The 114,760-nt window shown below is 65.5% G+C and carries 108 protein-coding genes, 1 tRNA gene and 3 pseudogenes (2 of these 112 only partly in view); 63 read left to right on the top strand and 49 right to left on the bottom strand.

The genetic code is table 11. The features are described 5' to 3' along the window. Positions 1–906: the 3' portion of an acetyl-CoA C-acetyltransferase gene (locus tag G6N27_RS08610; RefSeq protein ID WP_163775961.1), read on the top strand. Its footprint begins 276 nt before the window's first position; the window shows 906 of its 1,182 coding nt (coding positions 277–1,182); its start codon lies off the left edge, out of view; the stop codon is at positions 904–906. Between the two features lie 161 nt (positions 907–1,067). Continuing rightward, positions 1,068–1,970, top strand: coding sequence for a tetratricopeptide repeat protein (locus tag G6N27_RS08605; RefSeq protein WP_163775960.1), 903 nt, complete (start codon positions 1,068–1,070; stop codon positions 1,968–1,970). Positions 1,971–1,974: 4 nt separating this feature from the next. Here the strand turns inward: G6N27_RS08605 and glgB are convergent, their stop codons facing one another. Together glgB and G6N27_RS08595 are read right to left on the bottom strand one after the other, a co-directional pair. Continuing rightward, on the bottom strand, positions 1,975–4,170 hold the full coding sequence (glgB, locus tag G6N27_RS08600) for a 1,4-alpha-glucan branching protein GlgB (protein ID WP_163775959.1): 2,196 nt from the start codon (positions 4,168–4,170) through the stop codon (positions 1,975–1,977). 7 nt (positions 4,171–4,177) lie between these two features. Further along, a complete protein-coding gene (locus tag G6N27_RS08595) occupies positions 4,178–6,274 on the bottom strand; it encodes an alpha-1,4-glucan--maltose-1-phosphate maltosyltransferase (protein WP_163775958.1) in 2,097 nt (698 codons plus the stop codon). A gap of 176 nt (positions 6,275–6,450) precedes the next feature. On the opposite strand from G6N27_RS08595, the gene glgP reads away from it, so the two are divergent. Continuing rightward, positions 6,451–9,060 (top strand): alpha-glucan family phosphorylase, encoded by a 2,610-nt coding sequence (glgP, locus tag G6N27_RS08590; protein ID WP_163775957.1) that lies wholly within the window; start codon positions 6,451–6,453, stop codon positions 9,058–9,060. On the opposite strand, the gene G6N27_RS08585 is transcribed toward glgP, so the two are convergent. Together G6N27_RS08585 and G6N27_RS08580 are read right to left on the bottom strand one after the other, a co-directional pair. Beyond that, a complete protein-coding gene (locus G6N27_RS08585; protein WP_163775956.1) occupies positions 9,009–11,006 on the bottom strand; it encodes an ATP-dependent DNA helicase in 1,998 nt (665 codons plus the stop codon). The two genes, glgP and G6N27_RS08585, sit on opposite strands and share 52 nt — an antisense overlap. Positions 11,007–11,044: 38 nt before the next feature. Further along, complete coding sequence (locus G6N27_RS08580; protein ID WP_232065029.1) at positions 11,045–12,301, bottom strand: nicotinate phosphoribosyltransferase; 1,257 nt, start codon at positions 12,299–12,301, stop codon at positions 11,045–11,047. Between the two features lie 89 nt (positions 12,302–12,390). On the opposite strand from G6N27_RS08580, the gene clpS reads away from it, so the two are divergent. The 9 genes and pseudogenes from clpS to rdgB all read left to right on the top strand — a co-directional run bounded on the left by clpS (position 12,391) and on the right by rdgB (position 18,273). Beyond that, entirely contained in the window at positions 12,391–12,693 is a 303-nt protein-coding gene (gene clpS, locus G6N27_RS08575) for an ATP-dependent Clp protease adapter ClpS (protein ID WP_163775954.1), read from the top strand. Positions 12,694–12,696: 3 nt separating this feature from the next. Further along, positions 12,697–13,269 carry an oxidative stress transcriptional regulator AosR gene (aosR, locus tag G6N27_RS08570; protein ID WP_163775953.1) on the top strand — a complete coding sequence of 191 codons (573 nt, stop codon included), beginning with the start codon at positions 12,697–12,699 and terminating at the stop codon, positions 13,267–13,269. Beyond that, positions 13,266–14,297, top strand: a complete 1,032-nt coding sequence (locus G6N27_RS08565) for a P1 family peptidase (protein WP_163775952.1) — start codon at positions 13,266–13,268, stop codon at positions 14,295–14,297. Before aosR ends, G6N27_RS08565 begins: the two co-directional genes overlap by 4 nt. Before the next feature lie 8 nt (positions 14,298–14,305). Next, on the top strand, positions 14,306–14,962 hold the full coding sequence (locus tag G6N27_RS08560) for a rhomboid family intramembrane serine protease (RefSeq protein ID WP_163775951.1): 657 nt from the start codon (positions 14,306–14,308) through the stop codon (positions 14,960–14,962). Then, positions 14,959–15,807, top strand: coding sequence for a glutamate racemase (gene murI, locus G6N27_RS08555; RefSeq protein WP_163775950.1), 849 nt, complete (start codon positions 14,959–14,961; stop codon positions 15,805–15,807). The genes G6N27_RS08560 and murI overlap by 4 nt, the downstream gene beginning before the upstream one ends. A 44-nt stretch (positions 15,808–15,851) precedes the next feature. Beyond that, the gene (locus G6N27_RS08550) at positions 15,852–16,625 is read left to right on the top strand and encodes a cyclic nucleotide-degrading phosphodiesterase (protein WP_163775949.1); all 774 of its coding nucleotides are present in this window, start codon (positions 15,852–15,854) and stop codon (positions 16,623–16,625) included. Between the two features lie 113 nt (positions 16,626–16,738). Next, positions 16,739–17,518: a ribonuclease PH gene (gene rph, locus G6N27_RS08545; RefSeq protein WP_163775948.1), complete on the top strand. Its 780-nt coding sequence runs from the start codon at positions 16,739–16,741 to the stop codon at positions 17,516–17,518. A 12-nt stretch (positions 17,519–17,530) separates the two neighbouring features. Further along, positions 17,531–17,604, top strand: a pseudogene (locus G6N27_RS25670) (hypothetical protein); the annotation flags it as partial. A gap of 66 nt (positions 17,605–17,670) precedes the next feature. Next, a complete protein-coding gene (rdgB, locus tag G6N27_RS08540) occupies positions 17,671–18,273 on the top strand; it encodes an RdgB/HAM1 family non-canonical purine NTP pyrophosphatase (protein WP_163775947.1) in 603 nt (200 codons plus the stop codon). 7 nt (positions 18,274–18,280) lie between these two features. Here the strand turns inward: rdgB and G6N27_RS08535 are convergent, their stop codons facing one another. Beyond that, positions 18,281–18,598, bottom strand: coding sequence for a DUF3817 domain-containing protein (locus tag G6N27_RS08535; protein WP_163775946.1), 318 nt, complete (start codon positions 18,596–18,598; stop codon positions 18,281–18,283). Beyond that, positions 18,595–18,984 (bottom strand): hypothetical protein, encoded by a 390-nt coding sequence (locus tag G6N27_RS08530; protein ID WP_163775945.1) that lies wholly within the window; start codon positions 18,982–18,984, stop codon positions 18,595–18,597. Before G6N27_RS08530 ends, G6N27_RS08535 begins: the two co-directional genes overlap by 4 nt. Positions 18,985–19,069: 85 nt before the next feature. Between G6N27_RS08530 and G6N27_RS08525 the strand changes: the two genes are divergently transcribed. From G6N27_RS08525 to G6N27_RS08515, 3 genes are all read left to right on the top strand, one after another. Then, positions 19,070–19,152: transfer RNA gene (locus G6N27_RS08525), tRNA-Leu, on the top strand. Between the two features lie 266 nt (positions 19,153–19,418). Then, positions 19,419–19,733 carry a DUF732 domain-containing protein gene (locus G6N27_RS08520; protein WP_163775944.1) on the top strand — a complete coding sequence of 105 codons (315 nt, stop codon included), beginning with the start codon at positions 19,419–19,421 and terminating at the stop codon, positions 19,731–19,733. 33 nt (positions 19,734–19,766) lie between these two features. Beyond that, the gene (locus G6N27_RS08515; RefSeq protein WP_163775943.1) at positions 19,767–19,907 is read left to right on the top strand and encodes a hypothetical protein; all 141 of its coding nucleotides are present in this window, start codon (positions 19,767–19,769) and stop codon (positions 19,905–19,907) included. A 144-nt stretch (positions 19,908–20,051) separates the two neighbouring features. Here the strand turns inward: G6N27_RS08515 and G6N27_RS08510 are convergent, their stop codons facing one another. The 7 genes from G6N27_RS08510 to G6N27_RS08480 all read right to left on the bottom strand — a co-directional run bounded on the left by G6N27_RS08510 (position 20,052) and on the right by G6N27_RS08480 (position 27,073). Continuing rightward, positions 20,052–20,615 carry an MPT63 family protein gene (locus tag G6N27_RS08510; RefSeq protein WP_163781527.1) on the bottom strand — a complete coding sequence of 188 codons (564 nt, stop codon included), beginning with the start codon at positions 20,613–20,615 and terminating at the stop codon, positions 20,052–20,054. Between the two features lie 298 nt (positions 20,616–20,913). Beyond that, on the bottom strand, positions 20,914–21,336 hold the full coding sequence (locus G6N27_RS08505) for a lipoprotein LpqH (RefSeq protein ID WP_163775942.1): 423 nt from the start codon (positions 21,334–21,336) through the stop codon (positions 20,914–20,916). A gap of 78 nt (positions 21,337–21,414) precedes the next feature. Further along, positions 21,415–22,257, bottom strand: a complete 843-nt coding sequence (locus G6N27_RS08500; protein ID WP_163775941.1) for an SDR family oxidoreductase — start codon at positions 22,255–22,257, stop codon at positions 21,415–21,417. Positions 22,258–22,354: 97 nt separating this feature from the next. Then, positions 22,355–23,662, bottom strand: coding sequence for a TetR/AcrR family transcriptional regulator (locus G6N27_RS08495; protein ID WP_163775940.1), 1,308 nt, complete (start codon positions 23,660–23,662; stop codon positions 22,355–22,357). A 208-nt stretch (positions 23,663–23,870) separates the two neighbouring features. Next, positions 23,871–24,806, bottom strand: a complete 936-nt coding sequence (locus tag G6N27_RS08490; protein ID WP_163775939.1) for an SDR family NAD(P)-dependent oxidoreductase — start codon at positions 24,804–24,806, stop codon at positions 23,871–23,873. Positions 24,807–24,824: 18 nt separating this feature from the next. Then, the gene (locus G6N27_RS08485) at positions 24,825–25,919 is read right to left on the bottom strand and encodes an acyl-CoA dehydrogenase family protein (protein WP_163775938.1); all 1,095 of its coding nucleotides are present in this window, start codon (positions 25,917–25,919) and stop codon (positions 24,825–24,827) included. After that, the gene (locus G6N27_RS08480) at positions 25,916–27,073 is read right to left on the bottom strand and encodes an acyl-CoA dehydrogenase family protein (RefSeq protein WP_163775937.1); all 1,158 of its coding nucleotides are present in this window, start codon (positions 27,071–27,073) and stop codon (positions 25,916–25,918) included. The genes G6N27_RS08485 and G6N27_RS08480 overlap by 4 nt, the downstream gene beginning before the upstream one ends. 182 nt (positions 27,074–27,255) lie before the next feature. Here G6N27_RS08480 and G6N27_RS08475 point away from each other — a divergent pair, with 182 nt between their 5' ends. The 5 genes from G6N27_RS08475 to G6N27_RS08455 all read left to right on the top strand — a co-directional run bounded on the left by G6N27_RS08475 (position 27,256) and on the right by G6N27_RS08455 (position 33,779). Continuing rightward, positions 27,256–28,740: an aldehyde dehydrogenase family protein gene (locus G6N27_RS08475; protein WP_163781525.1), complete on the top strand. Its 1,485-nt coding sequence runs from the start codon at positions 27,256–27,258 to the stop codon at positions 28,738–28,740. Positions 28,741–28,800: 60 nt separating this feature from the next. Next, entirely contained in the window at positions 28,801–30,306 is a 1,506-nt protein-coding gene (locus G6N27_RS08470) for an adenylate/guanylate cyclase domain-containing protein (protein ID WP_163775936.1), read from the top strand. A gap of 127 nt (positions 30,307–30,433) precedes the next feature. After that, positions 30,434–31,528: a phosphotransferase family protein gene (locus G6N27_RS08465; protein WP_163775935.1), complete on the top strand. Its 1,095-nt coding sequence runs from the start codon at positions 30,434–30,436 to the stop codon at positions 31,526–31,528. A gap of 59 nt (positions 31,529–31,587) precedes the next feature. Then, entirely contained in the window at positions 31,588–32,868 is a 1,281-nt protein-coding gene (locus G6N27_RS08460) for a flavin-containing monooxygenase (RefSeq protein ID WP_232065026.1), read from the top strand. Next, positions 32,865–33,779 carry an alpha/beta hydrolase gene (locus tag G6N27_RS08455; protein WP_163775933.1) on the top strand — a complete coding sequence of 305 codons (915 nt, stop codon included), beginning with the start codon at positions 32,865–32,867 and terminating at the stop codon, positions 33,777–33,779. Before G6N27_RS08460 ends, G6N27_RS08455 begins: the two co-directional genes overlap by 4 nt. Here G6N27_RS08455 and G6N27_RS08450 read toward each other — a convergent pair. Both G6N27_RS08450 and G6N27_RS08445 read right to left on the bottom strand, forming a co-directional pair. Further along, positions 33,770–34,591, bottom strand: coding sequence for a mycofactocin-coupled SDR family oxidoreductase (locus G6N27_RS08450; RefSeq protein ID WP_163775932.1), 822 nt, complete (start codon positions 34,589–34,591; stop codon positions 33,770–33,772). The two genes, G6N27_RS08455 and G6N27_RS08450, sit on opposite strands and share 10 nt — an antisense overlap. Before the next feature lie 52 nt (positions 34,592–34,643). After that, positions 34,644–35,810: an acyl-CoA dehydrogenase family protein gene (locus G6N27_RS08445; protein WP_163775931.1), complete on the bottom strand. Its 1,167-nt coding sequence runs from the start codon at positions 35,808–35,810 to the stop codon at positions 34,644–34,646. 85 nt (positions 35,811–35,895) lie between these two features. Between G6N27_RS08445 and fabG the strand changes: the two genes are divergently transcribed. The 6 genes from fabG to G6N27_RS08415 all read left to right on the top strand — a co-directional run bounded on the left by fabG (position 35,896) and on the right by G6N27_RS08415 (position 41,441). Beyond that, positions 35,896–36,675, top strand: a complete 780-nt coding sequence (gene fabG, locus G6N27_RS08440) for a 3-oxoacyl-ACP reductase FabG (RefSeq protein ID WP_163775930.1) — start codon at positions 35,896–35,898, stop codon at positions 36,673–36,675. 59 nt (positions 36,676–36,734) lie between these two features. Beyond that, the gene (locus tag G6N27_RS08435) at positions 36,735–37,892 is read left to right on the top strand and encodes an acetyl-CoA C-acetyltransferase (RefSeq protein ID WP_232065025.1); all 1,158 of its coding nucleotides are present in this window, start codon (positions 36,735–36,737) and stop codon (positions 37,890–37,892) included. A gap of 65 nt (positions 37,893–37,957) precedes the next feature. Further along, positions 37,958–39,085, top strand: coding sequence for a CoA transferase (locus G6N27_RS08430; protein WP_232065024.1), 1,128 nt, complete (start codon positions 37,958–37,960; stop codon positions 39,083–39,085). A gap of 19 nt (positions 39,086–39,104) precedes the next feature. Then, on the top strand, positions 39,105–40,298 hold the full coding sequence (locus G6N27_RS08425) for an acyl-CoA dehydrogenase family protein (protein WP_163775927.1): 1,194 nt from the start codon (positions 39,105–39,107) through the stop codon (positions 40,296–40,298). A gap of 2 nt (positions 40,299–40,300) precedes the next feature. After that, complete coding sequence (locus G6N27_RS08420; RefSeq protein WP_163775926.1) at positions 40,301–40,987, top strand: GntR family transcriptional regulator; 687 nt, start codon at positions 40,301–40,303, stop codon at positions 40,985–40,987. A gap of 85 nt (positions 40,988–41,072) precedes the next feature. After that, positions 41,073–41,441 (top strand): hypothetical protein, encoded by a 369-nt coding sequence (locus tag G6N27_RS08415; RefSeq protein WP_163775925.1) that lies wholly within the window; start codon positions 41,073–41,075, stop codon positions 41,439–41,441. Here G6N27_RS08415 and G6N27_RS08410 read toward each other — a convergent pair. The 6 genes from G6N27_RS08410 to G6N27_RS08385 are packed head-to-tail and all read right to left on the bottom strand — an operon-like array spanning position 41,438 to position 48,443. Next, a complete protein-coding gene (locus G6N27_RS08410) occupies positions 41,438–42,988 on the bottom strand; it encodes a class I adenylate-forming enzyme family protein (protein ID WP_163775924.1) in 1,551 nt (516 codons plus the stop codon). The two genes, G6N27_RS08415 and G6N27_RS08410, sit on opposite strands and share 4 nt — an antisense overlap. Continuing rightward, positions 42,981–44,537 carry a class I adenylate-forming enzyme family protein gene (locus G6N27_RS08405; protein WP_163775923.1) on the bottom strand — a complete coding sequence of 519 codons (1,557 nt, stop codon included), beginning with the start codon at positions 44,535–44,537 and terminating at the stop codon, positions 42,981–42,983. The genes G6N27_RS08410 and G6N27_RS08405 overlap by 8 nt, the downstream gene beginning before the upstream one ends. Next, positions 44,530–46,002 (bottom strand): class I adenylate-forming enzyme family protein, encoded by a 1,473-nt coding sequence (locus tag G6N27_RS08400; protein ID WP_163781524.1) that lies wholly within the window; start codon positions 46,000–46,002, stop codon positions 44,530–44,532. Before G6N27_RS08400 ends, G6N27_RS08405 begins: the two co-directional genes overlap by 8 nt. A gap of 5 nt (positions 46,003–46,007) precedes the next feature. After that, complete coding sequence (locus G6N27_RS08395; RefSeq protein ID WP_163775922.1) at positions 46,008–46,790, bottom strand: enoyl-CoA hydratase/isomerase family protein; 783 nt, start codon at positions 46,788–46,790, stop codon at positions 46,008–46,010. Further along, complete coding sequence (locus G6N27_RS08390; protein ID WP_163775921.1) at positions 46,787–47,599, bottom strand: enoyl-CoA hydratase/isomerase family protein; 813 nt, start codon at positions 47,597–47,599, stop codon at positions 46,787–46,789. Before G6N27_RS08390 ends, G6N27_RS08395 begins: the two co-directional genes overlap by 4 nt. Positions 47,600–47,621: 22 nt before the next feature. After that, the gene (locus tag G6N27_RS08385; protein WP_163775920.1) at positions 47,622–48,443 is read right to left on the bottom strand and encodes an enoyl-CoA hydratase/isomerase family protein; all 822 of its coding nucleotides are present in this window, start codon (positions 48,441–48,443) and stop codon (positions 47,622–47,624) included. Positions 48,444–48,562: 119 nt separating this feature from the next. Between G6N27_RS08385 and G6N27_RS08380 the strand changes: the two genes are divergently transcribed. From G6N27_RS08380 to G6N27_RS08370, 3 genes are read left to right on the top strand one after another with little or no spacing between them, the layout of a single operon-like run. Continuing rightward, a complete protein-coding gene (locus G6N27_RS08380) occupies positions 48,563–49,216 on the top strand; it encodes a PaaI family thioesterase (RefSeq protein ID WP_163775919.1) in 654 nt (217 codons plus the stop codon). 1 nt (position 49,217) lies between these two features. Continuing rightward, a complete protein-coding gene (locus G6N27_RS08375) occupies positions 49,218–50,063 on the top strand; it encodes a FadR/GntR family transcriptional regulator (protein WP_163775918.1) in 846 nt (281 codons plus the stop codon). After that, entirely contained in the window at positions 50,047–50,937 is an 891-nt protein-coding gene (locus G6N27_RS08370; RefSeq protein ID WP_163775917.1) for an enoyl-CoA hydratase/isomerase family protein, read from the top strand. The genes G6N27_RS08375 and G6N27_RS08370 overlap by 17 nt, the downstream gene beginning before the upstream one ends. 1 nt (position 50,938) lies before the next feature. Here the strand turns inward: G6N27_RS08370 and G6N27_RS08365 are convergent, their stop codons facing one another. Continuing rightward, positions 50,939–51,715 (bottom strand): TetR/AcrR family transcriptional regulator, encoded by a 777-nt coding sequence (locus tag G6N27_RS08365; RefSeq protein WP_163775916.1) that lies wholly within the window; start codon positions 51,713–51,715, stop codon positions 50,939–50,941. A gap of 420 nt (positions 51,716–52,135) precedes the next feature. Between G6N27_RS08365 and G6N27_RS08360 the strand changes: the two genes are divergently transcribed. From G6N27_RS08360 to G6N27_RS08335, 6 genes are read left to right on the top strand one after another with little or no spacing between them, the layout of a single operon-like run. Further along, a complete protein-coding gene (locus G6N27_RS08360; protein WP_163775915.1) occupies positions 52,136–53,038 on the top strand; it encodes an enoyl-CoA hydratase in 903 nt (300 codons plus the stop codon). Continuing rightward, on the top strand, positions 53,019–54,221 hold the full coding sequence (locus tag G6N27_RS08355; protein WP_163775914.1) for an amidohydrolase family protein: 1,203 nt from the start codon (positions 53,019–53,021) through the stop codon (positions 54,219–54,221). Before G6N27_RS08360 ends, G6N27_RS08355 begins: the two co-directional genes overlap by 20 nt. Positions 54,222–54,243: 22 nt before the next feature. Next, positions 54,244–55,869 (top strand): acyl-CoA synthetase, encoded by a 1,626-nt coding sequence (locus tag G6N27_RS08350; protein ID WP_163775913.1) that lies wholly within the window; start codon positions 54,244–54,246, stop codon positions 55,867–55,869. Next, positions 55,866–56,705 (top strand): amidohydrolase family protein, encoded by an 840-nt coding sequence (locus G6N27_RS08345; RefSeq protein WP_163775912.1) that lies wholly within the window; start codon positions 55,866–55,868, stop codon positions 56,703–56,705. The genes G6N27_RS08350 and G6N27_RS08345 overlap by 4 nt, the downstream gene beginning before the upstream one ends. Before the next feature lie 2 nt (positions 56,706–56,707). Next, positions 56,708–57,745 (top strand): acyl-CoA dehydrogenase family protein, encoded by a 1,038-nt coding sequence (locus G6N27_RS08340; RefSeq protein WP_163775911.1) that lies wholly within the window; start codon positions 56,708–56,710, stop codon positions 57,743–57,745. Between the two features lie 15 nt (positions 57,746–57,760). Beyond that, positions 57,761–58,951, top strand: coding sequence for an acyl-CoA dehydrogenase family protein (locus G6N27_RS08335; protein WP_163775910.1), 1,191 nt, complete (start codon positions 57,761–57,763; stop codon positions 58,949–58,951). 6 nt (positions 58,952–58,957) lie between these two features. Here G6N27_RS08335 and G6N27_RS08330 read toward each other — a convergent pair whose 3' ends face one another. The 3 genes from G6N27_RS08330 to G6N27_RS08320 form a co-directional block, all read right to left on the bottom strand. Next, positions 58,958–60,106: a thiolase family protein gene (locus tag G6N27_RS08330; RefSeq protein WP_163775909.1), complete on the bottom strand. Its 1,149-nt coding sequence runs from the start codon at positions 60,104–60,106 to the stop codon at positions 58,958–58,960. A gap of 1 nt (position 60,107) precedes the next feature. Beyond that, a complete protein-coding gene (locus G6N27_RS08325) occupies positions 60,108–61,325 on the bottom strand; it encodes a cytochrome P450 (protein ID WP_163775908.1) in 1,218 nt (405 codons plus the stop codon). 114 nt (positions 61,326–61,439) lie between these two features. Further along, positions 61,440–61,928, bottom strand: a complete 489-nt coding sequence (locus G6N27_RS08320) for a winged helix-turn-helix transcriptional regulator (protein ID WP_163775907.1) — start codon at positions 61,926–61,928, stop codon at positions 61,440–61,442. A gap of 91 nt (positions 61,929–62,019) precedes the next feature. On the opposite strand from G6N27_RS08320, the gene G6N27_RS08315 reads away from it, so the two are divergent. Further along, positions 62,020–63,204, top strand: coding sequence for a thiolase family protein (locus G6N27_RS08315; RefSeq protein ID WP_232064915.1), 1,185 nt, complete (start codon positions 62,020–62,022; stop codon positions 63,202–63,204). Between the two features lie 83 nt (positions 63,205–63,287). Continuing rightward, positions 63,288–63,962: pseudogene (locus tag G6N27_RS08310) on the top strand (SDR family oxidoreductase). Positions 63,963–63,987: 25 nt separating this feature from the next. On the opposite strand, the gene G6N27_RS08305 reads toward G6N27_RS08310, so the two are convergent. Further along, complete coding sequence (locus G6N27_RS08305) at positions 63,988–64,296, bottom strand: metal-sensitive transcriptional regulator (protein ID WP_163781522.1); 309 nt, start codon at positions 64,294–64,296, stop codon at positions 63,988–63,990. A 131-nt stretch (positions 64,297–64,427) separates the two neighbouring features. Here G6N27_RS08305 and G6N27_RS08300 point away from each other — a divergent pair, with 131 nt between their 5' ends. Beyond that, positions 64,428–64,706 (top strand): hypothetical protein, encoded by a 279-nt coding sequence (locus G6N27_RS08300; protein WP_163774180.1) that lies wholly within the window; start codon positions 64,428–64,430, stop codon positions 64,704–64,706. Here the strand turns inward: G6N27_RS08300 and arsB are convergent. Together arsB and G6N27_RS08285 are read right to left on the bottom strand one after the other, a co-directional pair. Then, positions 64,695–66,202, bottom strand: a pseudogene (arsB, locus tag G6N27_RS08290) (ACR3 family arsenite efflux transporter). The gene G6N27_RS08300 and the pseudogene arsB sit on opposite strands and share 12 nt — an antisense overlap. After that, on the bottom strand, positions 66,199–66,600 hold the full coding sequence (locus tag G6N27_RS08285; RefSeq protein WP_163775904.1) for an ArsI/CadI family heavy metal resistance metalloenzyme: 402 nt from the start codon (positions 66,598–66,600) through the stop codon (positions 66,199–66,201). The pseudogene arsB and the gene G6N27_RS08285 overlap by 4 nt, the downstream one beginning before the upstream one ends. Positions 66,601–66,695: 95 nt before the next feature. On the opposite strand from G6N27_RS08285, the gene G6N27_RS08280 reads away from it, so the two are divergent. Then, complete coding sequence (locus tag G6N27_RS08280) at positions 66,696–67,055, top strand: Rv2640c family ArsR-like transcriptional regulator (protein WP_163775903.1); 360 nt, start codon at positions 66,696–66,698, stop codon at positions 67,053–67,055. Between the two features lies 1 nt (position 67,056). Here the strand turns inward: G6N27_RS08280 and G6N27_RS08275 are convergent, their stop codons facing one another. The 6 genes from G6N27_RS08275 to G6N27_RS08250 form a co-directional block, all read right to left on the bottom strand. Then, positions 67,057–67,455: a carboxymuconolactone decarboxylase family protein gene (locus G6N27_RS08275; RefSeq protein WP_163775902.1), complete on the bottom strand. Its 399-nt coding sequence runs from the start codon at positions 67,453–67,455 to the stop codon at positions 67,057–67,059. A 13-nt stretch (positions 67,456–67,468) separates the two neighbouring features. Beyond that, positions 67,469–68,608: a zinc-binding dehydrogenase gene (locus G6N27_RS08270; protein ID WP_163775901.1), complete on the bottom strand. Its 1,140-nt coding sequence runs from the start codon at positions 68,606–68,608 to the stop codon at positions 67,469–67,471. Positions 68,609–68,681: 73 nt separating this feature from the next. Further along, positions 68,682–70,331 carry an acyl-CoA synthetase gene (locus G6N27_RS08265; RefSeq protein WP_163775900.1) on the bottom strand — a complete coding sequence of 550 codons (1,650 nt, stop codon included), beginning with the start codon at positions 70,329–70,331 and terminating at the stop codon, positions 68,682–68,684. A gap of 8 nt (positions 70,332–70,339) precedes the next feature. Beyond that, positions 70,340–70,969, bottom strand: a complete 630-nt coding sequence (locus tag G6N27_RS08260; protein WP_163775899.1) for a PaaI family thioesterase — start codon at positions 70,967–70,969, stop codon at positions 70,340–70,342. Further along, a complete protein-coding gene (locus tag G6N27_RS08255; RefSeq protein ID WP_163775898.1) occupies positions 70,966–71,598 on the bottom strand; it encodes a cysteine hydrolase in 633 nt (210 codons plus the stop codon). Before G6N27_RS08255 ends, G6N27_RS08260 begins: the two co-directional genes overlap by 4 nt. Then, on the bottom strand, positions 71,595–72,587 hold the full coding sequence (locus G6N27_RS08250; protein ID WP_163775897.1) for a Rieske 2Fe-2S domain-containing protein: 993 nt from the start codon (positions 72,585–72,587) through the stop codon (positions 71,595–71,597). Before G6N27_RS08250 ends, G6N27_RS08255 begins: the two co-directional genes overlap by 4 nt. A gap of 77 nt (positions 72,588–72,664) precedes the next feature. Here G6N27_RS08250 and G6N27_RS08245 point away from each other — a divergent pair, with 77 nt between their 5' ends. Genes G6N27_RS08245 through G6N27_RS08225 form a run of 5 tightly spaced genes read left to right on the top strand, consistent with a single transcriptional unit; the run spans position 72,665 to position 77,286 of the window. After that, positions 72,665–73,105, top strand: coding sequence for a nuclear transport factor 2 family protein (locus tag G6N27_RS08245; protein WP_170308162.1), 441 nt, complete (start codon positions 72,665–72,667; stop codon positions 73,103–73,105). Further along, positions 73,098–74,720 (top strand): flavin-containing monooxygenase, encoded by a 1,623-nt coding sequence (locus G6N27_RS08240; RefSeq protein WP_163775895.1) that lies wholly within the window; start codon positions 73,098–73,100, stop codon positions 74,718–74,720. The genes G6N27_RS08245 and G6N27_RS08240 overlap by 8 nt, the downstream gene beginning before the upstream one ends. After that, entirely contained in the window at positions 74,721–75,851 is a 1,131-nt protein-coding gene (locus G6N27_RS08235; RefSeq protein ID WP_163775894.1) for a PHB depolymerase family esterase, read from the top strand. Continuing rightward, complete coding sequence (locus G6N27_RS08230; RefSeq protein ID WP_163775893.1) at positions 75,848–76,246, top strand: nuclear transport factor 2 family protein; 399 nt, start codon at positions 75,848–75,850, stop codon at positions 76,244–76,246. The genes G6N27_RS08235 and G6N27_RS08230 overlap by 4 nt, the downstream gene beginning before the upstream one ends. After that, positions 76,243–77,286 carry a TIGR03857 family LLM class F420-dependent oxidoreductase gene (locus tag G6N27_RS08225; RefSeq protein WP_163775892.1) on the top strand — a complete coding sequence of 348 codons (1,044 nt, stop codon included), beginning with the start codon at positions 76,243–76,245 and terminating at the stop codon, positions 77,284–77,286. The genes G6N27_RS08230 and G6N27_RS08225 overlap by 4 nt, the downstream gene beginning before the upstream one ends. A gap of 35 nt (positions 77,287–77,321) precedes the next feature. Here G6N27_RS08225 and G6N27_RS08220 read toward each other — a convergent pair whose 3' ends face one another. Beyond that, the gene (locus G6N27_RS08220) at positions 77,322–78,818 is read right to left on the bottom strand and encodes an acyl-CoA carboxylase subunit beta (RefSeq protein WP_163775891.1); all 1,497 of its coding nucleotides are present in this window, start codon (positions 78,816–78,818) and stop codon (positions 77,322–77,324) included. A 107-nt stretch (positions 78,819–78,925) separates the two neighbouring features. Here G6N27_RS08220 and G6N27_RS08215 point away from each other — a divergent pair, with 107 nt between their 5' ends. The 3 genes from G6N27_RS08215 to G6N27_RS08205 are packed head-to-tail and all read left to right on the top strand — an operon-like array spanning position 78,926 to position 81,703. Then, positions 78,926–79,384 (top strand): pyridoxamine 5'-phosphate oxidase family protein, encoded by a 459-nt coding sequence (locus G6N27_RS08215; protein ID WP_163775890.1) that lies wholly within the window; start codon positions 78,926–78,928, stop codon positions 79,382–79,384. 50 nt (positions 79,385–79,434) lie between these two features. Then, the gene (locus tag G6N27_RS08210; protein WP_163775889.1) at positions 79,435–80,457 is read left to right on the top strand and encodes an LLM class F420-dependent oxidoreductase; all 1,023 of its coding nucleotides are present in this window, start codon (positions 79,435–79,437) and stop codon (positions 80,455–80,457) included. A gap of 25 nt (positions 80,458–80,482) precedes the next feature. Further along, entirely contained in the window at positions 80,483–81,703 is a 1,221-nt protein-coding gene (locus tag G6N27_RS08205; protein WP_163781518.1) for a cytochrome P450, read from the top strand. Positions 81,704–81,844: 141 nt separating this feature from the next. On the opposite strand, the gene G6N27_RS08200 is transcribed toward G6N27_RS08205, so the two are convergent. The 5 genes from G6N27_RS08200 to G6N27_RS08180 all read right to left on the bottom strand — a co-directional run bounded on the left by G6N27_RS08200 (position 81,845) and on the right by G6N27_RS08180 (position 87,006). Beyond that, positions 81,845–82,345, bottom strand: a complete 501-nt coding sequence (locus G6N27_RS08200; RefSeq protein ID WP_163775888.1) for a nitroreductase/quinone reductase family protein — start codon at positions 82,343–82,345, stop codon at positions 81,845–81,847. Between the two features lie 80 nt (positions 82,346–82,425). Next, positions 82,426–83,787: an HNH endonuclease signature motif containing protein gene (locus G6N27_RS08195; protein WP_163775887.1), complete on the bottom strand. Its 1,362-nt coding sequence runs from the start codon at positions 83,785–83,787 to the stop codon at positions 82,426–82,428. An 87-nt stretch (positions 83,788–83,874) separates the two neighbouring features. Beyond that, complete coding sequence (locus tag G6N27_RS08190) at positions 83,875–84,597, bottom strand: alpha/beta fold hydrolase (protein WP_308207501.1); 723 nt, start codon at positions 84,595–84,597, stop codon at positions 83,875–83,877. A gap of 19 nt (positions 84,598–84,616) precedes the next feature. After that, positions 84,617–85,774, bottom strand: a complete 1,158-nt coding sequence (locus G6N27_RS08185) for a Zn-dependent alcohol dehydrogenase (protein WP_163775886.1) — start codon at positions 85,772–85,774, stop codon at positions 84,617–84,619. Beyond that, on the bottom strand, positions 85,771–87,006 hold the full coding sequence (locus G6N27_RS08180) for a cytochrome P450 (RefSeq protein ID WP_163775885.1): 1,236 nt from the start codon (positions 87,004–87,006) through the stop codon (positions 85,771–85,773). The genes G6N27_RS08185 and G6N27_RS08180 overlap by 4 nt, the downstream gene beginning before the upstream one ends. Before the next feature lie 101 nt (positions 87,007–87,107). Between G6N27_RS08180 and G6N27_RS08175 the strand changes: the two genes are divergently transcribed. Genes G6N27_RS08175 through G6N27_RS08160 form a run of 4 tightly spaced genes read left to right on the top strand, consistent with a single transcriptional unit; the run spans position 87,108 to position 90,664 of the window. Beyond that, positions 87,108–87,467 carry a Rieske (2Fe-2S) protein gene (locus G6N27_RS08175; protein WP_163775884.1) on the top strand — a complete coding sequence of 120 codons (360 nt, stop codon included), beginning with the start codon at positions 87,108–87,110 and terminating at the stop codon, positions 87,465–87,467. Next, positions 87,464–88,516, top strand: coding sequence for an amidohydrolase family protein (locus G6N27_RS08170; protein ID WP_163775883.1), 1,053 nt, complete (start codon positions 87,464–87,466; stop codon positions 88,514–88,516). The genes G6N27_RS08175 and G6N27_RS08170 overlap by 4 nt, the downstream gene beginning before the upstream one ends. Beyond that, entirely contained in the window at positions 88,513–89,664 is a 1,152-nt protein-coding gene (locus tag G6N27_RS08165) for an amidohydrolase family protein (RefSeq protein WP_163775882.1), read from the top strand. Before G6N27_RS08170 ends, G6N27_RS08165 begins: the two co-directional genes overlap by 4 nt. Before the next feature lie 34 nt (positions 89,665–89,698). Further along, complete coding sequence (locus G6N27_RS08160; RefSeq protein WP_163775881.1) at positions 89,699–90,664, top strand: alpha/beta hydrolase; 966 nt, start codon at positions 89,699–89,701, stop codon at positions 90,662–90,664. On the opposite strand, the gene G6N27_RS08155 is transcribed toward G6N27_RS08160, so the two are convergent. Then, positions 90,661–91,275 (bottom strand): hypothetical protein, encoded by a 615-nt coding sequence (locus G6N27_RS08155; RefSeq protein ID WP_163775880.1) that lies wholly within the window; start codon positions 91,273–91,275, stop codon positions 90,661–90,663. The two genes, G6N27_RS08160 and G6N27_RS08155, sit on opposite strands and share 4 nt — an antisense overlap. After that, positions 91,272–92,093, bottom strand: a complete 822-nt coding sequence (locus G6N27_RS08150; protein WP_163775879.1) for a hypothetical protein — start codon at positions 92,091–92,093, stop codon at positions 91,272–91,274. Before G6N27_RS08150 ends, G6N27_RS08155 begins: the two co-directional genes overlap by 4 nt. A 178-nt stretch (positions 92,094–92,271) precedes the next feature. Here G6N27_RS08150 and G6N27_RS08145 point away from each other — a divergent pair, with 178 nt between their 5' ends. Together G6N27_RS08145 and G6N27_RS08140 are read left to right on the top strand one after the other, a co-directional pair. Then, positions 92,272–93,417 carry an acyl-CoA dehydrogenase family protein gene (locus G6N27_RS08145; RefSeq protein ID WP_163775878.1) on the top strand — a complete coding sequence of 382 codons (1,146 nt, stop codon included), beginning with the start codon at positions 92,272–92,274 and terminating at the stop codon, positions 93,415–93,417. Next, on the top strand, positions 93,417–94,676 hold the full coding sequence (locus G6N27_RS08140) for an acyl-CoA dehydrogenase family protein (protein ID WP_163775877.1): 1,260 nt from the start codon (positions 93,417–93,419) through the stop codon (positions 94,674–94,676). The genes G6N27_RS08145 and G6N27_RS08140 overlap by 1 nt, the downstream gene beginning before the upstream one ends. Here G6N27_RS08140 and htpG read toward each other — a convergent pair. Beyond that, the gene (gene htpG / locus G6N27_RS08135) at positions 94,673–96,619 is read right to left on the bottom strand and encodes a molecular chaperone HtpG (protein WP_163775876.1); all 1,947 of its coding nucleotides are present in this window, start codon (positions 96,617–96,619) and stop codon (positions 94,673–94,675) included. The two genes, G6N27_RS08140 and htpG, sit on opposite strands and share 4 nt — an antisense overlap. Positions 96,620–96,913: 294 nt before the next feature. Between htpG and G6N27_RS08130 the strand changes: the two genes are divergently transcribed. The 9 genes from G6N27_RS08130 (at position 96,914) to G6N27_RS08090 (ending at position 106,050) form a co-directional block, all read left to right on the top strand. Then, entirely contained in the window at positions 96,914–97,777 is an 864-nt protein-coding gene (locus tag G6N27_RS08130; protein ID WP_163775875.1) for a mycofactocin-coupled SDR family oxidoreductase, read from the top strand. 241 nt (positions 97,778–98,018) lie between these two features. Next, positions 98,019–98,339 carry a DUF4286 family protein gene (locus G6N27_RS08125; protein ID WP_163775874.1) on the top strand — a complete coding sequence of 107 codons (321 nt, stop codon included), beginning with the start codon at positions 98,019–98,021 and terminating at the stop codon, positions 98,337–98,339. Between the two features lie 32 nt (positions 98,340–98,371). Next, on the top strand, positions 98,372–99,310 hold the full coding sequence (locus G6N27_RS08120; RefSeq protein ID WP_163781515.1) for a thiamine pyrophosphate-dependent dehydrogenase E1 component subunit alpha: 939 nt from the start codon (positions 98,372–98,374) through the stop codon (positions 99,308–99,310). A 4-nt stretch (positions 99,311–99,314) separates the two neighbouring features. Next, positions 99,315–100,313, top strand: coding sequence for an alpha-ketoacid dehydrogenase subunit beta (locus tag G6N27_RS08115; RefSeq protein ID WP_163775873.1), 999 nt, complete (start codon positions 99,315–99,317; stop codon positions 100,311–100,313). Continuing rightward, the gene (locus G6N27_RS08110) at positions 100,306–100,542 is read left to right on the top strand and encodes a lipoyl domain-containing protein (protein ID WP_163775872.1); all 237 of its coding nucleotides are present in this window, start codon (positions 100,306–100,308) and stop codon (positions 100,540–100,542) included. Before G6N27_RS08115 ends, G6N27_RS08110 begins: the two co-directional genes overlap by 8 nt. Positions 100,543–100,577: 35 nt before the next feature. Next, positions 100,578–101,447, top strand: coding sequence for an enoyl-CoA hydratase-related protein (locus G6N27_RS08105; protein WP_163775871.1), 870 nt, complete (start codon positions 100,578–100,580; stop codon positions 101,445–101,447). Between the two features lie 2 nt (positions 101,448–101,449). Next, complete coding sequence (locus tag G6N27_RS08100) at positions 101,450–102,982, top strand: acyl-CoA synthetase (RefSeq protein ID WP_163775870.1); 1,533 nt, start codon at positions 101,450–101,452, stop codon at positions 102,980–102,982. Between the two features lie 18 nt (positions 102,983–103,000). Next, positions 103,001–104,353, top strand: a complete 1,353-nt coding sequence (locus G6N27_RS08095; protein ID WP_163775869.1) for an aromatic ring-hydroxylating oxygenase subunit alpha — start codon at positions 103,001–103,003, stop codon at positions 104,351–104,353. Continuing rightward, the gene (locus G6N27_RS08090; RefSeq protein WP_163775868.1) at positions 104,350–106,050 is read left to right on the top strand and encodes an FAD-binding protein; all 1,701 of its coding nucleotides are present in this window, start codon (positions 104,350–104,352) and stop codon (positions 106,048–106,050) included. Before G6N27_RS08095 ends, G6N27_RS08090 begins: the two co-directional genes overlap by 4 nt. On the opposite strand, the gene G6N27_RS08085 is transcribed toward G6N27_RS08090, so the two are convergent. From G6N27_RS08085 to G6N27_RS08065, 5 genes are all read right to left on the bottom strand, one after another. Continuing rightward, a complete protein-coding gene (locus G6N27_RS08085; protein ID WP_163775867.1) occupies positions 106,047–106,895 on the bottom strand; it encodes an enoyl-CoA hydratase-related protein in 849 nt (282 codons plus the stop codon). The genes G6N27_RS08090 and G6N27_RS08085 overlap by 4 nt on opposite strands. Positions 106,896–106,924: 29 nt before the next feature. Further along, positions 106,925–108,118 (bottom strand): amidohydrolase family protein, encoded by a 1,194-nt coding sequence (locus G6N27_RS08080; protein ID WP_163775866.1) that lies wholly within the window; start codon positions 108,116–108,118, stop codon positions 106,925–106,927. 79 nt (positions 108,119–108,197) lie between these two features. Continuing rightward, the gene (locus tag G6N27_RS08075) at positions 108,198–109,235 is read right to left on the bottom strand and encodes a hotdog fold thioesterase (protein ID WP_163775865.1); all 1,038 of its coding nucleotides are present in this window, start codon (positions 109,233–109,235) and stop codon (positions 108,198–108,200) included. Positions 109,236–109,301: 66 nt separating this feature from the next. Further along, a complete protein-coding gene (locus G6N27_RS08070; protein WP_163775864.1) occupies positions 109,302–109,538 on the bottom strand; it encodes a hypothetical protein in 237 nt (78 codons plus the stop codon). Between the two features lie 30 nt (positions 109,539–109,568). Then, positions 109,569–111,041 carry an MFS transporter gene (locus G6N27_RS08065; RefSeq protein WP_197746528.1) on the bottom strand — a complete coding sequence of 491 codons (1,473 nt, stop codon included), beginning with the start codon at positions 111,039–111,041 and terminating at the stop codon, positions 109,569–109,571. A gap of 300 nt (positions 111,042–111,341) precedes the next feature. On the opposite strand from G6N27_RS08065, the gene pstS reads away from it, so the two are divergent. Then, the gene (pstS, locus tag G6N27_RS08060) at positions 111,342–112,433 is read left to right on the top strand and encodes a phosphate ABC transporter substrate-binding protein PstS (RefSeq protein ID WP_163775863.1); all 1,092 of its coding nucleotides are present in this window, start codon (positions 111,342–111,344) and stop codon (positions 112,431–112,433) included. Positions 112,434–112,640: 207 nt separating this feature from the next. Here pstS and G6N27_RS08055 read toward each other — a convergent pair whose 3' ends face one another. Continuing rightward, positions 112,641–114,760, bottom strand: the 3' portion of a protein-coding gene (locus tag G6N27_RS08055; RefSeq protein ID WP_163775862.1) for a PecA family PE domain-processing aspartic protease. It continues 673 nt past the right edge of the window; the window shows 2,120 of its 2,793 coding nt (coding positions 674–2,793); its start codon lies beyond the right edge, outside the window — the gene reads right to left on this strand; it ends in the stop codon at positions 112,641–112,643.

The raw sequence follows: 114,760 nt of genomic DNA, 5'->3' as shown, positions 1-114,760 counted from the left end.
GACGCCATCGCCCTGGCTGACCAGCTGATACGGGCCGGCGAGTTCGACGTGGTGGTGGCCGGCGGCCAGGAGTCGATGACCAAAGCCCCGCACCTGTTGATCGACAGCCGGGCCGGTTACAAATACGGCGACGTCACGGTGCGCGACCACATGGCTTACGACGGCCTGCACGACGTGTTCACCGACCAGCCGATGGGCGCGCTGACCGAGCAGCGCAACGACGTCGACAAATTCACCCGCCAGCAGCAGGACGAGTTCGCGGCGCGCTCGCACCAGAAGGCCGCCGCGGCGTGGAAAGACGGCGTCTTCGCCGACGAGGTGGTGCCGGTCAGCATCCCGCAGCGCAAGGGTGATCCGTTGCAGTTCAGCGAGGACGAGGGCATCCGGGCGAACACCACCGCCGAGTCACTGGCCGGCCTCAAGCCGGCGTTCCGCAAGGACGGCACCATCACCGCAGGCTCGGCGTCGCAGATCTCCGACGGTGCGGCAGCGGTGGTCGTGATGAACAAGGACAAAGCGAAAGAGCTGGGCCTGACCTGGCTGGTCGAGATCGGCGCGCACGGCGTGGTCGCCGGCCCGGATTCGACGCTGCAGTCGCAGCCCGCCAACGCGATCAAGAAGGCGCTCAGCCGGGAAGGCATCTCCGTCGACCAACTCGACGTGGTGGAGATCAACGAGGCGTTTTCCGCGGTCGCGTTGGCGTCGACGCAGGAACTCGGCATCGATCCCGAGATCGTCAACGTCAACGGCGGCGCGATCGCGATCGGGCACCCGATCGGCATGTCCGGCGCGCGGATCACCCTGCACGTCGCGCTTGAACTGGCCCGCCGGGGCTCCGGCTACGGCGTTGCTGCATTGTGCGGAGCAGGTGGTCAGGGCGACGCGCTGATCTTGCGCGCTGGCTAGTTACCGGCCAGTACGGTTTTCGCAGGCGGATTGTCGCCCGCGGCGCAAAGTTTGCTGAAGCGGTAGCGGCGGCGGCTTCGCGGCACTTCGTGTGACGTTGGTCATACGGCCGCCTCAACCGGGTGAATCGCGATCTGTGTACCCGTGCCAGACTGGGTCACGTGAGCCGTCCTCGACCTCCGATCGGGCCCGCGCTGGCAGGTGCAGTCGACCTGTCCGCCCTCAAGCAACCTCCCCCAGCCAGCAGGGACGTCGCCGGCGATGGATCGGCGGCATCCGCCGGCGTGGAGGTCAACGAGACCAATTTCGAAGAAGAAGTACTGCTGCGCTCCAACCAGGTGCCGGTGGTGGTTCTGCTGTGGTCGCCGCGCAGCGACGTGTGTCTGCAGCTGGCCGACACCCTGTCCGGGTTGGCGGCTGCCGACAACGGCAAGTGGTCGTTGGCCAGCGTGAACGTCGATGTCGCCCCGCGAGTGGCGCAGATCTTCGGCGTCGAGGTGGTACCCACCGTTGTGGCATTGGCTGCCGGACAACCGCTTTCGAGCTTTCAGGGCATGCAGCCCGCCGAGCAGTTGCGGCGCTGGGTGGACTCACTGCTGTCAGCCACTGCTGGAAAGCTCAGTGGTGCAAGCGATTCCGGCGAGCCGGAGGAAGTCGACCCCGAGCTTGCCCGGGCGCGTCAGCAACTCGAGGACAACGACCTGGGTGCGGCGCTCGACTCGTATCAGGCCATCCTGGACACCAACCCGAACCACGAAGAAGCCAAGGGCGCGGTGCGCCAAATCGCGTTCCTGATGCGCGCGACGGCGCACGGGCCCGAGGCGGTCGCGGCCGCCGATGCCGCGCCGGACGACGTCGATGCTGCATTCGCCGCCGCCGACGTGCAGTTGCTCAGCCAGGACGTCAGTGGTGCGTTCGACCGCTTGGTCGCGTTGGTGAAGCGGACATCCGGTGACGATCGGACATCGGTACGTACGCGGCTGATCGAGCTGTTCGAACTCTTCGATCCCGCCGACCCGGACGTCATTGCCGGGCGGCGCAACCTGGCGAACGCGCTCTACTAGTCGTTTACTCGGGTGCCAGCCACAGTGCCGACATGGGCGGCAAGGCCAGCACCGCCGACGCCGGACGGCCATGCCACGGGTCGTCGGTCGCGTCGACGCCGCCGAGGTTCCCGATCCCGCTGCCGTTGTAGACGGTGGCGTCGGTGTTGAGCACTTCACGCCACCGCCCGGCACAGGGCAGGCCGAGGCGGTATCCGCTGTGTTCGGCGCCGGCGAAGTTGAACACGCATGCCAGCACCGAGCCGTCGCTGCCGTAGCGCAGGAAACTCAACACGTTGTTCGCGGAGTCGTTGGCATCGATCCAGGAGTAGCCCTCCGGCTTGATGTCCTGGCTCCACAACGCCGGATGGCTGCGGTAGATCGAGTTGAGGTCGCCCACCAGGCGGGTGATGCCGGTGGAGAAGCTGTTCTCGTCGAGTTGGAACCAGTCCAGGCCGCGTTCTTCGGACCATTCGGCGCGCTGGCCGAATTCCTGACCCATGAACAGCAACTGCTTACCCGGGTGTGCCCACTGGTAGGCCAGCAGACTGCGCAGCCCGGCCGCCTTCGCGTGATCTTCGCCCGGCATCCGCCCCCACAGCGTGCCCTTGCCGTGCACGACCTCGTCGTGGCTGATCGGCAGCACGAAGTTCTCGCTGAAGGCGTAGAGCATCGAGAAGGTGATCGCGTGGTGATGGTAGCTGCGGTAGATCGGATCGCGGCCGATGTAGTCGAGGGTGTCGTGCATCCAACCCATATTCCACTTCATCGAAAAGCCAAGGCCGCCAACGCTGGTCGGCCTGGTAACCCCGGGCCACGACGTCGACTCCTCGGCGATCGTCACGATCCCGGGTGCGGCCTTGTGGGCCGTCGCGTTCATCTCCTGCAGGAATTGCACCGCCTCCAGGTTCTCCCGGCCGCCGTAGATGTTCGGCGTCCACCCGCCTTCGGGACGGGAATAGTCGAGGTAGAGCATCGAGGCGACGGCGTCGACCCGCAGGCCGTCCACGTGATATTCCTCGAGCCAGTACAGCGCATTGGCCACCAGGAAGTTGCGGACTTCGGAGCGGCCGAAGTCGAAGACGTAAGTGCCCCAGTCGAGTTGCTCACCACGCCGCGGGTCGGAATGCTCGTAGAGCGGTGTGCCGTCGAAACGGCCGAGCGCCCAGGCGTCCTTGGGGAAGTGGGCGGGAACCCAGTCCACGATGACGCCGATACCGGCTTGGTGCAGCGCGTCGACCAGCGCCCGGAACTCGTCGGGCGCGCCGAACCGCGATGACGGCGCGTAATACGACGTGACCTGATATCCCCAGGATCCACCGAACGGGTGCTCGGCGACCGGCAGCATCTCGACATGAGTGAATCCCTGTGAGACAACGTATTCCGTGAGCTCGCGGGCGAGGTCACGGTAGGACAGGCCCGGCCGCCACGAGCCGAGGTGGACTTCGTAGGTGCTCATCGGCTCGAACACCGGATTGCGCTTGGGGCGCTCCGCCATCCAGTTGTCGTCGCCCCAGTGGTAGTCGCTGACGGTCACCCGGGACGCGGTGTGGGGGGGCACTTCGGTGCCGAACGCCATCGGATCGGCCCGGTCGGTGACCGAACCGTCAGCGCCGTGCACCCGGAATTTGTATAAGCCGTCGTGCGCAAACCCGGGCCAGAACAACTCCCACACCCCTGATGAGCCGAGCATCCGCAGCGGGGCGTCGTTGCCGGTCCAGCCGTTGAATTCGCCGATCAGGCTGACACCCTTGGCATTCGGCGCCCATACCGCGAACGACACACCGTCCACCGCGCCGTCGGCGGTGGTGAACGAACGTGGATGTGCGCCGAGCACCTCCCAAAGTCGCTCGTGACGACCCTCATTGAACAGGTGCAGGTCGACCTCGCCCAGCGTCGGCAGGAAGCGGTAGGCGTCGGCGAACGCACGCGGCTCGCCGCCGTCGTAGCGGACCTCGAGGCGGTAGTCGATGAGATCGACGAATGGCAGCGCCACGGCGAACAAACCGGAGTCGATGTGCTGCAGCGGGAATCGGTCGTCGCCGATGAGTGCGACGACGTCGGTGGCGTGCGGCCGGAACGCCCGGATGACCGTGTGGTCGCCGTATTCGTGGGCACCCAGGATGCCGTGCGGATTGTGGTGCTCACCGGCCAGCAGGCGAGCCAGGTCGCCGGGTTCGGGCGCCAAATGTGCTTTGGCGAGTTGGTTGCTGGACTTCATCGCAGCGTCACCTCCGGCTCAGCAGCGGGATTCGTGCTTCGGACGGTATGAGCGGCATGTTGATGATGTGGGCGACGGCCCGGCCGGGATCGAGACGCACGTAGTTGGCTGCTCCCCACTGATATTCCTCGCCGGTGATTTCGTCTCGCACCCAGAACCGCTCGTGGTGCTCCATACCCAACGCGGCCATGTCCAACCACAAGGTCGCATCCTCGGGCCCGAATGCGTTGAGCGTCACAACGACCAGCACGCAGTCGCCGGTGGCCGGATCGAACTTGCTGTAGGCCAGCAGCGCGTCGTTGTCGACGGTGTGGAAGGTGATGTTGCGCAACTGCTCGAGTGCGGGGTGCAGTCGACGAATACTGTTCAGCCGTGCGATGAATGGCTCCAACGATCGCCCCGCTGCCAGTGCACCGGCGAAGTCGCGCGGGCGCAGTTCGTACTTCTCGGAATCGAGGTACTCCTCGCTGCCCTCGACGACGGCGCGGCCCTCGAACAGTTCGAAGCCGGAGTACAGCCCCCAGGTCGGGCTCATGGTTGCGGCCAGCACGGCACGAATCGCGAACATGCCGGGGCCGCCGTGCTGTAACGACGCATGCAGGATGTCGGGGGTGTTGACGAACAGGTTGGGCCGCCGGAAGTCGGCGATCGCCGGGATCTGCTGAGCGAATTCGGTCAGCTCCCACTTGGCCGTGCGCCAGGTGAAGTAGGTGTAGGACTGCGTGAATCCCAGCTTGGCCAAACCGTATTGGCGAGCCGGCGGAGTGAACGCCTCGGACAGGAACAGCACATCCGGATCGACCGCTTTGACCTGAGAAATCAGCCAGGCCCAGAAGTTCGGCGGCTTGGTGTGCGGGTTGTCGACACGGAACACCTTGACGCCGTGGTCCATCCAGTACCGCACCACGCGCAGCACCTCGTCGTACAGCCCGGCGGGGTCGTTGTCGAAGTTGATCGGGTAGATGTCCTGGTACTTCTTCGGCGGGTTCTCCGCGTAAGCGATTGTGCCGTCCGGTAATTCGGTGAACCACTCGCGGTGCTGAGACGCCCACGGGTGATCGGGCGCGCATTGCAGCGCGAGGTCCAGCGCGACTTCCATGCCCAGTTCGTTGGTCGCGGCCACGAATTTGTCGAAGTCTTTGATCGTGCCGAGTAGCGGGTGCACCGCGTCGTGACCGCCCTCGTCGCTGCCGATAGCCCACGGCGATCCGACGTCGCCGGGCACTGCTGTCGCGGTGTTGTTGCGGCCCTTGCGGTGCACCTTGCCGATCGGGTGGATCGGCGGCAGGTACACCACGTCGAAGCCCATCTGCGCGATGCGGGGCAACGCCGCCGCCGCGGTGGCGAACGTGCCGTGCACCGGATTGCCGTCGGCGTCCCGGCCGCCGGTCGAGCGCGGGAACATCTCGTACCACGACCCGAAGCGGGCCAGCGGTCGGTCCACCCACACCCCGTACTGCTCGCCGCGGGTGACCAGCTCCCGCAGCGGGTAGTGGGTCAGCAGTTCGTCGACCTCGGGGCTTAGCGCCGGTGCGGCGCGAGTCAGCGGGTCGCCGGGGGTGCGCAGCGCGGTCGCGGCCGCCAGCAACGGGTCGCGCCGGGCGCGCGGCACTCCGGCCGCAGCGCGCTCCAGCAATCGCGCGCCGACCAGCAGGTCGTTGGACAACTCGTTCTCGCCCTGTCCGGCGTCCAGCTTGGCCTCGACGGCATGCCGCCAGGTGTGAATGGCATCGCCCCACCCGTCGACCCGAAACGTCCACAACCCGACGCTGTCCGGCGTGAACGCGCCGTGAAAGACGAACGGCTCGAGGCCCGGGGTCATCGCGACGTGCAGCGGTTTGACCTTCACGACCGGGTCGGCGTCGGGTGCGGCCGCCGTCGGCGCCTTGACCGGTGCCTGCACCGCTTTGAGCCGCCGCGTCTCACCGGCCAGCGGGTAGCGCGGCCCCAGGTAACGCACCACGAGAGTTGCCGCGACGGCGTCGTGGCCTTCCCGCCAGACCGACGCGCGAACCGGTATCACCTCGCCGACCACGGCTTTCGCCGGGTAGGCACCGCACGATACGACGGGGGCGACGTCATCGATCTCGACACGACCGGGCACCGCTACTCCTTTGTGAGTCTCCGCTTGTCCGTTGTCGTTCTGGGCGCGAGCAGCGCTCGTCTTTCGAAAGCCCTGTGCGCCCAATACCCACCGTAGTGTCGGACCACACCCGGGGCCGGGTGGCGCGGACCGTTCGGTGGGCGAACCCCGCCTGCGCGTCAGTAAGGTAATGACGCGTGAAAGCCCTGCGTCGGTTCACGGTCCGTGCCCATCTTCCGGAACGCCTGGCGGCGCTGGAACAGCTCTCCACAAACTTGCGATGGTCCTGGGATACGCCGACGCAGCGACTCTTCGAGACGATCGACCCGGCGCTGTGGGCACAGTGTCGCCAGGATCCCGTTGCTTTGCTCGGCGCGGTGAGCCCGGCCCGGCTCGACGAGCTGGCCCTCGACGGCGAATTCCTGAACCGGCTGGACGAATTGGCGGCCGAGCTCGACGACTATCTGAACCGCCCGCTGTGGTACCAGCACCAGCAGAGCGACGGCGTCGCGATGCCCAACGGGATCGCGTACTTCTCGATGGAGTTCGGCGTGGCCGAGGTGTTGCCGAACTACTCGGGCGGCCTGGGAATCCTGGCCGGCGATCATCTGAAATCCGCATCGGATCTCGGACTGCCGCTGATCGCGGTGGGGCTGTATTACCGGTCCGGCTACTTCCGGCAGTCGCTGACGGCCGACGGCTGGCAACACGAGACCTATCCGGCGCTGGATCCGCAGGGACTGCCGCTGCGGCTGCTCACCGACGGCACGGGCGCGCCCGCCCTGGTCGAATTGGCGCTGCCGGAGTCCGCCCGGCTGCGGGCGAGGATCTGGATCGCCCAGGTCGGTCGGGTGCCGCTGTTGCTGCTGGACTCCGATATCCCCGAGAACGAGCACGAGGTACGCGGGGTCACCGACCGGCTGTACGGCGGCGACCAGGAGCACCGGATGCGGCAGGAGATCCTGGCGGGCATCGGCGGTGTCCGGGCGATTCGCGCCTACACCGCGATAGAGGGGCTGCCCGCGCCCGAGGTGTTCCACATGAACGAGGGCCACGCCGGTTTCCTCGGCGCCGAGCGGATCCGTGAACTCGTCGACGCCGGCCTGGATTTCGACACAGCGCTGACCGTCGTGCGGTCCAGCACGGTCTTCACCACCCACACCCCGGTGCCCGCCGGCATCGACCGCTTTCCAGTCGAGATGGTGCAGCGGTATTTCGCCAACACCGCAGCGGACCCCGACTACGCGCCCGAAGCGGCGTTGCTTCCCGGCGTACCGCTGGCCAGGATCCTGGCGCTGGGCGCCGAGGACGATCCGGAGAAGTTCAACATGGCCCACATGGGGCTGCGGCTCGCGCAGCGGGCCAACGGGGTCTCGCTGCTGCACGGCGAGGTGAGCCGGGCCATGTTCAACGATCTGTGGGCCGGTTTCGACGCCGACGAGGTGCCGATCGGGTCCATCACCAACGGCGTGCACGCCCGCACCTGGGCGGCACCGCAATGGCTGGAGCTCGGCCGCGAGCTGCTCGGCTCGGACTCGTTCAGCGATCCCGGCGTCTGGCTACGCGTCAACGATGTCGACCCGGGTCACCTGTGGTGGATCCGCGCACAACTGCGCGCGCTGCTGGTCGACGACGTCCGCGCCCGGCTGCACCGTTCCTGGCTGGTCCGCGGCGCCCCCGAGGCTGAACTGGGCTGGATCGCGACGGCCTTCGACCCGAACGTGCTGACCATCGGCTTCGCCCGACGCGTGCCGACCTACAAGCGGCTGACGCTGATGCTGCGCGACCCGGATCGGTTGCAGCGTCTGCTGCTCGACGAGGACAGGCCGATCCAGCTGATCGTGGCGGGCAAGTCACACCCCGCCGACGATGGCGGCAAGGCGCTGATCCAGCAGGTGGTGCAGTTCGCCGACCGGCCGGAGGTGCGGCACCGCATCGCGTTCCTGCCCGACTACGACATGTCGATGGCCCGGCTGCTCTATTGGGGCTGCGACGTGTGGCTGAACAACCCGCTGCGCCCGCTGGAGGCGTGTGGCACGTCGGGCATGAAGAGTGCGCTCAACGGCGGGCTGAACCTGTCCATCCGGGACGGGTGGTGGGACGAGTGGTTCGACGGCGAGAACGGCTGGGCGATCCCGTCGGCCTCCGGGGTGGCCAACGAGGAGCGCCGCGACGATCTGGAGGCGGCCGCGCTGTACGACCTGCTGGAGAAGTCGGTGGCGCCGAAGTTCTACGAGCGTGACGAGCACGGCACGCCGCGCCGGTGGATCGAGATGGTGCGCCACACCCTGCAGACCCTCGGCCCGAAAGTGTTGGCCTCGCGGATGGTTCGCGATTACACCGAGCGCTACTACCTGCCGGCGGCGCAGTCGCTGCGCAGCACGGTGTCGGTCGACGGCGACGGCCAGGTGGACTTCGGCCCGGCGCGCGAATTGGCCGACTACCGCCGTCGCGCTTTCGAGGCGTGGCCGCACATCGACATCACCGACGTCGACAGCACCGGGCTGCCGGACACTCCGGTGCTCGGGTCGAAGCTGACGCTGACCGCGACCGTCCAGCTGGCCGGTCTGCGGCCTGACGAGGTGACGGTCCAGGCCGTCGTCGGCAGGGTGGACACCGGCGATGCGCTGCTGGATCCGGTGACGGTCGACATGCCGTACACCGGCACCGCCGCCGGTGGCGACCACATTTTCGCCACGACGACCCCGCTGCCGGTCGCGGGGTCAGTCGGTTACACCGTGCGGGTATTGCCGCATCATCCGATGCTGGCATCGGAGGCTGAGCTAGGACTAGTCACGCTGGCGTAGCTTGTGGTCAGCCGCCTCAACGCCGCCCGCACCGCCGTCGCGTCGGTGGTCGCCCAGAACGGCGGCAATGACGCGCGCAGGTAGCCGCCGTAGCGGGCGGTGGCCATCCGCGAGTCGAGCACCGCGACCACGCCGCGGTCGTCGACGCGACGCAGCAACCGCCCGGCGCCCTGAGCCAGCAGCAGTGCGGCGTGGCTGGCGGCGACAGCCATGAAGCCATTGCCGCCCGCGGCGGCCACCGCCCGCTGCCGGGCGGACAACAGCGGGTCGTCGGGCCGCGGGAACGGGATGCGGTCGATGATCACCAACGACAGCGACGGGCCGGGCACGTCGACGCCCTGCCACAGCGACAGGGTGCCGAACAGCGACGTGACGTCGTCGGCGGCGAACCGCTCGACAAGTGCCGCCGTGCTGTCGTCGCCCTGACATAACACCGGCGTCGACAACCGCTCGGACATCGCCTCGGCGGCCGCGCGTGCCGCCCGCATCGACGAGAACAGTCCGAGTGTTCGTCCGCCCGCCGCGGTCACCAGGTCGGCGATCTCGTTCAGCTGTTCGGTCGACCCGGTGCCCTCGCGGCCCGGCGGCGGCAGATGGGCTGCGACGTACAGGATCCCGGCTTTGGCGTGTTCGAACGGTGATCCGACATCGATTCCACTCCAGGGTGTTTCGGCATCAGCCAGGCCCCACGCGGCTGCCATCGCGTCGAACGAGCCGCCGACCGTCAGCGTCGCCGACGTCAATACCGCCGTGGCGTCGGCGAACAGCCGGGTGCGCAGCAGTCCGGCCACCGACAGCGGCGCCACCCGCAGCACGGTTCGCGTCGTGCCCCGATTCTCCTCGTGATCCAGCCAGACCACGTCGGTGCGGTCGGGGATCGCCGGTGCGAACGACGCCAGGATCCGCGTTGCGGTGTCGGCGATTTCGGCCAGGCTGGCGACCGCTTCGGCGCGGGCCGCGGCAGCCTTGGGATCGGACGGCGACAGGTCGATCGCCGACCGGGCCGCGCTGGCCGCATCGCGCAGCGCGGTGAGATCGGTGGCCAGTTCGTCGTCGAGGTGGTCGATCCGACCGGCGGGGGCGTCGTGGATCGCCGCGGTGAAGCTCGCGGATGCTCGCTCCCAGCGCTGCGTCAGTTCGGGTTCGACCAGCCGGGCGATGCGCCGCGCTGCCACGCCGAGCGTGGTCGCCGTCAGCTCGCCGGTGGCCACCGCGGTCACCCGGTCGACCAGATCGTGGGCCTCGTCGACCACCAGCAGGGAGTGTTCGGGCAACACCGCGGAGTCGGAGACGGCGTCGATGGCCAGCAACGCGTGATTGGTGACGACGACATCGGCCTGGCCGGCGGTCGCGCGTGCCTTTTCGGCGAAGCACTCGGTGCCGAACGGGCAGCGGGCCATGCCCAGGCATTCCCGCGACGACACGCTGACCTGTGACCAGGACCGGTCGGCCACCCCGGGTTTGAGGTCGTCGCGGTCACCGGACTCCGTCGTCGACGCCCACTCGGTGAGCCGCTGCACGTCGCGACCCAACGCGGTTTTCGCCTGCGGCGCGAACAGCTCCTCGGGCGTTTCGTCGTCGGCCGCGGAGCCGTTGTGAATCTTGTTGAGGCACAGGTAGTTCTGCCGACCCTTCAGCAGCGCGAACCGCGGCGCGCGGGGAAGCGCGTCGGTGAGCGCGTCGACAAGCTGAGGCAGATCCCGGTTGACCAGCTGGCGTTGCAGGGCGATCGTCGCGGTCGACACCACCACCGGGGTGTCGTCGGACAACGCGTGGCTGATCGACGGGACCAGGTACGCCAACGACTTTCCAGTGCCGGTGCCGGCCTGCACCGCGAGGTGTTCGCCGTTGTCGAAGGCATGCGCGACCGCGGTGGCCATCTGCAGTTGGCCGCTGCGTTCCTTGCCGCCCAGTGCCGCCACCGCGGTGGCCAGCAGCTGCGTCACGGGCGCCGGCTCGTCGTTGGGCGTGGCTACTCCTGCGGTTACGGACGTCGGGCCGGGATCTGCGTGGTGTGAATCGCCGGATCACCGTGCGACAACATCAGACCCTCCCACGGCAAGCTTCGCAAGCCTGACGCCACCAGCTTGCGGGCCGAGCTCAAATCCGTGTCCGCCACCGCTTCGCCGTGGCGCGCCAGCGGGACGGTCAGCACCCTCGACGGGTCGTTGCTTTCAACCGGTTGGCCGGCGGGGTGCACGATCTCCTCGGTGATGGTGCCGGTCGGACGGGACAGCCGCAGCGCCGCTTTGCGGCCGCCGTGCGACTCCTTGCGCGCGCTGCGCTTCTCGACGGGCATGCCGTCGACCTCGACCAGCTTGTAGACCATGTTCGCTGTCGGCGCTCCCGACCCGGTGACCAGCGAGGTGCCGACACCGTAGCTGTCTACGGGTTCGGCCCGAAGACCGGCGACGGCGAACTCGTCGAGATCACCGGAAACGACGATGCGGGTTCCGGTGGCGCCGAGCCGGTCGAGTTGGGCGCGGACCTGGCGGGCCAGCACGCCCAGGTCGCCGGAGTCGATGCGCACGGCACCCAGGCCGGTCCCGGCGACCGCCACCGCGTTGTCCACGCCGGTGCTGACGTCATAGGTGTCGACCAGCAGCGTGGTGCCCACGCCCAGCGCGTCGACCTGTGCGGCGAACGCGGCCGGCTCGTCGGGCCCGTCCGGGCCGGTGTGCAGCAGCGTGAAGGCGTGCGCGCTGGTCCCTTCGGTCGGTACGCCGTAGCGCCGGTGGGCGTCCAGGTTGGACGACGCGGCGAACCCCGCGATGTAGGCGGCGCGCGCGGCCGCGACGGCGGCCTGCTCGTGGGTGCGACGCGAGCCCATGTCCATCAGCGGCCGTCCCTCGGCGGCGCTGACCATCCGCGCGGCCGCCGAGGCGACTGCGGTGTCGTGATTGAAGATCGACAACGCCAGCGTCTCCAGCAGCACGCATTCGGCGAAGCTGCCATGCACCGAAAGCACCGGGGAATTGGGGAAATACAGCTCGCCTTCGGCGTAACCGTCGACGTCCCCGCGGAACCGGAAGTCGCGCAGATAGCCCAGGGTGTCGCGGTCCAGAAATTCCGCCAGTGACTCGCAGGCGTCGTCGTCGAACCTGAACTCGGGCAAGGCTTCCAGGAATCGGCCCGTACCTGCGACCACCCCGTAGCGACGTCCGTCGGGCAGCCTGCGGGCGAAAAGTTCGAACGTCGACCGGCGCTCCGCGGTGCCGGCCCGCAGCGCTGCCGACAGCATGGTCAACTCGTACTTGTCGGTCAGCAGCCCGGAGTACACATCGCAACGGTATCGGGTCTACGCGGACGCCCCTCGGTATCCTGTTAGGCATGGGTGCCTCAGCTCCGACCAAGCCGGGAACCACCGAGAAGCGGGAAGCGGACACGGTTGAAGCCACTGCCGCGCCCTGGGTGACCATCGTCTGGGACGATCCGGTGAACCTGATGAACTACGTGACGTATGTATTCCAGAAACTGTTCGGCTACAGCGAACCGCACGCCACCAAGCTGATGTTGCAGGTCCACAACGAAGGCAAAGCCGTGGTGTCGTCGGGCAGCCGGGAATCCATGGAGGGCGACGTATCGAAGCTGCACGCGGCCGGGTTGTGGGCCACCATGCAGCAGGATCGCTAAAGGGTGCGTAAGTGGAAGCGGGTCGACACCGCCGACGGTCCCCGTTTCCGGTCCGGTCTGGACTCACACGAGGCGGCCCTGCTCAAGAATTTGGTCGTGTCCATGATCGGCTTGCTCGACGAGCGCGAATCCTCTGCGCCGGCAGATGAACTCGAGAAGATCACCGGCATCAAGACCGGTAACTCCGAACCGCCGGACAACGCGACGTTGCAGCGGCTGCTGCCCGATTTCTCCAAGCCGGACGACAACGCCGACGAGCCGACCGACAGCCTGAACGCCGCGCTGCGCAGCCTGCATGAGCCGGCGATCATCGATACCAAACGCCTTGCAGCGCAACAGCTTTTGGATACGTTGCCGGATGGCGGCGGCAAGTTCGAGCTGACCGAGGACGCCGCGCACGCCTGGGTCGCGGCCGTCAACGACTTGCGGCTGGCGTTGGGCACCATGCTCGACATCGGGCCCGACGGCCCGGATCGGCTGCCCGACGACCATCCGCTGGCGCCACACCTCGACGTCTACCAATGGCTGACCGTGTTGCAGGAGTATCTCGTCGTGGCGCTGATGGGATCGCGGTGAACGCGATCACCGACGTCGCGGGCATTCTCGTCGGACAGCACCATCGCCTCGATCCGGACGCGACCATGGGGACCGGCTGGGCCAGTGGCGTCTCCGTCGTCCTGGCGCCGCCCGGCACGGTGGGCGCCGTGGACGTTCGCGGCGGTGCCCCCGGCACCCGGGAAACCGACCTGCTCGACCCGGCGAACAGCGTGCGCTACATCGACGCCGTGTTGCTCGCCGGCGGCAGCGCGTACGGGCTGGCCGCAGCCGACGGGGTGATGCGCTGGCTGGAGGAGCACGACCGCGGCGTCGCGATGAAAGGTGGCGTGGTGCCGATCGTTCCGGCCGCGGTGATCTTCGATCTGGAGGTCGGCGCCTGGGGCAGTCGGCCGACCGCCGAATTCGGCTACGCCGCCTGCGCGGCCGCGGGCCCACAGGTCAGTGTCGGCACGGTCGGCGCCGGCGTGGGTGCGTGCGCGGGCGTGCTGAAGGGCGGCCTGGGGACGGCGTCGATCATGCTGGCGTCCGGAGTGACCGTCGGCGCGCTGGTCACGGTGAACTCCGCGGGCAACGTCGTCGACCAATCCACCGGCCTGCCGTGGCTGAGCTATCTGGTCGACGAGTTCGGGCTGACCACGCCCCCCGACGAGCAGGTGGCCGCGCTGGCCGCACTCGAATCCCCGCTCAGCTCGCTGAACACCACCATCGCCGTGGTGGCGACGGACGCCGCGCTGAGCCCGGCGGCCTGCCGGCACATCGCGAGCACGGCGCACGACGGGCTCGCCCGCAGCATCCGCCCGTCGCACACCCCGGTCGACGGCGACACCGTGTTCGCCCTGGCCACCGGCGCGATCGAGGTTGCTCCGCCGGCCGACCTGCCGGCCGCCTTCTCGCCGGAAACGCCGCTGGCCACCGCCGTGGGCGCCGCGGCGGCCGACTGCCTGGCCCACGCGGTGCTCGGCGCGGTGATCGCCGCCGACCCGGTTGCCGGAATACCGTCGTATCGGGACCTGTTGCCGGGAGCATTCCGGCAGGTGGAAGGGTAGCTACGGGGATGAGCAACTACACGCCGACACCGGCACGGCGGCCGAAGAAGCGTTCCGGCTGGGTGGTCGCCGGAACGACCATCGTCAGCTTCGTGGCGCTGCTGTACGTCATCGAGCTTTTCGACCAGATCGACGGGCACCACCTGGACGACTACGGCATCCGCCCGATGGAGACCGACGGCTTGTGGGGCGTTCTCTTCGCACCGCTGTTGCACGCCAACTGGGCGCATCTGGCGGCCAACACCGGGCCTGCGCTGGTGCTGGGCTTCCTGGTCGCGCTGGCCGGGCTGGCCCGGTTTTTCTGGGCGACGGCGATCATCTGGATCGTCGGCGGCCTCGGCACCTGGCTGATCGGCAACTGGGGATCGTCCTGCGGCCTGGAGAGCGACCACATCGGCGCCTCGGGGCTGATCTTCGGCTGGCTGACCTTCCTGCTGGTGTTCGGGTTCTTCATCGGCTCGGGCTGGCAGATCTTGGTCGGCGTTCTGGTGTTGGTCGCCTACGGCGGGGTGCTGTGGGGGGCCGTGCCGGTGCTCAACGTGTGCGGAGGGGTGTCCTGGCAGGGCCATCTCTGCGGCGGCATCGCCGGGGTGCTGGCCGCCTACCTGTTGTCCAGACCGGAACGTGATGCCCGGCAGCGTCGCCGGCTAGGAGCGACGCCGTGACTGACGCATTGGCGCCGATCGGGGTGTTCGACTCCGGCGTCGGCGGGCTGACGGTCGCCCGCGCCATCATCGACCAACTGCCCGACGAAGACATCGTCTACGTCGGCGACACCGGCAACGGCCCGTACGGTCCGCTCACCATTCCCGAGATCCGCGCGCACGCGCTGGCCATCGGCGACGACCTGGTCGATCGCGGGGTCAAGGCGCTGGTGATCGCGTGCAACTCGGCGTCGTCAGCCTGCCTGCACGACGCGCGGGAGCGCTACGACGTCCCCGTCGTCGAGGTCATCCTGCCCGCGGTACGACGGGCGGTCGCCACCACCCGCAACGGTCGCATCGGCGTGATCGGCACGCAGGCGACCGTCGCCTCGGGGGCGTATCAGGACGCGTTCGCCGCCGCCCGCGACACCGAGATCACCGCGGTGGCCTGCCCACGGTTCGTCGACTTCGTCGAGCGTGGCATCACCAGCGGTCGGCAGGTGCTCGGGCTGGCCGAGGGCTACCTCGAGCCGCTGCAGCGCGCCGACGTCGACACGCTGGTCCTGGGCTGCACCCACTATCCGCTGCTGTCCGGGCTGATCCAGCTCGCGATGGGCGACAACGTCACGCTGGTGTCCAGCGCCGAGGAGACGGCCAAGGAACTGCTGCGCGTGCTCACCGAGCGTGACCTGCTGCACCCTCATCCGGATCGCCCGGCTGCATCCCCGCCGCGTCGGTCGTTCGAGGCGACTGGCGACCCGGAGGCGTTTCTCGCACTCGCGTCGCGGTTTCTGGGGCCGGCGATTACCGGCGTCGAACCGGTGCACCGTCACATCGCCGCGCCGGGTGACCTTACTCGTCAGTAAGGCGCGGATGTTTTGGCCATCAATGCGCTGGGCATGGCACAGTAGTGACCGTGCGAATCACCGTGCTGGGCTGCTCTGGGAGCGTCGTTGGCCCGGATTCGCCGGCATCGGGTTACCTACTGAGAGCTGACGACACTCCACCGCTGGTAATCGACTTCGGCGGAGGGGTACTCGGCGCACTGCAGCGGCATGCCGACCCGGGATCGGTGCAGGTTCTGTTGTCGCATCTGCACGCCGACCACTGCCTCGACGTACCGGGGCTGTTCGTCTGGCGCCGCTATCACCCGTCGCCGCCGGCCGGTAAGGCGTTGATGTACGGGCCCAGCGATACCTGGTCGCGGCTCGGCGCGGCGTCGTCGCCATACGGCGGTGAGATCGACGACTGCTCCGACATCTTCGACGTCCGGCACTGGGTCGACGGTGAAGCCGTGCAGTTGGGCGCCGTCAGCGTCACACCGCGGCTGGTGTGCCATCCGACCGAGTCGTACGGCATGCGCATCACCGACCCGGCCGGGGCGACGTTCGTCTACAGCGGAGACACCGGTTACTGCGACGCGGTGATCGACCTGGCCCGCGGCGCCGACGTCTTTCTGTGCGAGGCGTCGTGGACCCACTCTCCCGACCGGCCACCCAACCTGCACCTGTCGGGCACCGAGGCCGGCCGGATCGCAACCGCGGCCGGGGTGGGCGAGTTGTTGCTCACCCACATCCCACCGTGGACGTCGCGCGAGGACGTGATCAGCGAGGCCAAGGCCGAATTCGACGGCCCGGTGCACGCGGTGGTGTGCGGCGAGACGTTCAACGTCGCGCGCTCCTGAGCGGACGCTAGGGTTGATCGCCCGGCCAGACGGGCTTTCGGCGCCGAGCGCCCCGCCAGCCGGGCACTCGAGCGCTACGCGCTCTGGATCGTCGCCACGCTAGGGTTGGCGGCGTGTCAAAACGAGAAGACGGCCGCCTCGACGACGAACTCAGACCGGTAACGATCACCCGCGGGTTCACCTCGCACCCGGCAGGTTCGGTGGTCATCGAATTCGGCCAGACCAAAGTCCTGTGCACCGCCAGCGTCACCGAGGGGGTGCCGCGCTGGCGCAAAGGATCGGGGCTGGGCTGGCTGACCGCGGAGTACGCCATGCTGCCGTCGGCCACCCATACGCGCAGCGACCGGGAATCGGTGAAAGGCCGGCCGTCTGGACGCACGCAGGAGATCAGCCGGTTGGTCGGCAGGTCGCTGCGGGCGTGCATCGACCTGGCGGCGTTGGGGGAGAACACGATTGCGATCGACTGCGATGTGCTGCAGGCCGATGGCGGTACCCGCACCGCGGCGGTGACCGGGGCGTACGTCGCGCTGGCCGACGCGGTGACCTATCTTTCCGCGGCCGGCAAGCTCTCCGATCCGCGGCCGCTGTCGTGCGCGATCGCCGCGATCAGCGTCGGCGTCGTCGACGGCCGGGTGCGGGTCGACCTGCCCTACGAGGAAGACTCTCGCGCCGAGGTCGACATGAATGTGGTGGCCACCGACACCGGCACGCTGGTCGAGGTCCAGGGCACCGGCGAAGGCGCCACCTTCCCGCGGTCGACGCTGGACAAGATGCTCGACGCCGCGCAAGGTGCCTGCGAGAAACTATTCGCCGTTCAGAGCGAAGCGCTTGCGTTGCCGTATCCGGGTGTGCTGCCCGAAGGGGCCGCGCCGCAGAAGGCGTTCGGAAGCTGATCGCCGGCGACGATGCAGAGCGCAGCGATGAGGAGGAGCGACGCAGATGACTTCCGCCGGCGACGATGCAGAGCGCAGCGATGAGGAGGAGCGACGCAGATGACTTCCGCCGGCGACGACGCAGAGCGCAGCGATGAGGAGGAGCGGCGCCTATGACACGCGTGTTGGTGGCCAGCCGTAACCCGAAGAAGCTGGCCGAGCTACGCCGGGTGCTGGACGCCGCCGCGCTGTCCGGGCTGACGCTGATGTCGCTGGACGACGTGCCGCCGTTCGATGAAGCTCCGGAAACCGGTGCGACATTTGAAGACAACGCACTCGCCAAGGCGCGCGACGGGTTCAACGCGACCGGGTTGCCGACCGTCGCCGATGACTCCGGGTTGGAAGTGACTGCGCTGAACGGCATGCCGGGTGTGTTGTCGGCGCGGTGGTCGGGCTGGCACGGCGATGATGCGGCCAACATGACTCTGCTGTTGGCGCAGTTACGGGATATGCCCGACGAGCGCCGTGGCGCAGCGTTCGTATCGGCGTGCGCGTTGGTGTCCGGCGCGGGGGAGGTCGTCGTTCGGGGCGAGTGGCCCGGCGTGATCGCGCGGGATCCTCGCGGCAATGCGGGTTTCGGCTATGACCCAATTTTCGTTCCGGAAGGCGAGGATCGCACTGCGGCGCAACTGACTTCGGCGGAGAAAGACGCCGCCTCGCACCGGGGTCGCGCGCTCGCGATGTTGCTGCCGGCTCTGCGTGAGCTCGCCGAATAGGCTTGACTCACAACGCGAAGCGCGCCTTGACGTCCTTGGTCTGAAAATGCTCGACGATGATGCCGACCAGTGGGATCGTGCCCGCGAGAAGCACACCCACCGTTTTGCCGATCGGCCAACGGACCTTGATTGCCAGGTTGAACGCCGCCAGGACGTAGATGAAGTAGACCCAGCCGTGAACGACTTCGATCCAACGGATTTCGTGATGGAACACCACGTGCGAGACGATCTCGTAGCACAGGGCAATGAGCCACAGACCCGTCGTCCACGCCATCACGCGGTAAGCGAGCAGTGGGGTCCGGATGTTCTGTCCGGGCGCGGTCATGCGGTGGTCCTGTTCTGTCGACGATCGTTGTCGTTGTCCGCCTTGGCAAGGTCTGCCAGGTAGGCGTTGTACTCGCGGAGAGCCGGGTCATCGTTGTTGTGCGGTGCGGCTTCAGGTCGCTCGGGCAGCAGTCCGTCCGGAATCTCGGTCACGATGCGATCGTCCCGCGGCTCCGGCGGCGCATCTTCGTAGCGGACGAACTTGTAGTACGCGTAGACGCAGAATCCGGCGAAAGCCGGCCATTGCAGCGCATAGCCGAGGTTCTGGAAGGTGCCCGACGCGGATTCGAACCTCGTCCACTGCCACCAGCCCAGGGCGAGGCAGCCGCTGGCCGCCAGCAGCGCCAGCGCAATCAGCGCGGGCCTGCGACGACGCGTAGTGGACACCCCTAGAAGGTACTACCAGGTGGCGGCGACGCCCGGGACCACCAGAGCCTCGCGGGACGAGGAGGGCGCTACGCTCGTGGGGCTTGCGGGCGTGATGGAACGGCAGACATGCCGGCTTTAGGTGCCGGTGCTCGAGAGAGCGTGAGGGTTCGAATCCCTCCGCCCGCACTCACGCGACGGAGTGACTGCGTCGATCTGCGTCCCGTCGGCGTGTGCGGAATTGCAATCCTGATATGGCCGGTCGGCCGCCGCCGCCGATGCAGCGCACGGCACCGAATCGCTTGTCCCGCAACGCGCCCCTCGCGCAGATCGAGGTGTGAGGCGTCAAGGCGGGATCCGCTGCCGAGTGAAACGGATCACGATCGGGCAGCATCCGGGCCGCTGCGGCGTTGTGGACGACAACGGCTACTAAACCCGAAACCAGTGAGGCCGACATGTCGCAGACCGTGAGCACCCGCCAGCACCGTTACCCGAACGTCCAGAAGCTGGTGGTCCTTGCGAGTATCGCCGCGGCCGCCTTGGCCGGTGTTGCTGCCGCGCTCGCCATCGCCGCGCCGGCCCGCGCCGCGAGCATCGACACGAACTTCGACATCTGCGGGGCCCTGCGGTCCGGCACCAGCCTCGCCTCCATCGAAACCAGCCTCGAGGCCCGCGGCTACACCGCGACCAAAGCCGGCACCCTGACCGGCAACACCATTCGCGTGCAGTGCCCGGAGCAGGCCGCCCCGGTGATGGCGCAGATTTCGTAGGAGCCCGAGCGTCGACCTGTCACCATTGACAGCGTGACCGCCGTGATCGTCGTGCTCCTGGTCCTGCTGGCCATCGGCATCCTGGCCAACGGCCTCCTGCGGCTCAGGAGATGGCTGCAGAACTCGCCTCCCGCCCAAGAACTTCAGCCACCGCTCGACGACGAAGACGAGTAGCCGCCTTCGTTCTCGTTGAACTCCTGCACCGCGGTGTCGATGAACGTCGTTGCCCCGGAAGATCATTCGTCACCTGGGGAGTGCACCACAAAGTTCTGCCCCCGCCCGGTCGGTGGGCGAGGGCAGAACCAGTCAGTCAGCGACTTAGGTGGTCGCCGGGGCCGGAAGCTGGCCCGGTGCCGGGCCGGAGTTGCTCGGCTGGCCCGGTGCAGGGACTGCATTGCTCGGCTGACCCGGCATCGATGACCCGGGCACGTTGGAGGTCCACATCAGGATGTCTTGCAGTCCGTCGTTGTAGACCACGCCGTTCGGCGGCGCACCTGTCGCATCGAAGTACAGGGTGCCCTTCGACTCGCTGCCCTGCGCGATCGGGGCCGGGTTCAGTCCATTCGGCGCCTGGACATTGTCGATCAGCTTGTAGGTCTGGCCGTTCGGGCCGCGAGCGCTGAAGTCTCGCACCTGCGGCGTGACGACCCCGCCGTCGGACCGGACGGTCACGTCCGCCTGGTATAGCGTCCCCTTAGGTGTGTAACCGGGGATCGAGATGGTGCTGGGCTGCAGGTTACTCACCGTGTAGTTGGTGACCATCGGGCCGTCGATCAAAGGCTCGCTGGTGCCGAATCCCTGGATGTTCGGCGCGGCAGCGGCACTTCCTGCCGTGACGAGGCTTACCGCTGTAATTCCCGCGGCGCCGATCGCCGTCTTCATTGCGGTCGTAGTGAAACTCACGATGGGCTCCTTCTCGATTATCTGCTGTCCGATTGCATACTCACTTCGAGTTGCAAACACGCGAATGGCGAATAGCCCCCGAACAATGGTTTCAAACGCAAGTACGAGCGTGTTTCGTTGTTGCAGGCCCTCTAGCTGCGCAAACTCGACCCTGTGGGTTTTGCGGCGACAGTCATTTTGATTATCTTCTGCAACTCTGGCATCAACTCAGTTAATGTCATGAGCGTCAAAAAGCGCATTCGCCAAACGCGCGAATGCCGCGATTGAACGGCGTCGGTCAGCAGCCCACTTCGATCTTGAACGGTTGCGTCACCGATACGCGAGGATCGTTCAACTGAGTTCCTTCAGCGGTGCCAGTGACGGTGTAGGTGTCGTTCGCGAAGTGGATTTTCGTGTCGCCGGCTCCCGCGTTCGCGACGCCGGAGAAACCTGCGAAGTTGTCGAAATGCACCGACTCCAGCTTGGGTTTCTCCGGTTCCAGCTTGACGATGACGCGGACGTTCGCGGGCGCGGCGCTGATGTTCGCGATCAGCGTCCAGTCCACCTGGCTGCACGACACAGCGTGCGAGACCCGGGTGTTGTTGTCGACCGTGATCCGGGCCGTCTTCTGCGCCACCTTGGTGTCGTGCATGAAGCATCCCGAGCAGAGCGCGGCCACCAAGGACGCGCTCGCTGCCGCGGTGACAAGCCGTCGTCTCACCGGGCACCTCCGTGTAGTCGTCGCAGGCCTGTTTCTATCAGCCTGCGGCCGATTGGGGACGGAAACGTCCGCGATGGGTCAGCCGAGTGATATCCGGCCCATCAGCAGGTCGATGATCGGCTTGCCGGCCGCGAACGTTCCAACGTTCGACGAGGCGACGTGGCCGTAGTCGACCAGCAGCGTCACGCCATTGATCCCGGCCGCGGCTGGGCTGTTGAGGAACGCCATCACGTTGCCCATCTGCTCGGGAGTGTGCGTCTCGGTGCCGGTGGCTTCGCGGTAGTCCTGCGCGAAGGACAGCCACAGGTCGGCGTTGGCACGGGCGAGGGGAGTGTCGGTCGGACCGGGGCAGATCGCGTTGATCCGAACGCCCTTGGCCAGGAACGGGAATGCGTGTGTGGCGACGTAGGCGTTGATCGCTTGCTTGCTGGTGCCGTAGTGCCCGAAGTTGTCCGCTTCGTGTGCCTTGACCCAGGCGTCCGCTGACTCGAAGTCGGGCGTGGCCAGAAACTCCTGCAACCGCGGCAGGTCCGTTTCCCATCCGATGCCGGCCACCGAGGAGATGAAGCAGATGGCCCCACCGCGGTTCAGCTGGCCGCTGTTCATCAGTCGGTCGATCACGTGGCGGTGACCGATGAAGTTGATTTTCATCAGGTCAGGACCGTCGGCGATGCCGGCGGCGGAGAAGAGAGCATCGACGGGGCCGCCGACCTGGTCGAGCGCGCTGTCGATCGACGCGGGGTCGCGCAGGTCCACCTGGATCCCGCGGCCCAGGCTGGGGTCGACCGGCGCGTAGTCGAGGTTGATGACCTCAGCTCCGAGGTCGCCGACGATCTTGGCCGCCGCGGCACCCATGCCGGTGGCACCTCCAACTACCAGCGCCCGCTTGCCGTCGTAGCGGAACTGCTCGATACCAGTCATTTCAATCCTCTCTCGGAAAGCCAACGGTAAAGGCTTCGGTGCACTTTATCGGAACAGTTATTTGGTGGCGCTAGGCGGGTGGGGATGCCAGGTGCCCCTACCGGTTGGCGGCGCCCCGCACCACGGTGTCGCGGGAGATGATCAACGCCGCGCGAGTGCCCTGAGCGCGCACGATGTTCTCCGGCATCCACAGGATGTCCATCACGCAGCGCGACAGCATCGCCAGCGACGGCGCACCCTCGATCCGGATGTCGCCCGCCTGAATGCCCTCCGACAACAGCGTTTTGAGTTGCCGCAGCCGCATGGTGAACGCCAAACCGGGGTTAGGGGTGTCCGGCGGCGACTGGCGCATCCACGCGAGCTGGATCTTCCACTCGTCGGGAAATTGGTCCAGCGCATTGATATTGACCCAGCTGAGCGCGTCGAGCTTTTCTGCCGCCGTCGCGTCGGTGCGCAGCACGCTGGCGAATCCACCGCCGGCCTTCACGCCGAACGATTCCATGATCGAGCCGAGAAGTTCGTCCTTGGATCCGATCAGCCGGTACACCGTCCCGGTGCCCAGACCCGCTGCCGACGCGATGTCTCGAATCGTGGTGACTTCGTAGCCTTTTCTGCCGAACTCGGCCCGCGCCACCGCACGGACATGGGCGGCCTTGTCGTTGGCGTCGGCGTCACTTTCGTCAGCCCAGGTTTTGATTGCGGCCTCGGCCGTTGCGAACGCACTGGAGCGATCCAGTTCTTCGTCGGACAGCGGTCGACTGGCCAAGCCGTACAACATGATGTGGCACAAGACGATCGCGGTCTCGTCCGCGCCGGCGGTGTGACGGATGATGTCGAGTCCGACGTGCATCATGGTCTGGCAGATCCGGTCGGCCAGCGTCGGCAGATCGATATCGGATCGAATGAAGCCGCTCCATCGTCCGGCGCGCAGGGTCTGCAGCATCGCCTGCTGGACTGCGGTGGGCGGGTTCTGCAGCAGTTCGACGAGCTCGGGGTTCGCGTTCGGCGCTTCGTAGAACGACATCTGCAACGCGGCGCGATGCTCGACGGCGCAACGCGCGATCGCCGATCCCAGCTCGACGATCTTGTCTGCGGCAGAGCGCGAGTCGGACTTGTCCAGCTTCTCGTGGGCGATTTCGCCGATCCGGTCGAGGTCGGCGTAATACCGCCGCACCAACTCGACGAGGATCGCTTCTTTCGATTCGAAATGGTGATACAGGCTTCCCGGCAGGATGCCCGCGGCGTCGGCGATCTCCTGCAGCGAGGTCCGCAGGCCCGACGATGCGATCAGGGTGGCCGCCGTCTGCAGGATTTCGGTCCGGCGGGTGCCGTCGTCGTAAGCGCCTCCGCGGCTGTTTGCCGGATCGGGGAGGGTCCGGCGAGCACCTCGTGCCCGAGGTGTCATCGGGGTACGCCCGGGTCGAGTGGTCCGCTCCAACGGATCGGCATCGCGCAAGTCTAGGCGCGCAGAGTCTCCTGTGGCTGCAGCCTCGGCTGGTTGCTGAAGCCCCACGACACCTCCGGTCCGGAGACAACCGACCCAACTATTTGGTCGAACGCTACCAGGTTGCTGCTGGTCAACGGTGCAGCTTGAACGGTGCGGAAGGGCGTTGCTAGGAGAACACGTTGACGCCGAGGCGATCGCAAACGGCGAAAACCTCTTCGAAGATCGAGCCCGGCACCGTGAACGGCTCGGTCGCCGACACGTCCGACAGGTGTGCCGCGACGTCGTCCGCCGTCGGGGTGGTGCCCGCCTCGGCGAGCCAACCCGCGCCGAGGCCCACGAAGACGCGCGCGAAGCGCCCAGCGCAGGCCGAGTAGTTCTGATGGCTGAACTCGCAGGCCCTACTGGCCAGGTATACGACCATCGGCACCACCAGCTCCGGTTGGATCAACTTGAGGAACCCGGTTTCCTCCAACGCTTTCGGATCGCCGACCGTTTCGGTCACCATGCGTGAAAAGCCAAACGGGAGAACGGTGTTGGCTGATATGCCGTGCTCGGCGCCTTCGATCGCGATGACGTTGGCCAAGCCGACCAGGCCGGCTTTCGCCGCGGCGTAGTGGGCTTCCAGCGGCTGGCCGAACATTCCGCCCGAGGAGGAGATGAAGACGAATCGCCCATAGCCCGCTTTCTTCATCGCTCGATACGCGGGCTGGCTCAGATAGAAACCGCCGTCCAGGTGCACGCTGAGCATGCGCCGCCAGTCGTCTTGCGACAGTTCGTCGAAGGGCACGCTGTTGAAGATGCCTGCGTTGCTCACCACCGCGTCGAGCCGGCCGAATCGCTCGATCGCGGTGTTCACGATCGCTTCGCCGCCTTCTGGGCTGTCGACCGAATCGTGTGAGGCCACCGCGACGCCGCCGGCGCGCTCGATCTCGTCGACGACCGCATCCGCGACGCTGGCATCGGCCCCGTCGCCATGCATGGAGCCGCCGAGGTCGTTGACCACCACCGCCGCCCCGCGGCGCGCCAACTCGAGTGCGTACAGCCGTCCAAGGCCGCGGCCCGCGCCGCTGACGATCGCCACCTGGTCTTTGAAGTCGATCATCGTCGTGTCCTTTGCCTTTCAGCGATTTATCGACTCGGCGAACTCGGCACCCAACTGCACGAGGTAGCCGTCGGGCCCTCCGAGGAACACGCTCCAGCCCAGTAGGCGCTTGAGATAGAGGTGCGCGTCGTGTTCCCAGGTGTAGCCGATACCGCCGAAGACCTGAATGGCGGTGTCGGCGACCGCGGCCAATTGTCCTGCAAAACCCTTGGCTCGCAACGCAGCTGAATGTCTTTCGGCGCGGTCTGCGGCGTCGGCTGCCCACAGTGCGTGAATCACCCCACTGCGCGCCAACTCGACACTTTCGTACATGTCGACGCACAGATGCTGGACCGCTTGGAACGCGCCGATCGGTTGACCGAATTGCCGGCGGACCTTCGCGTAGTCCACAACGAGGTCGAGGATGGCGCGTGCGGCGCCGAGGGCGTCCGCGGCCCGGGCGATGATGACGTCGTCGATCAGCGCCTCGACCGCATCCGGCGTCGCCGTCGCGAGGCGTTGCGCGGGCGTGTCCTCGAGGCGGACGTCGAACTGCTTGCGGGTCGGGTCGATGCCGGGCCGCGGCGTCACGTCGATGCCGGCGGTGTGGACCGCGAAAAGGCCTGTGCCACTTGAATCGTCAGCGAGAACGAGGAGCAGGTCGGCGGCGGCGACATCCGGAACAGCGCCGATCTGGCCGCACAACACCACGTCATCGCCGCGTTCGACCACGCTGGGGCGAACACCGTCCAGCGGTCCAACCGTCACGATCGTCGAGCCGTCGGCGATCCCGGTGAGCCATCGGGCCGCGAGACTGCTGTCCACCCCGAAGCGCGACAGCGCACGAGTCGACGCGACGGCGCTGGACAGCCACGGCCCGGGATGCAGCCGGGCGCCGAGTTCTTCGGCGACGATGCCGGCCTCGACCATCGTCATACCGGCGCCGTCGCATTCCGGCGGGACAAGAAGGCCGGTAGCGCCCAAGTCGGCCAGCCCACGCCATACCTGATCGGTCATCCCGGTCTCGTCTTCGAGCAACGGACGGACGTGCCCGGGGATCGACGCCTTCTCGGCGAGAAAACTTCGCACGGTGTCGCGCAGCGCGACCTGCTCGTCGGTCAACTCGAGATTCATGATCGCGGCAACCCCAGAACCCGCTGGGCGGTGATGTTCTTGTTGATCTGCGTCGTCCCGCCGGCGATGGTCAGTGACCGCGACGTCAGCCGATAGTCGACCCATCGAGCCCCGTCGGGGTGCGACCCGAGCAGGTCGAAGGCCAGCGCTGCGATCTCCTGGCCGACCTCACCCCAGATCGTCTTGGCCAGGCTGGCTGAACCGAATGCGTCGCCGCCGTACAGGATCGCCGAGATCGACCGTTTGCACAGCACCTCGAGATACTTGATGCGCAAAGCGATTTCGCCGAGGCGCCGCAGGGTTACGGCGTCCTCGAGCGCCGGTCGATTGTCAATCCGGACGTCGGCGAGGTCGGCGACCAGCTCGGTCAGGCGCTCGTGCATCTCGGTGTACAGCCGCGCGGCGCCGGCCCGTTCGTAGCTCAGTGTCGTGGTGGCGATCTTCCAGCCGTCGTTCACCGGGCCGAGCAACGCGTCGGTAGGCACCCGCACGTCGTTGAAGAACACCTCGGCGAAATCAGCCTGGCCGTTGAGCGTGACGAGTGGCCGAACCTCGATGCCGGGCAACGACATGTCGAGGATCAGACACGAGATGCCCTTGTGTTTCGGTGCGTCCGGGTCGGTGCGGACATACAGCTGGCACCAGTCGGCCCGATGCCCAAGCGAGGTCCAGATCTTCTGGCCGTTGACCACGAACGCGTCGCCGTCACGCACCGCGCGGGTGCGCAGCGAGGCGAGGTCGGAGCCGGCTTCCGGTTCGGACATGCCCTGGCACCAGATGTCGTCGGCGCGCATCATCCGGGGGAGCAGGGTGCGCTTTTGTTCTTCGGTCCCGTACTCCATGAGCGCAGGAGCGATGTTGTTCATCCCGATCACATTGAGGTGGACCGGCACCCGGGCACGGGTGGTCTCCTCCGCGCAGACCAGTTGCTCGAGCACTCCCGCGCCGCGACCGCCGTACTCCTGCGGCCACGACACCGCGGCCCAGCCGGCGTCGGCCATCGTCGCGTTCCACGCGCGAAGTGTCTGGAAGGCGGCCTCGTCGCGACCACGCGCGCGGTTGGCGGCAATGACGTCGTCGGTCAGGTTCGCGGCCAGCCACGCACGCAGTTCCTTGCGAACCTGTTCCACCTCTGGTGGGTAAGAGAAATCCACGGTTCCTATTGAGTCAGGGCGATTGACTTGGGTCAATGCCGAACTCTACGGTGGAACAGATATTTGGTCAACAAGGGCCGGCGCGGAAAAGCTTGCCAACCGGGAGCATTCCGGTAAGGCTCTCCATAGTATTCTGCGACCGGCGCCGTGCTCAGCGTCCCATCAACGAGAGAGCGACAGACATGACTGAAACTGTAAAGGTCCGGTTCGAGCCGAAGATGATGATCGACGGCAAGCTGGTCGAGGGCCAGGCCGGCACCTTCACGAACATCAACCCGGCGACCGAGGAGTCGCTCGGCGAGGTTTCGGACGCGTCGAAGGAGGACATGCACCGGGCCATCGACGCCGCCCGGCGGGCGTTCGACGAGACCGACTGGTCGACCAACAAGGAGCTGCGCAAGCGCTGTCTGTTGCAGCTGCACGAGGCGATCGAGTCCGAGATCGACGAGCTGCGCGAGGAGCTGATCCTCGAGGTCGGCTCGCCCCGGGCCATCACCTACGGGCCCCAATTGGACGCTCCGCTGGCGGACGGGCTGAAGTACCCGGCCCGGCTGATTGACTCGTACGCCTGGGAGACCGACCTCGGGGACCGGGTCATCAGCCTCACCGGCGCAAACACCACCATCAAGGTGTGGAGGGAGCCGGTCGGTGTGGTCGGCGCCATCGTGCCGTGGAACTTCCCCTTTGAGGTCACCCTCAACAAGCTGGGCCAGGCGCTGGGCAGCGGCAACACCGTGGTGCTGAAGCCCGCGCCGAACACCCCGTTCAACGCGAACCGGCTGGGCCGGCTGATCGCCGAGAAGACCGACATCCCCGCCGGTGTCGTCAATGTCGTCACCGCGTCGGATCACTTTGTGGGCGAAGAGCTCACGCTCTCGCCGAAGGTCGACCTGATCTCGTTCACCGGCTCGACCGTGGTCGGCAAGCGGATCATGGAAAAGGGCGCGGCCACCATGAAGCGGCTGTTCCTCGAGCTCGGCGGCAAGTCGGCCACCATCGTCCTGGAGGACGCGGACTTCGGCACGGCGTGCATGGTCGGCATCGCGCCGTGCATGCACGCCGGCCAGGGTTGCGCCAACCCGACCCGGCTGCTGCTGCCGCGGTCGCGCTATGACGAGGGTGTCGAGATCCTGAAGAACATCTACGAGAACGTCACATGTGGTGACCCGCAGGATCCCGGAACCCTGTGTGGGCCGGTGATTTCGCAACGGCAGCTGGACCGGGTCAACGGTTACATCCAGAAGGGTGTTGACGAGGGCGCCACAGCGCTGGTCGGCGGCCCCGGCGCGGAGACCGGCTTCGACAAGGGTTACTACGTCCGGCCAACGCTTTTCACCAACGTCGACAACAAGATGACCATCGCGCAGGAGGAGATCTTCGGCCCGGTGCTCTCGGTCATTCCGTTCGACGACGAAGAGGACGCGATCCGGATCGCCAACGACAGCGTGTACGGCTTGGCCGGCAACGTGTTTGCCGGTTCCCTCGAGCGCGCGCTGTCGGTGACCCGCCGCATCAAGGCCGGCTTCATGGGCGTCAACGGTGGTGCTGGGTACGCTGCCGACACCCCATTCGGCGGCTACAAGGAAAGCGGAATCGGTCGCCAGAACGGCGTGGCCGGATTCGACCAGTACACCGAGATCAAGTCGGTGGCTTACCCCGCCGTCTGACCTACCTCTGCCCGCCTCCTCCGCACGCCGTGCCGGCGTGCATCGTCGGCGGGCTACCGTATGTCAGTGACCGAAGCCGGACAAGCGCACCGGACGATCGGCCGCAACCTGGCCATCCGCTATGCGGCCGGTCTTGCCGGCGGTCACTTGATCGGGACCGCTGATGCCGCGGCGATCGTCGTGCCGCTGCACGGTCAGTTCGCCGGCGACGCGCAGGTCTACTTCACTGCGCGCAGCCTGATCATTGCGACGGCGGTCGTCGTTCTGGGAACCGTCGTCGTCGCCGTCGGTGGTGTGGCCAATCTCGTTCCGGTGCTGCGCTGGTACGTCAGCGGGCAGCAACCCGATGCCGATCAGCGGCGAACGGCCATGCGCCTTCTCGGCCGGCAATCGATGATCCTGGCGGCGGTATGGGCATCCAGCGGCTTGATCTACCTCGCGGCAAATCTCGACGGGCTGAGGGTTCTTGCGGTCCCGACCGTGTTGGCGGTCGTATTCGGCGGCACCGCGGCGGCAACCCTCAGCCTGCTGCTGACGCAGCGATCGCTTCGGCCCATTCTGCTGGCGGCAACGCAGGGTTCCGACGGCGTTGTGGTCGCGCCCCGCGTCCTGACCCGACTCGTGGGCATGTGGCTACTGGGTAGCGGGCTGCCCTGCCTGGCGATCGTGGGCCTGGTGCTGACTCGCTCCAACGGGTGGATCATGCAGAACACCGGCTCGGTCGAGATGCCTATTCTGGTGGTGACGCTCGTCGCGCTGCTGATCGGGCTCCCGGTGATGATTTTGACGTCCCGATCGATATCGGACCCGATCAGCGAGGTTGTCGACGCGATGGCGCAGGTCGAGCGAGGCCACATCGATACCTCCGTCGGGGTCTATGAGAAGTCCGAAATCGGCCGTCTGCAAAGCGGATTCAACCGTATGGTCGCCGGCATCGGCGAACGCGACCGGCTGCGGGACCTGTTCGGCCGGCACGTCGGCGCAGACGTGGCACGCCGGGCGATCGAGGAGGGCACCACGCTGTCGGGCGATGTGCGGGATGCCGCAATCCTTTTCATCGACCTGGTGGGTTCGACGACACTGGCCGCGAGTCAACCGCCGCAGGAGGTCGCCCGAATACTCAACGACTTCTTTCGGATCGTCGTCAGCGCCGTCGACAACCACAACGGGCTGATCAACAAGTTCCAGGGCGATGCCGCGCTGGCGATCTTCGGAGCGCCGCTGGCCTCCGATGGCGCCGCGTCGTCCGCGTTGGCGACCGCGCGACTGCTGCGCGACCAACTGCGACGGCTCCCGATGGTCGACTTCGGGATCGGTGTCTCGGCCGGTCCGGTGTTCGCCGGAAACATCGGTGCGGAAAACCGATACGAATACACAGTGGTCGGCGACGCCGTCAATGAGGCGGCACGCCTGGCCGATTTCGCGAAGACGCTGGATCAGCGGATCGTCGCCTCGGCGTCGGCGATCGAACGAGCCGACGCCGCCGAGCGCCGGCACTGGGACGCCAACGGCGAGACGGAATTGCGGGGCCGCACGGAATCCACCGCGGTGTTCACCCCCGCCTGACACGAGCCGACAATGTGCGGCCCGGGAATCTGGACAACTCCGCGCGGCAGTTGTCGAATGCCTTACAGTTGTCCCATCGGTCGGGCCGGCTGATCGGTCCTCAGCGCGCAAAGGGGCGAATATCCCGATGTCCATTCCCCGATATCCAGACGACGTCACCCGTGAGTGGCTCTCGACCGTGCTGAACCGCGGCGACGCCCACGCGGAATTGTCCGATGTACAGGTGGTCGCGATCGGCACCGGCCAGACCGGAGCCACCTACCGCGTGTCGGTCACCTACGCCGACAACCCGGGCCGCTTGCCTGAGACCTTCGTGATCAAGCTGCCTGCGCAGGACGACACCGTTCGTGACCGGGTGGCCATCGGCTATCGCAGCGAATGCGCCTTCTACACGGGAGTGGCCGACCGGGTGCGGGTGCCGACACCGCAGTGCTTCTACTGCGAGATCAGCGACGATGCGCTGGATTACGCGCTGCTGCTTGCCGATCAGGCACCTGCCGCCCAAGGCGATCAGATCGCCGGCTGCGACGAACGCGAAGCGCGACTGGTCGTCACCGCGCTGGCCGGACTGCACGGCCCGAGCTGGTGCGACCCGGTCTGGCTGGAGTTTCCCGGCATCGCCTTCGCCCGGCCCGACGCGGCCTCGGCCGGCGGCCTCGGCGAGGTCGCGCGGATGAGCGTCGAGATCACCCTCGAGAAACTCGGCGATCGCATGACCGCGGCCGATCGAGAAACATTCGCCACCGCAATGGATTTGACGACGCCCTGGTTGCTCGCCGAGCACGACCGATTCGCCCTCTTGCACGGCGACTACCGCCTGGACAACTTGCTCTTCTTCCCCGACGCCGCCGGGGTCACGGTGGTGGATTGGCAGACGCTCGGCGTGGGGCTGCCCGCACGAGATCTGGCCTACTTCACCGCAACCAGTCTCAAGCCGGAGCTGCGCGCGTCGATCGAGCACGACCTTGTCGACGAGTACCACCGGGCTCTTCTCGGCTACGGCGTCACCGACTACGATCGCGAAACCTGTTGGCGGGATTACCGACTCGGCATGCTGCAAGCGCTGCTGATCTCGGCTCTCGGATTCGCCTTCGCGACTGCCACCGACCGCGGCGACGACATGGTGCTGACCATGCTGGCTCGCGGGTGCCGGGCGATCCGCGAATTGGGCACCATAGAGCTTGTAGGCCAGTACGCGTCGCAGCAGGCGGCGACGCCGTGACCGACAGGCCGCGTGTCGCGGTGATCGGGGCCGGCATCAGCGGACTTACCGCCGGAAAGATGCTCGGCGACTACGACGTGCCGTACACCACGTTCGAGATGTCCGATCGGATCGGCGGGAACTGGGCCTTCGGCAATCCGAACGGCCGCAGCAGCGCCTACCGCTCCTTGCATATCGACACCTCGAAGCATCGGTTGTCGTTCAAGGACTTTCCGATCCCCGAGGACTATCCCGAGTTCCCGCACCATTCGGACATCAAGGCATACCTCGATGCCTACGCGGACACCTTCGGTCTGCTCGAGCACATCGAGTTCAACAACGGTGTCGTGCACGCCCGCCGCAACAGCGGTGGGGGTTGGCAAATCGACGACCAGGCCGGCAGCACCCTGCAATTCGACATGCTCGTGGTCGCCAACGGGCATCACTGGGATGCACGGTGGCCGGACTTTCCCGGCACTTTCACCGGACAGGCGATTCACTCGCATTACTACATCGACCCGCAGACTCCCGCAGAGCTGACCGGTAAACGAATCCTGGTGGTAGGACTGGGAAACAGCGCGGCCGACATCACCGTCGAACTGTCGTCGCGAGCATTGCAGAACCGGGTGACGCTGTCGACGCGTTCCAGCGCGTGGATCGTGCCGAAGTACATCGCGGGCAGACCCGGCGACAAGCTGTTCCGCACGACGCCGTATCTGCCACTGTCATGGCAACGTAAGGCGGTTCAGGTGCTGATGCCGCTGATGGGCACCGATCCGCGGCTCTACGGACTGCCCGAGCCGAATCACAAACTCTTCGAGGCACATCCGACCCAATCGGTGGAGCTACCACTGCGGCTCGGCTCTGGCGACGTGATCCCCAAGCCGAACGTGTCGCTTCTCGACGGCGACGTCGTCCATTTCGAGGACGGCACCAGCGATGTGTTCGATGCGATCATCTATGCAACCGGTTACAACATCACCTTCCCGTTCTTCGACCCGGACCTGATCAGTGCACCGGGAAACCAAATTCGGCTGTACAAGCGAATGTTCAAGCCCGGCTTCAACGATCTGGCCTTCGTCGGATTCGCCCAGGCGGTCCCGACGTTGTTCCCGTTCGTCGAGTGCCAAGCGCGGCTGCTGGCGGCATACGCCGTCGGCCGCTACGCCTTGCCGTCGGTCGCCGAGATGGAACGGGTCATCGACTCCGACCAGCAGCTGCACACCGGGCACTGCACCGATCGGCCACGGCACACCCAGCAGGTCGACTATTTCTACTACGAGCATGACATTCGGGCGCGCGAGCTACCCGCAGGCATCAAGCGGGCCAACGCTCGAACTGCTGAGTCGGTGCGCGTATGACATACACCTCGGTGACATTCCGCTCTGGTGACACCGATTGCGACGCGTGGCATTTCCATGGCGCTGGTCCAGCCGGCCGACCCGTCGTGGTTATGGCACATGGCATCGCCGGCACCAAGGACTCGGGTCTCGAGCCGTTCGCCGAACGGCTAAGCGACGCGGGTGTGGACGTGCTCGCGTTCGACTACCGCGGCTTCGGCGCGTCGAAAGGTCAACCCCGGCAGACGGTCTCGGTTGTCGGTCAACTCGACGACTATCGGGCAGCGGTGGCCGCGGCGCAGCGATTGCCGGACGTCGACGCCAACAAGGTCATTCTGTGGGGCGTTTCGTTCTCCGGCGGGCACGTATTGCGGGTCGCGGCAGATCGCGATGACATCGCCGCCGTCATCGCGTTGACGCCGCTGACCAGCGGGCTGGCTACCGGTCGGCTGGCCGTCGCGCAGCGTGACCTCATTTCCGGGATGCGCTGGACTGCCGCAGGGGTGAAAGGCCGCATCGCCGCGGCCATGGGTGGCAGCCCCACGTTGATGCCGGTCGTGGGCAAGCCCGGCGAGGCGGGGGCGCTCACTTTGCCCGGCGCCTACGAGAATTACCTGGCGATGGCGGGCCCGACGTGGCGCAACGAGATCGATGCGGGAGTCGGGCTCCAGCTCGCGCGGGTGCGATCGTCAAGTGCGGCAAGAAGACTGCGCTGTCCGCTGCTCGTGCAGATCGCCGACTTCGATCGTTTCGTCCCGGCCGGTTCGGTCGCCAAGGTGGCCGAGCGGGGGAGAGCTCAGGTCCACCACTACCCGTGCGACCACTTCGACGTCTGGCCGGGCCATGACTGGTTCGACAAGGTCGTCGATCACCAAGTGGCGTTCATCGGCCGAGCCGTGAAGAAAAGCAGTGCGGCGGCAGGTCAGAACTGAGTCGAGCCCTGGTCGACGGGAACCGCCGCCGCGGTGACAAAGCGTGATTCATCGCTGGCCAGCCAGCAGACCGCATCGGCGATGTCTTCGGGCTGAGCCACCCACTCCGGCAGGAACGGCGTGAGGACGTGCGCCATCTGCGGAATGGCCTCGTTGGCCTTGGTCACAGCGGCGACCATATCGCCGCCGCCCATCGCGGTGTTGACCGGACCGGGGTGCACGCTGTTGACCCGGATCGAATGTCTGCCCAGTTCGGCGGCGAATGCGCGGGCCATCCCGGTCACCGCGTGCTTGCTCGCGGTGTAGTGCACCATGAACGGCTGCATCTTGAGGCCGGCAGCCGAACTGATCAAGATGATCGACCCGCCCCGCCCGCCGTCGATGATCTGCCGCGCGCCGGCCATCACCGTGTTCCACGTCCCGGTCACATTGACGTCGAGCACGTCGCGAAACGACTCGGGCGTGATCTCATTCCAGGCCTGCGGCGACGAGATCCCGGCGTTGGCGACGATGACGTCCAACCGGCCCAGCGAGGCCACCGCATCGTCCACCGCCTCGCGCAGGCCGTCGAAGTCACGAATGTCGTTCGCCGACGCGATAATTCGGCGTCCGGTGGCTTCGACGAGCCGAACCGTCTCCGCCAGGTCTTCGGGAGTCGCCGAGTCGTAGGGCACACATGCGGGGAGTTTGCCTGCGATATCGACCGCGATGATGTCGGCGCCTTCGCGGGCCAACCGCACCGCGTGCGCGCGTCCCTGGCCGCGCGCTGCCCCGGTGATGAAAGCCACCTTGTCCGCCAGGCGACCGGTCATGTGGGCTCCATATCGTAAAGGTCACTGTAACGCGGACGATAGCACCCGACCGTCACTGCTTCCGCAACGCTGCCTTAACCAGATTCGAGCCGATGATCAACCGCTGAATCTCGCTGGTTCCCTCGTACAGTCGCAGCAACCGGACGTCGCGGTAGATGCGCTCCACCGGTACCTCGCGCATGTAGCCGCTGCCGCCGTGGATCTGAACGGCGAGATCGGCGACGTTGCCAGCCATTTCGGTGCAGAACACTTTCGCCGCCGACGGGGCGATCCGGCGGTCCTGCTCGGTGAGCCAGAGTCGGGCGGCCTCGCGGACGAGTGCACGACCGGCCATCACGCCGGTCTGCTGGTCGGCGATCATCGCCTGCACCAACTGGAAATTGCCGATTGGGGTGCCGCCCTGGGTGGCGGTCGCGGCGTAGTTCACGGATTCGTCCAAGGCCCGCTGCGCGGCACCCACGGCCAGCGCGGCGATGTGAATCCGCCCGCGGGCCAGCGACGTCATCGCGGCCCGATACCCGATGTCTTCACTGCCGCCGATCAGGGCGCTGTCCGAGACGCGGACGTCGGTGAAGCGCACGTCTGCGGTCCAGGCGCCTTCCTGCCCCATCTTGGCGTCCTTTGTGCCGACCTCGACGCCATCGGCGTCCGCGGGTACCAGGAAGACGGCGATGCCCGGCCCGTCGTCGTCAGCCGGTCGGGTTCGGGCGAAGACCACGAACAGATCGGCCACCGGAGCATTGGTGATGAACCGCTTCTCGCCGGAGATCAGCCAACCCGATCCGTCGCGAATTGCTTTGGTGCGCAACCCGGCCGGGTTTGATCCAGCACCCGGCTCGGTCAGCGCGAACGACGCGACTTTGCCCGACGCCAGCCCTTCCAGCCAGGCGGCCTTCTGTTCGTCGGTGCCGAAGCCGACCAGGACCTGGCCGGCGATGCCGTTGTTGGTGCCGAACATCGAGCGCAGCGCCAGCGAGGTGTAGCCCAGTTCCATCGCGAGCTCGACGTCCTGGGTGATATCGAGACCGAGCCCGCCCCACTCCTGCGGAATCGCGTACCCGAACAACCCCATCTCTTTGGCTTGGTCCCGAAGATCTTCTGGTACTTCGTCGTTGGCGAGAATCTCCGGCTCCCGCGGCACCACGACGGTACGCACGAACTGCCGGGTCTGCTTGAGGATCTGCTGGAAATCGTCGTCGTCGACGGCAGCAGTGGGCATGGGATCAACGCTCCTTCTCCGGCGAGGCGGGCGACTATCGGGAGCCACCCGGACCCTGATCATATATGAAATATGATGTGCGAAGATGTGGGGGTCAGTACTACACAAGGAGGACGGTGATCGTGTGTCGTTGTTGACCGGTCAGACCGCAGTCATCACCGGCGGAGCCCAGGGACTGGGTCTCGCCATCGCGCAGCGATTCGTCGACGAGGGCGCCCGCGTGGTGCTCGGCGACGTGAATCTCGAGGCGACCGAAGCGGCAGCCAAGCAGTTGGGCGGCGACGACGTCGCGATAGCGGTGCGCTGCGACGTGACATCCGGTGACGACGTCGACGCGCTGATCGGTGCGTCGATCGACGGCTTCGGTGCGCTCGACATCATGATCAACAATGCCGGCATCACCCGTGACGCTACGATGCGCAAGATGACCGAGGAGCAGTTCGACCAGGTGATCGCCGTGCATCTCAAGGGCACCTGGAACGGGCTGCGCAAAGCTGCGGCGGTGATGCGGGAGAACAAGCGCGGCTCGATCGTGAACATGTCGTCGATCTCCGGGAAGGTCGGCATGGTCGGCCAGACCAACTACTCGGCGGCCAAGGCCGGCATCGTCGGCATGACCAAGGCGGCATCGAAGGAACTCGCCCACCTCGGTGTGCGGGTCAACGCTATTCAGCCCGGGCTGATCAGGTCGGCGATGACCGAGGCCATGCCGCAACGGATTTGGGACTCGAAGGTCGCCGAGGTGCCGATGGGCCGCGCCGGTGAGCCCAGCGAGGTCGCCAGTGTCGCGTTGTTCCTGGCGTCGGATCTGTCGTCGTACATGACCGGAACCGTCCTCGAGGTGACGGGCGGAAGGCACCTGTGAGCACCCGCGAGGCCGTGATCTGCGAGCCCGTCCGGACCCCGATCGGGCGTTACGGCGGAATGTTCAAGTCGCAGAGTGCTGTTGAGCTGGGGGTGGCCGCGCTGACCGGGCTGCTCGAGCGCACCGGCATTCCGGCCGATGCGGTGCAGGATGTCATCCTCGGGCACTGCTACCCGAACAGCGAGGCGCCGGCGATCGGACGCGTCGTCGCGCTCGATTCCGGACTCCCGGTGACGGTGCCCGGCATGCAGGTCGATCGTCGCTGCGGGTCGGGACTGCAGGCCGTCATCCAGGCCTGCCTTCAGGTTGCCTCCGGCGACAACGACGTCGTCGTGGCCGGCGGTGCGGAGAGCATGAGCAACGTCGCGTTCTACTCCACCGATATGCGGTGGGGAGGTGCCCGCGGCGTTCAGGTGCACGACGGGTTGGCGCGCGGGCGCAGCACGGCCGGCGGCCGGCACTACCCGGTGCCCGGCGGAATGCTGGAAACCGCGGAAAATCTACGGCGCCAATACAACATCTCGCGCCAGGAACAGGACGAGCTTGCGGTGATGTCGCACCAGCGGGCGGTCGCCGCGCAGAAGGACGGCCTGCTGGCCGAGGAAATCGTTGCGGTCACCGTGCGCACCCGCCGCGGCGAAGACGTCATCGACGCCGACGAGCACCCGCGCGCCGACACCACCGTCGAGTCGTTGAGCAAGCTCAAACCCGTTCTGCTCAAGGATGATCCGTACGCGACGGTGACGGCGGGAAACGCCAGCGGCCAAAACGACGCGGCGTCCATGTGTCTGGTGACGACCCCGGAGCGCGCCGCGGAACTGGGCCTGACTCCGCTGGTGCGACTGGTGTCGTGGGCCGTCGCCGGCGTCGAGCCCAAGGTGATGGGCATCGGGCCGGTACCGGCCACCGAGCGTGCGCTGGCCAAAGCCGGTCTGCAGTTGAGCGACATCGATCTGATCGAACTCAACGAGGCATTCGCCGCGCAGGCTCTTGCCGTGATGCGGGAGTGGGACTTCAGCGCCGCCGATCTGGAACGGACGAACGTGCACGGCTCGGGAATCTCACTGGGCCACCCGGTGGGCGCCACCGGCGGCCGGATGCTGGCGACATTGGCCCGTGAACTCAACCGGCGCGACGCACGCTACGCGCTGGAAACCATGTGCATCGGTGGTGGGCAAGGCCTCGCCGCGGTCTTCGAGCGGGTCGGGCCGCAGTGAGCGCGCCGCTGGCTGACCTCACCGTCGTCGAAGTCTCCAGCTTTGTCGCCGCGCCGCTGTGCGGAATGACGTTGAGCCAGTTGGGCGCCGAGGTGATCCGCGTCGACCCGATCGGCGGCGCGTCCGACATCAACCGGTGGCCGTTGGCTTCCAGCGGTACGTCGATCTACTGGACCGGTCTGAATAAGGGCAAGCGGTCGGCGACCATCGATATGCGGTCGCCGGAGGGGCAGGATCTGGTCCAGCGGCTGATCGTCGAGGGTGACGGCATCGTGGTCACCAACGCTGCCGGCCTGCCCTGGCTGTCGTTCGACAAGCTGGCGGCGCAACGACCAGACGTGATTCACGTCCAGTTGTCCGGCCGTCACGACGGCTCAACGGCGGTGGACTACACCGTCAACGCGGCCACCGGTTATCCGTTGGTCACCGGGCCCGCCGACCATGCCGGCCCGATCAACCACGTGCTGCCGGCCTGGGATGTCTGCTGTGGCGTGTATGCCGCGCTGGCGATCGTCGCGGCGGTGCGTCGACGGGACCAGTCCGGAGTCGGCGCGCAGGTCAGCATCGCGCTCGAAGACGTCGCGCTGGCGACGGCAGGCAATCTGGGACTGCTGACCGAGCCTCAGGTGAACGGCGGTGCGGAACGCCAGCGTCTGGGCAACGCGATCTACGGCCAGTACGGCCAGGACTTCACCAGCCTTGACGGCGCGGCGTTCATGGTTGTGACCCTGACGAAGCGCCACTTTCGCGATCTCGTCGAGGTATCCGGTACTGGCGCAGCGGTTTCGGCGCTGGCCGAATCGCTCGGTGCGGATTTCGCGGACGAAGGCCAGCGTTACCGGTATCGCGACGTGCTCAGCGGACTGTTCCGGATCTGGTTCGCTGAGCACACGGCCGACGAGATCACCGCGGCGTTGTCGGCCACCAGCGTGTTGTTCGAGCGCTATCGGACCTTCGCGGAGACCGCCAAAGATGAACGCGTCACCGGCAATCCGTTGTTCTGCCGGCTGCATCAGGACGGCTTGGGCGACTACCTGGCCCCGGGGTTGCCGACCGTCTTCGACGGCAAGCACTTCGCCGGTGAACCCGCACCCACACTGGGCGGCGATACCGCCGACCTACTCAGCGCCCGTTTGGGGCTGAGCGCCGCCGACATCGCGCGTCTCAGCGACGCGAACACGATCGCCTGCTGACCGATAAGAAAGGCATCGCATGACGAAACTCGCCGAGACATACGGCTTGACCGAACTCCAGACCGAGATCATTGCCACGGTAAGGCAATTCGTCGAAAAGGAAGTGATCCCGAACGCGCCGGAGCTCGAGCGCACCGACACCTATCCGCAGGCGATCGTCGACCAGATGCGGGAGATGGGTCTGTTCGGCCTGATGATCCCGCAGGAGTACTGCGGACTGGGCGAGTCGCTGCTGACCTATGCCCTGTGCGTCGAAGAACTGGCCCGCGGCTGGATGAGCATCTCGGGAGTGCTCAACACCCACTTCATCGTCGCCTACATGCTGCGTCAGCACGGCACCGACGCGCAGAAGCAACGCTTCCTGCCGCGGATGGCCGTCGGTGAGGTTCGCGGCTCGTTTTCGATGTCGGAGCCGGAGTTGGGTTCTGACGTCGCCGCGATTCGCACTCGCGCCACCCGCGGTAGCGACGGCGACTACACCATCAATGGCCAGAAGATGTGGCTGACCAACGGTGCCAGCTCGAGTTTGGTTGCGGTGCTTGTCCGCACCGACGAGGGTGCCGAGGCGCCGCACCGCAACCTGACCGCCTTTCTCATCGAGAAGCCGACTGGTTTCGGGGAGGTGGCACCCGGTCTGTTGATACCGGGCAAGATCGACAAGCTGGGCTACAAGGGAATCGACACCACGGAGCTCATCTTCGACGGGTACGCCGCGAGCGCCGATGACGTGCTGGGCGGTGTGCCGGGTCAAGGTTTCTACCAGATGATGGACGGCATCGAGGTCGGGCGGGTCAACGTGTCGGCCCGGGCCGTCGGGGTGGCGCTACGCGCATTCGAGCTTGCCGCACGTTATGCTCAGCAGCGCCACACCTTTGGCAAGCCGATCGCCGAACACCAGGCCATTGCCTTCCAAATCGCAGAGATGGCAACAAAAGTCGAGGCGGCCCATCTGATGATGGTCAACGCGGCACGGCTCAAGGATTCCGGTGAACGCAACGACGTCGCCGCCGGGATGGCGAAATATCTGGCCAGTGAATTCTGCTCGGAGGTCACCCAACAGAGCTTCCGCATCCACGGCGGCTACGGCTACTCCAAGGAATACGAAATCGAACGGCTGATGCGCGACGCGCCGTTCCTGCTCATCGGCGAAGGAACCAGCGAGATACAGAAGTCGATCATCAGCAAACGGCTGCTTGCCGAGTACCGGATCTGACCATGAGCGTGCCGGATTTCGCCGCGCGACCACAACTCTCGGAAGACGTTGCGCGATATGTCCGTAAGCGGATCTTCGACGGCACCTACTCCGCCGGAGAGTACGTCCGTCTCGATCAGTTGGCCGCCGAACTCGGGATCAGCGTGACCCCGGTGCGGGAGGCGTTGTTCGAACTACGCGCCGAGGGGTTGCTGGCCCAGCAACCACGGCGCGGCTTCGTGGTGTTGCCGGTGACCGGGCGCGATCTCGCCGATGTCGCCAATCTGCAGGCGCATGTGGGCGGCGAACTCGCCGCCCGGGCAGCCGACAACATCGACGACGATCAGCTGCGCGAGCTCAAAGCGATCCAAGCGCAGCTCGAGCAGGCCTACGCCGGCAACGACATCGAACGGACAGTTCGGCTCAATCACGAGTTCCACCGGGCGATCAACGTGGCCGCTGCGTCGCCGAAGCTCGCCCAGATGATGTCGCAGATCACCCGCTATGCACCGGAATCCGTCTTTCCGGTCATCACCGGCTGGCCCGCCCAATCGATCAAAGATCACCGGCGGGTGCTGACGGCGTTGGGTAAGCGCGACGGCGAGTCGGCGCGCAGGGCGATGTCCGAGCATCTGGCTGCCGGCGCGGTTCCGTTGATCGACCATCTCGTCGAGCACGGCGTCGTCGACGCGGACGACGGTGCGTCCTGACAACCCCCTGCCGCCATCTGTTGTCCCGCACCCGCGCATGGGCATACGCTGCCATCGGGGTGGGCGACAATTGGAGAAGGAAGACATGCCCCCAGTGCTCGCATCTCGCGCTTCTGCGTTAGCGGTTGTCTGTGTGGCGGGAATTGCGCTTGCTCCACCCGCCATCGCCGATCCGATGGACCCGATCCCCGGCAACGGCGTCTTCGTTGTCGGGCCCGATATCGCTCCCGGCCTGTACCGCACGGCTGGGTCGGGGTCGACGTTCGGGGTATGGATCAACAATGTGCCCACGCAAGACTCGATGTGCGCGTGGTTCACCTACAGCACGCCCGATGCGAACAAGGAGCACGTCTTGCAGACGAATATGTCTGTCGGCCCGATGTTCGCGAACATCAACTCGTCGGTGAAGGCCTTCGAGTCACGGAACTGTCAACCCTGGACGCGCGTGCCTTAAGGCCGGCCCGCCTCGATCAGCATGTCCCGCAGGCGGCGGACGTCGACCTTGCCGGTGCCCCCACGGGGAACGTCGTCGTCGGACCCGAGCATCAGCCACACCGTCGGAACTTTGAACGCGCTCAACAGTGCTCGCGCTGAACTCCGCAACTCCTCGGCTGCCGGCGTGCGCGCGCTACACACCACCGCCACGCCCACGCGTTCGCCCGATGTGCCGGGAACGTTGGTCACGAATGCGTTCTCGACGCCGTCGATGGTGCGCAGCGCCCGCTCGACCTCGCCGGGATAGACGGTCGCGCCGCTGACTTTGAACATGTCGTCGGATCGGCCGTGGTAGAACAGGAAACCGTCGTCGTCGAGCCGGCCGAGGTCACCGGTCGGGTAAAAGCCGTCGGCGGTGAAGACGTCCTCGCGCGTGCGTCGGCATATTCCGCGCAGGGTGTGCGGCCCCCGAATCTCGATCATCCCAACGGTTTCCGCCGGAACCGGCCGTCCGCTGTCGGGGTCGGTGATTCGGACCTCCGTGCCGGGAAACGGCTTGCCGCAGCTGCCCCAGGCCGAGTGTGGCATGTCGGTGTCGGCGGGATAGCCGCAGTACGGTCCGAACGCCTCGGTCATGCCGAACAGTGTTGCCCGGGAGCCGGGTTGAGCGCGCCGGCCGACTGGCAGCAAGGCGTCGAGACTGCCGGGACGCAGCGCCGACAGGTCAGTCTCGGTACGGGACGGGTGACGCGCCAACGCTTCGGCCTGATCGGGCCAGCCCCGAAACAGCGTCACCCGCTCGCGCTCCAGCAGGCGCAGCGTGGTGTCCGGTTGCGGGATCTCCTCGGTCACCAGGGTGGCGCCGGCCACCAGCGCCGACAGCACGCCGCTGCCGAAACCGCCCACCCAGAAAAACGGCATCGGTAGGTACAGCCGCGTCTCGGAATCGATGCAGCGGCTTGCCAAGCCGGATCGGACGGCGCCCAACGCGCTGCCGTGCGAATGCACCACCCCCTTGGGCGCTCCGCTGCTGCCGGAGGTGAACATGATGACCATCGGATCGCTGGGTGTCACCGTCGCGGCCACCGCGTCGACAGTGGACACCCCCGGTGACTTCGGCAGCTGATCGGCCGGCCAAACCTGGCGCAGTGCGGGAAGTTCGGGACAGTGCAGCGGTGCTGTCGGATCGTCGACATCGAGAACTGACCGGAGGTCATCGACGTAACGATGGCCGCGGAATTCCTCGACGGTGATCAGGAACTGCACCGACGCGGTTCGCAGTTGGGCGACGAGCTCCGGCGCCCGCAACAGCGTGCTGAGCGGAACCAGTACCGCCCCGATACGGGTGAGCGCAATCGCGATCTGCACCCATCGGACACCGTTGGGCATGACGAGCCCGACCCTGGTGCCTTTGCTGACCCCGGCGTCGATGAATGCTGAAGCAAGATCGGCTGTGCTGCAATCGAGTTCGCGATAGCCGAGTCGGCAGTCGGAATCGATCACCATCGGCTTGGCCGAATGCGCACCGGCGTGAAGCCTCACCAGATCGTCGACGGTGTCAGGCATCGAAGAACGTCGCCAACTTCTGCCGGTTCACTTTGCCGCTCGCCAGCAACGGAATATCGGCGTTCGGTACGACCGCGAATCGCTTGGGGATCTTGTACGCCGACAGTTCGGCAGTGAGCCGGCGACGCAGCGTGGCCTCGTCGAAGTCGGCCACGTCGTCCATCGCGATGACGGCCGCGACCATCTCACCGCGGTCGGGGTCGGCGATGCCGACCACATGCGCGACGACACCGTCGGTGACTTTTGCGATCGCCTGCTCGACTTCGCTCGGAGACACGTTGGCGCCGGCTGTCTTGATCATCGAACCGCGCCGGCCGAGGTAGTAGACAAACCCGTCACTGTCGATGGCGGCCAGGTCGCCGGTATGAAACCAGCCGTCGGGGTCGAAACTGTCTTCACGGCTTCGCTTGTAGTACCGCTGCATCAGGCACGGGCCGCGGATGCACAGCTCTCCGCGTGCGCCGTCCTCGACCGGCTTCCTAGTGTCCGGGTCGATGATCTTGGCTGCCAACCCCGGTGCCGGTTTGCCGAATGATCCACGTCGATGCTCGGGTTGGTCGCTCTCATCGGCGCTGATCAGTACCACGCTGCCGGCTTCGGTCAGCCCGAGCATGTTGTGTCGCAACTCCGGGTCCGCCGGCCGCGCTTCGGGAGCCATGACGGGGTAGAGGTTGCCCCGGCGCATCGACGACAGGTCGCGACTGGGGAAACTCGGGTGCTGCGCCAAACGCGCGATGCCGGCGGCGAAACCGTTGGTCAGCGTGGGCTTCTCGGCCTCCAGCAGATCGAGCGTCCGGCCCGGGTCCTCGGCGTTTGAGCACACCAGTGTCGACCCGGCGATCAACGTGGCGAGCAACGCGAACGCGAAGCCGCCGATCCAGAAGAACGGTGAGTTGCAGAACAGCGTCTCGGCGGCGGTAAGCTTGCGGACCTTGTTCAGGTTTCGCTGGTGATTGAGCAGCGCAGCGTGGGTGTGCACCACTCCCTTGGGGGTACTCGTTGTGCCGGAGGTGTAGATGATCGCCAGCGGGTCGGAGCCGTCGACATCGTCCTGCATCGCCACCAGCAGCGCCTCGCTGACCGCCCCGGCGGGCTGGTTTTCGAACAGGACATGACGCAATTGCGGTGCGGCAGCATCGAAAAACCGATCGCCGGAGCCGACGCGTGAACCCGGCAACGCATCGGCCAGCCGTTGACGATAGTCGTGGGATCGGTACGACGTCGCGGCCAGAAGGATCACGGTGTCGCTGTCGAACAGCTGCTCACGCAATTCCCGCGCGGTGCAGAACGTGGAGAACGGGACGACCACGGCTCCGATCCGCGCTGCGGCGAGCGTGCCGACGACAAACGCGACACCGTTGGGGTACAGCAGTCCGACGTGGCTGCCTTTGCCCGCGCCCAGACCGACCAACTGACGCGCCAACAACGTTGAGCGACGGTCGGCTTCGGCGTAGCTGACGCGGTCGTCGTCGCAGACCAGCAGCGGATGCTCGCCTCGTCGGATCGCCTGGTCGCGCAGTATTTCACCGACGGTCGGCGATTCACGCATGGTCACCCTGCACGGCAGCGACGCTGTCACTGAAGTAGCCGCGGACCGCACTCAGATCAGGCTTGCCGGACGGAGTTCTGGGCAGTTCTGGAACGATGACGATTTCGGTGGGAATCTCGTAGCGCGCCAACCGAGTCCGCAGGTAGTCGATCAGCGCGGGCGGATCTGTCGGTTCTCGGACTTCCACCATCGCCACCGGTGTCTCGCCGAGCCGGTCGTCGCGGCGCCCGACGACAGCGGCACCCGCGACAGCGGGATGGCTTTCCAGGGCGTTGCGTACATCGTCGGGCATGATTTTGAAGCCGCCGCGGATGATCGCCTGGTCTGCGCGGCCGACGATCCACAGGAACCCATCGGCGTCGATGCGGGCCATGTCCGTGGTGCGCATCCAGCCCGCGGAAGGACCGAGCTGCGCCGGCTTCACCTCGAGCAGCCCGATCCGGTTGGCTTCCAGCGGATTGCCGTCGTCACCGACCACGCGCAGGCCCGCACCCGGATTGGCCCGTCCGACGCTGCCGCGTTTGGCGTGCCAATGCTCTCGGTAATCGGGCAACGTCCAGCCGGCGACCCCTCCGCCGAATTCTGTTGCGGCATAGGAGGTCAACACCGGGATGCCGTATTTCTCAGTGAACGCGTCGGAATCCTCCGGTGACAGCGGCGCGGTGCCGGACGTCACGACCCTGATGCCTGCCAGGTCGTCACGAGACAGTTCGGAATGCAGCACCATCCGCAATGCGGTCGGCACCAGCGACACCGCGCGGGGCCGGTGGGTGCGGACCGCTGCGGCCCAGCTGTCGAGTTCGAATCGTTCCAGCAACACGAACGGTCGCGCCTCGGCGACACACTGCAGGATCCGGAACACCCCGCCGATGTGGACGAGCGGTGAGTTCACGATCGCAACGCCGCGGCGTAACTCCGTCGGCGCCGACGCTTTGTTAGCCTCGGGCCCCATCACGCTGTGCGCGAGCATGTCGTAGCTGAGGTCCACCCGCTTGGGCGGTCCGGTCGTGCCGCTGGTCAACATCCGCACGGCGACTCCAGGCCGCTCTGAATGAGAAAGCCTGGCTGCGCGCACCTTTGGCTCGGCAGCTAGTCCGTCGATGGATACCGTCGTCACGTCGGGTATCTGGCCGAGCATGGCGAGGTCATCCGCCTCGCCGATGATCAGGGGAAGCGCGAGCTCACTCAGATCCGCCTTGAGGCGTTCGTCGCCGCGCGCCGGGTTGATGACGACGACCGTCGCGCCGCAGCGCAGCACACCGAGCAACGAGGCGACCTGCGCGGGGCGGTTGCGGAGCAGGATGCCCACTTCGGGTCGGCTGTCACCGACGAGCCGCGCGATCCGGGTCGCCAATTGGTCGAGCTCTCCCCATGACACCCAACGCCGGTCGTATTCCAGCGCCGGTGATTCGGGCTGCAGGCGCAGAACGTGGTCGATGCGTTGGCTGAGCCGGTGCCTGGACATCGAGGTCATCGGATTTTTGGATCCGGTGCGCGGCCACCGCCTCGGGCCGCGAGTTCGGCGGTGCCGATTGGATTTCCGAGCCGGGTATAGATCAGACCCTGATCCAGCGCGGCGCGGTAAGGCTTGTCCAACGACTCCCAGATTGCCTTCACCGTGCCCTGGGTCGCCGACGGCGGCTTGGCCGCGATGGTCGCCGCGATCTCGTGCGCGCGTCCCCACAGGCGCTCCGGCGAAACGACTTCGGAGACCAAACCGATACGCAGTGCCGTCTCGGCGCTGACCCGCTCATCGTTGCCCATCAACGCAATTCGCAGCGATTCACCCAGGCCGATGCGACGCATCAACCCGACCGGCTCGAGAGCGCACACCAGCCCGGCCGATACATGGGAATCGAAGAACGTGGCGTCGGTGGAGCAGATGACGACATCGGACTCGTTGATGAAGTAGAACGCGCCCGCTGTGCACATGCCTTGCACGGCGCACACCACCGGCTTCCACATCTTCTGCCACTTCGGACTGAGCGCCTCGCCGGGATCTTCGTGATTCCAGATGTTTTCGGGCTGACCGTATGGCGTCTTGACGTCGAGGCCCGCGCTGAACGCCCGACTGCCCGCGGCTCGCAGAACGATCGCATTGACGGAGTCGTCCGCCTTGACGAGTCGCCACGCCTGCGCCATCTCCTCGCACATCGTTCGGTTGAACGCGTTGAGTTGATCGGGGCGGTTCAATGTGATGGTGGCAATCCGGTCCCCGCTGTCCACCGCGAGTTCGATGGTCTGGAAAGTCATCGACACCGCCATTCCGGTGGCCGCTTTTCGACGAACGCCTTGGGGCCCTCGAGCGAGTCCTCGGTGTGCAGGTTCCGTTCGCGGAACGACTCTGCCAGCATCTCGGCTTCGTGCAGTGGCAGGTCCAACCCCTTGAGGATGGCCAGTCTGGTGCCCCGTACGGCAAGCGGCGCATTCGAGTTGACGATGTCGGCGATCTCGTGGGCGCGCTCCAGCAGGCGGTCGTGGTCGACGATCTCGCTGATCATGCCGAGCTCGTATGCCCTTTGCGCGCTGAGCCGTTCGTGCTTGCCCATCAGCGCCATCCGCAGTGCGATCGAACGCGGCAGCACCCGGGCCACTCGGACCAGCTCGCGCGCGGCGACCAGTCCGATGCTGACGTGCGGATCGAAGAATGTCGCCTTGTCGGACGCGATGACGATGTCGCCGGTGGTGACCCAGTCGAGGCCAGCGCCACAACATAATCCGTTGATCGCGGCGAGCACCGGTTTGGCCATCGTTCGGAACGGCGGTGTGCCCTCTTGCGGCGCCTCCCATTGCTCATAGCTGGACAGGTACGGGCGTTCGTTGATCACCTTGCCGTCGCCGGGAATCGCCTTGACGTCAGCGCCGGTGCAGAAAGCCCGCCCGGTGCCGGTGACGATGAGAAGCCATACCGCGTCGTCGTTTTCAGCCTCGTGATATGCGTTGCGCAGCTCGGTGACCATATGAGGGCTCAGCGCGTTGAGGGCGTCGGGCCGATTCAGGGTGATGGTGGCCTTGTGTCCGTCGACTTCGTATTTGATGGTGTCGTATGACGGTGCGGACATCACGATTCCCCTTTGCTGTTATTCATCGGCCGCGAAATTCTGGCGGGCGGCGCTCCCGGAACGCAGCAAGGCCCTCTTTGAAATCACTTGTCCTGCAAGATAGTTCTACATCGAAGAGCTCCTGCGTCATCGACTGGTTCAACGTCGCATGCTGGCCGTAGTTGATCGCCTGCTTGGCCAGTCCCAGTGCCACCGTCGGTCCGTTGGCCAGGCGGATCAATAGCGCCTCGGTCGCCCGGTCCAAGTCGGCCGGCTCGACGGACTGATGGATCAGGCCCCAGTTGGCCGCGTCGACGGCGCTCACTTTGTCGCCGAGCAACAGCATCTGCTTGGCTCGGGTCAGCCCGACCAATCGGGGGAGTAGCCAGGTCGAGCCGGAGTCGGGGCTGAATCCACGCGCGGCGAAGGGTTCCCAGAACTCGGCGTCAGCGGCGGCGACGGTGAAGTCGGCCACCAGCGCCAGATTGCAGCCCAGCCCGACCGCGAACCCGCGCACGCTGCAGACCACCGGCAACTGGATGTGGTGAATCAACTCGATCACCCGGTGGGCGCCGTGGGGTAGACGCCGCAGGACGTCGCCGGTGCGGGGCCGTTGATCGCTGCTGTTGTTGGTGGCGACCCAGTCAGCGCCCGAGCAGAAATCGTCGCCGGCGCCTTGGATGAGGATTACCCGCAGCGCGTCGTCGGTTGCTGCTCTGCTCAACTCGGCGACCAAGCTCTCGATCATGCTGTGGTTCAGCGCATTACGGTGTGACGGGCGGTCGAGCGTGAGCCGCAGGATCGCGCCGTCGCGGCTCGCGACGAGCGAGCCGTCCACCGCCGCGGAGTCCACGTCCTGACTCACTGTCGAATCTGCCCTTCCCTGCCGATACAGATACCCCTACAGTAGGCAATACGAGTTCTGCACTGTATAACTTAGCAAGGAAAGCGGCGTTACGGAACAGGGCGTCGGGAAGAGGTCGGATGGGCGAACGCCACACGGCGCGGTTCGGCGAGGCGCCGCTGCCCCAAATTGTCGAGGCGGCCGGTGCAATGCGCCGCCTCAGCTCGTTGCTGCTGTCGTTGGAGCAGCCGCACCCGACGGTCGACGCGATGCTCGCACAGATCGGCGCGTGGGAGCGCGAACTCAGCGTGGCGGTGCCGCCGGACAGCACCCCACGGATCGGTGACGAGGCAAGCTGTCGTGTCTACCTCGATCACGCGACGGACATCGGCGCGTTCAACCCGTGCTTTCCGGAATATCGCTTCGACCGGATCGATGGCGAAACCGCGTCCGGGAGTGTCGCCTTCCCACTTGTCTTCGAAGGCCCGCCGGGACTGGTGCACGGTGGTTTCCTGGCGGTCTTCTTCGACTGCGTGATGCAGCATCAGAACTGCGTTGTCGGGCTGTCCGGCAAGACCCGTTCGCTGCAGGTCACCTTCCATCGTCCGACGCCGGTGCTGACCGAATTGCGTTTCGAGATCTCCCGCAGCGAGGTCGACCGTGGGATTGCGTCGACAGCCCGATTACTGCGCGACGGTGAACTGCTGTGCATCGGCGAAACCACGACGCTGGCACTGCCCCCCGAGAAGTTGACGGGCCATCGTCTGGGCAAGCGACGAGCCGAGACGAGCTGACGTGGCACCGCAGCGCTTCCGCCAACCGCGCGTCGCCGAGATCGTGGCGTCGAAACTGCGGGATGACATTCTGTCGGGCCGCCTGAAAGAGGGCGATGTTCTTCCCTCGCAGGAAAGCCTTTTCGGTGAATTCGGAGTCAGCCCGCCGGCGCTGCGCGAGGCGATCCACATCCTGGAGACCGACGGGCTGATCTCGGTCCGTCGCGGTAACGTCGGCGGCGCGGTCGTCCAGCACCCGACGGCCGAGCGGACCGCGCACATGATCAGCATGGTGTTGCAATCTCGGGCCGCCACGCCGGTCGACGTCAGCGAGGCGCTCTTGCACCTCGAGCCGATCTGCGCGGGGATGTGCGCCGCGCGAGATGACCGGATGACCGAAGTCGTCCCCTATCTGCAGGCCGAGATCGATCTGCAGACAACCCAATTCGATGACGATTCGCAGTATGTGCCGAACGCCCGCCGGTTTCACGAGACCTTGGTCTCGCGTTGCGGCAACGAGCCGATGATCTTGTTGATCGGGTCGCTGGAGTTGATCTGGTCGGCGCACGAGTCCTCGGTCTGGAACGGCCACGGCGAACCAGCCCCGATGGTGGACAAGACAAAGCGAGCGGCCTTGCGTGACCATCAGCGGCTGCTCGACGCGATCTGCGACGGCAACGCCGGCAAGGCGGTCCGGCTGGCTCAAGACCACCTCGCGGCGGCGCGGCGCAACACCCTTGCCTTCGCCGGCAACCAGACCATCGAGGCCAAGCTGATGTCAGACGTCGGGCCGCGACTGGTTCCGCGCTCGGTGTCCAACGGCGGGCACACAACAGGAGGGGGTCCGGCAGATGACGGTCTCAGATAGCGGCGACGATCGCGTTCTTTTCCACATCGATCCGGAAAAGCGGATCGCGACAATAACGTTAAACAATCCCAAACAACGCAATTCCTACGATGCGACGATGCGCGACGCAGTCGCCCGGTGTCTGGATCATGTCGCCGAGGACGACGATCTGACCGTCGTCATGCTACGCGGAGCGGATGGCGTATTCAGCACCGGCGCCGACATGAACAATGCTTACGGTTGGTACGGCGAGCGCAGTCCCGAGGGGCCGGCCAAGACGCGTCCCAGTCAGCGCCGACGGCTCACGGTCGACCGCAAGTCGTTCAGCTTCTACCACAACCTGATGGGCTTCCCGAAGGTCACCGTGGGTGAGATCAGCGGCTACGCGCTCGGCGGTGGCTTCGAGATCGCGCTGATGACAGACATTTCCGTCATCGCGCGCAATACCAAGGTCGGCATGCCGGCTACCCGATTCCTGGGACCCGCGCTGGGCAGCCTGCATATGTTCTTCCATCGACTGGGGCCGGTGCTGGCACGACGCCTGCTGTTGACGGGTGACATCATCGAGGCCGCCACGATCGAACACCTCGGAATCTTCACGGAGACTTGCGATCCCGGCCACGAAGCGGCCCGGGCGCAATTCTGGGCGGAGAAGGCGGCCAAGATGCCGGCCGACGGTATCGTCATCGCCAAGGAGGCATTTCGGCTCGTCGAGCAGAGCCAGGCGTACCAGGGCGAAGAGGTTGCGAGCTATCTATTTCACGCTTTCGGCACGAATCTGCAGTTTGCGCCGGGGGAGTTCAACTTCGTCAAGACCCGGGCGCAGCACGGCACGAAGGAGGCCTTCCGGCTGCGCGACGAGCACTTCACTGTGCCGGAGCCGCCATCGAGCTGAGCTATCGGGAAGTCTTGCGTGGCCGGGCTGACGTCGACTTACGTTGATGGCCAGTCGACTTCGAGCCCTGCTCGATCAGTCGAGTGGCGTGGTCGAGAATGCAATCCAGGCCGTATTCGAAATTGTTGTCGTCGGCGGCGCCGATGTGACGGCCCTTCGTCGTCATCCGTGCCAGCAGCGGGGTGGTCTTGGCGTCGATGACCATCGTGTCTTCGATCGTGCGCCCACCGTTCTCGGTCGCCTGGTTTTTCTCCTGGAGGCGATGCAGCACGACTGAGCCCCGAACGTGTACCGAGACTGCGGAGTACGTGTCGAAGGCCTCTTCCGGTGACAGTCCCGCCTCGACGAGGCCGGCGATGGCTTTTTCGATCTCCTGAACCCCGACCTTGGCTGCGCGCGGGCTCAGTGCTGACCTGATCAGAATCAGATCGCACAGAATTGGGTTGCCCATGAACGTTTTTCGCATCGAGCGGGCGTGATTGCGCAGTGTTTCGCGCCAATCGCTGGCCTCCACGTAGGGGGTTGCGAAGACGTACTTGCGCAGCGCCCGATCGGTCATCGCGTTGAGAAGATCGTCCTTTCTGCGGAAGTACCAGTAGATGCTCGTCACTCCGACACCGAGGTGCTTGCCGAGCAACGGCATGCTCAGGTTGTCGATCGAGACCTGCTCCGCGAGTTCGAACGCGCCGCTGATGATGTCGTCGGGGTTGATGGATCCACGTTCACGCCGCTGACGCTTCTCCGCGGTTGCTTGCTTGGCCACTGCGGGCACCTCCATCACGTTCGACGCTTCGCGGCCGACGGGTTCGAATCTACCGTCACCTGCCGGTTGATCTGCAGTTACGCAGCCGTGTCGCCCACGCCGCTTGTTACTGTAATACCTATCGTAGGCTTTTTGGTACGTGCGCCCGCAAGCGAAGCTCGAGCCGCACGGACCGACGAACGCCGGCGCGACACACTCCGGGCATTCGACTCGTCTACCGCGGACAGGCCTTCCCGGCGAAATCGGTTCACTCGTAGGGATTTTGGCGCATCGGCGCAACGGTGGCTCCGGCCTCGCCCAACCCTACGATTTTGGCCGCTCGGACGGCGCAAAACAGCGTCCGACGACGATTGCAGAATGCGGTACCGATAGGTATACAGTATGCGTACACGCATCGCCGGAGTCGCCGCCTGTGCTCGAGGAGGAGTGGGACACATGAATACCGCTGACCACCTCGTCGCCGACTCAGAAGAGGGCCACGCGGTGCTCTACGAGGTCACCCCGAGCGGTGTTGCGATCATGACCCTCAACCGGCCGGACCGGCTCAACACCTGGGGCGGTGACATTGCGACCGCTTTCTACGCGGGGTTGGACCGCGCCGAAGACGACCCGGCCGTTCGGGTGATCGTGTTGACCGGTCGCGGCAAGGCATTCTGCGCCGGCGCCCAACTCGGTTCGATGGGCAATGTCGCGCAGTCGATCGAGAAAACCGACGAACGCAAGCTGGCCAGCCTGGTCGGCGAACGTCAGCCCTACTACCTGACCTCGCTGTCGAAACCGGTCGTAGCGGCCATCAACGGATCATGCGTCGGGATCGGTCTCACCCAGGCGCTGATGTGCGACGTCCGATTCGCTGCGGACGGTGCGAAGTTCGCGGCGTCGTTCGCCCGGCGCGGGCTGATCGCGGAATACGGCGTCTCGTGGATACTGCCGCGGCTGACCGGTTGGGGTGTCGCACTCGACCTGTTGTTGAGCGGGCGTACTTTCCTCGCCGACGAGGCTGCCGAGCTCGGGCTGGTCAAAGAAGTCGTGCCACCCGAGCAGCTGATGAAGCGCGCGATGGACTATGCCGAGGACATCGCCCAGCACTGCTCGCCGGCATCGATGGCCGTGATCAAACGGCAGGCCTACGGCGACGCAATGCGCGAAATCGCCGACGCAAGTTCACGATCGGATGCCCTGCTGCAGGAGTCGCTGCGGCGTCCCGACGTGATCGAAGGCGTCACCAGCTTCCTCGAGAAGCGAGCTCCAAGCTTTCCCGGTCTGAGTGCCTCGGCGCTCACCACCGACGAATCGTGCAGTACCGGAAAGGATCACCATGGGGAACCTGGGCTATAAGGCGATCGATGTCGACAATCACTACTACGAGCCGCTGGACGCGTTCACCCGGCATCTGGACAAGAAGTTCCGCAGGCGCGGTGTGCAGATCTTCAGCGACGGCAGGCACACCCAGGCGGTGATCGGAGACCGGGTGAACCGGTTCGTACCCAACCCGACATTCGATCCGATCATCGTGCCGGGCTGCCTCGATCTGTTGTTCCGCGGCGAGATCCCAGACGGTGTCGATCCCGCGTCGCTGATGAAGGTCGAGCGGCTCGAGCAGCACCCCGAGTACCAGAACCGCGATGCCCGTATCACCGTGATGGACACCCAGGGCATCGAAACGGTATTCATGTTGCCGACATTCGCGTGCGGCGTCGAGGAAGCCCTCAAGCACGACGTCGAGGCGACCATGGCGTCGATCCACGCGTTCAACTTGTGGCTCGACGAGGATTGGGGTTTCGACCGGCCCGACCACCGGATCATCGCCGCGCCGATCGTGTCGCTGGCCGACCCGGCCAAAGCTCTCGACGAACTGGAGTTCGTGTTGGCCCGCGGCGCCAAGCTGGTATTGGTGCGCCCGGCGCCGGTGCCGGGTGTGCTCAAGCCCCGGTCGTTGGGCGACCCCCTGCACGATCCGGTGTGGGCCGCGTTGGCCGAGGCGGGGGTTCCGGTGGGCTTCCACCTGAGCGACAGCGGTTACCTGCAGATCGCCGGAATGTGGGGCGGAAAGTCCACATTCGAGGCCTTCGGCGGCTCGAATCCGCTGGATCAGATACTCGTCGACGACCGCGCGATCCACGACACGATGGCGTCGATGATCGCGCACGGCGTGTTCACCCGTCACCCGCAACTCAAAGCGGTCAGCATCGAGAACGGCTCCTACTTCGTTCATCGCTTGGTCAAACGGCTGAAGAAAGCGGCCAACAACCATCCGAACCTCTTCCCGGTGGATCCGGTGGACCAACTGCGCACCAATGTCTGGATCGCGCCGTACTACGAGGACGACCTGCCTGAGCTGGCGTCGGTCATCGGTGTCGACAAGATCCTGTTCGGATCGGACTGGCCGCATGGCGAAGGGTTGGAGAACCCGGTGTCGTTCACCGAGGAACTGGTCGGCTTCAGTGCTGCCGACATCCGGAAGGTCATGCGCGACAATGCGTTAGACCTCTTGGGCGTCAAAGTCGGCTCGGCCGCGTGAGCGCTGAAGGCCGCGCGGACCCATGAGCGAGTGGACCATAGGTGCGGTCTTGGATGTGATCGCCGAGGTCATTCCCGACCGCGCGGTCACCGTCTGCGGTGACCGTCGCCGTACGTTCCGCGAAACCTCGGACCGCACCCGTCGGCTCGCAAACTATCTCGCGGCCAACGGCTTCGGGGCTCACGAGGAACGGGCGAACTTAGAGAACTGGGAATGCGGTCAGGACCGCGTCGCCTTGCTCATGCACAACGACCTCTACGCCGACATGGTCATCGGTTGCCTCAAGGCCCGCACCGTTCCGGTGAACGTCAACTACAACTATGCGCCGCGCGAAGTCCGGGAATTGCTCGACTATGTGCGGCCGCGTGCCGTCATCTACCACAAGTCGCTCGGCGCGAAGTTCGCCGACGTGCTCCCGCCGGACAGCGCCGATCTGCTGCTGTCGGTTGACGACGGCAGCACGGCACCGGAACTGCCGGGTGCGGTGTCCCTGGATGACGCTCTGTCACAGGGGGGTACCGATCAGAACGTGACCGCGTCACCGGATGATCTGCTGATGATCTGCACCGGGGGCACCACCGGTCGGCCCAAGGGTGTGCTCTGGCGCCAATCCGACATGTACGTCTCGTCGATGGTCGGTGCCGACCACGATTCGGCCCAGGAGATCCGCGACAAGGTAAGCCGTGTAGCCGGATCGCCGTGGTTCGCCGTGTCACCGCTGATGCACGCCGCCGGCATGTGGACGGCGTTCTCTGCGATCATGGCCGGCCTCACCGTGGTGTTGTACGACACCAGCAAGCGACTCGATCCACGGTCGGTGTGGGAGACGGCAGAGCGTGAGGGCGTGGCGATGATGACGATGGTCGGCGACGCCTACGCCGCACCGCTGGTCGCCGAGTTGCAACGGGGCAGCTATGACCTGTCGTCGCTGGCGATGATCGGCACCGGCGGGGCTGCGACGAATCCGAAATATCAAGCGGCTCTTCTGGAGCTGTTGCCACAGCTCACCCTGATCAATGGTTTCGGGTCGTCGGAGACCGGCAACATGGGATTCGGGCACAGTCGCAGCGACAGCCGAACCGACACGTTCACTCTGCGTGAGGGCGGCCTGGTGCTTGCCGAGGACTACCGTCGTTTTCTCATCCCCGGCGAGAACGAGGTCGGCTGGGTCGCCAGGGAGGGACGAATTCCACTGGGGTATCTCAACGATCCCGACGCCACCCGCAAGACTTTTCCGGTGATCGACGGCAAGCGCGTGGTGATCTCCGGCGACCGCGCCAGCCTGGAGGACGACGGGACGCTGCGGCTCTACGGCCGTGATTCGCTGGTGGTCAACACCGGCGGAGAAAAGGTGTTCGTCGAAGAGGTCGAAGAGATCTTGCGCGCGCATCCGGCGATCGCCGACGCGCTGGCGGTGGGCCGCCCCAGCGAACGGTGGGGTGAGGAAATCGTGGCGCTGGTACAACTGCGCGAAGGAGCCGTCGTGGATCGCGAACTGCTGCATACGCATTGCACGTCGCACCTGGCCCGGTTCAAGGCGCCCAAGGTTTACGTCTTCGTGGAGCAGGTTCATCGCCTGGGCAACGGCAAGGCCGACTACCGCTGGGCGAAACGTCACGCGACAGAAAAGGCGCCGATGTCGACATGAACGTCCAACACGTGATCGATTGCCTCGTCAACGTGCACTTCGGCGAGACCGAGAAGCAGCCCACGTGGATGCTCAAGGTGCGCGACGACTACTTCAAGGGCCCGGATTCGATGTTCGCTCCGGTCGACTTGTCCGAGCTGCTCGAAGAGATGGACGAGCAGGGTGTGCGCAGGGCCATCCTGATGGATAATCTCGCGAAACCGTCGGTCACCGCCCGCAAATTCGTCGAGGCCAAGCCGGACCGCTTTGCGCTCGCCATGGGTGGCGTCAACCTCTTGCGACCGATGCCGTCGTTGCGCGAACTCGGCGCTGTCGTCAACGATCTTCCGGTTGCCTACGCCGTTGTGGGACCGAGCTTCTGGGGCGACGGACAGTACCCGCCGAGTGATGCAGTTTACTATCCGCTCTACACCAAATGCGCCGAGATCGGTCTGCCGCTGTGCATCAACACCGGCATCCCGGGACCGCCCATCCCCGGTGAAGTGCAGAACCCCATCCATCTCGACCGGGTGTGCGTGCGCTTTCCTGAACTGAAGCTGTGCATGATCCACGGCGCAGATCCCTGGTGGGACGTCGCGATTCGGTTGCTGATCAAATACGCCAACCTTCGCCTGATGACCTCGGCCTGGTCGCCCAAGCGGCTGCCGGACAGCCTGCTGCATTACATGCGCACGCGTGGACGCGACAAGATCATCTACGCCTCCGACTGGCCGGTTTTGAAAATGCGCCGCGTCGTGCCCGAAGCCCAGGCGCTGGATCTGCCGGCCGAGGTCCTGGACAACTATCTCTACAACAACGCGCAGCAATTCTTCTTCGAGGGTCGGGAGGAGCACTGACCATGGACCGCTATGAACTTCGCCGACTCGACTACAGCCTGACCGAGGACCATCAGGCGCTGCAAGCCGCCTACCGCGACTTCTTCAAGACGCATTGCTCGATCGAGACCGTCCGTGCCGCAGAGGAATCCGGCTTCGACAAGAGCCTGTGGGAGCGGCTGTGCGGGATGGGCGCGTCGACGATGGCGCTACCGGACACGGTTGGGGGAGACGGGGCGACGCTGGTCGATCTGACATTAGTGGCCGAGGAGATCGGTCGCTCGCTGGCACCCGTGCCGTGGATCGACCACGTCTGCGCCGCGCGGTTGCTGGCCCGTCTCGGATCGGCGGAGCCCGACGTCGTGACCGGCAAACAGCTCGCGGCGTTCGACCCGCAACACGACAACGTGTCCGGGACCCGGCTCATCCCCACCGGATCGATCGCCGATCAGATCATCGTTCGCGACGGTGACGACGTGGTGCTGCTCAAATTCGACACCCGGCCGACCAAGGTCGACAACATCGGCCGACTGCCGATGGCCTGGGTCGATCCGGCCGCCGCCGACACTCGACTCGTGTTGGCAAGCGGCGCCGATGCTTTGGCCCAATACCAGACGGCACTGGACGAGTGGCGAGTGCTCACCGCGGCGGCATTGACGGGCCTCGTTGAAGAGACCATGACCATCGCGGCGGAGTTCGCGAAAACCCGCTACACATTGGGCGTGCCGATCTCGACGCTGCAGGGCATCTCGCACCCGCTCGCCAACATCGCCATCACCGTGCAAGGAGGCCGCAATCTGGCGCGGCGTGCCGCATGGTTCCTGGACAACGAACCCGACGAGCGTCCGGAGTTGGCTCCGTCGGCGTTTGTGTTCATGGCCGAAGAGGCCTCGAAAGCCGCGACGATGGCGGTGCACGTGCAAGGCGGTCTCGGTGTCTCTGCCGAAGCCGCGGCGACCGCATACCTGGTGCGGGCCCGAGGATGGGCGCTGGCGGGCGGCGACCCGGGCGTCAGCGCCCGATACATCGCCGAGCTCGTCGCGACCCGCGAAAGTCGTTGAGGAAAGGGCAGATAGGTGGACTTCTCCCGCGTCGAGTTGTCGGACGACGATCAGGCATTTCTCGGCGAGGCGCGTCATGTGCTGCAGACCCATGTTACGGACGACGTCCGACGTCGCGACCGGGAGACCGGTGACAACTTCGACGAAGGCGTGCACTTGGCGCTGGGAGCTGCGGGTTACCTTGAAAAAGAATGGAAGGGCGCGGCCGAAGGCGGGTTTCCCCGAGTTCGCCGTCGCATCTGGGAACTGGAGAAGCGCCGCGCGCATGTGCCCTGGGTGACCTGGGGGACCACCGCGATGGTGGCGCGTTCGGTGGCGAAGTTCGGCTCGCCGGAACTGCGGGACGAGGTCATGCCGAAAGTGTTCAGCGGTGAGGTGCGGCTGTGCCTGGGCTACACCGAACCCGAAGGCGGATCGGACATCGCCACCTGCAAGACCCGTGCGGTGCGCGACGGCGACGGCTGGATCATTAATGGATCCAAGATGTTCACCACCGGCGCGCACAAATGCCAGTACGTCTTCCTGATCACCAACACCGATCCCGAAGCGCCAAAGCACAAGAGCCTGACCATGTTTCTGGTTCCGCTGAATTCGCCGGGCATCGACATCCAGGGCATCCGCACCGTTGACGGCGACCGCACCAACATCGTCTATTACAGCGAGGTGCGCGTCGACGACAAGTACCGGCTCGGCGAGGTCAACGGCGGCTGGACGGTGCTGCGCGAGCCGCTGAACACCGAACACGGCGCCGTCGCGGCCGCTCCCGACGGTTTACAAGACGTCTCGATCATGATGCACCAGGCCGGGTTCATGGCGTCGGCGCTCGACAAGACCGCCGCCAAGGTCGCGCAGCGAGACCAGAACGGGCGCAGGCTCGTTGACGATGAATCAGTCGCCTACCGACTGGGCCGCAGCGCCGCCCGGATCGAGGCGGCGCTCAGCGCGCCGAGCATCTTCGGTCGCGTGGCGATCGCGCAGACCATGCGCGACGTCTCACCGGAGCTGATGGACATCATGGGCACGGCGTCCACGCTGCCGCTCGGCACAGACGGTGCGGCCGACGACGGGGCGTCGGAATACGTCTACCGTTTCGCGCCGCTGGTCGGAATCTACGGCGGCACCCTCGAGGTGTTCCGCAACATGATCGCGCAATACATGCTCGGCCTGGGTAAGCCCAACTACTCCGCACCGAAAAAGGTTTCGTAGCCCCGGTCAGGTTGTCAGGATCGTTGCCGCCGCCGTTCCAGGCGCACCGTAAACCTGTGCGAACCCGACCTGCGGATCGCCCGGTACCTGACGTTCACCGGCCTCGCCGCGCAGCTGGAGCACCAGTTCGTGCATCTGGCGCAGGCCTGACGCCCCGATCGGTTCGCCGTTGGCGATCAGGCCGCCGTCGGTGTTGACCGGCATTGCGCCACTGATCTCGGTGGCGCCGTCGGCCAGCAGCTTCTCCTGGTCACCGTGGGCGCAGAACCCGGCCTCGGCCATGTGGATCACCTCGGCGCCGGCGTCGGTGTCCTGCAGCTGAATGACATCGACGTCCTGCGGTGCGACACCGGCCTTTTCGAACGCGGCTTTCGCGGCGTAGACGGTCGGCGAGACATCTTCGTCGACGGGCGCGTAGGTGGTGTTCACCTCGTAGGCGCCGTAGCGGCGGGTGCGAATTTCGACTGCCCGCACGTAGACGGGCTTGGAGCTGAACCGGTGCGCAATGTCGGCGCGGCACATCACCACAGCGGCGGCGCCTTCATCCGGAGCGCAGAACATGTACTGCGTCAGCGGGTAATTCAGCACCGGTGAGGCGAGAATGGCCTCTTCGGAGATCGGCTTGCGGCGAAAAGCGTTGGGATTCAGCACGCCGTTGCGGAAATTCTTGGCGGCCACCTTGGCGAGCGTCTCGGTCGTGATGCCGTGGTCGTGGAGGTAGCGGTTGGCCTTCATTCCGAAGAACTGAGTCGTCAGGTACTGCCCGTTCTGCGCATACCAGCTCGGCATCCCCACGAGCGCAGGATCTTCGGTGAAGGCGCCGCGCGGGTGCTTGTCCATTCCGACCGCAATACCGATGTCGTAGTCGCCCAACCGGATACTGTCGGCACACAGTTTCGTGGCGCTGGCCGCCGTGGCACAGGCGTTGAACACATCGGTGAACGGGATGCCGGTGAGACCCACCATGCCCACGATCGCGTCCGGGTTGGCCACCGTCCAACTCCCGCCGACCGCAAATTGGATGTCCTTCCATTCGACTCCGGCGTCGGCGAGTGCCAGCTGTATGGCGTCGGCGGCCATCTGCATCGCGGACTTGCCGTCGAAGCGGCCGAACGGGTGCAGCCCCGCACCGATGATCGCGACTTCGTTGACCACGTCAGCGCTCCTCTCGGTCGAATGTCACCGGCAGTGCGGTCGGAGAGCGGAACGGCTGCCCGTGAATGTGGGGGTCGTCGTCAGTGACGAGCTTGAGATTGCTCACTCGCTTCAGCAGACATTCGATGGCGACGCGAGCTTCCATGCGTGCCAAGTGAAGTCCCAAGCAGGTGTGTTCACCTGCGGCGAAGGAGATATGGGGTTTCTGCTCGCGAAAGATGTCGAATTCCTCCGAGCGTTCCCAACGGTTTTCGTCTCGGTTGGCCGAGCCGATGCACAGGTCGACCGCCGAGCGGGCGGGAATCTCGACCCCTGCCAACTCGGTGTCTTCGGTGGTGAACCGCTGTACCGTCGTCAGCGGCGTCTCGAACCGCAAGCCTTCCTCCATCGCCGGCGCGATCAACGCGTGGTCGGCCTGCACCCTGTCGAATTGATCGGGATGGGTAAGCAACAGGAAGAACAAGTTGCCCGAAGAGCGATACGTGGTTTCCAGGCCGGCGGGCAGCAGCAGCCGCAAGAATGAGTAGATCGCTTCGTCGCTGAGCTTTTCGCCGTCGATCTCCGCGGTGACCAGGTCGCCGATGATGTCATCGGTGTGTTCGGCTCTGCGCTGTTCGATCTGCTGCAAGAAGTAGTCCTTCAACGCGGCGGAGGCTTCGAAGGCGCGCTCGTATTTCACCGTGTAGTTGATCAACTGAACCGCTCGCCGGCGGAATTCCGGTAGGTCCTCGGACGGCAGACCCAGCAGCCTGGCGATGACGCGGGTCGGGAACTCGAAGGTGAAATCCCGGACGAGATCCGCGCGTCTGGCGTCGATGAATTCGTCGATCAAGGCATGACAGATCGGCCGCACGATCTCCGGTTCCCAGCGCGCCAGCGCCTTGGACTTGAAAGCCGCTGAGACCAGGTTGCGGTGTTCGCGGTGCTTTTTGCCCTCCATCGCCAAGATGGACGGGCCGATGAACAGCCCGATCGTGTTGTCGTAGTAGGTCGAGCTGAATACCTCACCGTCGCGGAAAGCCGTGTTCACCGCGTCGAATGACACTGCGGCGAAGGAGTTTCTGGGCCTCAGCGATTCCGGAGTTTTCGAGTAGTCGATGACGGACCCGTGGAACACATCTGCGTTCTTGCGTTTCAGGGCGAAGTAGGGATAGGGGTCTCGGATGAAGTCGGCAGGTTTGTCGTCGCTGGCGGCGACGTCCCGAAGTTGACTTTCCACAGCTGCACTCCAGCTTCGTCGCGCGGACCGGCATCTAGCCGCATGTTCGTACTGTAAAGATTACAGTATCGTACAACAGCGCGGTGACCGGCGAGGAGCGCCGGTGCGTCACGCTCAGCCGTCGCGGTGCCGACGCCGCTTGGCAAGTTCCACGCCGAGCTCATCAGGAGGCACCAGATGGCCTTCGGCGCAACGCATTTCGACCATGGCGTCGGCGCCGCAATTCAGGTGGGTCAGTCGCAATCGGTTGGTGCCCGGCAGGTGCTGCTGGCCCCACTGGAACATCGCCCACACCACCGGCATGAAGTCGATACCGGCCTCGGTGAGCACGTACTCGTCGCGCGTCCGCTGGCCTGCCTCCCGATACGGTTGCCGGGTCAGCATCCCGAGCTCGACCAGCTCGGAGAGTCGCGCCGACGCCGCGGCCTTGGTGATGCCCACGCGCGTGGCGAAGTCGTCGAAGCGCGTCGTCCCGTAATAGGCCTCGCGCATGATCAGCATCGCGGATTTGGTGCCGAGCACCGCCATGGTCTTCTCGATCGAGCATTGGCCGACCGCCGTCCAGGCGTCCCGGTCGGCCAGTACGCCCTGCAGGAGTGTCATAGATCACCTCGCTTCTGGGTTGCTCACAGTATACCTAGGTGTTATAGCTGGGTATAGCAATCAATACTTAGCTCGCACTCAAGGAGGAGTCGTGGCATATCAGGATCGAGACGCCGTCATCGTGGGCGCGGTGCGTACGCCGGTCGGCAAAGGCAAGGCCAACGGCGCACTGCATGGCGTATTGCCCGCAGATCTGTTGGCGCACAGCTTGCGTGAACTCGTCCAGCGCACCGGCGTGGACCCAGGCCAGATCGAGGACGTCATCGCCGGAGCGGTGACGCAGGTGGGCGATCAGGCGGTCAACATCGCACGTAACGCCTTGCTGGGTGCCGGCTTCCCGGAGTCGGTTCCGGGCACCACCGTCGACCGGCAGTGTGGCAGCAGTCAGCAGGCGATCAGCTTCGCCGCACAGGGCGTCCTGGCCGGTGCCTACGATATCGTGGTGGCCGCGGGTGTGGAGTCCATGAGCCGCGTTCCGATGGGCAGCTCGGTCCTGCCGGGCAGCGACCCGTTCGGCGAGGGCATGGCGAGCCGCTACCCCGAAGGCCTTGTGCCGCAGGGCATCAGTGCCGAGCTGATCGCCGCCAAGTGGGGCCTGACCCGCACCGAACTCGACGAGTTCTCCGCGGCCAGCCACGAGAAGGCTGCCCGTGCCACCAAGGACGGACTCTTCGACAACGAGCTGGCGCCGATCGCGGGGCTGAGCACCGACGAGATCATCCGGCCCGGCACCACGGTCGAGACGCTGGCCGGCCTGAAGCCGGCGTTCTACAACCCCGCGGTGGCCGACCGCTTCCCGCAGATCAACTGGGAGATCACACCGGGCAACTCGTCGCCGCTGTCGGACGGCAGCGCCGCGGTGCTGATCACCAGCGGCGCGGCCGCCAAGAAGCTGGGTCTGCGCCCGCTCGCCCGGATTCACACAACTACCGCGGTGGGATCGGATCCGCTGTACATGCTCACCGGCGTCATCCCGGCGACCGAAAAGGTGTTGCGCCGTGCCGGGCTGACCCTGGCCGACATCGACCTGTTCGAGGTCAACGAAGCGTTCGCGCCCGTGGTATTGGCCTGGGCCAAGGACACCGGAGCGGATCTGGCCAAGACCAACGTCCATGGCGGTGCGATCGCCATCGGACATCCGTTGGGCGCCAGCGGTGCTCGCATCATGACCACGATGGTCAACGCTCTCGAGCAGAGCGGCGGACGGTACGCGCTGCAGACGATGTGTGAAGGCGGCGGCATGGCCAACGCCACCATTATCGAGCGGCTGGACTAAGCAGCATCTTCCGTCACCGCGATCACTGCGAAAGAATGCGGGTCGGAAATCTCTCAATCCTTGGCTGCTCACAGGAGGCCACGATGAACAACGATCAGATCACCGCTTTGGTCACCGGCGCCAACCGGGGACTCGGTAAGCACTTTGCGACCCAACTCGTCGAGCGGGCAGCCAAGGTCTAGGCGGCTTCCCGCCGTCCTGAAACGATCGACGTGCCCGGCGTTGAACCAGTGCAGTTGGACATCACCGACACTGACTCGGTACGCCGTGCCGCGGAGGTGGCGAGTGACGTCAATGTGCTCGTCAACAACGCGGGTACCTCGACGCGTGCGTCGCTGCTGTCCGGATCGTTGGACGACATCCGGCTGGAGATGGAGACGCACTACTTCGGCACGCTGAATGTCATCCGCACCTTCGCGCCGGTCATCGAACGCAACGGCGGGGGAGCGATCCTCAACATGCTGTCGGTGTTGTCCTGGCTGCATGCGTCGGCCTCCGGCGCGTACTCGGCCGCCAAGGCGGCAGGGTGGGCGATGACCGATGCGATCCGGCAGGAACTCGCGCCTCGCGGCATCCACGTCACCGCCGTGCACGTCGGCTACATGGACACCGACATGGCCGCGTTCGCGCCCGCAGACCAAAAGACCGATCCTGCGGACGTCGCGCGACTTGCGTTGGACGGCTTGCTGGCCGGCGAAGCAGAAGTGCTCGCCGACGACCTGACACGAGCGACGAAGGCGCACTTGTCCGGCGGCTGACCCAGACGTCTTCGCGACGCCTGGGTCATGTTCCGTTCAAGCAGGTGTCGGGGCCGGTCAAGGCGGGGCTGAACTTGAGAGCATCGACCAGCTCGGCGATCGCCTTCTCTCCTTGTCCGGCCACGACCGCCTCCGAAAAACAGGTTTCCAGGTGGTTGTGCAACATCACCCGGTTCGTGCGCTCCAAGGCGGACTGCACCGCGGAAATCTGCTTCATCACATCTACGCAGTAGGCGTCGGTTTCCAGCATCCGGATGATTCCGTCCAGATGACCGCGCACCGTCTTGAGCCGGTTGAGCGCAGCACTCTTTTTGGCCGTCAATTCCTCTGACATGGCGGTCCCTTTCGCCGGCATTGCGCGCCAATTCCTCCGCGGCGCGAACGCATTACAGCTTAAACCATCCCACCCCACCCCGGGTGGGGTAACATGGCCTCCGCCAAGTCCGAACACAGGAGGTTCACGTCATGTCCGATACGACCACGGTTTCCGACGACCCCGGCACCGCCCAACCGACGAGTCCCAGTCGTTTGAACCAGGCGCTGGCGTGGGTGGGGATCGTCGCCGGCGGGCTGTTCATCGTTGCCGGGATCTTCTTCTCCGGCTTCTTCTTGAATTGGAGCGAGCACGCACACATGACAATGGGTCATGCGGCGATGGCACACGAATCGAAAGATTGTTGTGCCGACATGAAGATGGGCGAGATGAAGCCGGGCGCGATGATGGGTCCGCAGTCAGGGCGTTGACGCCCTCACTCCCAGTTGCTCGAGCAGAGTGCGCACCCGGTGTTCGATGTCGTCGCGGATTGACCTGACGACGTCGACGGGTTGGCCTGCTGGATCGGGGAGGACCCACTCTTCGTAGCGCCGCCCGGGCAGAACGGGGCAGGAGTCGCCACACCCCATGGTGATCACCACATCCACCGCGTCGAGCATGGTCGTCGTCCAGTGCTTTGGTTGTTCGGCGGCGATGTCGATGCCCTTTTCGGCCATCGCCGCGATCGCCGCGGGGTTGACCTCAGCTGCGGGTTCGGAGCCGCCCGAGTAGACGCTGGCGCGTTCGCCGGCAAGACATTTGAAGAAGCCCATGGCCATCTGGGACCGCCCTGCATTGTGCGTGCAGAGGAACAGTACGGCCGGTTTGGTCAGGGACATCAGGCGACGCCTTCGCGGGCGACAGGAGCGAATCGCCCTCGTAGTGCCAGTGATACGTAGACCAGGGTAACCAGGACCGGGACTTCGATGAGTGGCCCGACGACACCGGCCAGGGCCTGACCTGACGTGGCCCCGTAGGTCGCGATCGACACGGCGATGGCCAGTTCGAAGTTGTTGCCCGCAGCGGTGAACGCGAGCGTGGCTGTGCGTTGGTAGCCCAGGCCGATTACAGCACCCAGAAGGTAGCCGCCGCCCCACATGACGGCGAAGTAGACCAGCAACGGCACCGCGATGCGGAGCACGTCGAGGGGACGGCTGGTGATCTGATGTCCTTGCAGCGCAAAGAGAATGACGATGGTGAACAGCAGGCCGTACAGCGCCCACGGACCAATTCTGGGCAGGAAGTTCGACTCGTACCAGTTGCGCCCCTTGGCCTTCTCACCGAAGCGCCGGCTGAGGTATCCGGCGAGTAGCGGGATGCCGAGGAAGACCAGGACGGATTTGGCGATCTGCCAGGGCGAGGTGCTGATGGTGCTCTGTTGCAGGCCGAGCCAGCCGGGCAGGATCGAGAGATAAAACCAGCCCAAAGCAGCGAACATGACGACCTGAAAGACGGAGTTGAGCGCGACCAGTACCGCTGCGGCTTCCCGATCTCCGCAGGCGAGGTCGTTCCAAATGATCACCATCGCGATGCAACGGGCCAGGCCGACGATGATCAGGCCGGTGCGGTAAGCGGGTAGATCGGGCAGCAGCAACCACGCCAGCGCAAACATCAACGCGGGGCCGATAAGCCAGTTCAAGACCAGTGAACTCGCCAGCAACTTGCGGTCGCCGGTCACGGTGTCCAGCCGGTCGTAGCGCACCTTGGCCAGCACCGGATACATCATCACCAGCAGCCCGAGTGCTATCGGCAATGAAATCCCGTCCACCTGAACGTGATTCAGCGCCGCATTCAGCCCTGGAACAAGTCGTCCGAGCAGTAAGCCGATGGCCATCGCGAGGCCGATCCACAACGGCAAGAACTGGTCGAGCCGGGACAGCTTTTCCACGACGGCGGGCGCCGTCTCATCTTGCGCTGAGCGGATCACGACGAGCAGGCAGAGGTGTTGGCGCCGAACGACTCCGAGTCCGAGAGCACGGTGTAGACCTCCCACCTCTCGCCGGCGGGCCCGGTCACCCACACCTTGTCCTGCGTCGCGAAGCAACAGGTCGTCCCGATCTCCTCGTCGGTGACCAGTCCCGCGTCGGCCAGGCGTGCGATCTCGGAGTGGACGGCATCGCTCGAGTCCACCTCGACACCGAGGTGGTTGAGAGTCCCGCCGTGGCCCCGGTTTTCGATGAGGACCAGCTTCAACGGTGGTTCGGTGACGGCGAAGTTCGCGTAACCCGGCTTGACCTTGGCGGGGCCGGTGTTGAACAGCCGAGAGTAGAACGCGATGGCCTCGTCGAGGTCATCGACGTTGAGGGCGAGCTGGACACGGGCCATGACGACTCCAACCTTTGTGGCTTATGTCGAACTATCGATGAGGTCGATGATGCCACCTTTTCGATATATGTCAATGTATGTGGCAGAATGGTCGCATGCCCAAGACCCTGCCCGTCGTGGATATGTCCGCGCCGGTGTGCTGCTCGCCGGTTGCCGCCGGGCCTGTCGATGACGCGGCAGCCTTGGAGATTGCGTTGCGGCTCAAGGCGTTGGCAGATCCGGTGCGGGTGAAGCTGGTTTCGTTGCTGTTCAGTTCGGATGCGGGCGAGGTGTGCAGTTGCGATCTCGCGTCGGCGGTCGGGCTCGGCGAGTCGACGGTGAGTCATCACCTGTCGCAGTTGCGACGCGCGGGCTTGGTCGAGTCAGAGCGTCGCGGGATGAACGTGTATCACCGACCGCGCCGCGACGCGTTGGTCGCACTCTGCACGGTGCTCGATCCGAACTGCTGCCGCTAGTTCACCTGTCTGATTTCGCGTCTCGACGCTCTGGGGTGGGCAGGACCTCACGGCCAATGGCGCGCGCGGCGTTGGCGGCGGGGAAGCCGGCATATCCGGTGATGTGGTAGACCACTTCTTCGATCTCTTCGACGGTCAACCCGTTGCGCAGGGCAATAGGCATGTGGATGCGGAGTTCCTCGGTGGCGCGCATCGCGATGAGCGCGCCGAGCGTGACGAGGCTCCGAGATCGGCGATCCAAACCTGGCCTGGTCCACAGCGATCCGAAGACGTGATCGAGGCTCAACTCGCCGAGTTCCTGAGCGAAGCTGCCATCACGGAGGTTCTCGACGTCGTGCGGCATGATTCCGGGCATCAGCTCGTTGAAGACGTTCAGGCCCTCTTCGCGGTTGTCAGTCATCGCTCAACACCTCTCAGCCCTGTGGCGTCACGAGGAACTTCTCTCCGGTCGCCTGCTTGACGTAGGCGCGGAACGCGTCGGGTTGCAGCATGCCCGCCAACGAGACCTCCTGCGTGTACGTGCTCGCGAACGTCGTGGTGAGGTCCGCAGCCACCCGGGCCCGCAGTCGGGAAAGTCCCTCGGCGTCAGTTCTTTGCAGGAATTGCGTCAGTAGCCAACCGCCGACACCCCACGCCATGCCGAAGTTCCGGGTCAGCGTGGTGGGGCTGGTGTCGAGTCCACCGTAGATGTAGACCTGCTTGTGCACCGCCGACCCGTAACGCGAGTACTCCGTTGCGCGCGCACTGGCCGCCTTCTCCATAGCTGTGAGGATCTGACTCGCGAGCGTGCCACCGCCCGTTGCGTCGAAAGCGATGGTTGCCGACGTCGCTGTGAGAGCGTCGACGAGGTCGGTCGAGAACGACGGTGAGGTGGAGTTGTAAACATGTTCGGCACCAAGTGATCTCAACAGCTCTTCTTGCTCGGGCTTACGGACGATGTTCACCAGCGGCACGCCGTCGGCGATGCAGAGTTTGACGAGCATCTGTCCTAGATTCGACGCCGCGGCGGTGTGCACGAGGGCCGAGTGGCCTTCGCGGCGCATGGTTTCCAGCATGCCGAGGGCGGTCAGCGGGTTGACGAAGGACGACGCGCCTTCCTTCGCCGTTGCGCCGTCGGGCAGCACAAGACACGCGGACGCGTCGATCGTCCGGTACTGGGTGTACATGCCACCGCCCGCGATCCCGACTAGCTTGCCGATGAGTGCCTGCGCTGCCGGGGACGACCCCGCGGCTACGACGGTGCCCGCCGCTTCGTTGCCCACCGTGAGCGACGTGTCGAGGCGCGCCGACAGTCCCCGCAGGGCGCCATCGCTCAACGGTGCGGTGACGACGGGGTGCTCCGGTGTACCGGCTACCGATGCGGTCGACATGTCGGCACCTGCAATGAGCAAGCCCAAGTCCGACGGGTTGATCGGCGAGGCTTCGACGCGGACCAGCACTTCGTTGGCGGCCGGGGAGGGAACCGGGACATCGTGGAGCGAGATCTCGAGCGTGCCCCGTGACGTCACCAGCGAGCGAACCTCGAGTGCGTGTTCGGGTAAACCTTCGGTCATCGTGGTGCCTCTTTTCTGGATGTGTCCTCGGGTGTAAGAACGCCGCCCAGTCCCAGATCTTCCCAGAAGCGTCCTATTCGCTGATCGCTTGCTCCCGTGCCCAGCGGTAATCGGCCTTTCCCGACGGGCTGCGTTCGATCGCCGCGCGGAACACGACGGCTTTCGGAAGCTTGTAGCGCGCCAAAGTCTTTGCGGCATGGTCGATTAACTCGGCGGGGTCGGCATGAGCTTGCTCGGCGAGCGCCACGACGGCAACGACTTCCTGGCCCCATCGCTCACTGGGGCGTCCGGTCACGACGACGTCGACCACAGCCGGATGCGAGGCGATCGCGGTCTCGACTTCCTCGACGAAGATCTTTTCGCCGCCGGAGTTGATCGTCACCGAATCGCGGCCCAGCAGCTCGATGCGGCCGTCGGCGTGGTGACGAGCCCGGTCGCCCGGCACCGCGTACCGCACACCGTCGATCACCGGGAAGGTGGCCGCGGTCTTGGCGGCGTCGTCCTTGTAACCGAGCGGGACATAGCCGCGCTGCGCCAGCCAGCCCATGCCGTCGTGGCCCGGCTGAAGGATCGATCCGAGATCTTCGGCGGCGACGACGGTATCGGGCCCGGCATTGAAGAAGCCCGTCGACACGGTTCCGGCCGTCGACATGTGGTGCATCTGGCCACCGGTCTCCGATGAGCCGACGCCGTCGATGACGATGGCGTTGGGCAGCACGTCGATGACGCGCTGTTTGACGTACGGGGTCAGCAGCGCCCCCCCGCTGGCCACCACGGCCAGCGACGACACGTCAGCGATGCCTTTCTCGATCGCGGCGACCAACGGCCGCGCCATCGCGTCGCCGACCACCGTCACGGTCATTACCTTCTCCCGCTCGATCGTGCGGACCACGTCGTCGGCATCGAAATGGTCGACGACGGAGGGGAATACGACGGTCTGGCCGGTGGTGATCGCCGTCATCACGCTCCATTGTGCCGCGCCGTGAATCAGCGGAGGCAGGAGCAACAGCTTGGTTCCGGCGCTGCCGGCCAGCCTCTCCACGATCTCGTCGATCGAGCCGCTGGGCTCTCCGGTCATGATGTTGCGGCCGCCGAACGACGTCATGAAGATGTCGTGCTGCCGCCACAGCACGCCTTTCGGCATCCCGGTGGTACCGCCGGTGTAGAGGACGTACAGATCGTCGGGGGAGTGCTGCAGCGCCGGCTCCGGCGAATCCGAACCGATGATGGTCTCGTAGTCCACAGCGCCGTCGAGCAAAGCATTACCCGAATCGTCGGCGATCTGGATCAGCACCCGCAGCTGTGGCAGATCGGGCAGTACTTCGGCGACCCGCGGCGCGAACGCGGCGTGATAGATCAGCGCCGTGGCGCCCGAGTCGGCCAGCAGATACTGCAATTCGGCCTTGACGTAGCGGAAATTGACGTTGAACGGGGCAACACGCGCGGCGAACGCGCCGAGTAGGCCTTCCACGAATTCGTTGCCGTTGTAGGCGTACAGACCGACGAAATCCTGTCCGGCCTCGTGGCCGGCGAGGTCCGATCGTTCGGTGTGGCAACCCAATCCGCGCGAGTGCAGGTACGCGGCAAGACGGTTGGACCGCGCGATGACCTCGGCGTAGGTGTAGCGCCGGTCGCCCTGAATGACGAGTTCACGATCTGGGATCGCCGCCGCGACAGCAGCGACAACATCAGGAACAGTGAAATGCGTTGCGATGTCGGACATTGCGCCTCTCACGGCTGGTGCGGAAGTAAACGAACCATCAGACCGTTGGCTTCGGTGAGCACGGTACCGTCGGCCGCGGTCATGGTGGCGGTGACGAATGCTTTTCTGCCGTCGAGCTCGGAGACCCGGCCGTGAGCCGTCAACGGCTCGTCGATCGGCGTGATCTTGCGGTAGTCGACGTGCAGGTACGCGGTCCGGGTAGGCCGAATCTCGGCACACGTCACCACCATCCCGCAAAGCCAGTCGTACAACAGCGGGATCATGCCGCCGTGCACGGCCTGGTTGCCGCCGACATGGGATTGGGTGAAGTGCCCGGCCATCGTGACACCGTCGGGTCCGGCGCTCGTGATGGTCCACGGCGGTAACAGCGGATGGCCCAACCCGGGCAGGCTGAGCACCCGGCCGGCCACCGCTTCGACTTCCGAAACCTGGTGGCCGTCGAGCAGTGCGCCGGCGCTTTCCACGTGCTCGGCCGCGGCAGCCCACAGCGCAGGGTCCGGCCGGGTCGAGACGGTCAGATCCTGCAGACGGTGCAGCGCTGCGACAAAGCGGCCCAGTTCGGGCGGGGCGTCCTCGACCGGCCGGACATCGGGGAATCCGCCACGGCTGGCGGACGCGGTCTTCGAGGCTTCGGTCACGAAGTCTTCTTATCAGGCCCGCTCCAAGTGCGGAGCAACTCGTCGGTGGTGGTGATGGTGGCCAGCAGCGACAGCGTGTTGTCGATGATCGCCTCACCGTATTCGGCGGGGATGCCGGCGACGGCATCGCGCGGCAGAACGACGCGGTACGCGGCGTTGACCGCATCCATGACGATGTTGGGGATCGCGATATTCAGCGAGACACCGACCACCACGATGGTTGACACGCCGAGGTTGCGCAGCACCGCGTCGAGGTCGGTGCCGCCCATCGGGCCGACGCCATGCCATCTGCTGAGGACGAGATCTGTTGGTTCTGGCCCTAATTCGGGCAGCACCGCCGCACCGGGCGTGCCTGGAAGGATATTCACCTCGCCGCGTCCGATGGCGAAGATCTTGGCGTTGTGGTTCGAGCCGAGGCCGTCGGGTCGTCGCTGCACCACGCAGTGCACCACCCGCACGCCCGCGGCCCGGGCGACGGGCAGCAGCTTGGTGATGTTGGGCAGTGCGACCCGGCGTGCTTCATCGGCGAGCATCGCGAGCCCGGCATCCGGCCCGATGACCGCGCCCTGACATTCCTGGGTGACGATCGCGGTATGGTGCGGCGCCGCGATCTCCGACAGGGCGGTCATGCCGGCACTTCGTAGAATTGAGTAGCCCACTTACGCAGCGCCATATAACCTTTCGCGTCGGTCTTGGACAGTGCCGGGTTCTCCACGTACTTCTGGTAGCGCCAGATCTGCAGATCGTCGAAGACCGTGGACAGGAAGTGCTTTTCGATGGTGTCGCGCAGTTCGCCGTGCGGTAGGTCGGAGCGGTCGCCGGGGATTCGCGGCCACCAGATCGAATAGAACAGGTCCGAACACTCGTCGTCGACCGGCGTGCAGGTGAAGATCAGCCGGTGATTCTGGGCGCCCTCGAAGACGCTGATCGCGCCGCCGAGTCCGAACAGGTGGCTGTGAAACCGCAACGCGAGATCGTCCGGGTTCTCGCTGCGCGCGTCCGGCCATCCCGCGACGAATTGCCATTCGTGGTCGACGATCTTCCAGTCCAACACTCGGGGCGTGACCGTCGCGTGGTGCACATATTCGAAATGTGCACTGTCGGGCGCATTCTCGGCAACGATCTGCGGATGCACCGGTTCGCGCTCGGCCCGTCGGGAGAACTCCGGGTACGCGCGGTAGTAGGCGGCGGGATCGGTGTCGAATTGCGGGAACTTATCGAAGATGTCCGGCATCTCCCACTGCGGTTCCTTGCCGTCCGGCTGATGCCAGATGAACACGCAGTCGTGTTGCTCGCGGACCGGGAAGACCCGCAGTCGTAGTGCGCGGTTCGGTCGGTCCGGCTGATACGGGATGTATCGATTGGTGCCGTCGGGTCCCCACCGCCATCCGTGGAACGGGCACTGCACGCAGTCGCCGACAACCGTGCCGCCGTGGCCGATGTGGGCGCCGAGGTGTTTGCAATGTCCTTCCAGGACGTGCAGCTCGCCGTCGTCGTCGCGGTAGGCAACCAGGTCTTCACCGAAATAGCGCAACGGCCGGACCTCGCCGATTGGGAATTCCGGGGACCATCCGACCATGAACCAACCGGTGACTTTCCAGGTGAATGGAACTTTCACACCGGCTCCTCAAGCGCTCGTGGCGGGGATACTAAATACGTTACAGTATGCATTCCAGGGCGAGGAGGCGTTGCAGCGTGGCAGACGAACTCGAAGCGATTCGGCAGTTGAAAGCGCGTTATTGCCGCTTCCTCGATGCCAAGGACCCCGACGGGTGGCGCAGCGTATTCAGCGACGACGTGGTGGTCCTGCTGGACACGGCGGTGTCCACCGGCGGAGCGGATCCGAGGACGGCTCCGCCGGTGGAAGGCGCCGACACCTTCGTGTCCATGGTGCTGGCCAGCCTGGAGAACGCCGCCACCATGCACCACTGCCACACCCCGGAGATCACCCTCACGTCACCGGTCACCGCCACCGGCATCTGGGCAATGGAGGACTGGATCATCTTCGGCAACGGCAACGAGTTGCACGGTGCCGGCCACTACCACGAGACCTATGAAAAGCAGGACGGCGCCTGGCGGATCAAGACCCTGCATCTCACCAGGACCATCCAGCAGATCAGCGGTGCCGATGTCTGACGCCGCGCCGGACTTCGACGTGCTGGTCATCGGCGCGGGCTTTTCGGGCCTGTACGCCCTGCATCGGCTGCGGCAGAGCGGGTTTCGGACCCGCGTGTTGGAGAAGGCTGAAAACGTCGGCGGCACGTGGTTCTACAACCGGTATCCCGGTGCACGTTGTGACATCGAGAGCATCGAGTATTCGTACAGCTTCTCCGAAGAGATCCAGCAGGACTGGGTGTGGACGGAGACGATGCCGGCCCAGCCCGAGATCGAGGCCTACCTGAACTTCGTCGCCGACCGACTCGACCTTCGCCGCGACATCCAGTTCAGCACCGAGGTCGTTGGGATGACCTTCGACGAGCAGGCGGCGGCCTGGACGGCCCGGACCGGAGTTGGCGAATCTTTCACCGCCCCCTTTGTCGTGGCCGCCTCCGGGATCTTGTCGGTGCCGCTGGAACCCGACATACCCGGGATGGCGAACTTCGCCGGAACCTCGCTGTTCACCAGCAGATGGCCGAAAGAGGGCGTCGATCTGACCGGGAAGCGGGTCGGCGTCATCGGCACGGGCTCGAGCGGTGTTCAACTCATACCGGTGGTGGCTCGGGACGCGTTGCAGCTCTCAGTATTCCAGCGCTCACCTACATACACGTTGCCGTGGCAGGTGCGCCCCTTCGAGCCCGGCGAACTGGACGAGATGAAGGCCCGTTACGGCGAGATCCGAGCGGCTCAGCGCGAACACCCGATCGGTGCCGCGCGGCTCAGCGCCTTCTCGGTGCTGCTGGACATGCTCGCTAGCCCGCCGCTGAAGGCGGCCCCGCGCGAGGACCAACTACGCGCCATCGATGAGAACGGCATATTGGGTGCGCTGAACTGGAGCGACATCTTCTTCGACATCGATGCCAACCGGATGGCAGCCAAACTGTACGGCGAGGCGGTGGCCCGAATCGTCAAAGACCCCGAGACCGCGGCGTCGTTGGTGCCCGACCATCCATTCGCGTGCAAACGGCCGATCATCGACCAGGGCTATTACCAGACGTTCAACCGGGATAACGTCACCCTGGTCGACCTGCGAAAGTCGCCGATTCGCGAGGTGACGACAACCGGCATCCGCACCGAGAACGAGTCCCACGAACTGGACGTCATCATTTATGCCACCGGATTTGACGCGATGACCGGTGCACTCAGCCGTATCGATGTGCGCGGTCGCGACGGCCGGTCGCTGCGCGAGTTCTGGGCCAGCGAGGGTCCGTTGTCTTACCTGGGCCTGGCGGTTGCCGGTTTCCCGAACCTTTTCACCATCCAGGGCCCGGGCGGTCCGAGCCCCTCCAGCAACTTCGTCGCTGCCTTGGAACAGCACGTCGAGTGGATCAGCGACTGCTTGGAGTATCTGCGTGCCAACGGTATTCGCACTATCGAGGCGTTGGCGACCGCGCAACAGGAGTGGATTGACCACGCCACCTCGCTGGTCGCGGCCACCGTACTGCTCCACCCGTCCTGCAACTCCTGGTACAACGGCGGCAACGTGCCCGGCAAGAAACGGATGTACATGGGCTATACCGGCGGAATCCCCGAATACCGGCGCCGTTGCGACGACATCGCGACGGCCGGATACACCGGCTTCAAGTTGGCTTAGATGAACGGCATATCGCTGGCGACGCGCATCGCACGCGAGTTCGGCATGGTGGTGCCGCGCACCGTGACCGGCCTCAACGAATCGACCGGATGGACACCGATGACGCCGCGCGGCGCACGACAGTTCGGCGAGGCCATGCTGGACGAGCTTGTGCTGTCCGGGTTTTCGCTGCTGGGCGGTGATCCGGCCGAGCTGCGCACACCGGCCGAGTGCAGCGCCGCGGCCGAGGAACTGGCGGCGCTGGGAGTCGACGGCGCCCACGCCGAACCGGAACCACTACAGGTGAAGACGCTGCGGCAGCACAGCATCGGCCGGTTGGCCTACGAGCGGATGAGGTTCGACCATGATCCGGCGCTGCCCGAGACCTTGGCGGCCGAGGGTCTGAGCAGACCAGCCTGCGCAGCGGTACACCTGTGCCGGCACGACGACGGACCGCGGCCGTGGCTGGTGTGGGTGCACGGCGCCGGCCAGGGCGGCACCGAAGACCTGGTGCTGTCTCGTATCGGACACATCCACCACAGGCTGGGCTTCAACGTCGCGATGCCGGTGCAGCCCGGCCACGGCTGCCGGCGCCGCGAGTGGCCGGCGTATCCGGACATGGATCCGCTGGGCAACGTCGCCGGGATGATGCGTGCGGTGTCGGAGGTCCGGGCCGTCGTCAGATGGGTGCAGCCGCAAGCCACCGCCGTTGTGGTGGCCGGGATTTCGATGGGCACTCCGGTGGCCGCGCTGGTGTCGCACTTGGAGCGGCAGATCGACGCTGTGGCTCTGTACACCCCGATTCTGGGGCTGAACGCGATGATCGCACGGCACCTGGGTCGCTGGGGGTCGTCGCGCGACGGATACCGTGACCTGCTGGCCTCCCCGGAAGTCTCGAAGCTCACCTCGGTGATCGACCCGTTGGCCGCCGACCCCGCGCCACCGCCGCACCAGCGGCTCATCGTCGGCGCATGGCATGACCGGATGGCCATGCGAGAACCCGCAATCGCTCTGCACGAACGCTGGAATGGCGAACTGTACTGGTATGACGGCAGCCACGTCGGACATATCTTCTCCAGGCGGGTGCAGCGGGTGACCGAGCGGTTTCTGCTTACTGTTACTGAAGGCGCGGAAAGCCGTACTGCTGAATGAGCGCGAACGAACCGCTGTGCCCGACGCGCACGGCGCGCGAGGTCGTCGAACTCTACAACCTCGTGGTGTGGAATGAGCGCGACTTCGCGCTCGCCGAGGAGTTGATCGGCGACACGGTCATCCGGCACGAGGTGGGTGAGGCGGTAGTGCTCTCGCACCGGGCGGCCGTCGATCGCATCATCGATCACTGGGGCATGTTCAAGGCCATCAGGTTCGACCTGAACCTGGTGGTGGCCGGCGACGATGGCGAACACGTTGCCATCGTCTATCAGTCTCCGATGACGCTCAAGGATGGCACCAATGTTGACGTCGGCAGCATGGAGATCTTCCGTGTCGTGGCCGGCAAAATCATCGAAGTCTGGAATTGTGGCTACAAGCAAGGAGTTTGGCGTTGACCGATCGACCGCTCGACGAATTGGGTTACTACCTGTTGGCGGGAGCCGGCGGCGAAGGCCCGGCCACGTTGATGGACGAGGCGCGACGCGGCGAGGAGTTGGGCTTCGGCACCGCATTCATCTCCGAACGCTGGAACGTCAAAGAGGCGTCGTCTCTGGTCGGTGCCGCATGCGCCGTCACCAGCCGGATGCAGATCGCCACCGCCGCAACCAATCACAACACCCGGCACCCCTTGATCACCGGATCCTGGGCGACGACGATGCACCGGCTGTCCGGTGGTCGCTTCACGCTCGGCGTGGGCCGCGGCATCGCCGCGATCTACGGGGCCTTCGGCATCCCGCCGGTGACGACCGCACAGATGGAGGATTGGGCCCAGGTTATGCGCCGGTTGTGGCACGGCGAGGTGATCTTCAACCATGACGGGCCAATGGGCAAGTACCCCATCCTTTTTCTCGATCCCGACTTCAGGGAGGACATCCGCCTGGCCCTGGTGGCGTTCGGGCCGAACACACTGTCGTTGGGCGGCAGGGTTTTCGATGACGTCATCCTGCACACCTACTTCACACCGGAAACTCTGCAGCGCTGTGTGACGACAGTGAAGTCCGCTGCCGAGAAGGCCGGACGCGACCCGGACAGCGTACGAGTGTGGTCCTGCTTCGCCACGGTTGGCGACCATCTGCCGGAGCAGCTGCGGTTGAAGAAGACCGTCGCGCGACTCGCCACATACCTTCAGGGATACGGCGACCTGTTGGTGCGGACCAATAATTGGGACCCTGCTGTCCTGCAGCGGTTTCGGGCCGACACGGTGGTGACGTCGATCGCCGGCGGAATCGACCACAAAGCCACACCCGAGCAGATCGAGCACATCGCGACGCTGATCCCCGACGAGTGGCTGGAGCCGTCGGCAACCGGGTCGGCCCAGCAATGCGTGGACCGGATCGACAAGGAATTCGGCTACGGGGCCGACGCGCTGATCATGCACGGCGCGACGCCCGATGAACTCGAGCCGATCGTCGCCGCCTACCGAGCCAGCCGCTGACCTGGCCAGCGCTGCAAGCGAACTCGGTCGCTCACCTACGGCATGATGACAGTGCGGCTCACCGGTTCGGCGGCAGCCTGCCGGCTCGACAGTCCTCGGCGCAGGGCAGCCAATAGCGCGTCTCGTGTCTCGCGGGGGTCGATGAGTTCGTCGAAGCCCATGTGCTCGGCCGACCGGTACGACGCCTGCAATTCGGCATCCCGCAGTTGAGCGGTGAGGTCTTCGCCGGCATGCGATGCCTTGCTCAGCGCCGCCGCGCTCATCGCGCCCATCGTCGCACCGGGATAGGCGAAGGTTGCGCCTTGGCCGTCAAAACTCAACAGCGACATGACCATTGAACCGAATCCGTAGGCCTTACGCAGCGTCACGTGTAGCTTGACCGTGCTGGCCGCCGTCTGGGCGGCGAACATCCGCGCGCCCGCGCGCAGCACGCCACTGCGCTCAGAGCGACTTCCGGGCAGCATGCCGGGGTTGTCGGCCAGGAAGAGGATGGGCAGGTGAAACGAGTCGGCCACCATGATGAAATGCGCCGCCTTGTCCGCGGCGTCAGCATCAATGGAACCCGCCAGCACCTTGGGCTGATTGGCCACCACCGCGACCGGATGGCCGCCGAGGTGGGCCAGCGCGCAGATGACCGCCTTGCCGAATCGCGGTTGAACCTCGAACCAGTCGGGGCGGTCGAAAATCACATCGAGCACACCGCGCATGTCGTAGACGCGGCGGTTGTCGCGCGAGACGATGTCGATCAATTCCGGTAGCGACCGTGGCGCGGAGGTCTCGTCATCGGGCAGCGACGCCGGATATGACCAAGCGCTGGAAGGGAAATAGGACAGATAGCGGCGGACGTCGTCGAGCACCGCTTCGTCGTCCTCGGCGACGTTGTGAATCACCCCGCTCGGTAGCGCGACGCCGGGACCGCCGAGGTCCTCTTTCGAGATGTCCTCTCCGGTGGACTCTTTCACCACCGGAGGCCCCGCGGTGAAGATCGCACCCTGCTCACTCATGATGCGAAAATCGCACACCGGTGCCACCAGTGCGCCGTGTCCGGCCGACGGACCCAACACAGCGGCGACGGTCGGCACCCGGCCCGAGCATTGCGCCTGGGCAAGTAGATCGGTGGGGGAACGCCCGTAGTGCCCACCACCCGGGCGAAAGCCCGCGCCCTCGAGCAGCATCACCAACGGAATCTTGTCGCGCAGAGCCAGTTCGGCGATGCGGTAGCGCTTGGAGTTTCCGCCCGGCCCGATGCTGCCCGCCAACGTGGTGAAATCTTCGGCGCCGAGCATCACCGGTGAGCCGTTGATCAAGCCGGACCCGACGATGATGCCGTCCGCGGCGGCCTCGCCGCCGACCAGCGTGCCGAGTTCGCGAAACGTCCCCGCATCCAAAAGGTATTCGATGCGCGCCCGCGCATCGAGTTTGCCCTTGTCGCGGTGTTTGGCCAGTCGCTCCGGACCGCCCATCGCCCAGGTGCGCCGGCGGCGACGGTCGAGATCGTCGAGCGTCTCCTGCCAGTCGGGGGGCTTCGTCATCGGGGCGTCCTCACTGGTCGGCCGGCAGGTACTGAAGTGCTTACTGTAGCGTCTGCGAGAGGCGCGCGGCCAGCGGCCGTCCGATAACGCGGCGAGGGAGCGAGGCGATGGGCATCCGGTTGACCAAGGACGAGGCATGGAAAGCCGTTGAATCGGCGCATACCGGAATTCTGACCACACTTCGCCGCGACGGTATGCCGATTGCGCTTCCGGTGTGGTTCGTTGTCGATGACCATGCGATCGCGCTGATGACCCCGGTCGGCACCAAGAAGATCGCGCGCGTCCAGCACGACCCGCGGGCGTCGTTCCTCGTCGAGTCGGGGGAGCGGTACGTCGATTTGCGCGGCGTCCATTTCACCGGACGAGTCGCGGTCGTGGAGGATTCCGACGCCCGGGGCCGAATCGAGGCCGCCGTCGACGCCAAGTATGCGTCGTTCCGCCCGCCGGCGGGCGCCTTGCCGGCAGCTTCGCAGGCCTACTACGCCGAGCACGTGTTTCTGCGCTTCCTACCCGACGAACGAATCCTGACGTGGGACAACGCCCGGCTCGCGCTTCGAAAGTCGTGATCCGCAGCGAACATTGACCCTACCGAATTGCTTACTGTAACTTCACGAGTATGACGCGCCATCACCTCAAGGTCGACGGTGGCGTCTTTACCGATCTGGCCCGCGTGCCGGAGTTGGCGAAAGAGCTCGAGCGGCAGGGCTACGACGCCTGCTGGACCGGCGAAATCAACCACGATCCTTTCCTGCCTTTGCTGCTGACCGCCGAACACACCTCGCGGCTGGAATTGGGAACCAGTATCGCGGTGGCGTTCGCTCGCAGTCCGATGACGGTGGCCAACCTCGCGTGGGATCTGCAGACCTACTCACAGGGCCGCTTCATTCTGGGCCTGGGCACTCAGATCAAGCCGCATATCGAGAAGCGGTTCAGCATGCCGTGGAGCTATCCGGTGGCCAGGATGCGTGAGTTCGTTCTTGCGCTGCAGGCGATCTGGTCAGCATGGAAAGACGGCGGCCGACTTCGGTTCGAGGGCGAGTTCTACACCCATACGTTGATGACACCGATGTTTACCCCTGAGCCCCAACCGTTTCCGGCACCGAGGATATTCATCGCCGCGGTCGGTGAAGCGATGACCGAAATGTGCGGTGAGGTCGCCGACGGTCTACTGGCGCACGCTTTCACGACGCGGCGGTACCTGCACGAGGTCACCGTCCCGTCGCTCGAGCGCGGCCTGCAGCGATCGGGCCGCGATCGGTCCGCGTTCCAGGTGGCATGCCCGGTGTTCGTCGTGACCGGTGCCGACGAGGACGAGATACGGCTCGGCGCAGCAGGAGTCCGCAAGCAGATCGCGTTCTACGGTTCGACGCCGGCCTACCGCAAAGTGCTCGAATTGCACGGCTGGGGCAACGTCGCCGACGAGTTGCACCGGCTGTCGCGGCAAGGTGAGTGGGACGCCATGGCGACGCTGGTCGACGACGACATCTTGCACGCGTTCGCCGCGGTCGCAACGACCGATAAGCTCGCGGCCGCGATCGCCGACCGCTGCGACGGCGTGATCGATCGGGTGATGCCGACATTTCCGCGAACCATGCCCGCGGCCACCGTCGCCGCGGTGCTACAGGAGCTACGTCGATGAGGAGCTGCCGATGAGCACGCCGACGATGGATGACGCCGCCAAGGTTCTGGCCGATCCGCAAGCGTACGCCGACGAACCGAAACTGCATGCGGCACTGACTCATTTGCGCGCCAACGCTCCGGTGTCGCGGGTCGAGGTGCCGAACTACCGGCCGTTCTGGGCGATCACCAAGCATGCGGATGTGATGGACATCGAACGCAACAACGCGCTGTTCACCAACTGGCCGCGCCCGGTGCTGACCACGACGGAGGGTGACGAGATGTCAGCCGCTGCGGGGGTGCGCACGTTGATCCACCTGGACGATCCGCAGCACCGTGCGATGCGGGCGATCGGCGCGGATTGGTTCCGGCCCAAGGCGATGCGGGCGCTGAAGGTCCGTGTCGACGAGCTCGCCACGACCTACGTCGACAAGATGCTGGCGGATGGCCCGGAATGCGATTTCGTCCAGGAGATCGCCGTCAACTACCCGCTGTTCGTGATCATGTCGCTGCTGGGAATTCCCGAATCGGACTTCTCGCGGATGCTCAAGCTGACCCAGGAGTTGTTCGGGAGCGATGACAGCGAATTCAAACTTGGAAGCTCCAACGAGGACCAGTTGCCGGCGCTGCTCGACATGTTCGGCTACTTCAACGGTGTCACCGCGGCGCGCCGCGAGCACCCAACCGAGGATCTGGCATCCGCAATCGCCAACGCGCGCATCGACGGCGAGCCGCTGTCCGATATCGAGACGGTGTCCTACTACCTGATCGTGGCCACCGCCGGCCACGACACCACCAGCGCGACGATCTCCGGTGGCTTGCACGGGTTGATCGACAACCCCGACCAACTCGACCGATTGCGCGGCAACCTCGATCTGATGCCGCTGGCAACCGAGGAGATGATCCGCTGGGCCACACCGGTCAAGGAATTCATGCGCACCGCCGCCGAGGACACCGAGGTGCGCGGGGTGCCGATCGAGGCGGGGGAGTCGGTGCTGTTGTCGTATGTGTCAGCCAACCGGGACGAGGACGCATTCACCGACCCGTTCCACTTCGACGTCGGCCGCGAACCCAACAAGCATGTGGCTTTCGGTTACGGCGTGCACTTCTGCCTGGGGGCCGCACTGGCCCGCATGGAGGTCAACAGCTTCTTCACCGAGCTGGTGCCCAGGTTGAAATCCATTGAATTGAACGGTGACCCAGAACATGTCGCCACTACATTCGTCGGCGGGCTCAAGCATCTACCGGTGCGCTACTCGCTGCGCTGAGCAACCTCGGTTACGGGCCTGCCCGTAATCCACAGTGCGGAGGCGGGATCCACTCCGTATCGCCATGCCGGTTTTTGGTCGCTGGTCCATCTATCCGGCGTCCGAATCCCGTTGTTGACCAGTCAATTTGACTGCGTCTCGCTAGATTGGCTTGAGCCGGAAGACCGGGATACGGCGGCCAATGGGATCTGTCTTAAGGCGGTAGTCGCCCCAACCGGCGTAGACCTGCTCCGCCAGTCCGTAAAGGCGCGCGTAGTCGTCCGGGTCGGTCACCTCAGTCGCGAAGAACTTCTCACCGCCCAGTTCGCATTCAGCGTGGGCCTTCAAGTTGAAGTACCACCCAGGGTGCTTCGGCCCGCCGTAATTGGATGCGATGACGATGGCGTCGGTCCCGTCGTGGAAGTAGTTGACCTGATGCTCTCGCGGCTGACCCGACTTAGCGCCGGTCGTCATCAGCGGCGCGGTCGACAGTGCGCCCAGGAACGCTGGATAGCGGCCGCCGGTTGCGCGATACAACCAAGGGTCGATGTGAGAAAAGATGTGACGCACCGACAACTCTCCCGACCGCGAACGGATGAAGCTTTCGAAGGCCCTATACCAGCGGCCGTGCTTCGTATGCGGATCCACGTAACGCAGCGGCATGCAGCAAACCATACGCTCGGGGCAAACGACCAGTGCGATTGTTTTCAAGGTCACACGGCTGTTAGCTCGACAAGAGTCGACTACGGTCCATCCTCTTCGTCGTCCCGTAGCAGCTTCTCGGGGTGATGAAAGGTGTTAATCCGCGGCTGACCCCGGTCGAGATGCGGCGGCGGGATCCACTCGGTATCGCCATGCCGGTTCTTCCGTGTCGTCCAGCCTTGTTCGGCGAGTTTGTGGTTGGGGCCGCAGGCCAGGGCGAGGGTGTTGATGTCGGTGACGGGGTTGGTGGCGTAGGGGTCGCAGTGGTGGACTTCGCAGAAGTAGCCAGCTACTTCGCAGTTGGGAAAGGTGCACCCGCGGTCCTTGGCGTACAACACAATTCGCTGCGCAGGCGAGGCCAGGCGTTTGGTGTGATAGAGCGCCAGGGCCTTGCCCTTGTCGAAGATGGCCAGATAGTGGTGGGCGTGCCTGGCGAGCCGGATCACGTCGCTCATCGGCAGCAGTGTGCCGCCGCCAGTCAGGGCTTTCCCGGCGCCGGCCTCCAGCTCCTTCAGGGTCGTGGTGACCACGATGCTGGTGGGCAAGCCGTTGTGCTGACCGAGCTCCCCGGAGGCTAAGGAGCTGCGTGCCAACGCAAGAAGCGCATCGTGGTTGCGTTGCCCAGAGGTGCGGGCGTCGTCGTCGATGGCGGCCTGCGACGGAGTGCCGCTGACACACGGCTCGTCGTCGGCGGAGTTGCACATCCCCGGTGCTGCGAGTTTGGCGAACACGGCATCGATCGTTGCGCGGGCTTCCGGCGTCAGCCATCCGGTGATGGGGCTCATGCCGTCGAGATCCTGTTTACCGATGGCGATGCCGCGCCGTTTGGCGCGGTCGACGTCGGTGAAGTCGCCGTCGGGGTTGAGGCAGTCGGCGAGCTTGTCGGCCAACTTGGCCAACTCATCGGGGCGGTGCTCTACGGCCAAGCGGGTCAATTGCGCCTCGGCCTTGGTGCGGGTCTCGATGTCGACGAAGTCGGGCAGCCGATGCCAGAAGCTCCGGATCACAGCGACGTGACCGGCGCCCAGGTCGCCGTTGCGCTGCGCGGCAGCGGTGGCGTCGAGCACCGGCGGCAGAGCCTCGCCGTTTAATGCGCGACGATCACCCAAGTCGGCAGCCTCGTGGATACGTCGCGACGCTTCGGCGCGGCTGATCCGCAACCGGTCGGCCAATGCTCCGGCTAATTTGCCGCCCAATTCGGTCGGGTCAGCCTGTGCGGCAAGCTGATTGATCAACGGGTGTTCGACGGCCGGTTGGCAACGGCGCATCTGCTCCCACCGCTCCAGAACCCTGAGCCGTTCGGGGGTGGTCAGCACGTCAAACGTCAGATCCAAGGCGCTCTTGTAGTTCGCTTCGAGCGCGTTGAGAACCTCGACGATCTCCTCACGGCTCCTAGAACGCATGTTCGAATAATAACGGACAATACCGACAACCGCAGAAAGTTATCCACAGGCGAAACCAAAGTGACACAAGTGATTTCGTGCCGCAGGTTACGCGCGGGACCGCAGTCGGCAGCGCTCGATCAGAATCTCGGCCAGCAGCCGTGGTTCGCTGATCATCAGGTCGTGGCAGGTGTCGACCGGAATCAGCGTGTGGACGCCGCCGAGCGCGGCGATGCTGCGCAACTGGGTGCGCCGAAATAGCGCGTGATCACGCAGGGTCAGGATCCACGTCCGCGGAACATCGTCGGACAGATCACGGCGATCGACCGGCTCGGCGATGAGCGTCGTTGCCTCGGCGTGTATCCGCGACAGCGTGAAGCGACGCTGCTCCCGCGTCATGCCATTGCAGAAAATCAAGGTGCTCAACAGATCCGGCGTTGTCACGGGCAGCTTCTTGCGCCGCACGGTCCGGCGTACGTACCAGGCAAGCGGGCCGACGAGCGTGTCGACGATCGCCTCGCCCTGCACCGGCAGGCACGACGCCGCCAAAATCATCTCGCGCACCCGCGATCGCCCCAACGCAGCCACGATTCCGGGCACCGTCAGCCCCGCGAGCGAATGGCCGACCACGATCACCTCGCGCAGCCCGGCGTTCTCGATCTGCTGGACCGCCGACCGCACACAATCCGCGATGCTGACCGAGGTCAGATCTCCCGGCGTCGCGCCGTGGCCGGGTAGGTCGACGGCCAGCACCGGTAAGTTCGGCTCGAGGCGACGGAGCTCGTCGACGGTGAGATCCCAGCAATCGGCTGAATGCTCACCGCCGTGCACCAGAACCAACGCCGGCAGGTCAGGCCACCCCGTAATCGATGACGCCGCGCACGATTTCGCCGTTTAGCAGGTCGGCATAGGCGTCGTTGATCTCGTCGAGGCGGTATCGCCTGGTGATCATCTCGTCGAGCTGCAATTGGCCGCTCTGATACAGCTTGGCCAACCGGTCGATGTCGGCCTTCGGGTTACACGAGCCAAAGATGGTGCCCGCCAACGTCTTGTTCATCAGGATGAATTCCTGCAAGTTGATCTTGACCGAGTGGGTCAGCTGCGAGGTCATCCCGGTCAGCACGCAGGTGCCGCCCTTGCGGGTCAGGGCCACCCCGTCGCGAACGTCTTCGCGGCTCATCAGCGACGGTGAGACCACAACCGCATCGGCCATCACGCCGTAGGTCAGTCCCCGTACCAAGTCCATCGCCTCTTCGGCCGACCCGACGCTGTGGGTCGCGCCGAATTGCAGTGCCGATTTCTGTTTGAATTCAACGGGATCGACGGCGACGATCTGCGCCGCGCCGTTGATCCGGGCGCCTTGGATGGCCGCGGTGCCGATGCCGCCGACGCCGATCACCACGACGGTGTCGCCGGCGCGCATGTTGGACCGGTTGGCGACCGATCCGTAGCCGGTCGGAATCGCGCACGACAGCAGCGCGCTGGGCAGCAGCGGCAGCTGCTTGTCGATCTTCACGAGTGAATTCGTCGACACCACAGTGTGTTGGGCGAAGGTCCCGACCTTGGCGATGTGACCGAGATTGCGCCCGTCGGTGGTGTGGTGGCGGAATGTCCCGTCGGTCGGCATGCCCGGGATCATGGTGCCGATTCCGACATCGCAGATGTACTCGGCTCCGGTTGCACACCAACGGCATTGGCCGCACACCGCGACGAAGGACATGACCACGTGGTCGCCGGGGGCGAAGTCGGTGACGCCTTGCCCGACTTCGCGCACGATGCCCGAACCCTCGTGCCCGCCGATCATGGGGAACATGGTCGGCAGGCCCATGGATCGCATGACCTCGTTGGGCGCCGACATGTCGCCCTTGAGGATGTGGTCGTCGGAGTGACACAGGCCGGCGGCGGCCATCTCGACGAGCACTTCGCCGGCCTTCGGGGGGTCCAACTCGAATTCTTCGACAGACCACGGGCCGCCGACGTCGTGCAGGATCGCGGCGTGGCTTTTCACGACGCGATGCCGAAGGTCACGGGAAGCTTGTTGGGAGAGCGGAAGATCGGGCCCACGATCTTGGTCTCTTCGCCGGTCCCGTCGTCGGCGATCAGCGCCAAGTCCGTGGTCCGGTCCAGCAAGCTGTTCAGCATCACCCGGGTTTCCATCCGGGCCAGGTGCATTCCGAGACACATGTGGATCCCACCGGCGAACGAGATGTGCGCTTGGCGAGGCCGATGGATGTCGAAGGTGTTGGCGTCGTCCCAGCGGCTCTCGTCGCGGTTGGCCGACCCCATGCACAGATCGACCTGCGCGTTCGCCGGAATGGTGTGGCCGCCCACCTCGACGTCCTCGGTGGTGGTGCGCATGACCATGACGAGCGGTGTCTCGTAGCGCAGCCCTTCTTCGATCGCCGCCGGTATCAACGACCGGTCCTGCCGAACCATCGCCAACTGCTCGGGGTGGTTGAGCAACAGGTAGAGCAGGTTGCCCGACGAGCGATAGGTGGTCTCCAGACCGGCGGGCAGCAGCAGGCGCAGGAACGCGATGATGGCTTCGTCGGTGAGCTTCTCGCCGTCGATCTCCGCGGCGACGAGATCACCGATGATGTCGTTGGTCAGCTTGCGACGGCGCTGCTCGACCTGGTCGAGGAAGTAGTCGTGCAGCTCGTTGGCCGCGGTGAGCCCCGCCATGATGTCGGTCGGGATCGAGATGATGTCCAGCGACAACCGCCGGAACAGGTCGAGGTCCTCGCGGGGCAGCCCGAGCAGTTCGGAGATGATCCGGGTGGGGAACTCGAACGTCAGCGCCTTCACCAGGTCGGCGTGACCGTCGTTCTTGATCTCATCGATCAGCTGATCGCAGACCGGGCCGATGACCGACGGCTCCCAGCGTTCGAGTGCGGTGGCGCGAAATGCCCTTGCCACCAGGCTTCTATGGTCGTGATGCTCTTTGCCGCCCATGGCCAGGATCATGTGGCCCATCACCAGCCCGATGGTCTTGTCGTAGGCGGCGGAGGTGAAGATCTTGTCGTCGCGGAACGCCTGGAAGACGCCGTCGTAGCCGAACAGCACCCACTCGTCTTCCGGTTTCAACTCCGGCGGCATGAGTTCGTGGTCCATCAGCGACCCGTGGAACACCGGATCGGTGCGCCGCATGTATTCGAAGAACGGATAGGGGCTGGTCTCACCGGTGGTGTCCAAGACGACGGGCTCATCCCCAACGTCTTCGCGTTCAGTGCGCAGCGTCATTGCCGCTCCTTAAGGGCGCTCGGAATTTCGCTATCATAGTATAAATAGCAACCAAGCCCAATGGCTTGTGGCGGTCACCGTAACGAGGACAGTATTGATCCGTGCTTGAACGTCGATTCGTGTGCTCCCTCGACGAGCTACCACCGGGCGCGATGAAGTTGGTCGACGTCGGGAAGTTCGGCGTCGGGGTGTACAACGTCGCCGGTTCCCTGCACGCCATCGTCAACTACTGCTCCCACGAGGGTGCGCCGTTGTGTGAGGGCCTGATTGGCGGCACCAACGAATCCGCACCCGACGAGCCCGGCGGTCTACGGCGGATAAAAGACGGCCAGATCGTTCGGTGCCCTTGGCACAATTGGGAATTCGATGTGACCACGGGCCAGAACCTGGCCGATCCGAAACGGCGGGTGCGCACCTACCGCGTCGATGTCGCCGATGGGCAGGTGTACCTGAACGCATGATCATCGACGCGAATGTCCAACCGCATTTCCGCTACAACGCCGAAATCCGCAAGTACCTACCCGCCGCTCATCGACTCCGGTCGATCCCCGACGTCGAACAGCAGTGGTATCAGGCGCCCGGCGGCAACTATCGCGAAGACCTCTACGGCGAGAAGTACCCGGGCTCCGATCCTGAGACCGTGAGCCGGCATCTGTTTGACGACGCCGGCGTCGATTACGCCGTGCTGAACCCGTTGACCCGCGGCAACATCGCCGACTATCTACTCAACAGCCGGATCTGCGCCGCGGTGAACGACTGGCTACTGGACCGGTGGCTGGAATCGGACACCACGAACCGGTTCCGCGGCACCATCCGGGTCAACCCGGAAGACCCCAAGGGTGCGGTGGCCGAGATCGAGCGGCTGGCGACGCATCCGAAGCTGGTGCAGGTCGGTATTCCGCTGCAGTCCCGAGAGCCCTACGGCAAGCCAATGTTCGAGCCGATCTGGGAAGCCGCAGCCGCGCACGGGCTTCCGGTGGCGGTGCATATCAACGGCGGCAACGGCGTCGATTACGCGCCGACGTTCGCCGGTCATGCGCACACCTATCCCGGCTACGCGTCGTTCATGCCGCTGAACTACTTCGTGCATCTCGCGACGCTCATCGTCGAGGGCGTGTTCGGCCGGCATCCCGATCTCACATTCGTCTTCGCCGACGGCGGCTACGACATCCTCACCCCGCTGATGTGGCGACTGGACACGTTCTGGTTGTCGATGCGCGATCAGACGCCGTGGGTCGACCGCTATCCCAGCGACTACCTGCCCGGCCATGTCAGATTCTGTTCGTCGGCATTCGACGGGCCAACCGATCCCGGTCAGATGCAGCGGTGGATGGACTTCTCCGGCAAGGCCGACCTGCTGATGTACGGATCGGGCTACCCGCACTGGTCCACCACCGCGCCGGCAGACGCGGCGGCCGGAATGGACGATTCCCAACGCGATAATGTGTTGTGGCGCAACGCTAGTGAGCTGTACGGACTGACAGCACCGGTCGAAGGAACGGCATTATGACGACGATCGAACGAGTCGAGACGCAAACCGAGATCGCGGTGGCGATCGTCGACACCGATGTGCACCCGATGCCGGTGTCGACCGACGTGCTGAAGTCGTATGCGCCGGCCGACTGGGTCGACAAGATCTGGCCGACCGGCAACGCGGTCACCCCGTTGCCGCACTTCTACGACACGCCCGACTCGTTCAAGACCTTCTCCATGCGCGTCGACGCCGCCCCGCCCGGCGGTGGCTTCGCCGGTACCGACCCCGACTACGCGGCCAAGCAACTGCTCGTCGACGCCGGGGTCGGCATCGCCACCCTGGAACCGATGTGCGACGCGCAGCTGCCGCAAGCCGAGCACGTGCTGAAGTCCACCTACAACGACTGGCTCGCCGACGTCTGGTTGGACCGCAACAACGCGCACGGTCGCTGGCGGGGATCGATCAGCGTCAGCGCTCAGGTGCCCGAGCAGGCGGCCCGGGAGATCCATCGCTGGGCCGGCCATCCGTACATGGCGCAGGTGCTGATGACCCCGCAGACGCGTGGAATACCGTTCGGCAACCCGCATTTCGACCCGCTGTACGCAGCAGCTGCGGCCAACGGCTTGCCGGTCGCCACCCATTTGATGGGTCAGACGCCGTTCGAGCTGATTCCGATCTACCCGGTCGGCAATCCGGCGCACTGGCATGACTTCTTCGCCTCCTGGCCGTTGCTGTATGTGTCGCATTTGATGAGCCTGGTGTTCGACGGCGCTTTCGATCGGCACCCCGACCTGCGGGTGGTGTTCGTCGAGGGCGGCTTCACCTGGGCGATGCCGGTGATGTGGCGGATGGACCGGATCTGGGAAGCCCGCCGCGCCGACCTGCCGCACGTCCGCCGCCGGCCATCGGACTATGTGCGCGAACACGTCCGCTTCACCACCCAGCCGCTGGAGGACACCGACGTCACCCAGTTCCGTGAATACATGGAGATGATGGACCTCGGCGACAACCTGATGTTCTCGACGGACTATCCGCACTGGAGCTACGACGCCCCGACCTATGCGGTCAATCGCTTCCCGGCGGCGCAACGGGAGCGGATCATGCGCGGCAACGCGACCGCGCTGTACGGGTTGCCGTCGACGGTCACCGCCCTCCCCGGAGAACGGCCCGCGTCAACGGCTTAAATAGGGTGACCTAACACCGTTGAAGGACGAGGGCATGACGACTGAGACCGACCACGCACGCCCCCGGGGTTTGAGCCGCATCGACCCGGCGCTACGCGACGCTGCGGCCGGGTTGGACATCGCCGAGTTCCACGCCGAGTCGCTGCCCGCCGAGCGGCGACGCGCCGACCAGCTGGCGGCCGAGCGCGCCGCGGCCGTCGACGTCGGCACCGTCGAGATCGACGACGTGACCATCGCCGGCCCGGGCGGCCACCCGCTCGGCCTGCGGCTTTACCGGGGTCCGGGCCCGTCGGCGGCGCCGCTGGCGATCTACGCCCACGGTGGTGCCTTCGTGACCGGAAATCTCGACACCGACCATCCGGAGTGCGTGGAGCTGGCTCGCGAGGCCCAGTGCCTGGTCGTGTCGGTCGACTACCGACTGGCTCCCGAGCACCCGTGCCCCGCGGCGCTCGAGGACATGGAGGCCGCACTGCGCTACGCCGTCGAGAACAGCGCGAGCCTGTACGCGGACAGCAGCCGCGTCGTGGTGATCGGCCGCGATGCGGGCGCGGCACTGGTCGCCGCGCTGGCTCAGCGCATGTTCGACCACGAAGGTCCGACGATCCTGGCTCAGGTGCTGCACCAGCCGATGCTCGATTCCGACGCGACGCCGTCGCGACGGGAATTCCAGCGCACGCCGGGACTCAACGGTCCTGCGGTCAGCCGGGCGTGGGCGCACTACCTGGGTCACAGCACCGCGACGGCCGAGTACGTCCCCGCGCACCGGGCGAACCTGGAGGGGCTACCGCCGGCGTTCATCAGCTGCGCCGAAATCGACCCGTGCCGCGACGAAGCGATCGCCTACGCGAATCGACTGCTGCACGCCTACGTCCACACGGAGTTGCACGTCGTCGCAGCCACCTTTCACGGCTTCGACGCCGTGGTGCCGGACTGGGTGGTCTCCCGCGAAAGCGTTGCGCTGCATGCGCAGACGCTGCGCCGTTCGTTCGCTACCGGTTAGATAGGGTCGAATTTGTTGATCAGCCAGGTGCCGTGCACCTTGGTCAGCGACACCAGCACACTGCTCGCCGCCGCAGAGGGATCCGGCCGTTCTTTGCTCGTGGTCACCTGGTTGACGAACACAAGCACGACCGCGGACTCGGGGTGCATCTCGGTGGTGGCCGCGCCCACCACCTGAGCGATGGTCGTCACGCCTTTGCCCTTGGCCGCCGGGCTCACGACCTGCTTGGTGAACGTGTCGTAGTAGTTCAGGAAATCGCCAGTGAGATGGGATTTCGCCGCAGCGAAATCCTGGTCCAGGGTCTCCGGTTTGTAGGAGAGCATGGCCACCGTGCCGTCTCGGGCCGCGCCGATCGCTGACTGAGCGGCCGCGGCGTCGGTCGCCTTATCGGGCCGGTACTGGGAGATGTACACCCACGCGGCCAGCCCGCCGGCGGCCAGCAGCGCCACCACCAGAACCACAGGGATGACCGGGATGGCACGCAGCCGCCTTGCGGGCGCGGTCTCGGCCGCGGGTGCGTCGGCGCTCTTGTCGATCTCTACTCCGGTGGTGGGCTCGACGTCGGGCGCCTCGGCGTCGTTGTGCTGCTCGGTTGTGTCGTCGTCGCTCACAGGACGAACTCCACTTTCGACAACTTCAGCTGATCGCCGTCGCGGACCACCGAGACCCGGAACCGGAACGTCCGCGGTTGGTCTTTGGCGCCGGCCGCATTGGTGACACGCTCGTTGGCCAGGACCAGAACAACGGCCGAATCCTGACTCGTCGACTCGACCGCCGAGGCCGCGACCGTTCCTTCTGCTACCGCCTTGGTGTCTTTGACCACCGACGCGAAATCGTCCGCCGTCTTCTGAAATTGGTCCTTGAACTCGCCAGTGGCACTGTCAACGATCCGCTGAACGTCTTCCTTGGATTTCTTGAAGTCCAAGGACGTCAGGTTCACGATGCCCTGCCGGGCGGCGGCGGCAAAGGCCGCGGACTGCTGCCGCTGCCTCACGACGTTGTGGTGATGCCAGGCCATCCATCCACTGGCCCCTAGCAGTGCACAGATGGCGACGATCGTGGTGGCGGCGGCCAGCACGGCCAACGACACGCGCCACCGGCGCACGGTCGCGGCTTCCGTCGCCGTGGGTTCCTCGGCGTCGGGCGGCTCAGCGGTCTCCGGTGGCTCGGCGGCCTCGGCCGAATCGGTTGGCTCGGTGGCGTCGGCCGCTTCGGCGACCGCGGGGGTCCCGGCGGCCTCACCGGGTTCGTCGGCCTCGCCGGCTGCCAGCGATTCCGCTTCGCGGCGCAACTGGATCGCCCGGGCTCGTGCGCGTGCGGCCGCAGCGAGCGCCTCGGCCTCGGCGGCCTCGGCCTCGGCTTGCTCGGCGAGCGCGATCGCGTCCAACTTGGCCTTGGCGGAATCCTGCGGTTTACCGGCCTCAACCATGCCGACCGCGGCTTCTCAACGTCATTATCGACTGCACTCCGGTATCTCTTACTGTATTGCTCATTGCTACCATCGAAATCACCAGTGACCACGACTGGGACCGATTGGACGGATGGCCGGGACACTCCCCGGACTTCCTCGCCAACGGTAGGAAGGCCAGAGAGGTCTCAGCCAACGTATGACTGTCGTCGATTCCCCCGAAAAGATACTCTTCGCCTCCACCACCCAAGCATTTCTGCAAAAAGAGGTGCCGCTGAGTCGGGTCCGCGAGCTGCACACTCAAGGCGTTTCCTTCGAGCCGGCCTGGTGGCAGCGAGCGGCGGAACTCGGGTGGACGGCGCTGCTGGTCCCTGAGGAACTCGGCGGCGGCAGCGTCTCCGGCGACGGGGTGGCCGATCTGGCGATGGTCGCAGAACAACTCGGAAGAACAGTGGCGCCGGGCCCGCTGTATCCGGTCAGCACCGTGCTTGCGGCGCTGGTGGACAGCACCGATCCGCAGGCGCACGCGGAGACCATCGAATCGCTGATTGCCGGCGAAACCATCGCCTCGTGGGCGGTCTACGAGCCGGGGCACGGTTGGGCCCCGCACACACCGTCGACGACGGCGACGGCGACCGATTCCGGCTTCCGGATCGATGGCGTCAAAGACCGGGTGGAAGCGGGCGCCCAGAGCGACCTGCTGCTCGTCGTCGCGCACACCGACGACGGCGTGCGCCAATTCCTGGTCCCAGCCGACGCACCGGGTGTGCGCGTCGAGCCGCAGCAGTCGATCGATTTGGTGAAGCAGTACGCCCGTGTGCATTTCGACGGGGTGACCGTCGATGCGAGCGCGGCCGTCGACGGCAACGCCGCCGACGTCCTCGACCGGCAGAGCCAGATCGCCCAGATGCTGCAGTGTGCCGAGGTCGTCGGCATCCTGCAGACCGTGTTCGACTTCACCGTCGCGTGGGCGTTGGACCGGCACAGTTTCGGGCGTCCACTGGCGTCCTACCAGGCGCTCAAACACCGCTTCGCCGACATGAAGATGTGGCTCGAGGCGTGCCGTGCGACGACGGGCGCGGCGGTCGCGGCCATCTCGAGCCGATCACCGGATGCCAATCTGTCGGCCAGCATCGCCAAGTCCTACGTCGGCGAAATGGCGACCCAGATCATCCAGGACTGCGTGCAGATGCACGGCGGTATCGGTGTGACCTGGGAGCACGACCTACACGTGTATTTGCGACGGGCTGCGTTGTACCGGTCGATGTTCGGCACGCCAGAAGAACACAACGTGCGGGTCTATCAGCTGCAGGAGGCAGGACAGCCCGCGCCGAGGTCGGCGTGATGACCGAGGCAACCGGCACAGTTACCGACGTCGAATCCGTCGACGAGTTCCGGGCCCGGGCGCGTGCCTGGTTGGCCGAGAACATGCCTCCCATCGATCCGGCGCACCCACCGGCGGCGCATCGCGATGAGGAGCGCTGCTGGCTACGCGCTCGCGAGCTCCAAAAGCGGCTCTATGGAGGCGGATTCGCCGGGATCTGCTTTCCACGTGAATACGGCGGGCTGGGTCTGGATTACGAATACCAGAAGGCCTTCAACGAGGAAAGCCTCAGCTACGAGATGCCGCTGATCCTCAACACGCCGACGTTCACCATCTGCTGTGCGACGTTGCTGGACACTGCGAGCGAGGACATCAAGCGTCAGCACATCGGCGCCGCGTTGCGGGGCGACGAGATACTGGTACAGCTGTTGTCCGAGCCCAGTGGGGGATCGGATCTCGCGGGCGTGATCACCCGCGCCGAGCGCGTCGGCGACCGCTGGGTGCTCAACGGCGCAAAGACGTGGAGCACCAGTGCTTTTGCCGCCGACTACGGATTGTGCCTGGCGCGCACCAACTGGGATGTGCCTAAGCATGAGGGCCTGACCATGTTCCTGGTGCCGATCAAACATCCGGGGATCACGTTGCGGCACATCCAACTTCTCAACGGTACGAAGGAGTTCTGCGAGGAGTTCCTCGACGGGGTCGACGTGGGTGACGACGCGGTAGTTGGCGAGGTCAACGACGGGTGGTCGGTGGCGTCGCGTCAGCTCTACCATGAGCGGCGCGCGGTCGGGATGGGCTCGGAATTCGCCAGCGGCAGTGGCAGTGAGGGCGGACGATCGACGCCGGTGAACTATGCGCGGCTCGCCGCGGCGACCGGGCAGTCCGACAACGAGCGGGTGCAGCAGATCGCCGGGCGCGCACTGGTGCACCGCGCGGTCAGCGACCAACTGGGCGCGCACATCTTCCGCGGCGTGAACGACGGCTCGCTGCCGCCCGCCGCTGGAAGCCTGCTACGGCTGTTCCACGCCGAGACAGTGACGTTGGAGATCGACGCCGGACTGGCCATCACCGGAACCGCCGGAGTGGTCGGCGCCGAGGGCGAGGGCCTCGAGACCGGTGTGCGGTACTTGTCCCGCCAAACGGTCTGCATCGGCGGCGGCACCAGCGAATTGGCTCGCAACGTCATCGGCGAGCGGGTGCTGAACTTCCCGCGCGAGTACGCCGCCGACCGCGGCGTGCCGTTCAATCAGGTCAAGCACGGCCAAGCCGGCGGCTAAACCGTGCGTGCCAACCGGTTCGCCAGCAGGTCGGCGAAGCGAGCCGGATCTTCGGGTGCGTTGCCCTCGGCGAGAAGTGCCGCGCCGTAGAGCAACTCGGCGGTTTCACCATTCGTCGGGTCGTCGCCGCGCTCTTTGTGGGCCTGCTGCAGCCCGGTGATCAGTGGGTGGGTCGGGTTGAGTTCCAGCGTCCGCTTGCCGACCGGGACGTCCTGCCCGGTGGCCCGGTAGATACGGGCCAGCGACGGTGTCACACCGAAGGCGTCGGTGATCAGGCAGGCCGGCGAATCGGTGAGCCGGGTGGACAACCGGACTTCCTTGACGTGTTCGCCCAGCGTTTCGGTCAGCCACGCCAGCAGATCGGCGAACTCCTGCTCCTGTTCTTTGCGCTCGGCCTCATGCGCGGACTTCTCTTCCTCGGTGTCCAGGTCGACGTCGCCCATGGCCACCGACTGCAGTGGTTTGCCGTCGAACTCGGTCACCGATCCCAGCCAGATCTCGTCGACCGTGTCGGAAAGCAGCAGCACCTCATAGCCTTTGGCCTTGAACGCTTCCAGATGCGGGGTGCTGAGGATCTGCTGCGGTGATTCGCCGGTCGCGTAGAAGATCTGTCGTTGACCTTCTTTCATCCGCTCGACGTATCCGGCCAGGGTGGTCAGCTCGTCCTCGCTATGTGTCGAGGCGAACGAGGAGATCTCCAGCAAGGTCTCCTGGTTGTCGAAGTCGCGCATCAGGCCCTCTTTGAGCACCTTGCCGAATTCGCCCCAGAAGGTGCGGTAGTCCTCCGGCCGCTCGGACTGCAGATCCTTGATCGTCGAGAGGACCTTCTTGGTCAACCGGCGCCGGATCGCGTTGATCTGCCGATCCTGTTGCAGCATCTCGCGGGACACGTTCAGCGACAGGTCTTGGGCATCGACGACGCCCTTGACGAACCGCAGGTACCGGGGCATGAGCTGGTCGCAGTCGCCCATGATGAACACACGTTTGACGTACAGCTGCACACCGATGGACGCATCGGGCTCGTACAAGTCGAACGGGGCTCGGGTCGGAATGAACAGCAGGGCTTGGTATTCGAAGGTGCCCTCGGCCTTCATCGAGATAACTTCGAGCGGCTCGTCCCAGGCGTGTGCGATGTGCTTGTAGAACTCTTTGTACTCGTCGTCGGACACCTCGTCCTTGGGCTTGGCCCACAGCGCCTTGCCCGAGTTGAGCGTCTCGACTTCCCGGGTGACGGTGTCTTCGCCGCCGTTTTCGCCCGGTGTGGTCTTGTCGACCTCCATCCGGATCGGCCAGGCGATGAAGTCGGAGTACTTCTTGACCAGCGTCCGCAGCTTCCACTCCGAGGTGTAGTCGTGCAGCGCGTCCTCGGCGTCGGCGGGCTTGAGGTGCAGCGTGACCGACGTCCCCTGCGGAGCATCCTCGACCGTTTCAATCGTGTAGGTGCCGTCGCCGCTGGACTCCCATTTGATGGCCTCGCTGTCGCCGGCCTTATGGGTGAGCAGTTCGACCTTGTCGGCGACCATGAAGGTGGAGTAGAAGCCGATGCCGAACTGGCCGATCAGCTCCTCGGACACGGACGCGTTTTTAGCGTTCTGCGCCTCACGCAACTGCTGGCGCAGCTCGGCGGTGCCGGATTTGGCCAGCGTGCCGATCAGGTCGACGACCTCGGCGCGGGTCATGCCGATGCCGTTGTCGCGCACCGACAGGGTGCGGGCATCGTGGTCCACCACGATCTCGATGTGCAGATCGGACGTGAGAGTGTTGTCGGGGTCCAGATCCTTGTTACGGAACGCCTCGATCCGCAGCTTGTCCAGCGCGTCAGAGGCGTTCGAGATCAACTCCCGCAGAAACGAATCCTTATCGGAGTAAACGGAGTGGACCATCAGGTCCAGCAGCTGGCGGGCTTCGGCCTGAAACTCCAGGTGCTCGACACCGGTACTCATGACTGTGCGCTCCATGACATAGGAGATGAATCTACCGAAACACACATTGCCCCGGTGAGCCTGCCTGGGCGGGCGGTCCACCGTTTTCGGGTGTCTTTTCTATTTTAAGTAGTATAGATACTATAAAGATCAAGTAGCCCCTGTCCTGCAATGATGCAGCGTCGTGGAAGAGAAGCGATGGAGTCGAACGCTCGTCCGGTCCCTCTCGGCGGCCGCCTCGGCGCTCCTGCGCACACCGAATGGCTTGCATTCCAACGGAAGTCGCATTGTTGAGCGCATGAGGAGGAAGCGGCGATGAGCAGAGTGGCAGGCAAAGTAGCGGTGGTCAGCGGGGCCGCCCGCGGCCAGGGACGCTCACACGCCCGGGTGCTCGCCGCCGAAGGTGCCGACATCATCGCGATCGACCTGTGTGAAGACATCGACACCAACGAATATCCCCTCGCCCGGCCGGAAGACCTCGACGAGACCGCGCGACTCGTCGAGAAGGAGGGCCGGCGCGTCGTCACCGAGATCGCCGATGTGCGCGATCGCGCGGCGTTGTCCGCGGCGATCGACCGGGGTGTCGCCGAGCTCGGTCATCTCGACGTCGTGGTGGCCAACGCCGGCATCTGCCCGCTGACGGCGGGTCTGCCGCCCCAGGCGTTCGCCGATGCCGTCGACGTGGACCTGGGTGGCGTGCTCAACCTGGTGCACGCCAGCCTCAAGCATCTGGAGTCCGGCGCCTCGATCATCGTGATCGGGTCCAACGCTGCGTTCATGTCGTCGATGAACACCAGCGGCATCGACGGCGGACCCGGGGGAGCGGGCTATGCTTTCGCCAAAATCGCTGCGGCGCACTATGTCAACGACTTCGCCCGCGCGCTGGCGCCGTTCTCCATCCGGATGAACGCCGTGCATCCGACGAACGTCAATACCGACATGCTGCACAGCGCACCGATGTACCGCGCGTTCCGTCCCGACCTGAAGAACCCGACCCGCGAAGACGCCGAACCGGTGTTCCCGCTCGTGCAGGCCATGCCCATTCCCTACGTCGAGCCCGAGGACATCAGCGAGGCGGTGCTGTTTCTGGCCTCCGACGCCGCCCGATACATCACCGGTCAGCAGCTGCGCGTCGACGGTGGCGGTTTCCTGAAGGTCAAGCCATGGTCCGGCAGTTGAGCGGCACCACAAGCGAATTGGAGGAGTGGCGCAATGGCTGCCGCCGACGACGATGCAGAGCGTAGCGATGAGGAGGAGTGGCGCAATGGCTGCCGCCGACGACGATGCAGAGCGTAGCGATGAGGAGGAGTGGCGCAATGGCTGCCGCCGACGACGATGCAGAGCGTAGCGATGAGGAGGAGTGGCGCAATGGCTGCCGCCGACGACGATGCAGAGCGTAGCGATGAGGAGGAGTGGCGCAATGGCTAGGGGCATTATCTACCTGCAGACCATGCCGGTGTCGTCGGACCTTGAGGCGGAGTACCACTCGTGGTACAACGACACCCATCTAGCCGAGATCTGCTCGGTAGACGGCATCGTCTCGGCGCGCCGCTTCGCGCCAACCGACGGAGACGGTCCGTTCATCGCCATCTACGAGCTCGACTGCGACGACCTCGACGGGGTGGTCGCCAAGCTCGGCGAGCTCGGCGCCAGCGGCAAGATGTCGTCGTTGCAATATCTCAGTCTGGACCCGCCGCCAATTCCCAAGGTGTACCGGGAGATTGGGTCCTACACAAAGTGACTGAAGCGGTCCAGAAGCGTATTTATGCGTTGATGGTGCTGATGAAGGCGGCCGACGACCGGCTGTCCAAAGGCATCGGCACCGGCGAATTCATGTGCGTGTACTGGCCGTCCCGTGGGCAGGAGGCGATCGCCGCGGCGATGGGCGTCGCGCTGCGTCCCGACGATCAACTCGTCACCACCTACCGCGGGTTGCACGACCTGATCGGCAAAGGTGTGCCGCTCGAGGAGATCTACGGCGAGATGATGGGCCGCACCACCGGCGCCAGCCGCGGCAAGGGCGGCACCATGCACATCGCCAAACCGGACAAGGGAGTGATGCTGTCGACCGGCATCGTAGGTGCCGGACCGCCGGTGGCCGTGGGTCTGGCGATGTCGGCCAAACGCAAAGGCACAGACCGCGTCACGGTGGTCAGCTTCGGCGACGGCGCCACCAACACCGGGTCGTTTCACGAGGCGGCCAACATGGCGGCGCTGTGGGATTTGCCGGTGGTGTTCGTGTGTCAGAACAACCTCTATGCGGAGATGACGCCCACCAGCGACACCATGAAGATCGAGCACGTCGCCGACCGGGCGGCCGGCTACGGCATGCCCGGCGTGCGGGTCGACGGCAATGACCCGCTGGCGGTCAAAGACGCGCTGGACGAGGCGCTGCGACGGGCCCGCGACGGCGACGGTCCCACTTTCATCGAGTGTGTGACGTTCCGGTTCCGCGGCCACTACTTCGGCGACCGGATGCCCTACATCCCCAAGGAACAGCTGACCGCGGCGATGGACGCCGACCCGGTGCCGAAATTCCGGGCTCGTCTCGCCGAGGCGGGCATCTGCGACGAGGCCGAGCTGGACGCCATCGACCAGGACGCCCTGGCGACTGTGGAGGCAGCGCTGCAGACCGTGATGGCCTCGGATTCCCCGTCGGTCGACGAGCTCGACCGTGACGTGTACGCAACCCCGATCAAGTTCCCGGTGTAAAGCCATGGCAGACAAAGAGATGACGATGCGCGAGGCGCTGAACCTCGCGTTGGACCACGCGCTGCAGACCGACGACAGAGTATTTCTGCTCGGCGAGGACATCGCCGACCCCGGAGCGTCGGGTCCCACTGCGGGGTTGTCGACGAAGTACGGCCACGACCGAGTATTGGATACACCGATTTCGGAGGCGGCCATCGTCGGCGCGGCGATCGGCGCGGCCATCGACGGAATGCTGCCGGTGGCCGAGATCATGATCATGGATTTCATCGGCATCGCTGCCGACCAGCTGATCAACAACGCCGCCAAGCTGCGATTCATGACCGCCGGGCGCACCACGGCGCCGATCACCATCCGCACCCAGGTCTATGCCGGATTGGCCACGGGTGCAACGCATTCGCAGAGCCTGGAAGCGTGGTTCATGCACATTCCGGGCATGAAGGTGATCGTGCCGTCCACGCCGCGCGACGGCAAAGGCCTGCTGACGTCGGCGATCTTCGACGAAGACCCGTGTCTGTTCGTGGAAACGGTTCGGTTGCAGAGCAAGAAGGGGCCGGTTCCAGTCGACCCCGGCTTCGCGATTCCGTTGGGCGTTGCCGACATCAAGCGGCCGGGCGCCGACGTGAGCCTGATCAGCTATGGCCGCGCCGTGCACGACGCGCTAGCCGCCGCGGAGTCGCTGGCCGAACAAGGCGTCAGCGCGGAGGTCGTCGATCTGCGGACCCTGCTCCCACTCGACGTCGAGACGGTCATCGAGTCGGTGCGCCGGACCCGCCGGGCCGTGATCGTGCACGACGCGGTGCAATTCGCCGGACCGGGAGCGGAGGTCGCCGCGGTCTTGCAGGCCGAACTGTTCGGTGAGCTGGCCGCGCCGATCGAACGAGTGGGCGCCCGATTCGTGCCCAATCCCGCCGCGGCCGCACTGGAAGCGCAGGTATACCCGTCGCCGGCGCGGGTCGTCGCCGCCGCTCAGCGCACGCTGGCGAGAGCGGGATCCCATGGCTGACTTCATCATTCGCATACCGCGGGTATCGGTGGCCGTCGCCGAAGCCGAGCTCACCGACCTGCTCGTCGCTGCGGGGGAGCACGTCGACGAAGGCACACCGATCTTCGTGATCGCCACCGAGAAAGTGGAGCAGGAAATCGAAGCCGGCGCCTCGGGCACCGTGCAATGGACAGGTCAAGTTGGGACCACCTACGACATCGGCGCAGAAATCGGCGTCATCACTGCCTAGCGACATCACTTATTAGAGAGAGGGTACGAAAACAGATGGACCTCAACGAGACTCGTGAACGAATTATCTACCAAAAAGATGGGCCGATCGCCAAGATCACGCTCAACTGGCCGGAGAAGGCCAACGCTCAGGACCAGAAGCTGGCCGAGGAGGTCGACGCCGCGTTGCTGGATGCCGACCGCGACTACGACATCAAGGTCTTGGTGCTCAAGGCCAACGGCAAGGGCTTCTGCTCCGGGCATGCGATCGGCAACAACGCCGTCGACTATCCAGCGTTCGTCGAGGGCGCCCTGAAGATGGGACACCCTTGGAAACCGCAGAATGATCTGTTCGTCAAGCCGACCCTGAACCTGTGGGAGTTCTCCAAGCCGACCATCGCGCAGGTGCACGGCTACTGTGTGGGCGGCGGTACGCACATGGGCCTGACCACCGACATCGTCATCGCCTCCGAGGATGCCTACTTCTCCTACCCGCCGCTGCAAGGCTTTGGCATGCCCTCCGGCGAATGTTCCATCGAGCCTTGGGTGTTCATGAACTGGCGCCGCGCCGCCTACTACCTGTTCACCGCCGAGGTGATCGACGCCAAGAAGGCCCTTGAGGTCGGCCTCGTCAACGAGGTGGTCAAGCGGGAGGACCTCGACGCGCGCGTCGACGCGATCGCCCGCCACATCGCGCAGGCACCGTTGACCACGCTGATGCTCACCAAGGCCAACCTGAAGCGAGCCTGGGAGCTGATGGGCATGCGGGTGCACTGGCAGAGTTCCAACGACCTCGTCGCGCTCGCCTCGATCAGCAAGGATGTGCAGCAACTGATTCAGACCGTGTTCAAGGACAAGGTGCTGCCGTCCGAGCACGCCCGTAGGCAGGCCGCCGCTGCCGCGTCGAGCGACGGCGCCACCAGCTAGTCGTGAACATCGCCGACCACGCGATCAACGCCGGCCAGACGCCGGCGTTGATCATGTCCGACGGCGATGTGACCTCGTTCGGCGAGCTGTACACCAGAAGCCAACGGGTCGCCGCGGCGTTGCACGAAGCGGGGCTCCGCCGGGGCGACGGCGTGGCGCTGGTCCTGCCGAACCGGCCGGAGTTCTTTGAGATCACCTGGGGCGCCCAGCTTTCCGGGTTGTACTACACCGCGGTCAACACGCATTTCACCCCGGACGAAGTCGCCTACGTCATCGACGACTCGGACGCCAAGGCGGTGTTCGTCGACGCGTCGATGGCCGGCCTGGCGGCGCACCTGCGCGGCGCCAACGCCGGGGTCCACGTGCACATTGCGGTCGGCGGCAACCTGCCGGGTTGGCGGTCGTTCGACGCCGCGGTGGCGGCCGCGGGCCAAGCGCCGGAGCTGTCGGACGGCTCGGAGATGCTGTACTCGTCGGGCACCACCGGACGGCCCAAGGCCGTTCGCCGCGCGCTTCCGGCCGACGGCAACGGGTCGTGGGCGCAGTCGGTGCTGGAGTTGGCGCTGATCCACAAGTACGGCATGGATTCCGGCAGCGTGTACCTGTCGCCCGCTCCGATGTATCACGCGGCCGGGGTGAACTACACGATGGCGGTCAACCGGGTGGGCGCCGCGGCGATCATCATGCCCAAGTTCGACGCCGAAGCCGTGCTGCGCCTGATCGAGACATATCGGGTCACCCACGCCCAGTTCGTGCCGACGATGTTCGTGCGGATGCTGAAGTTGCCCGAGGCGGTGCGGCGGCGGTACGACGTGTCGAGCCTGGAGTGCGTGATCCACGCGGCCGCACCCTGCCCGGTCGACGTCAAGCAGCAGATGATGGACTGGTTCGGTCCGATCATCCACGAATACTATGGCGGCACTGAGGGGTTCGCGGGCACGACGATCGGGCCACGCGAGTGGCTGGCGCACCCCGGCTCGGTGGGCATCCCGATGTCGCCGGTTCACGTGGTCGGCGAAGACGGGGAGGAGGTCCCGGTCGGGCAGACCGGCGAGCTCTTCTTCGAAGGCGGACCGAAGTTCGAGTACTTTAAAGACCCCGACAAAACCGCGTCGGTCTCCAATCACCGCGGCTGGCGTTCGCTGGGCGACATGGGTTACGTCGACGAGGACGGCTACCTCTACCTCACCGACCGGTCGACGTTCATGATCGTCTCCGGCGGGGTGAACATTTATCCGCAAGAGGCGGAAAACCTGCTCACCATGCATCCCAAACTTGTTGACGCCGCGGTCTTCGGCGTCCCCAATGACGAGTTCGGCGAAGAGGTGAAGGCCGTCGTGGAGCCGGTCGACGGCATCGCAACCGGGCCGGACCTCGAAGCCGAGCTGATCGAATATTGCCGAACCCACCTCGCGGGCTACAAATGCCCGCGCACAATCGAATTCGACACCCTGCCGCGGGACCCGAACGGCAAGCTGTACAAGAGGCGGATCCGCGAACGCTACTGGCAAGGTCGGGCGTCCCGGATCGTATGAGGTGACAAGGACAGCGAGATGGTGAACCAGATACCGTGGGTGGTCGACACCCCGGACCGGATACCCAAGCAGCGGTATTACGACCCCGACTTCTATGCGATGGAAGCCGAGTTGTTCTGGCCGCGGGTCTGGCAGATGGCCTGCCGGCTGGAGGAGATCCCCAAGCCCGGCGACTTCGTCGAATACGAGATCCTCGATCAGTCGATCATCGTCGTGCGGGTCGACGCCGACACGGTGCGGGCGTATCAGAACGCGTGCCGCCATCGCGGCGTAAAACTCATTGAGGGCAACGGCTCTCTTCCTGGAGCCCGACGCACCTTCGTCTGCCCGTTCCACGGCTGGTGCTGGGGCATCGACGGGCGTAACACCTTTGTGTTGCGGCCGGAGGCGTTCGCCGAGCAGAACATGTCGCCCGACGAGCTGCAACTCGTCTCGGTCCGCTGCGAGCTGTGGGGCGGGTGCGCCTGGATCAACCTCGACGACGACGCCCCGCCGCTGCGTGACTGGATGGAGCCCTTCGCGTCGACCTACGACGCCTGGAAAGTCGAGTCGTTGCGGGTGGAGTGGTGGCAATCCTGCCGGCTGCCGGTCAACTGGAAGCTGGCGACGGCGGCGTTCATGGAGGGCTACCACGTGCCGCAGACCCATCCGCAGCTGCTGCCGTCGGCGCAGACCGGCAGCACGTCGGAAGCGGTGCACCCGGTGGTCGCGAGCAGTCTCTACTTCATGCGCACGCTGGGCGACGGCATGGGCGGCATGACGCACGAGAACGACATCCGCATCGCCGAAGGGCTGCAGACCATCACGTTGCCGTCGGATCCGGCGCAGGCACTGGCGGGTTGGCGCAGCGCGCTCAACGACGCGGTCGTCGGCTGGCATCGGGCGAGAGGCAGCGACATGCCCGATCTCAACGATCTCGTCCGCCGCGGGATCACCGATGCGATCGGGTTCGCCTTTCCGCACCACTTCATCCTGCCGACGTACAGCAGCGCGTCGTCGTACCGCATCCGGCCGCTGGGGCCCGAGGAGACGCTGTTCGAGATCTGGTCGTTGACCCGGATGCCGGCCGACCGATCCGCGGGGAAGCCGACGCCGCCGGAGCCGCGGCCGCCCGACGATCCGAGCTGGCCGCCGATCCCGGCTCAGGACTTCTCCAACCTGCCGAGGCAGCAAAAAGGACTGCACTCCAGAGGATTTGAGTACATGCGGCTGTCGGACCAGATCGAAGGGCTGATCTCGAACTTCGAACGCGTCGTCGACGGCTTCCTCGCCGGGTTGCCGTACGAGACCCTGGTGCCCGCGATCCAAAAGACCAACACCACGATCGACGTGCCGATCGTCGACCTCGGTCTGACCGCGGAGGCGCGATGAGCACGCAATGGGACCGATCCGTCGACCTGTTGATCGCCGGCAGCGGGGGCGGCGGCATGGTGGCCGGGCTCGCCGCGCTCGATTGCGGGCTGGAGCCGCTGGTGATCGAAAAGCAAGCGCTGGTGGGCGGATCGACGGGGCTCTCCGGTGGGATCGTCTGGCTGCCGAACAATCCGCTGATGCGGGCCGAGGGCGTCGCCGACTCGCACGAGGACGGCCTGGCCTACCTCGCCGACGTCGTCGGTGACATCGGTGCGCCGTCGTCACCCGAGCGTCGCGAGATGTTCCTCACCGCGGGCTACGAGATGATCAACTTCCTGGTCCGCAAAGGGGTTCAGCTGATCCGCTGTGACGGCTGGAGCGACTACTACCCGAATCACAAGGGCGGCAACGCATCCGGCCGGGCCATCGAGGGAATTCCGTTCGATGCGGCCGAGTTGGGCAGCTGGCATGACAAAGTCCAGCCGCCGCTGGCCAAGAACTACGGGTACGTGGTGTTGACCAACGAGCTCCGCTCCGTGCAGTACTACAACCGCGCGCCGCGCGCGTTCGCGGTCGCGACAAAGGTGTTCGCGCGCACCGCGGCGGCGCGCCTCCGCCGGCGCCAGATCCTCACCAACGGAGCGTCATTGATCGGTCAGATGCTCAAGGCGCTGATCAGTCTCAGCGGGGGCCAGCCACCGCTGTGGACCAACGCCGCGATGGACGACCTCATCGTCGACGACGGCCGCGTTGTCGGAGCACGCATCGTCCGCGACGGGGTGCCGATGAACATCGAAGCGCGCAGGGGAGTCCTGTTGGCGGCGGGCGGCTTCGGCCACAACGCCGACATGCGCCGTCGCTACAGCGGTGACCAGCCCAACGAGGCGCAGTGGTCGATCGCCAACGCCGGCGACACCGGCGAAGTGCTGCAAACCGCGATGCGGCTGGGCGCCAAGACCGATCTGCTGGACGAAGCATGGTGGCTGCCTTCGGTTTTCATCGCCAACGGTGGTGCGGTGGCCGCGTCGCTGGGCTCCGGACGGCAGCGCCCGGGGGCGATCTACGTCGACTCGACGGGCCGGCGGTTCTGCAACGAGTCCAACTCCTACGTCGAGGTCGGCAAGGCGATGTACGCCAACAAGGCCGTCCCGTGCTGGATGATTTTCGACGACGGTTACGTGCACCGATACGTCACCGGGACCAACCCGCTCAAACGCAATCAGAACCTGCCGCCCGCATTGATCGAGAGCGGCGCGGTCAAGCGCGGTCAGACGATCGCCGATCTCGCGGACCAAATCGACGTTTCCGCAGACAAACTCACGGACACCGTTGCCCGCTTCAATCGATTCGCCGCCAAAGGCCTCGATCCCGACTTCGGCCGCGGCCAGTCCGCCTACAACGACTGCCTCGGCGATCCCGGGTACCGGCCCAACGCCGCGATCGGCCCGCTGGACCGGGCGCCGTACTACGCGACCAGGGTGCTGCCCGCGGACGTTGGCACGTGCGGCGGCGTGATCACCAACGAGTACGCGCAGGTGCTCGACGAACACGACCGCGTGATCGAGGGCTTGTACGCGACGGGCAACACGACGGCGACCGTGATGGGCCGGACGTATCCGGGTGCCGGCGCCAGCATCGCGAGCTCAATGGTGTTCGGCTACGTGGCTGCACGCCACGCCGCCGGCCGTAAGTTGGCCGGCGAGATGAGCCGCTAGTCGGTTGTCGGGGTCGCCTCGTCGCGGCCGACGAAATCCCTTGGCTTCAATCCGGATTGCCTGAGTTGCGCTCTGCGCTCCTGAACGTCGGTGGCCGCGCCGACCATGTTGGTGAGGATGTGGCTGACCTGGAGATGCACCCGCATGCCCATCAACTCGTAGGCGCGCTTAACGCTGTTCTTCACCGCCATCGACGTCGTCAGCGGGACTTGCGCGATCTTGCGCGCCATCCCTTCGACGGTGTCCTCGAGGTCGTCTCGGGGTACCACTTTGTTGAGCAGCCCCCACTCGAGCGCTTCGGCCGCGGACAGCGTCGGCGCCAGCAGCAACCAGTCCATGGTGCGATGCCAGTTCATCAGCAGCCACGGCTCGATCATGGTGTGCCCACCGGGTTCACCGAGGCTCTGAGCAAGCGGCATCTGGAAATACGCGTCGTCGGAGGCCACGCAGAAGTCGGTCAGCAGGCCCAGATAGATGCCGCCGCCCATGCAGTAGCCATGAATCTGCGAGATGGTCGGCTTCGGGAATTCCCAGAGATACAGCGTCGGCCACAAAAACAGGTCGGCGGTGCCCTTGTAGAGATCCTCGAATGTGTCCCCGAAGTCCGGATAGGGATTTTCGTCGGGGCCCCAGCGCGCTACGTGCCCACCGCAGAAGCCTTTTCCGTTCGCCTTGATGATCACGACTTTGATGTCGCGGTCGCGGTCGGCCTCGTGCAGGCAGGCGTCGACCTCCTGCACGAGCGTCGCATCCTTGGTGTTGGCCTTGTCGGCCCGGTTCAGGATGATCCGCGCGATCGGTGGTTCGCGTTCGTAGATAACCGCTTCCAGGGTGCGCCGTTCCATCTGGCGACCCTATTACGGTGACCGGCGAATCAGGCCGAGACCGGCTTGGCGACCTTCATCAGCTTCATCAGGTTGCCGCCCATGATCTTGGCGACGTCCTCCTCGTCGAAGTCGGTGAGCTCGTCGACGAAGCTGATCGGATCCTTCAGGCCCTCAGGGTGCGGCCAGTCGGAGCCGAACAGCACCCGGTCGGTGCCGACCATGTTGACGATCTCGGTGAAGCGGTCCTCCCAGAACGGGGTGATGTAGACGCAGCGCTTGAACGCCTCGATCGGGTCCTCCAGGAAGGCCTGCGGCATCTTCTTGTAGACGCCCTTCAGCCCCTTGAACAGGTCCGGCACCCAGTCGGCGCCGTTCTCGATCGACAGGATCCGCAGCTCCGGGTTGCGCGACAGCGCGCCGTGGCACACCAGCGCGCCCATGGCGTCCAGGATCGGCCGGTGGCCCATCGCGAAGCTGCGGAACGGGGTCGGCTTGAACGGCAGGAACTCGTCGCCGGGCTCCCACACGTTGGCGAACTCGGAATAGCCGCTGTCCGAGGCGTGCATCGAGACCGGAATGTCGGCCTTGATGCAGGCCTGCCAGAACGGGTCGAACTCCTCGAGGCCGAACGATCGGCTGCCTTTGAAGCCGGGCACCGGCGCCGGGCGGACCAGCACGGTGCGGGCGCCGCGCTCCAGACACCATTCGAGTTCTTCGAGCGCGCGGTCGACGATGGGCAGCGTGATCACCGGCGTGGCGAAGATGCGGTCCTGATAGTTGAACGACCACTGCTCGTGCATCCACTGGTTGAGCGCGTGGATGACGTCGTGGGTCATCTCCGGGTCGTCCTTCATGCGCTCTTCGACCAGGCTGGCCAGAGTCGGGAACATCAGCGCGTAGTCGATACCGAGTTCGTCCATCACCTCGAGCCGGGCGGCCGGCTCGCGGAAGGCAGGGATGGATTTCATCGGCTCGCCGAGGATCTCGCGGTAGCTCTTGCCCTGGGCGCCGTTGCGGAAGTAGTCCTCCTGGGCGCCCGGCTTAGCGACGACCGAGAAGGTCGGGTTGGGAATGTATTCGCTGATGTGGCCGCGGACCACGATCTTGGTGCGGCCGCGGACCTCGACGTAGTCGATGACGCGCTTGCGGTTCTCCGGGAGGAACTTCGTCAGCGCCTCCTCCGACTCGTACATGTGGTTGTCGGCGTCGAACACCGGGAAGGAAAGTTCGCGTGACGGCATGGCGATCTCCTTGAAGTCTGGATTCTCACGAGGTGGTAATGACGTTACCACTTTCGCACTGCACGCCGTAACCGGTGGGCTACGCCGGCGGCCAGTCGGGGGGCAGCGTCGGGGTCGCGCCGTTGATGATGGCGAAGTTCACCGTGGCCGTGGCCAGCAGCGCGTCGTCGCCGTCACCGTCGCTGAGGACGTCGATCTGCATCACCATCGCGCGCCGGCCTTGGCGCAGCATCCTCGGGACCGCGTAGGCGGTGCCCTGCCGGATCGGCCGCAGGTAACGGATGTTCAGGTCGGCGGTCGTCATCGTGGTGCCGTCCTGCAAGTAGTCCAAGCCGAATTGACCGCCCGCGACGTCGACCAGCGTGGCGATCAAACCGCCCTGCAGGGCGCCGGACGTGTTGACGACCTGCGGGCTCACCGGGATCGTCATCGCGAATTCGCCCTGACGCGTGCCCGCGCGCATGCCGATCTGGTTGAACAGTTCGCCAAGCGTCGGCGTCTCCGGCTGGGCGCCGTCGTCGGTACCCAGCGCGCGGATGCAGAAGTCGTAGAGGTGCGCCGCATCGATTGGCGCGCCGGTCAATTCGGCTCCCAGCCAGTGCAGTCGCATGGCGCCCAAGATGGTCTGCATGATGATCGCCGCGGCCGGCCCGACATCGAGGTGAGGCCGGAAGACGCCTTCGCTGATGCCACGTTGGATGACATCGCGCATCAACTCGTGCAGCGGAAGGATGATCCGGGCGTAGTCGCGGGGCCTGGTCTCGGCCAGATGCTGGTTGTAGAGGTTCATCGCCCGGTTCAGGCTGTCCTGCGTGCTCGACTCGGGTTCGGCGCTGATCCGGTCGATGATCAGCTTGATCGCCGCGGTGCTATCCAGGTCCGCGGTCTCGGCCCGCCAGGCCTGTGTGGACTGGGCCATGGTCCGCTCGAGCAGAGCGATCAGCAGTTCGTCCTTGCTACTGAAATGTTGATAGAACGCGCGCAGCGACGTCTTGGATCGGGCGACGACTTCCTGCACGGTGAAGTCGGTGCGCCCGGTCTCGCCGAGGATCTCGACCGCGGTCTTGATGAAGCGCGCGTCGCGGGTCGTCGGTTCGGCTTCGTCTTCTTGTGCCATGCCGCCTCCTCGGTCGCCTGCTGATCAAGCAGTGAGAATGAGGTTACCGCGTCCGGCGCCGGATCGTCAGAAGGGCGGCGGCTCGTCATTGGCGACGATGGGCAGCGGTCGGGCCGCCTCCCGCGCTGCCCTGTTGCGCCGCCGTTGGGAGGCGATGTAGTCGGCGCGGTTCTGGGCGCGGGTGCGGCGGCGCTTGGGCATCATCGCGGATCGGTTCAGGTTCGATGCCTGCGTGTGTGCCCGGTCCTCCGCTCGGGCCGCCGCGCGCAGCCGCTCGAGGACAGGCGGCATCTGTTCGAACATAAGGTCGATTGTGCCAGCGCCCTCCGACAGTTACTTGCCGACTTCTTCGAGGTTCAGGCCCGCGGTCTCGATGCGGAAGAAGTACGTCACGACGGCACCGGCGAGGAAGCACACGACGAGACCCCACAGCAGCGCGGTGGTGCCGATGCTCTTCAGCAGGATGGGGAACAGAAACGCCGTCAGCACCGCCCCGATCTTGGCGAAGGACGCGGCAAAGCCTGCGCCCTTACCCCGCACCTCGGTGGGGAACACCTCGCCGGCCAGCAGATAGGTCATGGCGTTCGGTCCGAAGTTGACCATGAAGTAGAACAGCGTGAATCCGAGGAACAGCAGCCACATGACATTGCTGCCGTCCGATCGGATCGAGAGCCCGGACAACAGCAGGCCGACCGCGCAGCCGATGAAGCCCCAGATCTGCAACTTGATCCGGCCCACTCGGTCGACCAAGAAGATCGCGACGATGATGCCCAAGACGAACAGGGTGTCCATCATGGCCGACCCCTTGGCGCCCAGCATGTCGTTGTGAATGGTGTCGGCCAGCGCGTGCGACTTCGATTCCTTGCCGATGACCGCGGCCAGAATGGTCGGCGTGAAGATACCGATACCGTAGACGCCCAGGTCCTGCAGGAACCAGGGAACTGAGGCCAGGATCGTCGCGCGGCGGTTCCGCTTCTTGAACAACGCCAGGTAGGTACCGTGCTCTTCGGGGGCCTTGGCCTTCTCGGCCAGGTGTGCCAGCGATACGTTCTTGGGGTACTGCGGGTTGCGCTTGAGCAGTTTGGTGGTGGCCTTCTCGCCGTGCTCGATGCGGCCCTTGGACACCAGCCAGTGCGGGCTCTCTGTGACGTACAACCGCCCGATGACGACCAGGATCGCGGGCACGATCGCGGCTGCGTACATCATCCGCCACGCGCCCACGTCCGGGTTCGCGTACAGGATGCCGAAGCCCAACGCCGTGCCGAAGAAGGCGCCGACGGCCTGAAAAGCGAAGGCGCTCAGGACGAGTCGGCCGCGCATCGAGGTGGCGATGCTCTCCGAGATCACCATGTGCGCAGTCGGGTAGTCGCAGCCCAGCGCGATGCCCGCGCCGAACAGACAGACGACCAGCGTGATGAAGTTGGGCGCGAACGTCAGCGCCACCAGGAAGACCGCGAAGATGACCATCTCCACGATGAACATCAGCCTGCGGCCGTGGCTGTCGGCAAGTCCACCAAGTGCGGTGGCGCCGACCAGGATACCCGCCAGCGATGCTGCGGTCACCATGCCCTTGTCGGCAGCGTTCAGGTGGAACTGGATCGAGATCAGCGGCAGGGCAACCCCGGTCATGAACACGACCATGCCCTCGAAGAACTTGCCCGCACAGGCCAGCGCCCAGATGCGAAATTGCATGGCGGTCATCGGCATCGACTTCAATGCCGTGCCATCGGGCCATTGCGGCAACTCGTCGATGTACTCCTGCACCGTCTTGCCGGTGGTCTGCCGTGTGTCGAGCGTGTCAGTCATGTCACCTCTCCGGTGCAGTGAATTCGGCGCGCGTTGCCGGCGTAGACAAACCGTCGGCGAGCGCCAACGTCGCAGACGCTAAGTCAGATAGCTGAACGTGCGCTGACTGCCGGATGAATTCAGCGAATGCACCGGTCCGGTGATTATCTGACGCGCAGCGCGTCTTCACCTGTTGTTCGCTTGTGGATCGATCGCATTTCGATTTCGGTGACCTTTAATGTTCGCTGACGTGCTCGACCGGGCGCGCGGCGGTGCTGCGCGCCGATGTGCGGCTGAACAGTTGTTCTCGAGGAGGCAGACATGAAGCAGCGCAACGGATCCCGGTCCCTCGTCGGCTTGCTCGCCGCAGCCGTGCTCACCCTATCGGGATGTACGCACCTGGACACGCCGCCCTCCTACGCAAAGGGCGTCCACGTCGATTGCGGAGGAAAGCAGGACCTCACCGGCAGCGGTTCGACCGCGCAAGCCAATGCGATGACCCACTTCATCACGAGCTACGAAGAATCTTGCTCGGGAAAGCAACTCGCGTACACGGCCAGCGGCTCAGGAGCCGGCGTCGCGGACTTCCTCGCCGGCAAGACCGACTTCGGCGGTTCGGACTCACCGCTGAGCAGTGACGAGCACAAGGCCGCGCAGCAGCGTTGCGGCGGAGCGGACGCGTGGGACTTACCCGTCGTCTTCGGGCCGATAGCGATCACCTTCAACGTCAAGTCGACCGACGTCCTCACACTCGACGCAGCCACTCTCGCAAAGATTTTCAGCGGCGCCGTCACGCGCTGGGATGACCCGGCGATCACGGCGCTGAACGGGAAGATGCCCGCCGAGGCCATTCACGTCATATACCGCGGCGACGCGTCGGGAACCACCGACAACTTCCAGCAGTACCTGCAAGCCGCCGCCGACGGCTTGTGGACCAAGGGCGCAGGAAAGGTTTTCAACGGAGGGGCCGGGACCTCGGCGCAAGGCAACGAAGGCACCGCGGAGGCGGTGAAGAACACCGAAGGAGCGATCAGCTACAACGAGTGGTCCTACGCCATGAGACAGCACCTCGATGTCGCCGGTATTCAGACCGCGGGCGGAGTCGTTCACATCGGCAACGACTGGGTCGGCAAGACCATCTCGAATGTCACCATCAAAGGTGCGGGTGACGATCTGGTGCTTGACCTTTCGAAGGTGTACGCCGCGACGACCCCTGGGGCGTACCCCATTCTGTTGGCCAGCTATGAGCTGGTCTGCGGCAAGTACCCCGACGCACAGGCCGGTAAGGCGGTGCGGGCGTTCATGCAGTCGACCGTCACCGACGGACAGCAGGGCCTCGCGCCGCTGGGATACATCCCGCTGCCGTCCGACTTTCAGAACAGAGTCGCCGCCGCCGTCAACAGCATCAGCTAGGACGTCGGCACCGACGGTTTCGGCAGCGCCGAATTGGATCCGAACGACGGTGCGTTTGGACCACGGCGTGCCCGACGTCCCCACTCGCGGTCGGACCTGTTGACCAAGTCCAAAAGAACGGGTAAGGGTTGCGAATGATGCTGCAGCAGAAGGCAATCGATTACCAAGGACCCGGATATGCAATGATAACCCGCCGGGGTCGGCGCGTCAGGAATCAAAGGTTGTCGTCCCGAAGCCGCTGGGGCTTTCGGCGATGTACACCGGTCCCAGGTTGAAGGGAAAATACCCGGTATTTATCGCATTGCCCGTCGTAACGTATGGCCCGTCCGTCCCGGTCGTCGTGTATGAGTACAGCAGCGTCTCACCGTTGCTGGTGTAGACCGAAATGATTGTTCCCGCCGGCACGATTCCGGAAGTTTGACCGGTATCGAGCACTGATGACGGGATGAAGCCGTTTACGCCGCCGGAATCGATTGCGACGGAGACATGTTCGAGAGGTCCGCCACCGATCCTTACGTCCAGGATGGCAGTCGGCGCTCCGGCGATCGACACGGTGCCGGTTAGTGGGTTGGGGCCGAACTCCAGCACGTGCTGGGATTCGTTTATCAGCGCACCCTGACCAAGAGTGCCGGGCAATGCCGCGATCACTGTGCTGGTGCCAGGGAACCCGTTATCCGGCCCAATGCCCAGAACGCCGACTGCGCCGGTGGAAGCAAAGTACTGCTCGAACGCCGGCGTCGACGCTGGAGTGACGAGGTCAACGGCGGTCGGCGAGGTGACGATGCCACTTCCGAAACCCACCGTGGTGTCATACGTGTCGTAGGAGTACGTCAGCCCCCCGCTGTAACCGGCGGAACCCGAATAGACGTCGCTGCCGAGGTTTTGTGTTGGGACGTACTGGGGTTCGATAACAAGACCGGTGGATCCCGTGTCAACGACTACGGGCTCCAGCGGTCCGCCGTTTACCGAGATGTATGCGAGCGGTTGATGAAGATTGTTCATCGTCAACGGGACGGTTGCGTTGGCCACACTAGGGGTGCCGTCGGTGCCGTAAGGGGTGCCACCCGCACCGCCGTCGCCGTTGATGCCGGGCGTGCCGACGGGCCCACCGCTGCCACCCGTGCCGCCGTTTCCGCCATCGCCGCCATTGGCGGTGGTGCCAGAGGCGCCGGCGTTACCGCCGTCGCCGCCGTTTCCGCCCGCACCGCCGTAGGCGTCGGAGCCGACGTACGCGGCGCTGCCGCCGTCACCGGCGTTTCCGCCGTTGCCCCCCGGGCCGGCGTTGCCGACGGTGCTTCCGTTGCCAGCGGCGCCGCCGGTGCCGCCATTCCCGCCATTCCCGCCATTCATGCCTTGGATGTAGCCATCAGTGCCGCTGGCACCGTCCCCGCCGGCGCCGCCTTGGCCGCCGTTGCCCCCGCTGCCGGCGCTGAAGCCGATGGCGCCTTGCCCGCCGTTGCCCCCGGAGCCCGCCGCGCCGCCCTCCCCGCCGGCGCCGCCGGTGCCGACGACCGTTGGCCCGTCGATACCAGGCCCGTCGTGGTAGCCGTCGCCTGGCGCCCCGCCCGCGCCGGCTGCCCCGCCGTTGCCGCCGTCGGCACCGTTGCCGCCGATGCTGTTGATGCCGGTGCCACCATTGCCGCCGCTGCCCCCGACGCCGCCATCGCCGCCGGGACCGCCGCTGCCGTTAAATCCGTAGTAGCCGATGTTGCCGTTATGTTGGGCCGCTGCTCCACCTTGGCCACCTTGGCCGCCGTCGCCGCCGTTGCCGCCGGAAAAACCGGGGTTGTCGCCTGCCGCGCCGTTGCCCCCATCGCCGGCGGAGCCGCCATTGCCGCCGGCACCGCCGTTGCCGCCGCTGCCGAAGGAGACATTGTGGCTCAAGTTCTCGTCGCCTTGGCCGGGGCCGCCGCCGCTGCCACCGTTGCCGCCGGAGCCGGCACCGCCGCCGTTGCCGCCGGTGCCGCTAGCGGCGGTACCGCCGCTACCGCCTTGGCCGCCGACCCCGCCATTCCCACCGTCACCGCCGCTGCCCCCGGAGCCCGTGCTGACGTCGAAGGCACCGCCCCCGACCCCGCCCCCGCCGCCGTTGCCGCCGTCGGCGCCGTTGCCGCCGTTACCGGCGTTACCGAACATCGACCCGCCGTTGCCGCCGTTCCCGCCGGCACCGCCGGCACCTCCGGCCGCGCCGTTGCCGCCGACACCGCCCGCGGGGCTGGTGGCTGTTCCGGTCGCACCGGTGCTGCCGGCCGCGCCGTCGGCGCCGTTGCCGCCATCCCCGCCGTTGCCGCCGTCACCGACCAGGTCGGCATTCCCGCCGTTGCCGC

The sequence above is a fragment of the Mycobacterium cookii genome (genome assembly GCF_010727945.1).
GTDB lineage: Bacteria > Actinomycetota > Actinomycetes > Mycobacteriales > Mycobacteriaceae > Mycobacterium > Mycobacterium cookii.
The sequence above is the reverse complement of the archived record's forward strand: the minus strand, read 5'-3'. Positions and strand labels throughout refer to the sequence as shown.

Coding starts and splice junctions, on each gene's coding strand:
- G6N27_RS08065 (WP_197746528.1), bottom strand. CDS start 111,041: ATGACTGACACGCTCGACACACGGCAGACCACCGGCAAGACGGTGCAG.
- G6N27_RS08420 (WP_163775926.1), top strand. CDS start 40,301: ATGAGCGTGCCGGATTTCGCCGCGCGACCACAACTCTCGGAAGACGTT.
- G6N27_RS08495 (WP_163775940.1), bottom strand. CDS start 23,662: ATGACACCTCGGGCACGAGGTGCTCGCCGGACCCTCCCCGATCCGGCA.
- G6N27_RS08410 (WP_163775924.1), bottom strand. CDS start 42,988: ATGCCTGACACCGTCGACGATCTGGTGAGGCTTCACGCCGGTGCGCAT.
- G6N27_RS08115 (WP_163775873.1), top strand. CDS start 99,315: ATGGCAGACAAAGAGATGACGATGCGCGAGGCGCTGAACCTCGCGTTG.
- G6N27_RS08090 (WP_163775868.1), top strand. CDS start 104,350: ATGAGCACGCAATGGGACCGATCCGTCGACCTGTTGATCGCCGGCAGC.
- G6N27_RS08345 (WP_163775912.1), top strand. CDS start 55,866: ATGAACGTCCAACACGTGATCGATTGCCTCGTCAACGTGCACTTCGGC.
- G6N27_RS08215 (WP_163775890.1), top strand. CDS start 78,926: ATGGGCATCCGGTTGACCAAGGACGAGGCATGGAAAGCCGTTGAATCG.
- G6N27_RS08390 (WP_163775921.1), bottom strand. CDS start 47,599: ATGTCCGCACCGTCATACGACACCATCAAATACGAAGTCGACGGACAC.
- G6N27_RS08405 (WP_163775923.1), bottom strand. CDS start 44,537: ATGCGTGAATCGCCGACCGTCGGTGAAATACTGCGCGACCAGGCGATC.
- G6N27_RS08240 (WP_163775895.1), top strand. CDS start 73,098: ATGTCTGACGCCGCGCCGGACTTCGACGTGCTGGTCATCGGCGCGGGC.
- G6N27_RS08435 (WP_232065025.1), top strand. CDS start 36,735: ATGTTCAAGTCGCAGAGTGCTGTTGAGCTGGGGGTGGCCGCGCTGACC.
- rdgB (WP_163775947.1), top strand. CDS start 17,671: ATGACACGCGTGTTGGTGGCCAGCCGTAACCCGAAGAAGCTGGCCGAG.
- G6N27_RS08285 (WP_163775904.1), bottom strand. CDS start 66,600: ATGGCCCGTGTCCAGCTCGCCCTCAACGTCGATGACCTCGACGAGGCC.
- G6N27_RS08340 (WP_163775911.1), top strand. CDS start 56,708: ATGGACCGCTATGAACTTCGCCGACTCGACTACAGCCTGACCGAGGAC.
- G6N27_RS08080 (WP_163775866.1), bottom strand. CDS start 108,118: ATGCCGTCACGCGAACTTTCCTTCCCGGTGTTCGACGCCGACAACCAC.
- G6N27_RS08300 (WP_163774180.1), top strand. CDS start 64,428: ATGTCCGATACGACCACGGTTTCCGACGACCCCGGCACCGCCCAACCG.
- G6N27_RS08470 (WP_163775936.1), top strand. CDS start 28,801: ATGTCAGTGACCGAAGCCGGACAAGCGCACCGGACGATCGGCCGCAAC.
- G6N27_RS08205 (WP_163781518.1), top strand. CDS start 80,483: ATGGATGACGCCGCCAAGGTTCTGGCCGATCCGCAAGCGTACGCCGAC.
- glgB (WP_163775959.1), bottom strand. CDS start 4,170: ATGAAGTCCAGCAACCAACTCGCCAAAGCACATTTGGCGCCCGAACCC.
- G6N27_RS08535 (WP_163775946.1), bottom strand. CDS start 18,598: ATGACCGCGCCCGGACAGAACATCCGGACCCCACTGCTCGCTTACCGC.
- pstS (WP_163775863.1), top strand. CDS start 111,342: ATGAAGCAGCGCAACGGATCCCGGTCCCTCGTCGGCTTGCTCGCCGCA.
- G6N27_RS08305 (WP_163781522.1), bottom strand. CDS start 64,296: ATGTCAGAGGAATTGACGGCCAAAAAGAGTGCTGCGCTCAACCGGCTC.
- G6N27_RS08460 (WP_232065026.1), top strand. CDS start 31,588: ATGCTCGGCGACTACGACGTGCCGTACACCACGTTCGAGATGTCCGAT.
- G6N27_RS08195 (WP_163775887.1), bottom strand. CDS start 83,787: ATGCGTTCTAGGAGCCGTGAGGAGATCGTCGAGGTTCTCAACGCGCTC.
- G6N27_RS08070 (WP_163775864.1), bottom strand. CDS start 109,538: ATGTTCGAACAGATGCCGCCTGTCCTCGAGCGGCTGCGCGCGGCGGCC.
- G6N27_RS08560 (WP_163775951.1), top strand. CDS start 14,306: ATGAGCAACTACACGCCGACACCGGCACGGCGGCCGAAGAAGCGTTCC.
- G6N27_RS08105 (WP_163775871.1), top strand. CDS start 100,578: ATGGACCTCAACGAGACTCGTGAACGAATTATCTACCAAAAAGATGGG.
- G6N27_RS08485 (WP_163775938.1), bottom strand. CDS start 25,919: ATGAATCTCGAGTTGACCGACGAGCAGGTCGCGCTGCGCGACACCGTG.
- G6N27_RS08465 (WP_163775935.1), top strand. CDS start 30,434: ATGTCCATTCCCCGATATCCAGACGACGTCACCCGTGAGTGGCTCTCG.
- G6N27_RS08145 (WP_163775878.1), top strand. CDS start 92,272: ATGACTGTCGTCGATTCCCCCGAAAAGATACTCTTCGCCTCCACCACC.
- fabG (WP_163775930.1), top strand. CDS start 35,896: ATGTGGGGGTCAGTACTACACAAGGAGGACGGTGATCGTGTGTCGTTG.
- G6N27_RS08365 (WP_163775916.1), bottom strand. CDS start 51,715: ATGGAGGTGCCCGCAGTGGCCAAGCAAGCAACCGCGGAGAAGCGTCAG.
- G6N27_RS08355 (WP_163775914.1), top strand. CDS start 53,019: ATGGGGAACCTGGGCTATAAGGCGATCGATGTCGACAATCACTACTAC.
- G6N27_RS08270 (WP_163775901.1), bottom strand. CDS start 68,608: ATGACCGAAGGTTTACCCGAACACGCACTCGAGGTTCGCTCGCTGGTG.
- G6N27_RS08275 (WP_163775902.1), bottom strand. CDS start 67,455: ATGACTGACAACCGCGAAGAGGGCCTGAACGTCTTCAACGAGCTGATG.
- G6N27_RS08395 (WP_163775922.1), bottom strand. CDS start 46,790: ATGACTTTCCAGACCATCGAACTCGCGGTGGACAGCGGGGACCGGATT.
- G6N27_RS08095 (WP_163775869.1), top strand. CDS start 103,001: ATGGTGAACCAGATACCGTGGGTGGTCGACACCCCGGACCGGATACCC.
- G6N27_RS08170 (WP_163775883.1), top strand. CDS start 87,464: ATGATCATCGACGCGAATGTCCAACCGCATTTCCGCTACAACGCCGAA.
- htpG (WP_163775876.1), bottom strand. CDS start 96,619: ATGAGTACCGGTGTCGAGCACCTGGAGTTTCAGGCCGAAGCCCGCCAG.
- G6N27_RS08475 (WP_163781525.1), top strand. CDS start 27,256: ATGACTGAAACTGTAAAGGTCCGGTTCGAGCCGAAGATGATGATCGAC.
- clpS (WP_163775954.1), top strand. CDS start 12,391: ATGGGTGCCTCAGCTCCGACCAAGCCGGGAACCACCGAGAAGCGGGAA.
- G6N27_RS08165 (WP_163775882.1), top strand. CDS start 88,513: ATGACGACGATCGAACGAGTCGAGACGCAAACCGAGATCGCGGTGGCG.
- G6N27_RS08255 (WP_163775898.1), bottom strand. CDS start 71,598: ATGACCGCCCTGTCGGAGATCGCGGCGCCGCACCATACCGCGATCGTC.
- G6N27_RS08125 (WP_163775874.1), top strand. CDS start 98,019: ATGGCTAGGGGCATTATCTACCTGCAGACCATGCCGGTGTCGTCGGAC.
- G6N27_RS08320 (WP_163775907.1), bottom strand. CDS start 61,928: ATGACACTCCTGCAGGGCGTACTGGCCGACCGGGACGCCTGGACGGCG.
- G6N27_RS08180 (WP_163775885.1), bottom strand. CDS start 87,006: ATGACGCTGCGCACTGAACGCGAAGACGTTGGGGATGAGCCCGTCGTC.
- G6N27_RS08380 (WP_163775919.1), top strand. CDS start 48,563: ATGGGCGAACGCCACACGGCGCGGTTCGGCGAGGCGCCGCTGCCCCAA.
- G6N27_RS08140 (WP_163775877.1), top strand. CDS start 93,417: ATGACCGAGGCAACCGGCACAGTTACCGACGTCGAATCCGTCGACGAG.
- G6N27_RS08110 (WP_163775872.1), top strand. CDS start 100,306: ATGGCTGACTTCATCATTCGCATACCGCGGGTATCGGTGGCCGTCGCC.
- G6N27_RS08500 (WP_163775941.1), bottom strand. CDS start 22,257: ATGACTGGTATCGAGCAGTTCCGCTACGACGGCAAGCGGGCGCTGGTA.
- G6N27_RS08085 (WP_163775867.1), bottom strand. CDS start 106,895: ATGGAACGGCGCACCCTGGAAGCGGTTATCTACGAACGCGAACCACCG.
- G6N27_RS08235 (WP_163775894.1), top strand. CDS start 74,721: ATGAACGGCATATCGCTGGCGACGCGCATCGCACGCGAGTTCGGCATG.
- G6N27_RS08220 (WP_163775891.1), bottom strand. CDS start 78,818: ATGACGAAGCCCCCCGACTGGCAGGAGACGCTCGACGATCTCGACCGT.
- G6N27_RS08400 (WP_163781524.1), bottom strand. CDS start 46,002: ATGTCCAGGCACCGGCTCAGCCAACGCATCGACCACGTTCTGCGCCTG.
- G6N27_RS08360 (WP_163775915.1), top strand. CDS start 52,136: ATGAATACCGCTGACCACCTCGTCGCCGACTCAGAAGAGGGCCACGCG.
- G6N27_RS08415 (WP_163775925.1), top strand. CDS start 41,073: ATGCCCCCAGTGCTCGCATCTCGCGCTTCTGCGTTAGCGGTTGTCTGT.
- G6N27_RS08350 (WP_163775913.1), top strand. CDS start 54,244: ATGAGCGAGTGGACCATAGGTGCGGTCTTGGATGTGATCGCCGAGGTC.
- G6N27_RS08120 (WP_163781515.1), top strand. CDS start 98,372: ATGGTGCTGATGAAGGCGGCCGACGACCGGCTGTCCAAAGGCATCGGC.
- G6N27_RS08445 (WP_163775931.1), bottom strand. CDS start 35,810: ATGCCCACTGCTGCCGTCGACGACGACGATTTCCAGCAGATCCTCAAG.
- G6N27_RS08580 (WP_232065029.1), bottom strand. CDS start 12,301: ATGCTGTCGGCAGCGCTGCGGGCCGGCACCGCGGAGCGCCGGTCGACG.
- G6N27_RS08265 (WP_163775900.1), bottom strand. CDS start 70,331: ATGTCCGACATCGCAACGCATTTCACTGTTCCTGATGTTGTCGCTGCT.
- G6N27_RS08230 (WP_163775893.1), top strand. CDS start 75,848: ATGAGCGCGAACGAACCGCTGTGCCCGACGCGCACGGCGCGCGAGGTC.
- G6N27_RS08520 (WP_163775944.1), top strand. CDS start 19,419: ATGTCGCAGACCGTGAGCACCCGCCAGCACCGTTACCCGAACGTCCAG.
- G6N27_RS08200 (WP_163775888.1), bottom strand. CDS start 82,345: ATGCCGCTGCGTTACGTGGATCCGCATACGAAGCACGGCCGCTGGTAT.
- G6N27_RS08160 (WP_163775881.1), top strand. CDS start 89,699: ATGACGACTGAGACCGACCACGCACGCCCCCGGGGTTTGAGCCGCATC.
- G6N27_RS08210 (WP_163775889.1), top strand. CDS start 79,435: ATGACGCGCCATCACCTCAAGGTCGACGGTGGCGTCTTTACCGATCTG.
- G6N27_RS08450 (WP_163775932.1), bottom strand. CDS start 34,591: ATGACCGGTCGCCTGGCGGACAAGGTGGCTTTCATCACCGGGGCAGCG.
- G6N27_RS08370 (WP_163775917.1), top strand. CDS start 50,047: ATGACGGTCTCAGATAGCGGCGACGATCGCGTTCTTTTCCACATCGAT.
- G6N27_RS08130 (WP_163775875.1), top strand. CDS start 96,914: ATGAGCAGAGTGGCAGGCAAAGTAGCGGTGGTCAGCGGGGCCGCCCGC.
- G6N27_RS08280 (WP_163775903.1), top strand. CDS start 66,696: ATGCCCAAGACCCTGCCCGTCGTGGATATGTCCGCGCCGGTGTGCTGC.
- G6N27_RS08455 (WP_163775933.1), top strand. CDS start 32,865: ATGACATACACCTCGGTGACATTCCGCTCTGGTGACACCGATTGCGAC.
- G6N27_RS08430 (WP_232065024.1), top strand. CDS start 37,958: ATGACGTTGAGCCAGTTGGGCGCCGAGGTGATCCGCGTCGACCCGATC.
- G6N27_RS08075 (WP_163775865.1), bottom strand. CDS start 109,235: ATGGCACAAGAAGACGAAGCCGAACCGACGACCCGCGACGCGCGCTTC.
- G6N27_RS08425 (WP_163775927.1), top strand. CDS start 39,105: ATGACGAAACTCGCCGAGACATACGGCTTGACCGAACTCCAGACCGAG.
- G6N27_RS08490 (WP_163775939.1), bottom strand. CDS start 24,806: ATGATCGACTTCAAAGACCAGGTGGCGATCGTCAGCGGCGCGGGCCGC.
- G6N27_RS08510 (WP_163781527.1), bottom strand. CDS start 20,615: ATGAAGACGGCGATCGGCGCCGCGGGAATTACAGCGGTAAGCCTCGTC.
- G6N27_RS08150 (WP_163775879.1), bottom strand. CDS start 92,093: ATGGTTGAGGCCGGTAAACCGCAGGATTCCGCCAAGGCCAAGTTGGAC.